General features: G+C 44.4%; 123 protein-coding genes, 1 pseudogene and 2 riboswitches (1 of these 126 running past the window's edge). Of the genes and pseudogenes, 98 read left to right on the top strand and 26 right to left on the bottom strand.

The window, feature by feature from the left end; all coding sequences use genetic code 11:
- The 7 genes from DWV34_RS05660 to DWV34_RS05630 form a co-directional block, all read left to right on the top strand.
- Positions 1–1,038, top strand: partial view of a UDP-N-acetylglucosamine 1-carboxyvinyltransferase gene (locus DWV34_RS05660; protein WP_009290017.1) — the 3' portion only. 258 nt of this gene lie to the left of the window's left edge; only the last 1,038 of its 1,296 coding nucleotides appear in the window; its start codon lies off the left edge, out of view; it ends in the stop codon at positions 1,036–1,038.
- Positions 1,039–1,058: 20 nt separating this feature from the next.
- Positions 1,059–1,697 carry a hypothetical protein gene (locus DWV34_RS05655; protein WP_006568390.1) on the top strand — a complete coding sequence of 213 codons (639 nt, stop codon included), beginning with the start codon at positions 1,059–1,061 and terminating at the stop codon, positions 1,695–1,697.
- Between the two features lie 82 nt (positions 1,698–1,779).
- Entirely contained in the window at positions 1,780–2,970 is a 1,191-nt protein-coding gene (gene metK, locus DWV34_RS05650) for a methionine adenosyltransferase (protein WP_009290016.1), read from the top strand.
- Between the two features lie 12 nt (positions 2,971–2,982).
- Positions 2,983–4,650 (top strand): adenine deaminase, encoded by a 1,668-nt coding sequence (gene ade / locus DWV34_RS05645; RefSeq protein WP_118475637.1) that lies wholly within the window; start codon positions 2,983–2,985, stop codon positions 4,648–4,650.
- A gap of 1 nt (position 4,651) precedes the next feature.
- Positions 4,652–5,515, top strand: a complete 864-nt coding sequence (locus tag DWV34_RS05640; RefSeq protein WP_006568393.1) for a polysaccharide deacetylase family protein — start codon at positions 4,652–4,654, stop codon at positions 5,513–5,515.
- Positions 5,516–5,701: 186 nt separating this feature from the next.
- Positions 5,702–6,229, top strand: coding sequence for an N-acetylmuramoyl-L-alanine amidase (locus DWV34_RS05635; protein ID WP_009290013.1), 528 nt, complete (start codon positions 5,702–5,704; stop codon positions 6,227–6,229).
- A gap of 90 nt (positions 6,230–6,319) precedes the next feature.
- Entirely contained in the window at positions 6,320–7,180 is an 861-nt protein-coding gene (locus DWV34_RS05630) for an AraC family transcriptional regulator (RefSeq protein WP_009290012.1), read from the top strand.
- 49 nt (positions 7,181–7,229) lie between these two features.
- Here DWV34_RS05630 and DWV34_RS05625 read toward each other — a convergent pair whose 3' ends face one another.
- Both DWV34_RS05625 and DWV34_RS05620 read right to left on the bottom strand, forming a co-directional pair.
- Positions 7,230–8,273 (bottom strand): ribonucleotide-diphosphate reductase subunit beta, encoded by a 1,044-nt coding sequence (locus DWV34_RS05625; RefSeq protein WP_009290011.1) that lies wholly within the window; start codon positions 8,271–8,273, stop codon positions 7,230–7,232.
- A 20-nt stretch (positions 8,274–8,293) separates the two neighbouring features.
- Positions 8,294–10,585, bottom strand: coding sequence for a ribonucleoside-diphosphate reductase subunit alpha (locus DWV34_RS05620; RefSeq protein ID WP_118475635.1), 2,292 nt, complete (start codon positions 10,583–10,585; stop codon positions 8,294–8,296).
- Positions 10,586–10,919: 334 nt separating this feature from the next.
- Here DWV34_RS05620 and DWV34_RS05610 point away from each other — a divergent pair, with 334 nt between their 5' ends.
- Positions 10,920–12,476, top strand: a complete 1,557-nt coding sequence (locus DWV34_RS05610) for an alpha-glucoside-specific PTS transporter subunit IIBC (protein WP_009290008.1) — start codon at positions 10,920–10,922, stop codon at positions 12,474–12,476.
- A 29-nt stretch (positions 12,477–12,505) separates the two neighbouring features.
- Positions 12,506–12,988 (top strand): hypothetical protein, encoded by a 483-nt coding sequence (locus DWV34_RS05605; RefSeq protein ID WP_009290007.1) that lies wholly within the window; start codon positions 12,506–12,508, stop codon positions 12,986–12,988.
- Positions 12,989–13,050: 62 nt separating this feature from the next.
- On the opposite strand, the gene DWV34_RS05600 is transcribed toward DWV34_RS05605, so the two are convergent.
- Positions 13,051–13,290, bottom strand: a complete 240-nt coding sequence (locus DWV34_RS05600; RefSeq protein WP_009290006.1) for a hypothetical protein — start codon at positions 13,288–13,290, stop codon at positions 13,051–13,053.
- Positions 13,291–13,410: 120 nt separating this feature from the next.
- Positions 13,411–14,331 (bottom strand): AraC family transcriptional regulator, encoded by a 921-nt coding sequence (locus DWV34_RS05595; RefSeq protein WP_009290005.1) that lies wholly within the window; start codon positions 14,329–14,331, stop codon positions 13,411–13,413.
- A 239-nt stretch (positions 14,332–14,570) separates the two neighbouring features.
- Here DWV34_RS05595 and DWV34_RS05590 point away from each other — a divergent pair, with 239 nt between their 5' ends.
- The 5 genes from DWV34_RS05590 (at position 14,571) to DWV34_RS05565 (ending at position 19,325) form a co-directional block, all read left to right on the top strand.
- Positions 14,571–15,905 (top strand): 6-phospho-alpha-glucosidase, encoded by a 1,335-nt coding sequence (locus tag DWV34_RS05590; RefSeq protein ID WP_009290004.1) that lies wholly within the window; start codon positions 14,571–14,573, stop codon positions 15,903–15,905.
- A gap of 19 nt (positions 15,906–15,924) precedes the next feature.
- On the top strand, positions 15,925–16,410 hold the full coding sequence (locus tag DWV34_RS05585) for a PTS sugar transporter subunit IIA (protein WP_118475633.1): 486 nt from the start codon (positions 15,925–15,927) through the stop codon (positions 16,408–16,410).
- Positions 16,411–16,554: 144 nt separating this feature from the next.
- A complete protein-coding gene (locus DWV34_RS05580) occupies positions 16,555–17,340 on the top strand; it encodes a MurR/RpiR family transcriptional regulator (protein WP_118475631.1) in 786 nt (261 codons plus the stop codon).
- Positions 17,318–18,076, top strand: a complete 759-nt coding sequence (locus DWV34_RS05575) for a MurR/RpiR family transcriptional regulator (protein ID WP_118475629.1) — start codon at positions 17,318–17,320, stop codon at positions 18,074–18,076. Before DWV34_RS05580 ends, DWV34_RS05575 begins: the two co-directional genes overlap by 23 nt.
- A 478-nt stretch (positions 18,077–18,554) precedes the next feature.
- On the top strand, positions 18,555–19,325 hold the full coding sequence (locus DWV34_RS05565) for a DeoR/GlpR family DNA-binding transcription regulator (protein ID WP_006568408.1): 771 nt from the start codon (positions 18,555–18,557) through the stop codon (positions 19,323–19,325).
- Between the two features lie 61 nt (positions 19,326–19,386).
- Here DWV34_RS05565 and DWV34_RS05560 read toward each other — a convergent pair whose 3' ends face one another.
- From DWV34_RS05560 to pflA, 3 genes are all read right to left on the bottom strand, one after another.
- A complete protein-coding gene (locus DWV34_RS05560) occupies positions 19,387–20,916 on the bottom strand; it encodes an ABC-F family ATP-binding cassette domain-containing protein (RefSeq protein WP_118475625.1) in 1,530 nt (509 codons plus the stop codon).
- A 431-nt stretch (positions 20,917–21,347) separates the two neighbouring features.
- Entirely contained in the window at positions 21,348–23,579 is a 2,232-nt protein-coding gene (gene pflB / locus DWV34_RS05555) for a formate C-acetyltransferase (protein ID WP_006568412.1), read from the bottom strand.
- Entirely contained in the window at positions 23,573–24,298 is a 726-nt protein-coding gene (gene pflA / locus DWV34_RS05550) for a pyruvate formate-lyase-activating protein (protein ID WP_006568413.1), read from the bottom strand. The genes pflB and pflA overlap by 7 nt, the downstream gene beginning before the upstream one ends.
- Positions 24,299–24,404: 106 nt before the next feature.
- Positions 24,405–24,489, bottom strand: a riboswitch (ZMP/ZTP riboswitch).
- Between the two features lie 167 nt (positions 24,490–24,656).
- Between pflA and spoIIR the strand changes: the two genes are divergently transcribed.
- The gene (gene spoIIR, locus DWV34_RS05545) at positions 24,657–25,259 is read left to right on the top strand and encodes a stage II sporulation protein R (protein WP_009290001.1); all 603 of its coding nucleotides are present in this window, start codon (positions 24,657–24,659) and stop codon (positions 25,257–25,259) included.
- A 652-nt stretch (positions 25,260–25,911) separates the two neighbouring features.
- Here the strand turns inward: spoIIR and DWV34_RS05540 are convergent.
- Together DWV34_RS05540 and DWV34_RS05535 are read right to left on the bottom strand one after the other, a co-directional pair.
- Entirely contained in the window at positions 25,912–26,529 is a 618-nt protein-coding gene (locus DWV34_RS05540; protein WP_009290000.1) for a class I SAM-dependent methyltransferase, read from the bottom strand.
- Positions 26,530–26,582: 53 nt separating this feature from the next.
- Complete coding sequence (locus DWV34_RS05535) at positions 26,583–27,521, bottom strand: AEC family transporter (RefSeq protein ID WP_009289999.1); 939 nt, start codon at positions 27,519–27,521, stop codon at positions 26,583–26,585.
- Between the two features lie 179 nt (positions 27,522–27,700).
- Here DWV34_RS05535 and DWV34_RS05530 point away from each other — a divergent pair, with 179 nt between their 5' ends.
- From DWV34_RS05530 to DWV34_RS05480, 11 genes are all read left to right on the top strand, one after another.
- Complete coding sequence (locus DWV34_RS05530) at positions 27,701–28,549, top strand: Rossmann-like and DUF2520 domain-containing protein (protein ID WP_009289998.1); 849 nt, start codon at positions 27,701–27,703, stop codon at positions 28,547–28,549.
- On the top strand, positions 28,546–29,373 hold the full coding sequence (panB, locus tag DWV34_RS05525; RefSeq protein ID WP_009289997.1) for a 3-methyl-2-oxobutanoate hydroxymethyltransferase: 828 nt from the start codon (positions 28,546–28,548) through the stop codon (positions 29,371–29,373). Before DWV34_RS05530 ends, panB begins: the two co-directional genes overlap by 4 nt.
- A gap of 10 nt (positions 29,374–29,383) precedes the next feature.
- Positions 29,384–30,220, top strand: a complete 837-nt coding sequence (gene panC / locus DWV34_RS05520) for a pantoate--beta-alanine ligase (protein WP_009289996.1) — start codon at positions 29,384–29,386, stop codon at positions 30,218–30,220.
- Between the two features lie 11 nt (positions 30,221–30,231).
- Positions 30,232–30,621 (top strand): aspartate 1-decarboxylase, encoded by a 390-nt coding sequence (gene panD / locus DWV34_RS05515; protein ID WP_118475623.1) that lies wholly within the window; start codon positions 30,232–30,234, stop codon positions 30,619–30,621.
- Between the two features lie 9 nt (positions 30,622–30,630).
- On the top strand, positions 30,631–31,818 hold the full coding sequence (gene coaBC / locus DWV34_RS05510) for a bifunctional phosphopantothenoylcysteine decarboxylase/phosphopantothenate--cysteine ligase CoaBC (RefSeq protein WP_009289994.1): 1,188 nt from the start codon (positions 30,631–30,633) through the stop codon (positions 31,816–31,818).
- Between the two features lie 79 nt (positions 31,819–31,897).
- The gene (locus DWV34_RS05505) at positions 31,898–33,391 is read left to right on the top strand and encodes a sensor histidine kinase (RefSeq protein ID WP_006568424.1); all 1,494 of its coding nucleotides are present in this window, start codon (positions 31,898–31,900) and stop codon (positions 33,389–33,391) included.
- The gene (locus DWV34_RS05500; protein ID WP_006568425.1) at positions 33,384–34,073 is read left to right on the top strand and encodes a response regulator transcription factor; all 690 of its coding nucleotides are present in this window, start codon (positions 33,384–33,386) and stop codon (positions 34,071–34,073) included. The genes DWV34_RS05505 and DWV34_RS05500 overlap by 8 nt, the downstream gene beginning before the upstream one ends.
- 8 nt (positions 34,074–34,081) lie before the next feature.
- Positions 34,082–34,798 carry an RluA family pseudouridine synthase gene (locus DWV34_RS05495; protein WP_022260832.1) on the top strand — a complete coding sequence of 239 codons (717 nt, stop codon included), beginning with the start codon at positions 34,082–34,084 and terminating at the stop codon, positions 34,796–34,798.
- 24 nt (positions 34,799–34,822) lie between these two features.
- Positions 34,823–35,596, top strand: coding sequence for a phosphoribosylformimino-5-aminoimidazole carboxamide ribotide isomerase (hisA, locus tag DWV34_RS05490; protein ID WP_022260831.1), 774 nt, complete (start codon positions 34,823–34,825; stop codon positions 35,594–35,596).
- A gap of 16 nt (positions 35,597–35,612) precedes the next feature.
- The gene (locus tag DWV34_RS05485) at positions 35,613–36,098 is read left to right on the top strand and encodes a hypothetical protein (protein WP_009289990.1); all 486 of its coding nucleotides are present in this window, start codon (positions 35,613–35,615) and stop codon (positions 36,096–36,098) included.
- An 85-nt stretch (positions 36,099–36,183) separates the two neighbouring features.
- Positions 36,184–37,281 carry a carbohydrate kinase family protein gene (locus DWV34_RS05480; protein ID WP_006568429.1) on the top strand — a complete coding sequence of 366 codons (1,098 nt, stop codon included), beginning with the start codon at positions 36,184–36,186 and terminating at the stop codon, positions 37,279–37,281.
- Between the two features lie 78 nt (positions 37,282–37,359).
- On the opposite strand, the gene DWV34_RS05475 is transcribed toward DWV34_RS05480, so the two are convergent.
- The 4 genes from DWV34_RS05475 to DWV34_RS05460 all read right to left on the bottom strand — a co-directional run bounded on the left by DWV34_RS05475 (position 37,360) and on the right by DWV34_RS05460 (position 40,502).
- Complete coding sequence (locus DWV34_RS05475) at positions 37,360–37,830, bottom strand: hypothetical protein (protein ID WP_006568430.1); 471 nt, start codon at positions 37,828–37,830, stop codon at positions 37,360–37,362.
- Positions 37,831–37,909: 79 nt separating this feature from the next.
- Positions 37,910–38,647, bottom strand: coding sequence for a lysophospholipid acyltransferase family protein (locus tag DWV34_RS05470; protein ID WP_009289988.1), 738 nt, complete (start codon positions 38,645–38,647; stop codon positions 37,910–37,912).
- 29 nt (positions 38,648–38,676) lie between these two features.
- Entirely contained in the window at positions 38,677–40,125 is a 1,449-nt protein-coding gene (locus DWV34_RS05465) for a nicotinate phosphoribosyltransferase (protein ID WP_009289987.1), read from the bottom strand.
- Positions 40,126–40,244: 119 nt separating this feature from the next.
- Entirely contained in the window at positions 40,245–40,502 is a 258-nt protein-coding gene (locus DWV34_RS05460; protein WP_009289986.1) for an HPr family phosphocarrier protein, read from the bottom strand.
- A 170-nt stretch (positions 40,503–40,672) separates the two neighbouring features.
- Between DWV34_RS05460 and DWV34_RS05455 the strand changes: the two genes are divergently transcribed.
- From DWV34_RS05455 to ileS, 8 genes are all read left to right on the top strand, one after another.
- Complete coding sequence (locus DWV34_RS05455; RefSeq protein WP_009289985.1) at positions 40,673–43,345, top strand: sigma 54-interacting transcriptional regulator; 2,673 nt, start codon at positions 40,673–40,675, stop codon at positions 43,343–43,345.
- Between the two features lie 111 nt (positions 43,346–43,456).
- Positions 43,457–43,873, top strand: a complete 417-nt coding sequence (locus DWV34_RS05450; protein ID WP_009289984.1) for a PTS sugar transporter subunit IIA — start codon at positions 43,457–43,459, stop codon at positions 43,871–43,873.
- The gene (locus DWV34_RS05445) at positions 43,866–44,342 is read left to right on the top strand and encodes a PTS sugar transporter subunit IIB (RefSeq protein ID WP_009289983.1); all 477 of its coding nucleotides are present in this window, start codon (positions 43,866–43,868) and stop codon (positions 44,340–44,342) included. Before DWV34_RS05450 ends, DWV34_RS05445 begins: the two co-directional genes overlap by 8 nt.
- A 12-nt stretch (positions 44,343–44,354) precedes the next feature.
- Positions 44,355–45,119 (top strand): PTS sugar transporter subunit IIC, encoded by a 765-nt coding sequence (locus tag DWV34_RS05440; RefSeq protein ID WP_118475621.1) that lies wholly within the window; start codon positions 44,355–44,357, stop codon positions 45,117–45,119.
- On the top strand, positions 45,112–45,954 hold the full coding sequence (locus DWV34_RS05435) for a PTS system mannose/fructose/sorbose family transporter subunit IID (protein WP_118475619.1): 843 nt from the start codon (positions 45,112–45,114) through the stop codon (positions 45,952–45,954). The genes DWV34_RS05440 and DWV34_RS05435 overlap by 8 nt, the downstream gene beginning before the upstream one ends.
- Before the next feature lie 64 nt (positions 45,955–46,018).
- The gene (locus tag DWV34_RS05430) at positions 46,019–46,798 is read left to right on the top strand and encodes an alpha/beta hydrolase (protein WP_006568440.1); all 780 of its coding nucleotides are present in this window, start codon (positions 46,019–46,021) and stop codon (positions 46,796–46,798) included.
- A 2-nt stretch (positions 46,799–46,800) separates the two neighbouring features.
- Positions 46,801–47,295 (top strand): hypothetical protein, encoded by a 495-nt coding sequence (locus DWV34_RS05425; RefSeq protein ID WP_022260827.1) that lies wholly within the window; start codon positions 46,801–46,803, stop codon positions 47,293–47,295.
- Between the two features lie 357 nt (positions 47,296–47,652).
- A complete protein-coding gene (gene ileS, locus DWV34_RS05420; RefSeq protein ID WP_009289978.1) occupies positions 47,653–50,769 on the top strand; it encodes an isoleucine--tRNA ligase in 3,117 nt (1,038 codons plus the stop codon).
- 109 nt (positions 50,770–50,878) lie between these two features.
- Here the strand turns inward: ileS and cptIN are convergent, their stop codons facing one another.
- The 3 genes from cptIN to DWV34_RS05405 all read right to left on the bottom strand — a co-directional run bounded on the left by cptIN (position 50,879) and on the right by DWV34_RS05405 (position 52,170).
- Complete coding sequence (gene cptIN, locus DWV34_RS05415) at positions 50,879–51,196, bottom strand: type III toxin-antitoxin system CptIN family toxin (RefSeq protein ID WP_022260826.1); 318 nt, start codon at positions 51,194–51,196, stop codon at positions 50,879–50,881.
- Positions 51,197–51,531: 335 nt separating this feature from the next.
- Positions 51,532–51,819 (bottom strand): helix-turn-helix domain-containing protein, encoded by a 288-nt coding sequence (locus DWV34_RS05410; protein ID WP_009289977.1) that lies wholly within the window; start codon positions 51,817–51,819, stop codon positions 51,532–51,534.
- 15 nt (positions 51,820–51,834) lie between these two features.
- The gene (locus DWV34_RS05405; RefSeq protein ID WP_118475615.1) at positions 51,835–52,170 is read right to left on the bottom strand and encodes a type II toxin-antitoxin system RelE/ParE family toxin; all 336 of its coding nucleotides are present in this window, start codon (positions 52,168–52,170) and stop codon (positions 51,835–51,837) included.
- 206 nt (positions 52,171–52,376) lie between these two features.
- Here DWV34_RS05405 and DWV34_RS05400 point away from each other — a divergent pair, with 206 nt between their 5' ends.
- The 3 genes from DWV34_RS05400 (at position 52,377) to DWV34_RS05390 (ending at position 54,470) form a co-directional block, all read left to right on the top strand.
- Positions 52,377–53,315, top strand: coding sequence for a SpoIID/LytB domain-containing protein (locus DWV34_RS05400; protein WP_009289975.1), 939 nt, complete (start codon positions 52,377–52,379; stop codon positions 53,313–53,315).
- Between the two features lie 44 nt (positions 53,316–53,359).
- On the top strand, positions 53,360–54,046 hold the full coding sequence (locus tag DWV34_RS05395) for a M23 family metallopeptidase (RefSeq protein WP_022260824.1): 687 nt from the start codon (positions 53,360–53,362) through the stop codon (positions 54,044–54,046).
- Positions 54,047–54,221: 175 nt separating this feature from the next.
- Positions 54,222–54,470 (top strand): GIY-YIG nuclease family protein, encoded by a 249-nt coding sequence (locus tag DWV34_RS05390; protein WP_039946949.1) that lies wholly within the window; start codon positions 54,222–54,224, stop codon positions 54,468–54,470.
- Positions 54,471–55,508: 1,038 nt separating this feature from the next.
- On the opposite strand, the gene DWV34_RS17360 is transcribed toward DWV34_RS05390, so the two are convergent.
- From DWV34_RS17360 to trhA, 3 genes are all read right to left on the bottom strand, one after another.
- The gene (locus DWV34_RS17360; RefSeq protein ID WP_187115085.1) at positions 55,509–56,360 is read right to left on the bottom strand and encodes a hypothetical protein; all 852 of its coding nucleotides are present in this window, start codon (positions 56,358–56,360) and stop codon (positions 55,509–55,511) included.
- Positions 56,361–56,524: 164 nt separating this feature from the next.
- Positions 56,525–57,352, bottom strand: a complete 828-nt coding sequence (locus DWV34_RS17585) for a hypothetical protein (protein ID WP_233444289.1) — start codon at positions 57,350–57,352, stop codon at positions 56,525–56,527.
- Positions 57,353–57,517: 165 nt separating this feature from the next.
- Complete coding sequence (gene trhA / locus DWV34_RS05360) at positions 57,518–58,162, bottom strand: PAQR family membrane homeostasis protein TrhA (RefSeq protein ID WP_233444290.1); 645 nt, start codon at positions 58,160–58,162, stop codon at positions 57,518–57,520.
- A gap of 214 nt (positions 58,163–58,376) precedes the next feature.
- Here trhA and DWV34_RS05355 point away from each other — a divergent pair, with 214 nt between their 5' ends.
- From DWV34_RS05355 to DWV34_RS05330, 7 genes are all read left to right on the top strand, one after another.
- Positions 58,377–58,736, top strand: a complete 360-nt coding sequence (locus DWV34_RS05355) for a DUF134 domain-containing protein (RefSeq protein ID WP_022260822.1) — start codon at positions 58,377–58,379, stop codon at positions 58,734–58,736.
- Complete coding sequence (locus DWV34_RS05350; protein ID WP_009289969.1) at positions 58,733–59,122, top strand: NifB/NifX family molybdenum-iron cluster-binding protein; 390 nt, start codon at positions 58,733–58,735, stop codon at positions 59,120–59,122. Before DWV34_RS05355 ends, DWV34_RS05350 begins: the two co-directional genes overlap by 4 nt.
- 143 nt (positions 59,123–59,265) lie before the next feature.
- Positions 59,266–60,852 (top strand): DEAD/DEAH box helicase, encoded by a 1,587-nt coding sequence (locus DWV34_RS05345; RefSeq protein ID WP_009289968.1) that lies wholly within the window; start codon positions 59,266–59,268, stop codon positions 60,850–60,852.
- Between the two features lie 502 nt (positions 60,853–61,354).
- Entirely contained in the window at positions 61,355–63,277 is a 1,923-nt protein-coding gene (locus tag DWV34_RS05340) for a hypothetical protein (protein ID WP_233444291.1), read from the top strand.
- A gap of 59 nt (positions 63,278–63,336) precedes the next feature.
- Positions 63,337–64,005: an InlB B-repeat-containing protein gene (locus DWV34_RS17580; RefSeq protein ID WP_227052166.1), complete on the top strand. Its 669-nt coding sequence runs from the start codon at positions 63,337–63,339 to the stop codon at positions 64,003–64,005.
- A gap of 91 nt (positions 64,006–64,096) precedes the next feature.
- Positions 64,097–64,504, top strand: coding sequence for a Fur family transcriptional regulator (locus DWV34_RS05335; protein WP_118475611.1), 408 nt, complete (start codon positions 64,097–64,099; stop codon positions 64,502–64,504).
- Positions 64,505–64,613: 109 nt separating this feature from the next.
- Positions 64,614–65,156 (top strand): NADH peroxidase, encoded by a 543-nt coding sequence (locus DWV34_RS05330; protein ID WP_006568456.1) that lies wholly within the window; start codon positions 64,614–64,616, stop codon positions 65,154–65,156.
- 59 nt (positions 65,157–65,215) lie between these two features.
- Here DWV34_RS05330 and DWV34_RS05325 read toward each other — a convergent pair whose 3' ends face one another.
- The 4 genes from DWV34_RS05325 to DWV34_RS05310 are packed head-to-tail and all read right to left on the bottom strand — an operon-like array spanning position 65,216 to position 69,398.
- A complete protein-coding gene (locus tag DWV34_RS05325) occupies positions 65,216–66,103 on the bottom strand; it encodes a DUF4340 domain-containing protein (RefSeq protein WP_118475608.1) in 888 nt (295 codons plus the stop codon).
- Positions 66,104–66,113: 10 nt separating this feature from the next.
- Positions 66,114–67,526 carry a GldG family protein gene (locus tag DWV34_RS05320; RefSeq protein ID WP_118475606.1) on the bottom strand — a complete coding sequence of 471 codons (1,413 nt, stop codon included), beginning with the start codon at positions 67,524–67,526 and terminating at the stop codon, positions 66,114–66,116.
- Positions 67,527–67,537: 11 nt separating this feature from the next.
- A complete protein-coding gene (locus tag DWV34_RS05315) occupies positions 67,538–68,404 on the bottom strand; it encodes an ABC transporter permease (RefSeq protein ID WP_118475604.1) in 867 nt (288 codons plus the stop codon).
- Positions 68,388–69,398, bottom strand: a complete 1,011-nt coding sequence (locus DWV34_RS05310) for an ABC transporter ATP-binding protein (protein WP_118475602.1) — start codon at positions 69,396–69,398, stop codon at positions 68,388–68,390. The genes DWV34_RS05315 and DWV34_RS05310 overlap by 17 nt, the downstream gene beginning before the upstream one ends.
- Before the next feature lie 159 nt (positions 69,399–69,557).
- Between DWV34_RS05310 and DWV34_RS05305 the strand changes: the two genes are divergently transcribed.
- From DWV34_RS05305 to DWV34_RS05255, 10 genes and pseudogenes are all read left to right on the top strand, one after another.
- Positions 69,558–70,817, top strand: coding sequence for a zinc-binding dehydrogenase (locus DWV34_RS05305; protein WP_118475600.1), 1,260 nt, complete (start codon positions 69,558–69,560; stop codon positions 70,815–70,817).
- 155 nt (positions 70,818–70,972) lie between these two features.
- A complete protein-coding gene (gene acpP / locus DWV34_RS05300) occupies positions 70,973–71,206 on the top strand; it encodes an acyl carrier protein (protein ID WP_006568462.1) in 234 nt (77 codons plus the stop codon).
- Positions 71,207–71,307: 101 nt separating this feature from the next.
- On the top strand, positions 71,308–72,234 hold the full coding sequence (gene fabD, locus DWV34_RS05295; RefSeq protein WP_118475598.1) for an ACP S-malonyltransferase: 927 nt from the start codon (positions 71,308–71,310) through the stop codon (positions 72,232–72,234).
- On the top strand, positions 72,228–72,968 hold the full coding sequence (fabG, locus tag DWV34_RS05290) for a 3-oxoacyl-[acyl-carrier-protein] reductase (protein WP_006568464.1): 741 nt from the start codon (positions 72,228–72,230) through the stop codon (positions 72,966–72,968). Before fabD ends, fabG begins: the two co-directional genes overlap by 7 nt.
- A gap of 11 nt (positions 72,969–72,979) precedes the next feature.
- Positions 72,980–74,224: a beta-ketoacyl-ACP synthase II gene (gene fabF / locus DWV34_RS05285; RefSeq protein WP_118475596.1), complete on the top strand. Its 1,245-nt coding sequence runs from the start codon at positions 72,980–72,982 to the stop codon at positions 74,222–74,224.
- Positions 74,225–74,236: 12 nt separating this feature from the next.
- A complete protein-coding gene (gene accB / locus DWV34_RS05280) occupies positions 74,237–74,683 on the top strand; it encodes an acetyl-CoA carboxylase biotin carboxyl carrier protein (RefSeq protein ID WP_009289956.1) in 447 nt (148 codons plus the stop codon).
- A gap of 14 nt (positions 74,684–74,697) precedes the next feature.
- Entirely contained in the window at positions 74,698–75,120 is a 423-nt protein-coding gene (fabZ, locus tag DWV34_RS05275) for a 3-hydroxyacyl-ACP dehydratase FabZ (protein WP_118475594.1), read from the top strand.
- Between the two features lie 13 nt (positions 75,121–75,133).
- Complete coding sequence (locus tag DWV34_RS05270) at positions 75,134–76,516, top strand: acetyl-CoA carboxylase biotin carboxylase subunit (protein WP_009289955.1); 1,383 nt, start codon at positions 75,134–75,136, stop codon at positions 76,514–76,516.
- Positions 76,510–78,175: pseudogene (locus DWV34_RS18080) on the top strand (acetyl-CoA carboxylase carboxyltransferase subunit alpha). Before DWV34_RS05270 ends, DWV34_RS18080 begins: the two are co-directional and overlap by 7 nt.
- 23 nt (positions 78,176–78,198) lie before the next feature.
- A complete protein-coding gene (locus DWV34_RS05255; protein ID WP_009289954.1) occupies positions 78,199–79,260 on the top strand; it encodes an NAD(P)H-dependent flavin oxidoreductase in 1,062 nt (353 codons plus the stop codon).
- Between the two features lie 75 nt (positions 79,261–79,335).
- On the opposite strand, the gene DWV34_RS05250 is transcribed toward DWV34_RS05255, so the two are convergent.
- A complete protein-coding gene (locus DWV34_RS05250; RefSeq protein WP_006568472.1) occupies positions 79,336–80,097 on the bottom strand; it encodes a DeoR/GlpR family DNA-binding transcription regulator in 762 nt (253 codons plus the stop codon).
- Positions 80,098–80,313: 216 nt separating this feature from the next.
- Here DWV34_RS05250 and hxlB point away from each other — a divergent pair, with 216 nt between their 5' ends.
- The 38 genes from hxlB (at position 80,314) to DWV34_RS05060 (ending at position 101,838) form a co-directional block, all read left to right on the top strand.
- Positions 80,314–80,877 (top strand): 6-phospho-3-hexuloisomerase, encoded by a 564-nt coding sequence (gene hxlB / locus DWV34_RS05245; protein ID WP_006568473.1) that lies wholly within the window; start codon positions 80,314–80,316, stop codon positions 80,875–80,877.
- 43 nt (positions 80,878–80,920) lie between these two features.
- Complete coding sequence (locus DWV34_RS05240) at positions 80,921–81,916, top strand: dihydroxyacetone kinase subunit DhaK (RefSeq protein ID WP_009289951.1); 996 nt, start codon at positions 80,921–80,923, stop codon at positions 81,914–81,916.
- A 40-nt stretch (positions 81,917–81,956) separates the two neighbouring features.
- Positions 81,957–82,583: a 3-hexulose-6-phosphate synthase gene (hxlA, locus tag DWV34_RS05235; RefSeq protein WP_009289950.1), complete on the top strand. Its 627-nt coding sequence runs from the start codon at positions 81,957–81,959 to the stop codon at positions 82,581–82,583.
- 27 nt (positions 82,584–82,610) lie between these two features.
- Positions 82,611–83,252: a dihydroxyacetone kinase subunit DhaL gene (gene dhaL / locus DWV34_RS05230; protein WP_009289949.1), complete on the top strand. Its 642-nt coding sequence runs from the start codon at positions 82,611–82,613 to the stop codon at positions 83,250–83,252.
- Between the two features lie 186 nt (positions 83,253–83,438).
- The gene (locus DWV34_RS05225) at positions 83,439–84,383 is read left to right on the top strand and encodes an aldo/keto reductase (RefSeq protein WP_022260818.1); all 945 of its coding nucleotides are present in this window, start codon (positions 83,439–83,441) and stop codon (positions 84,381–84,383) included.
- A 225-nt stretch (positions 84,384–84,608) separates the two neighbouring features.
- The gene (locus DWV34_RS05220; protein ID WP_009289947.1) at positions 84,609–84,911 is read left to right on the top strand and encodes a nucleotidyltransferase family protein; all 303 of its coding nucleotides are present in this window, start codon (positions 84,609–84,611) and stop codon (positions 84,909–84,911) included.
- Positions 84,898–85,287, top strand: a complete 390-nt coding sequence (locus DWV34_RS05215; protein WP_009289946.1) for an HI0074 family nucleotidyltransferase substrate-binding subunit — start codon at positions 84,898–84,900, stop codon at positions 85,285–85,287. The genes DWV34_RS05220 and DWV34_RS05215 overlap by 14 nt, the downstream gene beginning before the upstream one ends.
- 350 nt (positions 85,288–85,637) lie before the next feature.
- The gene (rpsJ, locus tag DWV34_RS05210) at positions 85,638–85,958 is read left to right on the top strand and encodes a 30S ribosomal protein S10 (RefSeq protein ID WP_009289945.1); all 321 of its coding nucleotides are present in this window, start codon (positions 85,638–85,640) and stop codon (positions 85,956–85,958) included.
- Positions 85,959–86,076: 118 nt separating this feature from the next.
- Positions 86,077–86,706, top strand: a complete 630-nt coding sequence (gene rplC, locus DWV34_RS05205; protein ID WP_006568485.1) for a 50S ribosomal protein L3 — start codon at positions 86,077–86,079, stop codon at positions 86,704–86,706.
- Positions 86,707–86,729: 23 nt separating this feature from the next.
- The gene (gene rplD, locus DWV34_RS05200; RefSeq protein ID WP_006568486.1) at positions 86,730–87,350 is read left to right on the top strand and encodes a 50S ribosomal protein L4; all 621 of its coding nucleotides are present in this window, start codon (positions 86,730–86,732) and stop codon (positions 87,348–87,350) included.
- Positions 87,350–87,649: a 50S ribosomal protein L23 gene (rplW, locus tag DWV34_RS05195; RefSeq protein WP_006568487.1), complete on the top strand. Its 300-nt coding sequence runs from the start codon at positions 87,350–87,352 to the stop codon at positions 87,647–87,649. The genes rplD and rplW overlap by 1 nt, the downstream gene beginning before the upstream one ends.
- A 190-nt stretch (positions 87,650–87,839) precedes the next feature.
- Complete coding sequence (gene rplB, locus DWV34_RS05190) at positions 87,840–88,682, top strand: 50S ribosomal protein L2 (protein WP_022260817.1); 843 nt, start codon at positions 87,840–87,842, stop codon at positions 88,680–88,682.
- Between the two features lie 16 nt (positions 88,683–88,698).
- Positions 88,699–88,980 (top strand): 30S ribosomal protein S19, encoded by a 282-nt coding sequence (gene rpsS / locus DWV34_RS05185; protein WP_006568489.1) that lies wholly within the window; start codon positions 88,699–88,701, stop codon positions 88,978–88,980.
- A 33-nt stretch (positions 88,981–89,013) separates the two neighbouring features.
- Positions 89,014–89,403, top strand: a complete 390-nt coding sequence (rplV, locus tag DWV34_RS05180; RefSeq protein WP_006568490.1) for a 50S ribosomal protein L22 — start codon at positions 89,014–89,016, stop codon at positions 89,401–89,403.
- A 12-nt stretch (positions 89,404–89,415) separates the two neighbouring features.
- A complete protein-coding gene (gene rpsC / locus DWV34_RS05175; RefSeq protein WP_006568491.1) occupies positions 89,416–90,072 on the top strand; it encodes a 30S ribosomal protein S3 in 657 nt (218 codons plus the stop codon).
- Entirely contained in the window at positions 90,072–90,509 is a 438-nt protein-coding gene (gene rplP / locus DWV34_RS05170) for a 50S ribosomal protein L16 (protein WP_006568492.1), read from the top strand. The genes rpsC and rplP overlap by 1 nt, the downstream gene beginning before the upstream one ends.
- Positions 90,499–90,702, top strand: a complete 204-nt coding sequence (gene rpmC / locus DWV34_RS05165) for a 50S ribosomal protein L29 (protein WP_006568493.1) — start codon at positions 90,499–90,501, stop codon at positions 90,700–90,702. The genes rplP and rpmC overlap by 11 nt, the downstream gene beginning before the upstream one ends.
- Positions 90,703–90,722: 20 nt before the next feature.
- On the top strand, positions 90,723–90,977 hold the full coding sequence (gene rpsQ / locus DWV34_RS05160; protein ID WP_009289944.1) for a 30S ribosomal protein S17: 255 nt from the start codon (positions 90,723–90,725) through the stop codon (positions 90,975–90,977).
- A 29-nt stretch (positions 90,978–91,006) separates the two neighbouring features.
- A complete protein-coding gene (gene rplN, locus DWV34_RS05155) occupies positions 91,007–91,375 on the top strand; it encodes a 50S ribosomal protein L14 (protein ID WP_006568495.1) in 369 nt (122 codons plus the stop codon).
- A gap of 12 nt (positions 91,376–91,387) precedes the next feature.
- Positions 91,388–91,699 (top strand): 50S ribosomal protein L24, encoded by a 312-nt coding sequence (gene rplX, locus DWV34_RS05150; protein WP_006568496.1) that lies wholly within the window; start codon positions 91,388–91,390, stop codon positions 91,697–91,699.
- A gap of 23 nt (positions 91,700–91,722) precedes the next feature.
- Positions 91,723–92,262: a 50S ribosomal protein L5 gene (rplE, locus tag DWV34_RS05145; RefSeq protein WP_009289943.1), complete on the top strand. Its 540-nt coding sequence runs from the start codon at positions 91,723–91,725 to the stop codon at positions 92,260–92,262.
- A 14-nt stretch (positions 92,263–92,276) separates the two neighbouring features.
- Complete coding sequence (locus DWV34_RS05140; protein WP_006568498.1) at positions 92,277–92,462, top strand: type Z 30S ribosomal protein S14; 186 nt, start codon at positions 92,277–92,279, stop codon at positions 92,460–92,462.
- Positions 92,463–92,485: 23 nt separating this feature from the next.
- A complete protein-coding gene (rpsH, locus tag DWV34_RS05135) occupies positions 92,486–92,887 on the top strand; it encodes a 30S ribosomal protein S8 (RefSeq protein WP_006568499.1) in 402 nt (133 codons plus the stop codon).
- 259 nt (positions 92,888–93,146) lie between these two features.
- Complete coding sequence (rplF, locus tag DWV34_RS05130) at positions 93,147–93,689, top strand: 50S ribosomal protein L6 (RefSeq protein WP_006568500.1); 543 nt, start codon at positions 93,147–93,149, stop codon at positions 93,687–93,689.
- A gap of 14 nt (positions 93,690–93,703) precedes the next feature.
- Positions 93,704–94,072 (top strand): 50S ribosomal protein L18, encoded by a 369-nt coding sequence (gene rplR, locus DWV34_RS05125; RefSeq protein ID WP_009289942.1) that lies wholly within the window; start codon positions 93,704–93,706, stop codon positions 94,070–94,072.
- A gap of 14 nt (positions 94,073–94,086) precedes the next feature.
- Positions 94,087–94,596, top strand: coding sequence for a 30S ribosomal protein S5 (rpsE, locus tag DWV34_RS05120; RefSeq protein ID WP_006568502.1), 510 nt, complete (start codon positions 94,087–94,089; stop codon positions 94,594–94,596).
- Between the two features lie 13 nt (positions 94,597–94,609).
- Complete coding sequence (gene rpmD, locus DWV34_RS05115; RefSeq protein WP_009289941.1) at positions 94,610–94,792, top strand: 50S ribosomal protein L30; 183 nt, start codon at positions 94,610–94,612, stop codon at positions 94,790–94,792.
- Between the two features lie 23 nt (positions 94,793–94,815).
- Positions 94,816–95,259 (top strand): 50S ribosomal protein L15, encoded by a 444-nt coding sequence (rplO, locus tag DWV34_RS05110; RefSeq protein ID WP_009289940.1) that lies wholly within the window; start codon positions 94,816–94,818, stop codon positions 95,257–95,259.
- A gap of 1 nt (position 95,260) precedes the next feature.
- Positions 95,261–96,577, top strand: coding sequence for a preprotein translocase subunit SecY (gene secY / locus DWV34_RS05105; protein WP_006568505.1), 1,317 nt, complete (start codon positions 95,261–95,263; stop codon positions 96,575–96,577).
- A 66-nt stretch (positions 96,578–96,643) separates the two neighbouring features.
- Positions 96,644–97,288: an adenylate kinase gene (locus tag DWV34_RS05100; protein ID WP_006568506.1), complete on the top strand. Its 645-nt coding sequence runs from the start codon at positions 96,644–96,646 to the stop codon at positions 97,286–97,288.
- A gap of 7 nt (positions 97,289–97,295) precedes the next feature.
- The gene (map, locus tag DWV34_RS05095; protein ID WP_006568507.1) at positions 97,296–98,051 is read left to right on the top strand and encodes a type I methionyl aminopeptidase; all 756 of its coding nucleotides are present in this window, start codon (positions 97,296–97,298) and stop codon (positions 98,049–98,051) included.
- Positions 98,052–98,068: 17 nt separating this feature from the next.
- On the top strand, positions 98,069–98,287 hold the full coding sequence (infA, locus tag DWV34_RS05090; RefSeq protein ID WP_006568508.1) for a translation initiation factor IF-1: 219 nt from the start codon (positions 98,069–98,071) through the stop codon (positions 98,285–98,287).
- 71 nt (positions 98,288–98,358) lie between these two features.
- On the top strand, positions 98,359–98,472 hold the full coding sequence (gene rpmJ / locus DWV34_RS05085) for a 50S ribosomal protein L36 (protein WP_024729360.1): 114 nt from the start codon (positions 98,359–98,361) through the stop codon (positions 98,470–98,472).
- Positions 98,473–98,717: 245 nt separating this feature from the next.
- Positions 98,718–99,086: a 30S ribosomal protein S13 gene (gene rpsM, locus DWV34_RS05080; protein WP_006568509.1), complete on the top strand. Its 369-nt coding sequence runs from the start codon at positions 98,718–98,720 to the stop codon at positions 99,084–99,086.
- 134 nt (positions 99,087–99,220) lie between these two features.
- Positions 99,221–99,613, top strand: coding sequence for a 30S ribosomal protein S11 (rpsK, locus tag DWV34_RS05075; protein WP_006568510.1), 393 nt, complete (start codon positions 99,221–99,223; stop codon positions 99,611–99,613).
- Between the two features lie 19 nt (positions 99,614–99,632).
- On the top strand, positions 99,633–100,226 hold the full coding sequence (rpsD, locus tag DWV34_RS05070; protein WP_006568511.1) for a 30S ribosomal protein S4: 594 nt from the start codon (positions 99,633–99,635) through the stop codon (positions 100,224–100,226).
- A 45-nt stretch (positions 100,227–100,271) separates the two neighbouring features.
- Positions 100,272–101,228, top strand: a complete 957-nt coding sequence (locus DWV34_RS05065; RefSeq protein ID WP_006568512.1) for a DNA-directed RNA polymerase subunit alpha — start codon at positions 100,272–100,274, stop codon at positions 101,226–101,228.
- A 73-nt stretch (positions 101,229–101,301) separates the two neighbouring features.
- Entirely contained in the window at positions 101,302–101,838 is a 537-nt protein-coding gene (locus tag DWV34_RS05060) for a bL17 family ribosomal protein (protein ID WP_006568513.1), read from the top strand.
- Positions 101,839–101,996: 158 nt separating this feature from the next.
- On the opposite strand, the gene DWV34_RS05055 is transcribed toward DWV34_RS05060, so the two are convergent.
- Positions 101,997–104,687, bottom strand: a complete 2,691-nt coding sequence (locus tag DWV34_RS05055; RefSeq protein WP_009289939.1) for a hypothetical protein — start codon at positions 104,685–104,687, stop codon at positions 101,997–101,999.
- A gap of 176 nt (positions 104,688–104,863) precedes the next feature.
- Positions 104,864–104,948: riboswitch (cyclic di-GMP riboswitch) on the bottom strand.
- Between the two features lie 125 nt (positions 104,949–105,073).
- Here DWV34_RS05055 and DWV34_RS05050 point away from each other — a divergent pair.
- The 6 genes from DWV34_RS05050 to DWV34_RS05025 all read left to right on the top strand — a co-directional run bounded on the left by DWV34_RS05050 (position 105,074) and on the right by DWV34_RS05025 (position 111,537).
- Entirely contained in the window at positions 105,074–105,925 is an 852-nt protein-coding gene (locus tag DWV34_RS05050; protein WP_022260815.1) for an energy-coupling factor transporter ATPase, read from the top strand.
- Entirely contained in the window at positions 105,910–106,773 is an 864-nt protein-coding gene (locus DWV34_RS05045; RefSeq protein ID WP_006568518.1) for an energy-coupling factor transporter ATPase, read from the top strand. Before DWV34_RS05050 ends, DWV34_RS05045 begins: the two co-directional genes overlap by 16 nt.
- Positions 106,766–107,578: an energy-coupling factor transporter transmembrane component T family protein gene (locus DWV34_RS05040; RefSeq protein ID WP_118475592.1), complete on the top strand. Its 813-nt coding sequence runs from the start codon at positions 106,766–106,768 to the stop codon at positions 107,576–107,578. The genes DWV34_RS05045 and DWV34_RS05040 overlap by 8 nt, the downstream gene beginning before the upstream one ends.
- A 14-nt stretch (positions 107,579–107,592) precedes the next feature.
- Entirely contained in the window at positions 107,593–108,351 is a 759-nt protein-coding gene (truA, locus tag DWV34_RS05035) for a tRNA pseudouridine(38-40) synthase TruA (protein ID WP_118475590.1), read from the top strand.
- Positions 108,352–109,044, top strand: a complete 693-nt coding sequence (locus DWV34_RS05030; protein ID WP_006568521.1) for an anaerobic ribonucleoside-triphosphate reductase activating protein — start codon at positions 108,352–108,354, stop codon at positions 109,042–109,044. It abuts the gene before it with no gap.
- Between the two features lie 108 nt (positions 109,045–109,152).
- Positions 109,153–111,537, top strand: coding sequence for a ribonucleoside triphosphate reductase (locus tag DWV34_RS05025; RefSeq protein WP_009289933.1), 2,385 nt, complete (start codon positions 109,153–109,155; stop codon positions 111,535–111,537).
- 197 nt (positions 111,538–111,734) lie between these two features.
- On the opposite strand, the gene DWV34_RS05020 is transcribed toward DWV34_RS05025, so the two are convergent.
- The gene (locus tag DWV34_RS05020) at positions 111,735–112,748 is read right to left on the bottom strand and encodes an IS30 family transposase (protein WP_118475588.1); all 1,014 of its coding nucleotides are present in this window, start codon (positions 112,746–112,748) and stop codon (positions 111,735–111,737) included.
- Positions 112,749–113,144 lie beyond the last annotated feature (396 nt).

The following is a 113,144-nucleotide window of genomic DNA, read 5'->3' as shown; positions in this document are numbered from 1 at the left end:
AACGAGTATATCCGGAAGATCAGGGCTTCTTATTATCTGATCGGGGCTCTTCTTGGGAAGTATAAAAGGGCCAGAGTAGCCCTGCCGGGCGGATGTGAGATCGGAAGCCGTCCGATCGACCAGCATATCAAAGGATTTAAGGCGCTGGGAGCCAGGATTGAGATAGAAAACGGCATGATCACAGCGACTGCCGATGAGCTGATTGGCTGCCACATTTATATGGATGTGGTATCTGTGGGTGCGACGATTAACGTCATGATGGCAGCGGCTTTGGCAAAGGGAAATACAACCATTGAAAATGTGGCAAAAGAGCCGCATGTAGTTGACGTAGCCAATTTTCTGAACAGCATGGGAGCCAGCATACGCGGAGCCGGCACTGATGTGATTAAGATCAAAGGCGTAGAAAAGCTTGGAAATTGTGAATACTCCATTATTCCGGACCAGATTGAGGCGGGGACATTCATGACTGCGGCTGTAGCTACGAAAGGTGATATTACGGTTAAAAATGTTATTCCAAAGCATCTGGAAGCCATCAGCGCGAAGCTGGAGGAGATCGGTGCGCAGGTAGACGAGTTTGACGACGCGGTCAGAGTTGTAGCAACAAAAAGGCTCGATTCCACCCAGATCAAAACTCTCCCGTATCCGGGATTTCCGACGGATATGCAGCCTCAGATGGCAGTGTCACTGGCTCTGTCCAACGGAACAAGCATCGTTTCAGAGAGCATTTTTGAAAACCGTTTCCGGTATGTGGATGAACTGACAAAGATGGGTGCCCGTATTCAGGTAGACGGCAGAACAGCCATCATTACCGGAGTCAAATTGTTTACCGGGGCAGATGTCTCAGCACCTGACCTTCGTGCAGGGGCGGCGCTGGTCATTGCAGGCCTTGCGGCCGACGGTTATACTACAGTCAGCGATATCGGATATATCTACCGGGGCTATGAAGGCTTTGAAAAGAAAATTCAGAATCTTGGCGGAGATATTCAGCTGGTGAACAGTGAGAAAGAAATCGCGAGATTTAAGCTGCGTATTGTATAGATATTAAGGGGGAATTGCCGGTGCGACAATACCTGAAGAATGAAGTTTTTAAAATATCCAAGTGGATAGAGTTTTATTTATCTGCGCTGATTGCCATAGCGGTTATCGGCGGCGGGATCTGGATGATCAAAGATCTGATCGCTATTTTATCATCTAATCCGGATTCCGATGCTGTCTATCAGTTTGTACTCAATGCATTTAATCTTGTGATCTGCGTGGAGTTCATTAAGATGCTTTGCAGGCATACTGCGTCGACACTGGTAGAAGTACTGATGTTTGCGATTGCAAGACAGATGATCGCGCAGCATACCAGTCCGGTAGAAAATCTGCTCTGTATTTTTTCAATCGCGGTCCTCTTCATTATAAGAAAGTATTTTCTGGACCGTTTTGAGGACATTGACAAGACAGTATTTCTGCCGAACCAGAAGATTGCCAAAGTAAATGAGCTGGTCCATGTGAACATTCCGGAGGAATACAAAGGAGAGTCCATAGGAGAAGCAGTACTTAAGGGCATTGATTTGGAAAATGAAGAAGTAAAGTGCGGGCATTGTTATTATTTTCCGGGCGGGGCAGTCCGCGTATCTAAAGTTGCCGCAGGGCAGGTGAAGGAAGTGGAAGTCATCCGCAGCAGGAATGTAAATATCATGCCGAATTTATGATTTTAGATTGAAGCAGGTCCGATCAGTTCGGGCCTTTTTCGATATATATAGTTGCTGTACAGCAGAGCGAAAGGAGCACATAATGGAAAAAATATTATTTACATCAGAATCCGTGACTGAAGGACATCCGGACAAAGTCTGTGACCAGATTTCAGATGCTATTTTAGATGAACTGTTAAAACAAGACCCGATGAGCAGGGTAGCATGTGAAACTTGTACCACAACAGGACTCGTTATGGTCATGGGCGAGATCACAACCAATGCCTATGTGGATATCCAGAAAATCGTAAGGCAGACTTTGACGGATATCGGATATACGAGAGCCAAATATGGATTTGACGCGAGCACCTGCGGTGTCATTACGGCCATTGATGAGCAGTCCAAAGATATTGCCCTTGGTGTGGACAAGGCCCTGGAGGCAAAGGAATCTGATATGTCTGATGAGGAACTGGATGCGATTGGCGCAGGTGACCAGGGCATGATGTTTGGCTATGCCACAAATGAGACGGAGGAGTATATGCCGTATCCGATTTCTCTTGCTCATAAGCTGTCCAAGAGACTTACGCAGGTGCGTAAGGATGGGGTTCTTCCTTATCTGAGACCGGACGGCAAGACGCAGGTCAGCGTGGAATATGATGAAAACGGAAAGCCTTTCCGTCTGGAAGCTGTAGTCCTGTCTGCACAGCACGATCCGGAAGTGGATCAGGAGCAGATTCACGAAGATGTGAAGAGAGAGATCTTTGATAAGGTTCTGCCGAAAGAAATGGTGGATGATCAAACGAAATTTTTCATCAATCCCACAGGACGTTTTGTCATCGGGGGACCGCAGGGTGATGCGGGACTCACGGGAAGAAAAATTATTGTGGATACCTACGGCGGATATGCACGGCACGGCGGCGGAGCTTTTTCGGGCAAGGACTGTACCAAGGTAGACCGTTCGGCTGCATACGCTGCGCGTTATGTGGCAAAGAATATCGTAGCTTCCGGACTGGCTGATAAATGTGAGATTCAGCTGTCCTACGCGATTGGTGTTGCACATCCGACATCCATCAATGTGGATACGTTCGGCACCGGGAAAATATCCAGCGAAGACCTTGTGGAACTGATCAGGAAAAACTTTGATTTAAGACCGGCAGGAATCATCAGGATGCTGGATCTGAGAAGACCGATCTACCGTCAGACATCAAATTATGGTCATTTCGGAAGAAATGATCTGGATCTGCCGTGGGAACGCCTGGACAAAGCCGATATGCTGAGAGAACAGGCCAGATAAGAGGATACAATAATGTCATACGACCTTGTGTTTAAAAACGGAACCATCGTAGATGTAAAGGCAAAGACAAGTTACAGGGCAGATCTGGCTGTGTCAGGGGGAGTGATCGCGGAGATTGGCAGACTTGACGGAGAAAGAGAAGTGGACTGCAGCGGAAAGGTGCTCTGTCCGGGATTCATCGATGCCCATGTCCATATTGAGTCCAGCATGGCATCACCGGCCGCGTTTGCAGAGGCAGTGCTGCCCCACGGGACTACGACAGTAATCGCTGATCCCCATGAGATGGTCAATGTCAGGGGAAATGAAGCTATGAAATATCTTCTGGATGTATCAGAGGATCTGCCGGTTTCCGTCTATGTGATGCTGCCGTCTTCCATTCCTTCCACACCATTTGAAACTAATGGGGCGGATTTCACGTCTAAAGATATGGAGGCGTGGATCGAACATCCGAGAGTGCTCGGCCTAGGTGAGGTTATGTGTTATCCGGATGTTCTTGCAGGAAGAAAGGATATTATGGATAAGATCGCTCTCTGCAGGGGAAAAGTGATCGACGGTCATGCTCCCGGACTCTCGGGAACCGATTTGCATCGATATATACAGGCAGGGGTTATGACGGACCATGAGTGTACCTCCTTTGAAGAGGCAGAAGAAAAGCGGAGAGCCGGAATGAAAATTCTCATCCGGGAAGGAAGTGCGGCAAGAAATGTGGAGGCAATCGTTTCAGGAATCGTGAAGAAAGGCCTGGACACGGAAGGATTTCTTTTCTGTACAGATGATAAACATCTGGATACGATCGAGCACGAAGGTCATATCAGCTATAATATAAAGAAAAGCATCCGGCTGGGACTTAAGCCGGAGGAAGCAGTGGCCATGGGCACTTGGAATACGGCGCAGACATATGGTCTTGCCGGCGTCGGATGCCTGGAAAAGGGATTTGATGCAGATATCGCAGTCTTAGATTCTTTGGAGAATATGAAAGTGCTCGAAGTGTACAAAAAGGGTATCCCGTCCGGGCATCTGCTGAAAGACAGGGCGGAACATGAATCGGATTACAGGGGAATGATGCACACAGTGAATCTGAAACCGTTCACTGAGGAACAGCTGAAACTGCACACAAAAGGAAAAGTGCCGGTAATCGGACTGGTGCCCGGACAGATTACGACAAGGTACCTAAAAGAAGAGGTGGCTGCTGAGAACGGTCTTTTTTGTCCCGATTCCACATATTCAAAGCTGTGTGTGTTTGAGCGGCACAGAGGTACAGGGAATATTAAGGCAGCTCCGCTGAAGGGATATGGGATCACTAATGGAGCAGTTGCCACATCGGTTGCCCATGACTCACACAATATTATTGCAGCAGGAGATAATGACAGAGACATTATGAAAGCTGTGGAGATGATACAAGAGATGCAGGGAGGCTATGCTCTGGTGCAGGATGGAAAAGATGTGGGGAGACTTCCCCTTCCGATTGCCGGACTCATGAGTACGCAGCCTGCAAAGGAGATACAGAGGCGTTTGGATGCCATGGTACAGAGAGCCAGGGAAATGGGAGTATCAGAGGACTGTGATCCTTTCACAACATTGTCATTTATGGCGCTCCCGGTGATACCGGAACTGCGCCTGACAGATAAAGGATTGGTGGATGTAAAAAACTTTCAGATGATAAAGGAAAAAGGTGAGTAGAATGAGCAGAAGAAGGAAAACAAGAAGGAAATGGAACAAAGCCGGTATTGCCGGATGGATTCTTTTACTGGCTGTAGTCATAGCCGGGGGTATCTGGTTTGTCCGTTCCGGAAAGACAAAATACACAAGTGTAAATGACGGGATCGGAGAGATGACTGCAAAGGCCAACGAAGGCGTCATGGACAAAGGAACAGGGGATGAATTAAAGGATTCACTTTATGTGCCGAGAAAAATTGATAAGACGAAGAAGCTGATCGCATTTTCTTTTGATGACGGTCCGGCCAGAGAGAATACGGACAGAATCGTCAAGGCTTTAGATAAAAATGACGCGAGAGCAACATTTTTTATGCTGGGACAGAATGCCAACCTGTATCCGGAATTGGTAAAGGAAGTCATGGATTCAGGAAATGAAGTGGCAGGACATTCATGGAATCATCCTCAGCTCACAAAAATCGGGGCTTCCGGAGTCCAGCTGCAGATGCAGAAGATGAACGCTGCCATCTCCAAGGTGACAGGAGCAGATGTGGGACAGCTTAGACCTCCTTACGGTGCCATCAATGACACAGTAAAAGCCAATGTTGATGCGCCTCTGATTTTATGGAGCATCGATACACTGGATTGGAAGACACTGAATACAAATGCCACGGTCAATACGATTTTAAAGCAGGCTAAGGACGGAGATATCGTATTGATGCATGATATCCATAAACCTTCGGTGGCGGCAGTGGAAAAGGTTCTTCCTCAGCTGAAAGCAAAAGGATTTGAAGTGTGCACGGTATCTGAACTGCTGGAAGCCAAGGGTATAAAGGTAGGCAAGGGCGATGTGGTCATAAGTGCAAACCAGATCAACAGGTATAAAAAATAGGTTACATAGGATCAGTGATTCACTCACCCGGGTGAGTGATTGACTGCAGAACTATTGCTTGAGCAGCAGAAAATTTTTATAATAGACCTATCACAAAAGACAGGTGTAGGTTGTAAGAATAAGGCAGGACCGTCTTTATGGTTTTGCCTTTTTCATTGATCCGAAATAAAAAAAGGAGGCAAATGTATGAAAAAAGCAGTAATTTCAGTGGGCCACAGTATTTTGAAAAACGGTATGTGCACTTCAGCCAGCGGTGTTGTGAATGAATACCAGTATAACAAGGCGCTTGCCCCTCTTTTAAAGGTGTACCTGGAGAAGAACGGGTGGAAAGCAGATGTTGTTGTATGTCCCGAAAAGAAATTTGCATCTAAGGAAGAGGAAAAATCATATAAACTACCTCTCATCAATCAGGGCGTCTATGATCTGGCTTTGGAACTGCATTTAAATGCCAGCGACGGAACAGGACATGGCGCGGAAGTGTACTACAAGACGGAGACAGGAAAAGCGTATGCACAGAGAGTTCAGAAAAAGCTGGCCGGTGTATTCAGGGACAGGGGAGCGAAAAAAGAGGATCATCTGTATTTTCTAAATGGAACAAAACCGGCGGCTATTCTTGTGGAAAGTTTTTTCTGCGATAATAAGGGTGACTGTGAATTGGGAAAAGATATGAAAAAGGTAGCAAAATTGATAGCAGACGGAATTGCAGGAAAATAGTCTGTGAGGCAGTTCTCTTTTTCGTGCACAGATTGAGAGGAATATTTTTTCATATGGCTGTATTCTTTTGTTGTAGGAGGGAGTTTAGAGATGGAATGGATGAAGCGGCTGAATCAGGCCGTATCGTATATTGAGGAACATCTGACAGAGGAAATCGATTATGAGGAACTTGCAAAGATTGCATGCTGTTCCACTTATCATTTTCAGAGAATGTTTTCTTATATTGCAGATGTGACGCTGTCGGAATATATCCGCCGCAGACGAATGTCTATGGCAGCGGCTGAGCTGAGCACCGGAAAGGAAAAGATCGTGGATATAGCACTTAAATATGGCTATGATTCACCGACCGCATTTAACCGGGCATTTCAAAGTGTTCATCACACAGCGCCTTCGGCGGCGAGAAAAAACGGTATCATATTGAAATCCTATCCTCCCATCAGTTTTCAGATCACAATAAAAGGAGATGCAGAGATGAATTACAGAATTGAGACAAAAGAGAGCTTCCGTATTATAGGGCCGTCTGCGCCGATGCACAAAGATGTGGAAAAAAACTTTCAGATGGTACCCGGACTGTGGACAAAAGCTGCCGCAGACGGATCTGTCCAGAAACTGGTTTCTAAGATTGGAAAAGAACCTCAGGGCATTTTGGGAGTCAGTGCATGTGACGATAAGTCAGAGCAGTGGAAATATCTCATCGCAGTTTCAAGCGATGATCCCGCAGAAGAAGGCTGGGATGAATATATGGTTCCGGCTGCCACCTGGGCAATCTTTGAAGGAGAAGGTACCATGCCGGAATCGATTCAGCAGCTGGAAAAGAGGATCGGGACGGAATGGCTGCCGAACTCAGGATATGAGTTTGGGGAAGCGCCGGACATTGAGGTATACTTGAATGCGGACCCTGAAAATGCAAAATATGAAGTTTGGGTTCCGGTAAAGAAGAAAAGTGAATAAACGGTAAATCAAAGATCCGGCAGCTGTAATAACTGCCGGATCTGCATTTTTACAGATCATCCACTAAGGCACTGCTTTTTGCATACGCAGTGCTTTTTGCCTCGAAAAAATCTGTTTTAATCATGTTGGCATTAGAGAACTGGCTGACCCAGGACATGGATTCCGGTTCAGTTTCACTGCCTGGATAGATGGGTTCAAAACCGAGATTTTGGCACCTCAGATTTCCAAGATAACGGATATATTCCTCCACCATTTCTTTTTTGAGACCCTGGATCTCATCGCCGATCACATAATGACCCCAGCGGATTTCCTGCTCACAGCCCTTTTTAATCATCCGGCGGTAGTCATTGATACAGTCAGGATGGAACAGGGAGGGTTCTTCCTTCTTTAATTCCAGCAGAATATTTTTGAACAGCCACAAATGTGTATTTTCATCCCTGTTGATATACCGGATTTCCTGTACAGAACCAGGCATACGGTGATTTCTTCCAAGATTATAAAAAAACATAAAACCGCTGTAAAAGTAAATGCCTTCTAAGATGTAGTTGGCAACGAGTGTTTTTACGAATGTTTCTGTATTTTTATTAGTCTGAAAATCATTATAAAGGTCTCCGATGAATTGATTTCTCTCCAGCAGATGAGGGTCATTCTTCCACTGATACAGGATATCGTTTCTTTCCTGGGGCTCACAGATCGTATCCAGCATATAGCTGTAACTCTGACTGTGGACTGCCTCCTGGAATGCCTGGATCGACAGGCACAGATTGACTTCATTGGCTGTGATATATTCACTGATATTTGGAAGGTTTGCCGTCTGAATGCTGTCCAGGAAGATAAGAAAAGAAAGGATCTTATCATATGCCCGGCGTTCAGGCTCGGAAAGCTGCTTATAATCTTTGATGTCCGTCCCCAGATTGATCTCTTCAGGTATCCAGAAATTATTCATAGCCTGGCGGTACCAGCCGCTGACCCAGGGGTATTTCATATTGTTAAAATCATTCAGGTTCGTTGTATTTCCGTTGATCATCCTGCGCTTTCGGACATCCGTGTCACCGTAAGGATTAAATAAAGGTTTTTTTGTAAGTTCTGTCATCGTTTCTCTCTCTTTCTGTATTATGAAGAACAAACTTCGCAGTCTTCAACTTCAAGACTTTTGGACCGCGTGTAATAAATTGTTTTGACTCCCTGTTCCCATGCCAGAATATAGAGGTCCAGGACTTTTCGGAACGTGTATTCATTGGTGATATACAGATTCATGCTCTGTGCCTGGTCGATGTGTCTCTGACGGACACCGCATGCTTTCACAGACCAGGTCTGGTCAATATAGTGGGCATTTTTATAGTACCAGAATGTCTCCATGGACAGTTCAGGGGCAACTCTTGGGATCAGGCCGTATTTTTTTTCTTCAAGAAAGTAGCGGTTCATGACAGGGTCCAGACCTGCCGTGGTGCCGGCGATGATGCTTGTACTGCTGGTAGGTGCCGCGGCAAGCAGATAGCCGTTGCGCAGGCCGTGTTTTTTGACCCGGTCTTCAAGTGCTTTCCAGCGTCCTTTCGTGAGATCCCGCTTTCTGAAATAATCCCCGGTCTGCCAGTCACTGCCTGGGAAATACGGATAAGATCCTTTTTCTTCGGAAATTTTTGAGCTGGCTGCCAGTGCGGCATAATGGATATCGGAAAATACTTTTTCAGCAAATTTTAAATGTTCTTCGCTCTCCCATTGTATTTTATGCTTTGCCAGCATGTGGTGATATCCGCTGACCCCGAGTCCCACGGGGCGGTATCTTTTGCTGTTGATCTCGGCATAAGGTACGGGAAAAAAGTTCAGGTCGATCACATTGTCCAGGGCTCTTACCGCACTCTCTGTGACGTAGGACAGCTGTTCATAATCAGTGACACACAGATTCCCGAGGGAGAGGCTTGCAAGATTGCAGACGACAAAGTCTCCCGGTTTTGTGACAGTGACAACGACTTCTTCACCGCTGATCATTTCAATTTTCTGTTCTGTCTGCCCTGAGGCACTCATGTTCTGGGCGATCTCGGTACAGAGGTTGCTGCAGTAGATGATTCCTTTATGCCGGTTGGGATTTGCGCGGTTGACATGATCCCGGTTGAACGTAAAAGGCGTTCCAGTCTCTGCTGCACTTTTGATGATCATCCGTACAATATCTTTGATAGGGATCACACGCTTACTGATTCTTTCATCAAGGACACAGTCCAGATATTTTTCGGTCCACTCTGTTCCATAGCAGTCCTCCAGTGCATAGCCTTTGACTGTGAGTATCTCATGGGGGCACATCAGGTACCAGTTGCCTTCAATATTGTCTCTTGCCTGTTCCCAGAAATAGTCGGGATAGCAGACGGCAGGGAACACATCGTGGGCTTTCATCCGCTCATCTCCGTTGTTTGTCCGGAGACTAAGAAATTCGGGAAGGTCTCTGTGCCAGACGTCCAGGTAAACGGCCACGGCACCCTGCCGCATTCCAAGCTGGTCTACGGCCACAGCCGTATCATTTGCGAGCCGTATCCAGCGGATTACACCTCCTGCGGCTCCCTCAAATCCACGGATTGAACTTCCGCTGGCCCTGACTTTTCCAAAGTAAAGGCCCATGCCTCCTCCGAATTTGCTGACCTTGGCAAAGCTGTCGATACTCCGGTAGATTCCGTCCAGGCTGTCCGGAACCGTGTCGATGAAACAGGAAGAGAGCTGATGATAAGGTTTCCTGGCATTAGAAAGAGTCGGAGTGGCCATAGTGACCTGGAGGAGGCTTAACATATCATAAAATCGTTTGACCCATTGATTTCTGTCTTCTGTTTCCTTCATTGCCAGATGCATGGCGATGCCCATGAACATCTCCTGGGGAGTCTCCAGAGGATTCCCCTGCCGGTCCCGGATTACATACCGGCTGAGCAGAAGCTCCAGACCGGAATAATGAAACAGGCTGTTTCGTTCCGGCCGGATCCAGGATGAGAATAAATGAATCTCATCTTCAGCGTAATTTTTCAGGATATAATCTCCATATAAATTCTGCTGACTCAAAAAGACAATTTTTTCATAGAAATTCCGGATCTGATATTCTTCTAAGTTGTTTTTAACCACAGATTCGAACTCCAGGATTTTGAGTCTTGCGGCAATATTCTCCCATTTGGGAGCCTCCTGGGAAGTGAGTTCGGCGGCTGCTTTAACAAGCAGAAGGAGTTTTTCATGATCCTCCATACCTTCCTTTAGAAAACTCTGAAACTTCTCATTCAGGATGTTTAAGCTATATTCCTCCTGTAGAAATTCATTCTGTATGGATTTGAGCAGGTCTCCGATCGGAAATTTCTCTGTCCGGAATGACTCAAGTATTGCCTGCCGTACGACGACAGCGTATTCGGAACCCTGTGCTGTTGTTATGTTTTTCATAAAAATGTTCACCTTTCAACTATATGTAGGATGCTAAAAATTATATTAGCACAATATATTGATCTTGACAACGTATATCAAGAATAAAACTGATCCAAAAAGACACGGAAATCTATTCCTCCTGGGAAATTTCACAGGAATTGTGCAGCTTCATTGTTTGATAGCCCCTCTCCCTAAAGCCTTTGTATATATTGATTACATTTTCAAGGTCTGTTAGGATGAATTTGTTGAAAATAACAACACAGTAAAGACCATAAAATTCCGTCTGATGTGTTGTGCTCAATACCCAGGCGCCGGGCTTTGAGTCCAGTTGACAAAGAAAGGATGAAAAATTATGATGCAGAAAATTCAAAAATTCGGCGGGGCGATGTTTACACCGGTTCTCTTGTTCGCTTTCGCGGGAATTGTCATAGGGATCGGAACCCTGTTTACCACAGAGACTATTATGGGCAGTCTTGCCGCTCCGTCCAGCATGTGGTACAAATGCTGGAATGTGCTCTTACAGGGCGGCTGGACCGTATTTAACCAGCTCCCTCTCCTGTTTGTTGTCGGACTTCCGATTGGCATGGCGAAAAAACAGAATGCCCGGTGCTGTATGGAAGCTTTGGTTCTATATCTCACATTCCATTATTTCCTCAGCACGATCCTTTCCCAGTGGGGAGGAGTCTTCGGAGTTGACTTTGCACAGGAAGTCGGCGGTACAAGCGGTCTCACGATGATCGCAAATATAAAAACCCTGGATATGGGCATGATGGGAGCACTCGCTATTGCGGGAATCGTCATTTACTTACATAACCGTTTCTTTGACACGGAACTTCCGGAATGGCTGGGCACGTTCAGCGGCTCTACTTTCGTATTCATGGTCGGATTTTTTGTGATGATTCCTGTGGCAGTCCTCGCAGCATTATTATGGCCGAAAATCCAGCTTGGTATGTTTGCATTCCAGGGATTTGTCAAAGGAGCGGGAGCTCTCGGAATATGGGTTTTCGTCTTTTTAGAGAGAGCCCTGATTCCTTTTGGCCTGCACCATATCTTATATTCACCTTTTTATTACGACAATGTGGTGGTACCAGGCGGACTTTATGCCTACTGGGCAACCAAGCTTCCTGAGATCGCAGCATCCAGTGCGTCTTTAAAATCGCTGGTTCCTATGGCAGGATTCACATCTACAGGGTTTTCCAAGATCTTCGGATGTCCGGGAATCGCACTTGCTTTCTACTCAACTGCGAAGAAAGAGAAGAAAAAGAAGATCTTAGGTCTGCTGATTCCGATTACTCTGACCGCGATATTCTGCGGTGTGACAGAGCCGATCGAGTTCACCTTCCTGTTTGTGGCGCCTGTACTCTTTGTAGTACACGCACTGCTGGCGGCAACCTTATCGACTACGATGTATTTGGCAGGAATCGTAGGAATTCACTCCGGAGGAGCGATCGAAATGGCTTCTTTAAATTGGATACCGCTGATGGGAAATCACTGGAAACAGTATCTGCTCCTGCTGGTCATCGGTCTTGCATTTACCGGAATTTATTTTGTGGTATTTAAATTCCTGATCCAGAAATTTGACTTTAAGACACCGGGACGGGAAGATGATGATGAGATTAAATTTGGTTCCAAGGAAGAATTCAGAGAGAAGAAAGGTTCTAAGCAGGACCAGAAAATCGAGTTTGCGCAGCTGATTCTCGAAGGACTGGGAGGAAAGGACAACATTGAAGATGTGACCAACTGTGCCACCAGGCTCAGGGTCAACGTAAAGGATGAGACTCTTTGTAAAGATGACCCGTATTTTAAATCCATAGGAGCCCATGGCTGCTCTGTGAATGGAAAATCATTTCAGGTTATTATCGGCCTGAAAGTAGCAGGCGTCCGGGATGATTTTGAAAGTTTACTGTAATATATTGAGTTAAGAAAGCAGGGATGAAGATGATGAATGTAAAAAGCAGCAGATTAGACAGGTATTACAATATCGCCAAGGTCCTCCTTTGCCTGACGCCGTTTGTGTGTCTTGCATACCTTTCCATGGGGGCGGCCAGAGTGGGAGGCTCAGTCTCAGCCGCGATCGGGGAAGACCCGAAGCTTGCGGTGATGTTCCTGGTGTCTATGATCAATCCGTTTATCGCATACCTCATGACGTTTATGCAGAAGAAATTACACATGGATGCTGCCTATGCAGCTGTCAATCTCACCCTGCTCATTGCAGCTGAAATCATGCTTCAGAATGTATGGTATATCCTGCTCCTTGGATTTATATTGTATAAGACTTTACGGGAGTATGGACTGACCATCAGGGAAAGTTTTAGGAAGGAATGGAGAGAAAACTTTCTGAGTATCATCTCGGGGAGCCTTGTAGTTATAGGACTTTGCTCTGTTTGTCTCTTCGCCACCATAAGAATTGCCCTGCACTGAACAGGAAAAGCCGCAGAACTTCTCTAATCTGCGGCTTGCCTTTATTATGATGAAATATCTGTTTACATATCTCCAATAGAGAAATTCACCAGACGAAAGTAGTCTTTTACATTCTGAATCTTCAGGCCAAGGTATAAACGTCCCCCATTCTCTCGGTGCTCTTGATACAAATTCTTTTGAACACTGCAGCTGTTTCTGATATCCACAGACTTCCCGCCTTCAGACAAAAGATTCACAGGGCCGCTGCACCGGTCTGCAAGGTATAAAAATTCTTCCAGATTGAAAATATAAAGTTTTATCATTGTATCTGTCCTCCTTCCATAAGATCAAAGTTTTTAGGAGAGACAGAATCAGGGCCCTGTTTCTGTTCTGCTTATCTGTTAATATAATAATAACGAAAAAATATAGATAAAAATATAAGATTACTGCTGTTTTATATCAGGATTCTGCCATTTGCAGCGGTATTCCCTGGGCGTGCACCCCATGACTTCCCGAAAAGTTTTTCCAAAGTAGCTGCTGCTTCCGAGGCCGCAGGACTGGCCGATATAAGAAACAGACAGACTGGGATCAGAGAGCATGATACAGGCTTGCCGGATTCGGAAGTTTTTTACGTATTCTGAAGGAGTTATGCCAAGGCTCTGCCGAAATATACGGAAACATTCCCGCTCACTGATATAGGCGGCAAGTGCGATCCGGGGCACAGTAAGCTTCTCAGAATAATGATCCTGGATATATTCCATCATTGACTTTATCTTTTGGTCCGAACCGCTTTGCGGTTTCTTTTGGCCTAAAAGAGGCCGGGATAAAGAGAGCATAAGACACCAGAGTTTAGAGAGAGCCGACCGGAGCAGTATTTCATATCCAAATTCGTGGGGAGATAAGAAAAAGGAATCCCGGAGCAGCTTAAGAAGCCTCTTTTCTTTTGGAGTCCGGGGATAAAAGCTGAGTATTTCCGCCTGCGGGGAACCGGTGAACGGAAGAATATACTTTTGATCCAGCAGGCTGCCGTGTTGTCCGCTGATCAGTGAGGAATCAAAGATATGATCCAGCTGGATCGTATCTTTTTTTGGATCCAAAGACTTTGTGGAATGCAGAATATTGGAGTTGACCATGCCGCCGGAACCTTCCGGGAAGACTATTTTTCCGCCTGGAGTGTCATACTCCAGAGTTCCTTTTTCAATGTAAAATAATTCGATCTCTTTATGCCAATGCCACGGTATCTGTCCGCCGATGCAAAGGCCAAACTCTACATAGGAACAGGTATATGGAAAATCCGGACCAAAATCGGGGAACAGTTCTTCTTTGGAATTGTTTTTATACTGGATTCCATGCACATGATTCATAGGTTCACCGCCTTTCTCTATTCCTATATTAATACAGCTTTCTAAAGAACGCAAATCTCTGAAAAACAAGGAAATATCCCGTTTTCAGAGGCTGTGAAAATTCACAGCTTTTGTTCTGTGTCACGGAACCAATGACCACTCCCTAAACCCTGAAAATCTATTGTCACCGGATGCTTTTGGGGTGTACTATTTGGTCAGCGAAGAAAACAACAAAGCAAATAGCTAGGAGGATGTTGATTATGGCAAAGAAAAAATATGCAGTTACAGTGGCAGGCGGGGGCAGCACATTTACACCGGGAATCGCGCTGATGCTCTTAGAGCACATGGACCGCTTCCCGATCAGAAAGATTATGTTTTACGACAATGACGCCGAGAGACAGGAAGTAGTGGCAAAGGCATGTGAGATTTATCTGAAAGAGCACGCGCCGGAAATCGAATTCGGATATACGACAGATCCGGAAACTGCGTTTACAGATATTGATTTTGTCCTGGCACATATCCGTGTAGGAAAATATGCGATGAGAGAATTAGATGAGAAGATTCCGTTAAAATATGGAGTGCTCGGACAGGAAACATGCGGACCGGGAGGAATTGCCTACGGAATGCGTTCCATCGGCGGCGTTATCGAAATTTTAGATTACATGGAACAGTATTCTCCGAATGCCTGGATGCTGAACTACTCCAATCCGGCTGCCATCGTTGCGGAGGCGACCAGAAGGCTGCGTCCCGACTCAAAGATCCTGAACATCTGCGACATGCCGATTGACCTGGAAGAGAAAATGGCAGATATGTGCGGGCTGTCTTCCAGAAAAGAAATGCAGGTCGGATATTATGGGCTGAATCATTTCGGATGGTGGCATAAAATTTATGACAATAACGGAAATGATTTGATGCCGCAGATTAAAGAGCATATGAAAGCAAACGGTTTTGCAGATGCACTGTCCGATACAAACCAGCATGTGGATGAAAGCTGGGTACATACTTTCCAAAAGGCAAGAGATGTCTACGCAGTCGATCCGGAAACGATCCCGAATACCTACTTAAAATATTATCTTTTCCCTGATTATGTAGTAGAGACATCTGATCCGGATTATACAAGGGCCAATGAAGTCATGGACGGACGGGAGAAATTTGTGTTTGGAGAATGCAGGCGGATTGTAGAAAACGGCACAAGCAAAGGATGTGCGTTTGAGGCGGATGCGCATGCAACTTATATCGTTGACCTTGCCTGTGCCATCGCTGAGAATACACAGGAAAGATTCCTTCTGATCGTTCCGAATGAAGGGGCAGTGGAAAACTTTGACCGCACAGCCATGGTTGAGATTCCGTGTATCGTGGGCTGCAACGGTTATGAAAAGATCTGCCAGGGAGCGATTCCTCAGTTCCAGAAAGGATTGATGGAACAGCAGGTGAGTGTAGAAAAACTGACAGTGGAAGCGTGGATCGAGGGAAGCTATCAGAAATTGTGGCAGGCGCTTACTCTTTCAAAGACAGTTCCGAGTGCAAGAGTTGCAAAACTGATCTTGGATGATCTGATTGAAGCAAACAAAGACTTCTGGCCGGAACTGAGATAAGTCAAATGGGAGGTATGGGATGTTCGGATTTTTAAAGGGAAAAAGTAAAAAAGAGAAAATATTTTATTCCATGGTAACCGGAAAGAGTATTGACCTTTCTGAGGTAGACGATGAAATGTTTGCAGGAAGGGTTCTGGGTGACGGAATCGCTGTCTGGCCGGAGGAGGATGTGTTTTCAGCTCCCTGCACCGGTACAGTGACTACGGTGACGGATACAAAGCATGCTATCGGACTTGAGAACGGTGACGGTGTTCAGGTGCTCATTCATATCGGACTGGACACGGTAAAACTTGATGGAAAGGGCTTTGAAACTTATGTGGAGCCGGGGCAGAAGGTAAAAGCCGGTGATCCCCTTGTAAAGGTGGACCGTCAGATGCTCAGGGAAGAAAAAATTCCGGATGTCTCCATGCTGGTTTTCATAGAACCAAACGGACATAAGCTGACTAAATTTTATACAGGACAGACAGTGGAAGCGGGAACAAGTCCTCTGGTGGAATACGAGTAGGAAATTTCTCCATTATCGAAAGGCAGGTATCATGAGGATATCTGCCTTTCTGCATCAATGGACAAAATGTGGGAAATAGAGTAAAATTGGGGTAAGATTCAGGAACCAAAAGGCGGCGGACACATTTATGAGGTAGATGTCTTTATGAAATTAGATGAACTGGTGAACAAGCATTACGGACAGCTTAACGAGAATGATTTATACATATGGAATTACATATCTTCGCACAGGAAAGAGTGTGAAAAGCTTGCCATAGACCAGCTGGCATTTAAGTGCAGTGTGTCGAGGACAACCGTTCTGCGGTTTGCCCAGAAGCTGTCCTTAAAAGGTTATGGTGAACTAAAGGTCTTTTTAAAGCTTGATAATCAGGAGGCAAAGGAAAACATCGGGTATGTGGACATGGTCTGTGAGTCATACCGCCGGGTGATCGGCAGCATGAAAGAAAAGGACTGTACAGATATCTTTAGGAAGTTTGATCAGGCAAAGAATATCTACGTGTATGGGATCGGCATGATCCAGTCTTCCATTAAAAAAGAGTTAAAGCGGACCTTCATGATGAGCGGGAGGCTGATCTATGATCTGAGCGGATATGAGGAAGCGGAAAGGCTTCTCAGCATTGTCACGGAGGATGACTTGTTTATCATCATATCTGTTTCAGGAGAGAATGAATTTATCAACAATTTCACTAAAAATCTAAAGATCCGGGGCGTCTCTGTGCTGTCCATCACGAAGCTTCGGGAAAACACACTGGCACATATGACCGATTATGCTCTCTATGTTACCGAGACAGTGTTTTCCCAGCCGTTCAGTCACATAGAGTATGATTCTCTCACATCATATTTCATTTTGATTGAGATTTTATTTTTAAAGTACATGGAGTATAAGACAAAAAAAGAGGAGATAGCGGATGAGGCTGGAAACCCTGATTGAAGAAAATTATGATAAACTGAATGAAAATGATTTGAGCATCTGGAACTTTATTCTGCGGAACAAGAAGGAGTGTCAGACTATGTCGATCCAGGAGCTGGCAAAACAGTGCCATGTGTCACACACAACCGTCTCAAGGTTTACTCATAAGCTGGGGATGGAAGGGTACGGGGAACTGAAGATTTTTCTGAAATGGGACAGCCGGGAGGAGGAATCCTTCGATGTAAGGGAGATCGAGCGGGTCTACCAGGATTACATAAAGACTCTGGATATGATGAAGGACAGGGACTGTTCGGATGTCTCAGAGATGCTCTCCAGGGCCGGAAGCATATATGTATACGGAACAGGAGCGGTCCAGAAAAATGCCGCGAGAGAGTTAAAAAAGAACCTGCTTTTTCTGGACTATCTTTGTAATCTGATCGAAGGCCGGGAAGAAATAAAGATGGTGCTGGAAATCGTAAAAGAGGGAGACGTATTTTTTCTGTTTTCTCTTTCCGGTGAAAATGCCTTTGTCAATGAGCTTGCAGGCAGGCTGAAGGCAAAGGGTGTCAAAATCATCTCTGTGACAAAAGTGGGGAATAATGAATTGTCGAGGCTCAGTGATATCAGCCTTCAGTTTTATGCTCATCCGGTACTGAAGGGAAAGTTTAATTCTGATGTGTATATGACGGCTCAGTTTTTTGTGATTAATGAATTTTTACTTTTAAAGGGATTGGAGTATGGAACAAGCGAAGAGTGATTAATGTAGATTTATTTTGTTTTGATATATGCGTGTCATAGGGTTAATAAAGGGAGTTTTATAACCTCCGATAAGAGAAAAATAACCAATATCCTTTAGTATTTGAAGAGCTTTCACACGGTCAGTAATTATTAACTTTTTTTCGTTGGTAAGTTTGTAAAGTTGAGAATTATATGTTAGAAAAGGTTTTGTCAATTTACATATCTCCTGTAAAAGAAATGTTTGAAGAAAAAGGAGGGCCCTCAGGTCCTCCCCCGGTTTCAGTCCTCTCGAGTATCTGAAACCTGATCCCTGAAATTGGTTTAACATAATATTGTTTATAAGTAAATAAATTCCATATTTTTCAATACACTTTTTAAAAATAATCATAAGTAATCTTAACTTGCTTTATGAGAAGGGTGAATAATCTAAAAAGGTATAATAGACGGTCCCTCTCTTTTCTGTTAAAATATAAAGAAAAATCAGGTGGTGACAGATCATGTTTGTAGAGGAAAGACAGCAAAAGATTCTTGAACTTTTGCAAGAAAACCAGAAAGTAAGAGTGAAAGAGCTGAGCCGGATGTTTGAGGTTACAGAAGACTGTATCCGGAAAGATCTGGCCAGTATGGAAGGACGCGGTCTTTTAAAGCGTGCCTATGGAGGCGCCGTTCTGACGGAAGGCATGCACCCCGGGCACAGCAACGCGGTTTCTTCCAGGAAAGAAAAAAACCTGAAAGAAAAGCAGAGAATTGCAAAAAAAGCGGTAAAGCTGATCAGTGACGGGGATGTGGTTTTTTTGGATACATCTACAACGAATCTGGAGGTTGCGAGGGAAATCATCCGTTCTAAACGAAACGTGACGGTCGTAAGCTGTATGCTGGATATCGCAAATTTGTTCGCAGCGGATGGAAACACCGGATTTATTCTTTTGGGAGGAGAGTTCAATCGGTCTCAAATTGGGTTTCTGGGTTCGCTGACCCTCTCTATGATGGAGAACTTCAGGTTTGACCTCTGCTTTATGGGAGTCGTTGGAGCGGACGTAAAAGGAAATGTGGTCACGACTTATGTTCCGGAGGACGGAGCTATGAAACAAAAAGCCATCAGTAAAAGCCGCAGAAGATATCTGGTCATGGAGACAAAAAAGTTTGATTTCCAGGCAAATTATGTCTTTACAGATTTTACACAGGTGGATGGGATAATCTGTGAGAAGGAGCCTCAGGAAGAGATAAGAGAAGTGCTGAGAGAATATGGAACAGAGATCATAGCATGACAGTTCCTGTATGATCTCTGCTCGATTTTTAAAATGTATGGATAGCAATACAAGGTTAAAATTATTTTTGGATTTGTATCATTCTGTCCACCCAGCCGCGGTAAAAATTCTCTTCATGAGATACAACCAGTACGGTTCCTGTAAAATTTTTCAATGCATTTTTCAATGCTTCTTTAGCCGCTGCATCCAGGTGATTTGTGGGTTCATCCATAATTAAAAAGTTACATGGTTTTAGTGTCAGCAGGCATAACTTTACCTTGCACTGTTCACCTCCGCTCAATGATCCTATCTCCTGTCCGGCATGACAGCTGGAAATTCCGCACTGCGCAAGATGCTGCCGTACTTTTTTGATTGGGAGAGAGGGATAACAGTCAGACACGATCTGTAGCGGTGTCCTGGTTGTATCATCCCATATTAGATCCTGTTCAAAGTATCCGATGGTGACCTGTTCTGAAAATGAGAAACTGCCGTCTAAGGCAGGAATCTGATTCGTCAGAGTTTTCAAAAGGGTGGATTTGCCGATTCCGTTGAAACCTGTGATCACAATTTTCTGTCCTCCTTTTGCTGAAAATTGAAGGCCGGAGAGAAGCGGATATTGATACCCCACAGACAAAAGTCTCACGGACAGGTGGTCAGCATTTGTCACCGGAAGCTGTGAAAAATTAAAACACGGTCGGTTCTCAGTTACGTCTGGATTTTCCATGCGTTCCATCCTGTTCAGCTGTTTCTTGCGTCCTCTGGCCATTTTTGACTTTCGCCCGGCCATGTTTTTTCTGATAAATTCTTCTGTTTCTTTGATCTTTTTCTGCTGGAAAGAATACCGTCGGATATATTCTTCCTGAAGAAACGTTTTCTTTTTTAAAAAATCAGAGTAGGTGCCGTAATATTTTGTAAGTCTGCCGTTATGAATATCGCATACGCGGTTGACACTCTGTTCTAAAAATTCATTGTCGTGGGAGACAACCAGAAAAGCGCTCGGAAGCCCTGAAAGGTAGTCTGCCAGCCAGGAGACGTGCTCCTTATCCAGAAAGTTTGTAGGTTCATCCAGCAGCAGGACAGAAGGCTGTTCCAGCAAAAGTTTAGCGAGGATGACCCTGGCTCTCTGACCTCCGCTGATTTTTTCTACCGGGCATTCAAGACCGATAGTGAGGAGTCCCAGTCCGGCAGCTGCCTGTTCAATCCTGGTGTCAATCTGATAAAAGTCATGGAGCTCTAATTGTTCCTGGAGCCGTGCGGCGGCAGGGAGGGCTTTTTCATCTCCGGCCGCTGCTTTTGAATACAGCAGATTCATTTGCTCCTCTTTTATAAAGAGAGACTGAAAAGCAGATTTTAAGAAATCTGAGATCGTTATATTTTCTTTCATCTGTGCGTATTGATCCAGGCATCCGAAAGAAGCTGCAGGATGTCTGAAGATCTGTCCGCTGTCGGGAGTAATCTGCCCGGTGCAGATTTTGATAAACGTACTTTTTCCTGCACCATTTGGACCGACAATTCCTATATGTTCTCCTTTATTGAGCTGGAATTCTGTTTCTTTAAAAAGCTGTTTATCACCGAATGAATGTGATAAATCTTTAATATCTAATAAACTCATGATGATCTGATCCTTTCATATAAAAAAGACAGAAGACAAAATACATTTCTGTATCTGCCTTCTGCCGTATTGTCAGTGTGTTATAGAACAACAAAAGGCCGCGGACAAAACATTGTCCGCAGCCTTTTAGCATGGGATTCTTCGGGAAAACAGGTATCCAAATAAGGACTGCTCATGCAGCCGCAGATGATTCTGGATCTGTCTCCCGATGAAATCTTAAAGCGGATAAAATCCGCCGTACTCTGCACAATGTTTCATCGGTCTGAATTGTACAGAGTTTACTCGCCTTCTCGGCTGGTCTGATCTATATAAGCCCATGCTGGCTGCTCCTTTTGTTTCATAAAATTTTCTGAGTGGTTTTTGAGATTTCATTTTGCACACGCTTGTAGTGAGGCAATTCAAAGCCGAACAGAAATCGTGTGCAAAATGCCCTACATTCCCTCGTGGAACGTTCTTCTTACAACTTCTTCCTGCTGTTCTCTGGAAAGCTTATTAAAGTTTACCGCATATCCGGAAACACGGATCGTCAGTGTCGGATACTTGTCCGGATGTTCCATTGCGTCAATCAATGTCTCACGGTTGAATACGTTGACATTCAGATGATGAGCGCCCTGCACAAAGTAACCGTCCAGAATGTTTGCAAGATTTTCTTCTCTCTGGTCCTGATCTTTTCCTAAAGCTTCGGGCACGATAGAGAAGGTGTTGGAAACACCGTCCTGGCACACGTCGCGGTAAGGAATCTTGGCTACGGAATTCAGAGAGGCTAAAGCGCCGCTGTTGTCCCGTCCGTGCATTGGGTTTGCACCAGGAGCAAGAGGCTCCCCTAATTTTCTTCCGTCCGGCGTGGAGCCAGTTTTCTTTCCATACATAACATTGGATGTGATGGTGAGTGCAGATAATGTATGGATGGCATTTCTATAAATCGGATGTTTCTTTAATTCCTCAGAGAATAAAGTGACAGTGTTGACAGCCAGGTCGTCTGCCCGGTCATCGTCATTGCCGTATTTCGGGAAATCTCCTTCAGTCTCAAAATCTACTGCCACACCGTTTTCGTTGCGCACCGGTTTTACAGTGGCATATTTGATTGCTGATAACGAGTCTGCCGCGATGGAAAGACCTGCCACGCCGTATGCTGCGATACGCTCCATATTGGTATCGTGCAGTGCAAACTGGCTCGCCTCGTAGGCATATTTGTCATGCATATAATGAATGATATTTACGGTATCAACGTATAATTCTGCTACATAAGCGAGAACTTTTTTGTAGTTAGCCCAAACTTTTTCGTAGTCCAATACTTCATCGGTGATCGGCTCGATACCCGGAATGACTTCAATCCCCTTTTTCTCATCGATGCCGCCGTTGATAGCATACAGCAGGGACTTGGCAAGGTTGCAGCGGGCTCCGAACAGCTGGGTCTGCTTTCCGACTTTCATGGCAGACACACAGCAGGCAATGGCATAATCATCTCCGTAGATCGGTCTCATGACATCGTCATTTTCATACTGGATCGAATCTGTGTCAATGGAAACTTTGGAGCAGAACTTCTTGAAGTTGGCCGGAAGCTTTTCAGACCAAAGGACGGTCAGGTTCGGCTCCGGAGCTGTTCCCAAATTATACAGTGTATGGAGATAACGGAAGGAGGTCTTTGTCACAAGCGGTTTGCTGTTGATTCCGATACCGCCGATGGACTCTGTGATCCAGGTAGGATCTCCCCCGAATAATTCATCGTACTCCGGTGTCCTTAAATGTCTTACAAGGCGAAGCTTGATGATAAACTGGTCGATCAGTTCCTGGGCATCTTTCTCTGTCAGCACGCCGTTTTCCAGGTCACGCTGAATATAAATATCAAGGAAAGTGGAAGTACGTCCAAGGGATGTAGCCGCACCGTTGTTTTCTTTTACACCGGCAAGATAAGCCATATAGACCGCCTGGACCGCCTCTTTGGCATTGGATGCAGGTTTAGAGATGTCCACTCCGTAGGAAGCAGCCATTTCTTTGATTGCTCCTAAAGCACGGATCTGCTCGGAGACTTCCTCTCTTGCACGGATGCGCTCTTCGCTCATCGGTCCGTCTAAGGCATCCAGATCGCGTTTCTTTTCTTCCACGAGATAATCGATGCCGTAGAGGGCAGCACGGCGGTAGTCACCGATCACACGTCCTCGTCCATAGGCATCCGGAAGCCCTGTCAGAAGACCGGCTGTCCTTGCAAGCCTTGTGCGCTGCGGATAGGCATCAAAGACACCTTCGTTGTGTGTCTTGCGGTATTCATTGAAGTGACGGTCTATTTCCGGATTCAGTTTGTATCCGTACTGTTCCAGAGAAGAATGGGCCATTCTCTTGCCGCCGTATAAGTTTACGATGCGCTTTAAAGGAGCATCTGTCTGAAGACCTACAATGATTTCATTTTCTTTGTCGATATATCCGGGTGCAAAGTTAGTGATGCCGGAAATAATATTGGTCTCTACATCCAAAACACCGCCTTTTTTTGTCTCTTCAGAAAGCAGTTCTTCGCATTTGTTCCACACTTTTTCTGTTTTTTCTGAAACACCTGCCAGGAAAGAGTCATCTCCTTCATATAATGTATAATTCTTCTGGATAAAGTCTCTTACGTTGGTTTCCTTTGTCCATTTTCCTTCTTTAAAGCCGTTCCATTCTTTTAACATTGTTTTCCTCCATATTGATCAAAATAGGTTTTCTGAAGTTGTTTGGTGCGTTCCTTGTCCATTGCCGGAACTCCTTTGAGCGGGTAAGAAAGATTCATTACCTCATATTTGTTGGTGCCGAGCAGATGATAGGGGAGAAGCTCTACCTTTTCTACGTTCGGTATGCGGTCTATGTATTCTTTTAGTTCCTGCATGTGCTCTTTGCTGTCTGTAAGTCCCGGAACTACGACATGGCGTATCCATAGTTTCGTGCCGTTTCGTTCCAATGCCTTTAGAAATTCGATGAACCGCTCCATTGGCCTTCCTGTCATAGACTCGTAAGCCGGCCCGGTTATTTCCTTGAGATCTAAAAGTACCAGATCTGTGTATGAAAGAATTTCATCGTAATCTCCCTGACCAAAGCCTGCGGTATCAATGCACGTATGGATGCCTTCCTGTTTACAGAGTTTCAGAGTCTTAAGCAAAAACTCTGGCTGCATCAGGGGCTCTCCGCCCGAAAAGGTCACTCCGCCGTTCTGTTTAAAGTAGGGCTTGAAGCGGGAAATCCTTTTCACCAGCGCCTCCGGAGTCATCTCTTCGCCGCCCTGAAACTCCCAGGTGTCAGGGTTATGGCAGAATTTACACCGAAGGGCACAGCCCTGGAAAAAAACTACGCTGCGGATGCCCGGGCCGTCGACTAATCCCATGGATTCCATGGAATGGATGTGTCCAACAATCATAGGAACCTCCTGTAAAAATGTTGATTGGCTGCCTGGGATACGAGTATCAGCGGCTCGTGGAAAGCCGTAGACTTTCCTAATGGAATAAAAAAAGCCGCACGTCCAGGCAGGGTGCCCAGACGGTCGGCTAAAAATTCGTTGTCATACTTCCTGTGGTAAACTCCACTTGTCCGTCAGTCATATGACTTATGACTTTAAAATACTATACATGGCACCGCAATGTCAACCCCGTAATTGAAATATTGTTTGTGAAATTTTTAGCCGGTTTCATCGTAACGTGAGGTTTCCTGCTTGTCTACCGGGTATGTGATAAAAGTTTTCATGTTTAAAATTCAGAAAATCCGGGCATGTTCATAGTATGAAGAAAAAATCAATCATCTGGATGTTTTTCCTTGCCGCCGCGGTAATCTTTTCTGTGGTATGGACAAAAGAGAAAGACGGCAGAGCGGATCAGAAAATAAAACAGGGAGTCGTGCGGTTCCACATACGGGCAAACAGTGACAGCAGGAAAGACCAGGCAGAAAAACTCCTGGTCAGGGACCAGGTAGTGGCATATCTGAAACCGTATATGGAACAGGCCAACACAAAAGAAGATGCAAAGAGAATTCTTAACAGCCGGAAAAAGGAGATTGCCAAAGTGGCAAAGTCCACGCTGCAAAAGAGGGGAAAGGATCTACCGGTCAAAGTCTATCTGACCAGAGAGAAGTTTCCCGAAAAGGACTATGGCAGCTATGTGTTTCCCGAGGGAACCTACGATGCGCTGAGAATCGATCTCGGAAATGCCAGTGGACATAACTGGTGGTGTGTCATGTTTCCGGACCTTTGCATTACGAAAGAAAGCGAAGCGGCAAAAGACAAAAAGACCAGAAAAAAACTGGAGCAGCAGGTAGGAAAAAAAGGAGTGGAGAAGCTGGAAAAGAAGAAAGAGAAGCTGCCCTGGTTTTTGAAATGGCTGGAGTAATCAGGTAATATTTACTAAAAATCAGACATAAAAATTAACTAATTTATTCGTTGAAATTTGTTGCAAAAGAAGGTATAATAAAGTTACAAAAGTTTTAAAAATTTATAACAGTACAATTTATTTCCAACACGGCTGAGACGGGCAGAAAGTGAAGGAGATGGTATGGATGAAAAAGATTTCAAAGAGGCATACGGTCTGGGAGATCAATTATTTTTATAGGTCTCTGCTGCTCATAACAGCAGGGATTCTGATGATTTTGGTCTTCCTGCTGCTCCTCCGGTAACTGCAGACGATTACATATCAATAAAGAGGGAATTTTACAGGATAATTCTGTGAAATTCCCTCTTTCATTTTTCTTTGAACAAAGCAAAAGACATAAATTGTGCATCATCCGGGAACTATAAACAAATGGTGGAACAGACACAACTTTTATGCTGTCCAAAACGTCTAATGATTAAATGCAGATGTAAGGAGAACCTACGAATGAAGAGAAAAATAAGAAAAGACAAACTAAAAGAAATGAAGGACTTTTACCGTTCAGTCCTGCTGATTTCACTTGGCATTACTATGATCCTGATCTTCCAGGCAATGCTCATGTAGAAAAAAATAAAGACACGCCGCTAAAGCGTGTCTTACAGTATGTTTGGACTTTTTAATCCTCAGGCAAAGGTTTCTTAGCAGAGATCATCAGCAGTTTTTTCAGCTTATGTACACGAAACTTTGTGAGCCCCGCTGCCTTGAACATGCCAAGGATCTCATGGGTGGACGGCCGCTTCACCTTGCAGGAAGGAAGAAGCTTGTCCGCCACGTTGCCGGTGATCCTGATCACTTCAGGGAATGCAACGACACCGATGTAAAGCCTTCCGCCAGGAGTCAGGAGATCGGCCGCTTTCTGGATGAACTCCGCCTGATTGGGGAAGTGATGGAATGCGCTGCACACAGTTATGATGCGGAATGTATTGTCCTCAAAATCCAGATCATCACTGCTGCCTACCTGAAAATGCAGGTCAGGATAATCTTCACTGGCCCTGCGGATCATTTCTCCGGAGATGTCGACTCCGTACCCTTCAGCATCTCTCCAGCGTGTGAGTCCGGCGAGCAGTGCTCCGGTCCCGCATCCCACATCCAGAATTTTATCATTGTCTCGGACACAGATCTTCTTGATCATCTCCTGCTCCAGAGAAGCCGCCATCCTGCCGCTGATGGTCTTTTCATAATTTTCAGCCTTTTTATCGTAAATTTTTGCAGAACGTTCTTTTACATTTTTCATAGGTACGTCCTCTCTTTCTTCATTTTACTCTATTATTCTTTACAATGATTATATCAGATAAACGAAAACATCCGCAACAGATAAACCCAAAATGTGAGACTGACAGATGAAAGTACGGTTGCGGCCACCACGATGCTGGAAGTCAGCACATGATCGTTATCCATGGCCTTCGCCATTACATAGCAGCTCACGGTAGTCGGCGAGCCGAGCATGATCAGGATTGCGATCAGTCCTTCGTTCCGGAAACCGAAAAAAACGGCCAAGGGAAGAAAGATGAGCGGCAGTATAAAAAGTTTGATGATTGCGGCGGCCATCGTAGGCCGGATTTTCTTCAGAGCCTTTGCGCCTTCAAAACCTGCGCCGACACAGAGCAGCGCCACCGGCGTCGCCGTAACGGAAAGCTGATTTAGGCATTTATCGATGACCGGAGGAAAATCCACAGCCAGATAGGAAAACGGAAGTCCAGCAAGGATTCCCAGGATGATCGGGTTTTTTGCGATATTGATCAGGGCAGATTTGATACTGCTTGTGCCGGAACCCGGTCCCCTGACGGTCAGGACGATAACAGAAAAAATATTATACAAAGGCACGCTGGCAACGATCATCAGCGGTCCCATAGTGGAGTGTCCGTAAATATTCTCAATGAAGGCGATTCCCAGGATGGCGGCACTGCCCCGGAAAGAGGCCTGGACAAACGCTCCGGTCATGGATTTATCTTTTAAGAAAATTTCTGCAAGGATCCAGATGCCGGAAAACATCAGAGTGGTGACGATCATGCAGAACAGAAAGTATTTAAGATCAAAGGCCTGTTTCAACGGGGCGCCGGAAATATCCCGGAACAAAAGGGCCGGGAGAGCTGCGTTAAAGACAAATTTATTGGCTGTGTTTACAAAGTTTTCATTGAACCATCCCTTTTCCTTCAGAAACCATCCGAGAAAGATCATAAAAAAAATAGGGACTGTCGAATTTAAGCTGAAAATAAAATCATTCATAAGTATCCTCCGGGGGAGATTATAGCAAATAAAAAAGAACAATTCAAACATGCCAATTTTTCTTGCTAAATCCAAATTGAGGTGATATAGTACCCTTGGATGGTATTCCTTAGAGAAATCATACCAGTGAACGAATCTTATAAAGGACATCACCTCAGGAAAGCAGGTGATTATTCCGTATGAAAGCAGGGTTTATCGGGGCAGGCAAAGCAGGCTGTTCCCTTGGCAGGTATTTCGTACATTACGGCATCCCTCTGGCAGGGTATGCCAGCCGCAGCATGGCTTCAGCCCAGGCGGCGGCAGACGCAGCACACACACAAAGTTTTGATTCATTTGACAAATTATTATCAATGTGTGATGTTCTTTTCATTACGGCTCCTGACGGCCAGATCAAAGGCGTGTGGGAGCAGATCAGAGCTTTCCCGGTCCGGGGAAAGTTTATCTGTCACTGCAGCGGTTCCTTAAGTTCCGCTATTTTCTCTGAAATAACCGAAGCAGGGGCTTACGGCTATTCTATCCATCCAATGTTTCCATTTAACAGTAAAAAAACTTCATATGAGGATCTTTCCAAAGCCTTGTTTACCCTTGAAGGTGACAGGGAACACAGAGATCAGATGCTCTCATTTTTAAGTGTTCTGCCCAACCCGGTCGTGGAGATCGGGGCAGAGGATAAGGTCCGCTACCATGCGGCGGCTGTCATGGCGTCCAACCAGATGGCGGCGCTGATGAACCGGGCTTTAAGAATTCTTGAAAGCTGCGGGTTCAGCGGGCAGGACGGCCTTACGGCACTTGCTCCGCTTGTTCGGACGAATCTTGAAAATATTCTTCGTTCGGGACCGAAAGAAGCTCTGACAGGACCGGTGGAGCGAAATGATGCAGCTACTGTGGAAAAGCATTTACGTGCTCTTTCCGGAGAAGAGAAGGAGATCTACCTCCCTCTGTGCAGGGAGCTGATTAGGATTGCAGAAAGCAAATATCCGATGAGGAACTATGAACATATGGAGAGAATATTGGAGGAAGAACATTGAAGAACACAGTAAGTACATTTCAGAAGATGAAAGAAAACGGAGAAAAGATCTCCATGCTCACGGCTTATGACTATTCTACAGCCAAACTGTTTGATGAAGCCGGCATTCATTCAATTCTCGTGGGAGATTCCCTGGGGATGGTTATGCTAGGTTATGACACGACGATTCCGGTGACTGTGGAGGATATGATCCACCACGGCGCTGCAGTTGTGAAGGGAGCAAAGAATGCGCTTGTTGTAGTGGATATGCCGTTTATGTCCTACCAGACGTCTGTATACGATGCGGTGGTCAATGCCGGAAGGATCATGAAAGAGACAGAGGCCACAGCAGTCAAACTGGAAGGCGGAAAGGATGTGTGTCCGCATATTGAGGCCATCGTCAAAGCTTCCATCCCGGTTGTGGCCCATATCGGTCTCACGCCCCAGTCTGTCAATGCCTTTGGGGGATTTAAAGTGCAGGGCAAAAGTGAAGAAGCAGCGAAGAAGCTTTTGGAGGATGCCCTGGCAGTAGAAGCAGCCGGAGCATTTGCGGTCGTATTGGAATGTGTTCCCGCAAAACTTGCAAAGCTTATTTCTGAGAAACTCCGCATTCCGACCATCGGCATCGGCGCAGGAGCAGACTGTGACGGTCAGGTCCTCGTTTACCAGGATATGCTGAATATGTACGGGGATTTTGTACCGAAGTTTGTAAAGCAGTTCGGAAACGCAGGCCCGGTCATGAAAGAGGCGGTGCAGGAATATGTCAAGGCGGTAGGAGAAGGGACATTTCCGGAAGAACAGCACACATTTGCCATCAATGATGATATTATAGAGAAGTTGTATTAAGGAGAGGATCATGAAAATTGTCAGTACAGTAGAGGAAGTCAGGAAACAGATAAAAGAGTGGAAGATGCAGGGGCAGAGCATCGGATTCGTGCCGACTATGGGATATCTCCATGAAGGGCATAAAAGTCTGATGGACTGTGCACGGAAAGAAAACGACAGAGTCGTCGTGAGTATTTTTGTAAATCCGATGCAGTTCGGTCCGGCGGAGGATCTGGCCGATTATCCGAGAGACCTGGAACATGATACAAAGATCTGTGAGAGTGCAGGGACAGATCTGATCTTTCATCCGGAACCGGAGGAAATGTATGACGGTGACTTCTGCTCTTTCGTTGATATGAGCGTTTTGACGGAAGGACTCTGTGGGAAAACAAGGCCGGTACATTTCCGGGGAGTCTGCACGGTTGTCACGAAACTTTTCAATATAGTCACTCCGGACAGAGCCTATTTCGGGCAGAAGGACGGCCAGCAGCTGGCGGTGATCAGGCGCATGGTGAGAGACCTGAATATGGATATCTGTATTGTGGGCTGTCCGATTGTAAGAGAAGAAGACGGGCTCGCCAAGAGTTCCAGAAATACATATCTCTCACCGGAGGAGAGAAAGGCCGCGCTGGTTCTGAGTCAGGCGGTGCGGCTCGGCGCGGAGCTTGCCAAGACCGAAAAGGATGCCAAAAAGGTTGTTTTGGCCATGAAGGATAAGATACAGACAGAACCGCTGGCAAGGATTGATTATGTTGAGGCGGTGGACGCTCTGTCCATGCAGCCGGTGAAGACCCTGGAAGGCGGCTGTATGCTGGCGATGGCAGTTTATATCGGTAAAACAAGGCTGATTGATAATGTGTTAGTGTAAGGAGACGGACGATGAAGCTTTCAATGTTAAAAGGAAAAATTCACAGGGCAACCGTAAGACAGGCGGAGCTGGACTATGTGGGAAGTATTACGGTGGACCCCGAACTTATGGAGGCGGCAGGCATTCTGGAATATGAAAAGGTGGTCATTGTTGACATCAACAACGGCAGCAGGTTTGAGACATATACCATTGCCGGAGAGCCGGGGAGCGGCATGATCTGTTTAAACGGGGCGGCGGCACGCTGTGTATCCCAGGGAGACAAGATAATCATAATGTGTTATGCTGAAATGACACCAAAAGAGGCAGAAGAACACAAGCCAAAAGTTGTGTTTGTAGATGACAATAACAAGATCACCCGCCTGACCAGCTATGAAAAACATGGCCGGCTGGAGGATATGTAGGAGAAGACTATGCTGAGTGGAAAAACAATCGTCCTGGGTGTCACGGGAAGCGTGGCGGCCTATAAGATGGCGAACATGGCGAGCATGCTCATAAAAAGGGGATGTGAAGTCCATGTGATCATGACAGAAAATGCAACCAACTTTATCAATCCCATTGCATTTGAATCACTGACCAATACAAAATGTCTGGTGGAAACTTTTGACCGGAATTTTCAATTTCATGTGGCGCATGTGTCACTGGCAAAGAAAGCAGACGCCATGCTGATCGCTCCGGCTTCTGCCAATGTGATCGGAAAGATCGCAGGCGGAATTGCGGACGACATGCTGACAACGACTGTGATGGCATGCAAAAGCCCTGTTCTGATCGCGCCCGCTATGAATACAAATATGTATGAGAACCCTATTCTTCAGGACAATCTTGAGAAACTCAGAACCTACGGTTATACGGTCATTGAACCGGCCAGCGGACATCTGGCCTGCGGAGATACAGGCGCAGGGAAAATGCCCTCTGAGGAAGTTCTCATGGCTTATATTGAGCGGGCTGTGCACCGGCCAAAAGATCTTGCAGGGAAAAAGGTGCTGATTACTGCCGGACCCACGAGAGAAGCAATTTGCCCTGTGCGGTATATCACCAATCACTCCACAGGGAAGATGGGCTATGCCCTGGCAAAGACGGCAATGCTCCGGGGTGCTGATGTGACCCTGGTTACCGGCCCGACAGAGATTGAGCCGCCGATGTTCGTTACCACAGTGCCGGTTGTGAGTGCGGCCGATATGTATGAGGCTGTCATGAGCAGAAAAAAGGAACAGGACATCATCATTAAATCAGCAGCTGTGGCGGATTACACTCCGGCGCAGGTGAGCGATGAGAAGATGAAAAAGACCGATGGGGATATGTCTATTCCGCTCGTGCGGACAAAAGATATTTTACAGGAGCTGGGTCATACAAAAGAAGAAGGCCAGTTTATCTGCGGTTTTTCCATGGAGACTCAGAACATGCTGGAGAATTCCAGAAAGAAACTTAAGAAAAAGCAGATCGATATGATCGCAGCCAACAATTTGAAAGAGTCCGGAGCGGGATTCGGTACGGATACCAATGTTGTAACTTTGATCACCAAAGACCAGGAAAAACAGCTTCCGATGATGTCCAAAGAAGACGTGGCAGATGCCATTTTAGATTTTATTAAAACTTCATAAAACTTTTTTCAAATACTCTTTTTCCCACTTTCCTATGATATAATAGAAGTACCAAAAGCAGCAGGAAGGTACGGGGGTCATGAAAGTAGTGAACAAAGTAAGAATTATATTTTTGCCAGCGATTATACTGCCGATTTTCTTGATGGTAGTATCAATCGCTGCTTTAAGTGTAGGGTATATCCGGACAACCAACGAAAACATATATTCCAATGGAATCGAAGGATTTGCCAATCCGTTAAAGACGATGAACAATGAGACCAAGTCCTGTTTCAACGACTTGAAGAGGAGTGCCATTGAGAATCCCGCGGCCTTTGAGGATGCAGATTACTTAAAGAGGATCAATCAGAGGTTAAAAGAAAAAGAGTCCTATCTGGTCATCAGAAAGGGAAAGACGATCATATATAGGGGAACAAAAGAAGATCACACCGAGACGGAGAAGAAACTTCCCAGATTCGGGAGTGAAATCAGCAGCCAGGACAGCGGAGTATTTCTCGGGAAACCGGAAAATTTTCTTGTCAAGCAGCAGGACTTTCAGTATACCGACGGAAGCAAAGGCTCTGCGTTTATTCTGACAGATTTGGAGACGGTGCTGCCTCATTATAAGAATATCATAAGCCAGGTCTTCTTTTCGATTGTGGCCATCCTGATCCTCACCAGTTTTCTGCTCTCATGGTTTATGTACTCTGAGTTCATAAGGCCGTTAAAGAAACTCAAAGAAGGTGCAGATCGGATCAAGGAGGGCAACTTAGACGACGATGTGGAGATCAACAGCAAGGATGAGATCGGGGAACTCTGCGCTTCCTTTAATGCCATGCGGGCGGAATTAAAAGAGTCTATTGAGGCAAGAATTATCTATGAAAAGCAGAACCGCGATCTGATCAGCAACATTTCCCATGACTTAAAGACGCCGATCACGGCCATCAAAGGATATGTTGAGGGGATCATGGACGGAGTGGCGGACACGCCGGAGAAGATGGACCGGTACATTAAGACGATCTACAACAAGGCCAACGACATGGATGTGCTGATCAATGAGCTGTCCCTGTATTCCAAGATCGATTCCAACATTATACCTTATAATTTCAGGAAGATCGATATCAACGCCTACTTCAAAGACTGTGTGGATGAGATCGGTTCAGATCTGGAGCAGAAGGGAATGATGTTCTCATACAGCAACTACTGTTCCGCAAATGTAGCGGTCATGGCTGATCCTGAACAGCTGAAGCGGGTGATGAACAACATCATCAACAATGCCTGCAAGTATACTAATAAAGCGAAGGGCAAGGTCAGCATTACGTTAAAAGAGCTGGACCGCAAGATTCAGGTTGCGATCAAAGACAATGGTATCGGTATTTCCAAAGAGGATCTGCCGAATATTTTCCGCAGAACCTACCGCGCGGATATGTCCAGGAATTCTGCCGGGGGCAGCGGACTGGGCCTTTCTATCTGTAAGAAGATCATTGAAGAACATGGGGGAGAGATATGGGCGGAGAGCAGGCTGCGCTCCGGCACCACAATATTTTTTACATTAAATAAAATCGCAGACACCCAGGAGGAAGAGAGTAATGAGTAGAGTTTTAATTGTAGAAGATGAACTGGCCATCGCAGAGCTTGAGAAGGATTATCTGGAGCTGAGTTCTTTTGAAGTAGAGATTGAGACGGATGGAGAGAAAGGTCTGAAACTGGGCCTTACCGAGGATTTTGATATGATCATTCTGGACATTATGCTTCCAGGTGTGGACGGCTTTGAGATCTGTAAGCAGATCCGGGAGAAAAAAGATATTCCGATCCTGATGGTATCTGCCAAGAAGGAGGATATCGATAAGATCCGGGGGCTGGGTCTGGGAGCAGATGACTATATTACAAAACCGTTCAGTCCGAGCGAACTGGTTGCCAGAGTAAAGGCTCATCTTGAGAGATACCGCCGTCTGGTATCCAGCAACACCCAGGAAAATGATGTAGTGGAGATCCGGGGACTCAAGATTGATAAAACCGCAAGAAGAGTCTACCTGAACGGAGAAGAAAAGGCATTTACGACGAAAGAGTTTGACCTTTTAACTTTTCTTGCCAGCCATCCAAACAGGGTATTTACAAAAGAGGAATTATTTAATAAAATTTGGGATATGGAATCTCTCGGAGACATTGCCACGGTCACTGTCCATATTAAAAAGATTCGGGAGAAGATTGAACTTAACACTGCAAAGCCGCAGTATATTGAGACCATATGGGGTGTCGGATACCGATTTAAGATGTAGGAGCGGTCATGAGAAGAAAAAGAGAAGTAAAGATACTTTACAAAGATCAGGATATTGCCGTCTGTGAAAAGCCGGCGGGGATGCCCACAGCCGATGACAAGAGCGGAGATATGGATGTATTTCACAGTCTTATAAATCAGCTTTTTTTTGAGGAGAACCTTGACAGGGAGCCGGAGCTCTATGTGATTCACCGGCTTGACCGCCCCGTGGGAGGCGTCATGGTGTTTGCCAGAACGAAGGAGGCTGCGGCAGAGCTGAGCCGCCAGATCAGGGAACATATATTTGAGAAAGATTATCAGGCCATTGTAAACGGCTGGCTCCCTGAAGAGGATGGGGTTTTTACGGATTATCTCCTGAAAGACAATAAGAAAAACACATCCTGCACCGTGCCGGAAGAAACGAAGGGGGCAAAGAAAGCGGAGCTGTCTTACGAGGTTTTGGATATGGTGGAGACAGGGGAAGGGAAACTTACCTACTGCCTGATTCATCTCATGACCGGGAGACACCATCAGATCCGGGTCCAGTTTGCCGCCAGAGGCTTTGGACTTTACGGTGACACGAAATACAATAAGAAGTTCCAAAAGACGAAGAAACAATATGAAGAGATAGGACTCTATGCTACCAGAATCAGTTTTCGGCATCCGGTGACCGGGGAGGCATGTACCTTTAAGGCGGAGCCGAAAGGGAAGGCGTTTTTTATGCTGGAAGAACTGGACGCCTGGTAGAAACACGAAAAGAGGGAAGGCGAAATGAAATTCAGACCGTGCATTGATATTCATAACGGAAAGATTAAGCAGATTGTGGGAGGCAGCCTGCTGGATAAAGGAGACCAAGCAGATGAAAATTTTGTTTCGGTACATGACGGAGGCTTTTATGGTAAACTATACAGAAAGCACCGTTTATCCGGAGGCCATATCATCATACTGAATCCCAAAAGCTCAGAGTATTATGATGCGGATGTCCGGGAGGCATTGGCGGCACTGCGTGAATTTCCGGGAGGTCTTCAGGTTGGAGGCGGCATCACTGATGAGAACGCATCCTTTTTTATCGAACAGGGGGCATCCCATGTGATCGTCACTTCCTTTGTATTTTTCGCAGGTATGATCCGGCTTGAGAGACTGAAAAAGCTTTCGGATCTTGTGGGGCGGGAGCATCTGGTACTGGATTTCAGCTGCAGGAAGAGGGACGGAGAGTATTATATCGTTACAGACCGTTGGCAGAAATTTACAGACACCATTTTTACAAAAGAGCGATTAGAGGAGATGGAAGAATACTGCTCCGAATTTCTCGTTCATGGGGTCGACGTGGAAGGAAAGGGACAGGGCATCGATGAGGAACTGGTCCGGATTCTTGGAAGCTACATGGGAAACCCTGTAACATACGCGGGAGGTATAAAAGATTTTGCCGACCTTGAACTAATTAAAAGAGAAGGAAGAAACAGAGTGGATGTGACCGTCGGCAGCGCTCTGGATTTATTCGGCGGACCTATGGAATTTGAAAGAGTCCTTGGCTATTGTGATTGATATTGGAGGAATATATATGAAACTATGGTATGAAGCCAGCAATTTTACGATACAGCCCCACTGGGTCATTCCGTTTGCAATTCTGGGAGTGATTGGGCTGATCCTTATTTTTGCTTCTAAGAAATCTTTTTTTAAGCTGCTCGGAGGAGTCTGCCTTGTGATCTGTGCCGTGACGGCTCTCAGATTCTGCTATGGGTATGTGAGGATCATCCACACATATAAACAGGGGAATTACAAAACAGTCGAAGGTTATGTAGAGAATTTTGTTCCGGCGTCCAAGGGCGGGGAGACAAATGAAGATACGGAACAGGAGAGCTTCGACATCAAAGGGGTACATTTTTCCTACGGAGACCGCTTTATTAAGAAGTTTGGGTATCATCTGCCTTCTACTCAGGGAGGATACATTAAGAAAGATGGTCAGTATTTAAGGCTCGGCTACATTGACACCGAAGACCAGGGATATGTTATTGTAAAGATCGAAGAGCGCAGAGCAAAAAAATAAGAGAGTTAAGAAGCTGTGGCATCTGTAAAAGGGTGACACAGCTTTTGTGTAATTATATGGGTTATTTCATGATCAGGAGGTGCTTATGAAAAAAGTAGTAGTCGCAGGATGCCTTTGTCTGGATATCACGCCTGAATTCCACGACAGCCAGGAAAAGAGAAAAACTGCTTCAGAGTGGTTTCTGCCGGGCAAACTTCTGCAGGTGGGCGAAGCGTCGATCCATACCGGGGGAGCCGTTGCAAATACCGGACTTGCGTTCAGACATTTTGGCGCGGATGTGTCGCTGATGGGAAAGGTGGGAAATGACGCTTTTGGGAAACTCGTGCTGGATATTTTAAATCGTCATGGGGGAAGCCGCGGAGCTGCGGTATCGGAAGAGTGTTCGACAGCTTATACCATTGTTCTTGCGCCTCCCGGAGTCGACCGAATCTTTTTTCACAATCCGGGAGCGAATGATACCTTTGGATTGAGAGACATAAATTTTGATGAAATTGCGGGAGCCGATCTCTTTCATCTCGGTTATCCCACGATCATGAGGCGTATGTTTGAACATCCGGAGGAACTTCTGGAAATCTATCGCCGTGTAAAAGAGCTTGGGGTGAAGACTTCTCTGGATCTGACACTGATCGAGGAAGACTGCGATGCGGCACATACTGACTGGAAGAAGCTGTTTCAAAAGCTGCTTCCAAGCGTAGACTTTTTTGTGCCGAGTGCCGAGGAAATTTGTTTTCTGATTGACAAAGAGAGATATCATGAATGGATAGAAAGGGCATCCGGAAGAGATTTGACAGAGGTGCTCGACATAGAGAAAGATATTACGCCGCTGGCAGACAGGCTTCTTCAATGGGGAGCAGGGTCCGTGCTGATAAAATGCGGTGTCAAAGGATTGTACCTAAAGACCGGGGAAAATTTAGAAATGCCGGAAGAATGGCAGGACAAAGAACTGTTTGAGCCAAGCTTTCAGGCAGACAGAGTCCGTTCCGCAACGGGGGCCGGGGATGTGACGATTGCCGCTTTCCTTACAGGCCTTCTGGAGGGAAAAGATCCCGGCCGATGTCTTCAGCTGGGTGCAGCGGCGGGAGCCTCCTGTGTCACAGAGTATGACTCGTTGAGCGGACTGCTGAGCATGGAGGAAATGGAACAAAAAATAGACAGAGGATGGGAAAAGATTTCTATAAAATAACAAAAACGGCCGGTCATATTTGATCGGCCGCTTTTGCGGGTATATGTCATATTTTTAATTCTTATGTTTCGATTCTGCCTATTTCCTGCCTGAAACATTACGGGATGCTTCTATCGTTTTCTTCTTAAACTTCTTGAAGAATCCTTTGGGTTCCTGCGGCGGCGCAACGTTGCGCAGATTGTGGATTTCGGTAATATATATGCCGCTGACTTTGGCTTTGATCTCGGCTTTGACAGGCACTTGATCGTAGATCAGCTCATCACATAACAATGGAGTGATCTTCGGCCCGATTTTTACTTTTACCACAGGTACTTTGGCAATCTTGCCGCGCTTCGGAATCTGGTCGATGACCATCTTCGGAAAACCTGCCTCTGTCATCTTCATCTTCTTTTTATCAATGACCAGCATTGAATACATCTGAGCTGCACTTTCCAACTGTGCCCGCTGGGCTTCCTGCTTCTTCTGAAGTTTGTTTCCTACAAAATACAGAATGGCAAGAACAGCAATAATGACGACAGCAATAATCAATAAAACCATCCATACTTGCATTTCTTTCTTCCTCCTGGCTTTTCACTTCTTAAACTTCATGCCTTCATACGGCACGCCTAAAAAACATTATATCATCTTTTCAGGCCATTGTCTTATGTTTTTTTCTCATTTCGATAATTTCTTCACGAACTGCCGCCCCCAGGTGTTTCTGGGCCTGGCGGTCCAGCTGGTCCGGATAGATCGGCCGGCCGAATGTGATATGGACCTCTGTAGGCTTCACAGTGTATTTTTTGTTGTTCTCCAGAATATCTGCCGTCCCAGAGATGGCCATGGGTATTACCGGTACCTTTGATTTCAAAGCGGGTCTTAAGCTGCCTTCTTTAAATGTGTGTGGATCTTCATCCTGGCTTCTTGTTCCTTCCGGGAAAATGACCATGGAAAATCCGTCCTTCAAATACTGGGTACCTTTGTTGATCGTCTTCATACCTTCTTTAATATTTTTTCTGTCCAGAAACAGACAGTTGATGAACGTCATCCAGTGGCTGAGACAGGGAATCTTACCCATCTCTTTTTTTGCGAAAAATCCGGCGCCGCTGGGAGTTGCCACGTAGCTGCACAGGATATCATAATAACTGCTGTGATTCCCAACGTAGAGAACGGCGGTATCCTCAGGGATATTTTCACGCCCGTCTACGATAACTTTCGTGCCTGCAAACCGAAGACAGATCTTAAATGCATTCATGACCATGGACTGGGCTTTCTTTGCCCTGCGGTGTTCCTGTCCGGTTTTATTCCAATGGTTAAACAGCGGGTACATCGGAAAAGTGAGAGTCAGGAAGAAAAAAAGATATATGATATCAGCAAAAAAACGAATCATAGAGATTCTCCTTTCAATATTCTTTGGTTTTACGCCTTTTGGGACAGCAGCTGATTTTTTAAATCATACAAAGGTTTAGAGAGATCCACATAGACATTCTGAGGATTGACTAAACGCCGTGTCTCATCCCACAGAGTGTTGAGCTCTCCGGTACAGTAATCTCTGATCTCCATAGCTGAAGGATTTTCGTAGACACACTGCCCTTTCAGAAACACGGGAACCAGAAGTTCTCTGAGTGTATAGGTTCCGCCTATAATCGTGGATTTTTTCCAGGTGGCGATCGGGTCAAATATGACCAGGTCTTCTTTGCTGGAATAAACTTCGTCTGTCAGGCAGATCAAATCCGCACGGATCTTGCCTGTAGTCTTGTCATAAATCCGATAAACAGTTTTATTTCCCGGATTTGTAACTTTGGCGGGATTTTCTGAGATCTTGATCTTTGCCGTAAAGTCTTTTTCACCCTGATGCTTTGCAGCTGCAAGCTTATATACACCACCGAAGGCAGGGCAGTCTGAGGAGGTAATAAGCTTGGTGCCGACTCCCCAGGAGGTAATCGGAGCGCCCTGGAGCTTTAAACTCTGAATGAGGTTCTCATCCAGATCGCTGGAGGCGGAGATAATGGCTTCGGGAAATCCTGCATCGTCCAGCATAGCCCTCGCTTTTTTAGAAAGGTAGGCAAGATCTCCGCTGTCTAAGCGGATTCCGATTTTTCTGGGATGCAGTCCCTCATCTCTTAATTCCTTAAAGACCCGGATGGCGTTGGGGACACCGGATTTTAATGTGTCATAAGTGTCTACCAGAAGCATACATGCATCCGGATACAGAGAGGCATAGGTCTTAAATGCTGTATATTCGTCCGGAAAACTCATGATCCAGCTGTGGGCATGGGTGCCCAGCACCGGAAGGTCAAACATTTTCCCGGCAAGTACATTGGAGGTGCCGTCACATCCGCCGATCACAGCAGCTCTGGCACCGTAAGTCCCTGCATCAGCACCCTGGGCACGTCTCAGTCCGAACTCCATAACACCGCTTCCGCCAGCCGCATAGACGACGCGGGAGGCTTTCGTGGCGATCAGGCTCTGATGATTAATAATATTTAATATAGCAGTCTCAATCAGCTGGGCTTCCATCATGGGAGCGATCACCTTCAGGAGCGGCTCCATCGGAAAGACAACAGTGCCTTCCGGAATGGCATAAATATCACCGGTAAAATGGTATCCTGCAAGGTATTCCAGGAAATCTTCATCAAATATGTCAAGGCTTCGCAAGTAGTCAATATCTTCATATGAGAAAGACAGGTTTTTGATATAATCAATGACCAGCTCAAGTCCGCAGGCAATGGCATAGCCGCTGCCGGAAGGATTGTCCCGGTAAAAGACGTCAAAAATCACGGTCTCATCATTGCCGGACTTGTAATATCCCTGCATCATGGTCAGTTCATAAAGGTCCGTCAGCAATGTAAAATTTCGAGTCATCATTCCCCGATATCTCCTTTGTGTAGTTAGATTTTGACTTATCGTCATTTTTATATATTATATCATAAAATGTAAAGTAAAAATCATGAGTTTTTACTGCAGTTTCCGTCGCGGGATGAATTTTAGAGTTCCGTTTCCAGTATATTCAGGAGCTGCTCTCCGACGGATTCTTCATTCGGTCCCTCAACCGTGACGGATATCTTATCCCCGCATCCGGCCCCAAGGGCCATGAGATCAATGGGATTTTCGGCAGCAGCCTCAATACCTCTGCAGGAAAGGACGATGGAGCAGCCGGAGTTTCTGGCTAAAGCAATGATAGACACGCAGGGACGGGCATGGAGTCCGTTCGGCGCCTCAATTTTATAAGAAAGTGTTTTCATGAGATAAAACCTCCAAATGTTACCTGATTTATTTTGGTATTTTGATATAATCTTATTACTATCTATGGTAACATATTGTGAAAGAGAAAATCCATAAATTTGTTTGGAGAAAAAGTTTTTTATGTCATTTCTTAAGATTTCATCATCCGGAGGAAGACGGAGGGAGGGCCATGGAGAGAGGGAAGAAGACAAACAAAGACAGGCTCTTTGAGCAGGTTGAAAAGAGGGCAAGAGGCGAGGCGCAGGGAGTTGATGCTTCTCATCTCGCCCAAAGTCTTGGAATACCGAGAAATCTTGCAAGCAGTCTGCTCAATGAACTGGCCGCAGAGGGAAAGATCCGGAAGAAAAAGACGAGGCCGGTGTTGTTTTATTGTGACTGCAGGGAGGAAGATCAGGAGGAGGAAGATCCATTCCGTGAGTTTATAGGATTTGATAAGAGTCTGAGGGAACAGATGGAGAAGTGCCGCCTGGCCGCCAATTACCCCAACAGGGGGATGCCGGTCATGATCCTCGGACCCAGCGGTGTCGGAAAGAGTCTGATGGCAGAATACATATTCCGCTATGCAAAATTTAAGAAACTGATCCCGGAAGATGCACTGTTTGTTGTTTTAAACTGTGCAGATTATGCTAATAACCAGGAACTTTTATCTTCCATACTTTTTGGATACAAAAAAGGGGCCTTTACCGGAGCAGCCGAGACGACAGAAGGTCTTTTCCAAAAAGCAGACAAAGGATATTTATTTTTGGATGAGTTTCACAGGCTCCCGCCGGAAGGACAGGAAAAGCTGTTCCGGTATATCGACAAGGGAGTGGTGGCAAAAATCGGTGACAGCAGCAGTGAATCCAGGGTCGATGTCCGCCTTATCTTTGCGACGACAGAGGATATCAGTTCGATGCTGGATACTTTTATCCGGAGAGTTCCGGTCATGATTGAGATTCCCCCGTTTGCGGAGAGAACGATCGAGGAGCGGTTTCAGATTATCTGCAGGCTGTTTTTCCAGGAAGCACAGACGATGGGCTGCGGCTTTCTGGTCAGCAGCAATGTGGTGAATCAGCTTTTAATGCTGGATTTAAAAGGAAACATCGGAAGCATTAAAAATGCGGTCAAGTTAAGCTGTGCCAGTGCATTCTGCCGGGAAAAGGCAGAACCGGTCAGGGTCAAAATCCGAGATTTAAGTGACCACTACCGGTTTGAGCGCGGAAAAACCCAGATACAGTATATTACGGAAGCGGTTTTGATAGATAAAGAATGGAGTCCGAAAAAGGGTTCCGGACCGAAGGGGGGAAAGATCCGGAACAATCTGGACTGGACGGAACTTTGCCGTCTTCTCGGGCGTTATCAAAATCACGGGATGACTCAGGAACGTTTCCGGTCCAAGATTTACAGGATGCTGGAAAAGTTTACGGGAAGTGTCATGGAATTAACCAGTGATGAAATGTCGGAGGCAATCTATCAGGGTGCGATCAAAAAGATCCTTGGTTACCTTCAGGAAAATTATGGACTCCAGTATAACGGCACAATGCTGACAGTATTAAGCAGGATACTGCTGCTGTTCAGCAGAGACGACGGATTTTCGGAAGAAGATGTCGAGGAACTGAGAAAGATCGAGGAGCTGATCAGAAGCCAGCTGTACAGATGCTATAAGATGAGTGCAATTTTTTATGAAATGGCCAGACAGACCATTGACTATGAGGCCTGTCCGCAGATGATCCGGGTATTTACGGCGCTTTATTTTTACTGCAGGATGGATGTACAGAATGATTTGAGCAATGCGGTGATTGTTGCTCACGGTCACGCTACGGCTTCCAGCATAGCGAGTATGGCGAACCGGATGTTTGGACAGTACATTTTTGAGGCATTCGATATGCCGTTTGATATTTCTAAAAAAGAGGTCGTAAAGAAGATCAGAAATTATTTGAAAAGAGTCGATACGTCCAGAGGACTTCTGCTGTTTGTAGATACAGGATCACTCCTGGACATCGCGGAAGATATCCAAAACGACGTGGAGGGAGATTTGGGAATCATCAATAATATTACGACACAGATGGCAGTGGAGGCAGGAGAACGCATTCTCAAAAGAGAGGGAATTCAGTTTGTTGTGGAGCAGGTGGTGAAACATAATGTCACGAATTTTACTTATATCAAACAGCGCAGGAAGGCAGATGCCGTTGTGGTCTGCTGTATTACCGGCATCGGAACGGCACTGAAAATACGGGATATGTTAAGGGAAGGTTTCCGCGAGACAGAGGTTGAGATCGAAGCATGCGAATATCAGGAACTGGCGTCTGAAAAACTGCAGTGTGAAGTGTTTCACAAATATAATGTACTGTTTATTATTTCTACGATTGAACTGAATCTTTCGGAAAAGCCGGTGCTGCTCTTAAACGACCTTGTAACGGAGAAGGGGAAGGCTCTGATAGAAGACGGCTTAAGAGGCAAGTATACAGAGAGGGTGATCCGACAGGTGATGACAAATATCATTAAGGGTTTCAGTATGAGAAATATTATAGGACAGCTGACGATACTGAATCCCGATAAGATCATCGTGGATGTGGAAGAAGCCGTAGAGAAGATAGAGGATTTCAGCCGATCGGCATTTTCGGTGGATTTGAAAAAAATGCTGTATATCCATATCAGTATTATGGTGGAACGCCTGATTCTGGAAAAAGGGCGGCTGCCTTTAGAAGATGGATCACAATTTGCCAAGTGTCATTCTGAGTTTATTTTAAACTCAAAAAACAGCTTTTCTGTCATAGAATCTAAATATAATGTGTCAGTAAATCAAAAAGAGCTGAAATTAATTTATGAATTAATCACCGGGAAAAGCGGAGGTCCTGCATGAAAATGCAGGGTTTTCTTTTTTCTCTGAAGTTTTTGCATTAAAAGTTGGCACAAAAATTGCTGTATAGCTTTATATAAACAATTTACAGCTGCATGCAAAAGGAGGGCCGAGATGATTGAAATGGTGATAGCAGCGCACGGAGGGTTTGGAAAAGAGCTGCTGAATAGTGTATCACTGGTCGTGGGACCGGTGGACAAATGTGCCGCATGGTCCCTGAATCCCGGGGATAATATTGAGAGAACAGGACTTCAGCTGAAAGAACTGCTGGATGAGATGGACGATGAGGAAGGAGGGATTGTCTTTACGGATATCTGGGGAGGGACTCCGGCCAATCTGTCACTTAAATACTCCAGAAATAAAAACATTAAAGTAATTTCCGGAGCGAGCCTGCCGATGATACTTGAGTTTATAAATGTGAGAGAGGAGCTGGGTCTTTCAGAAACTGCAGAGCGCTGTGTTGAAGCTGCGAGAAAAGGGTCGGTTATCATCAGTGATCTTTTTAATGAAAGGAGGAAGGAAAATGGCTGAGATTCAAATTGCAAGGATCGACTACAGGCTGATTCACGGACAGGTAGTGACAAAATGGATGAAGGCTTATCCCGCAAAGCGCATTGTCATTGTGGATACAGAGCTGGCGCAGGATGATTTTATGGCTGATATCTATGCGATGGCCGCGCCGGCAGGAACGAAAGTGGATGTGGTGGAGACAGACCAGGCAAAAAGTTTTTTGGAAGGAACGAAAGGGAGTGTGTTTTTACTGTTTAAGAATGTGGAATCCTGTTATGAAGCATTTTCTGACGGTGTGATATTTCCAAAGCTGGTCGTGGGAGGAATACCTACGGATGCGGGGAAAGCCCTTGTTTACAGCAGCATTTATATGAGTGCGTCTGAGTATGAGAAGCTGGAAAAGATCAGCGATACAGGGATACAGGTAATTCTTCAGTCCACACCGGACGACTCTTATGCAGAACTTTCAAAAATTAAAGAAAAACTATAAGGAGGATTTGTTATGGATGTACAGACGTTAATCATGGCCATCGCCATGGGTGTGCTCTATTGGATAGCCAACGGATATCTGGGATATACATTGTGGATATCAGTGGGAACGCCGTTTACCATGGGATTGGTCGCAGGGCTGATCTACGGAGATATTGCAACAGGTATTATTTTGGCCGGCAGTATTAAATTGATCTACCTGGGAGTCTTCGCACCGGGAGGACAGCTGCCGGCGGATGAAGGAATAGCCGCAGCATGTGTCATCCCCATTGCCCTAAAGACCGGGATAGCACCGGAGGTAGCGATTTCTCTGGCCGTGCCGGTTGGGCTTCTGGGAGCATTCCTTTATAACTTTAAAAAGATTGCAAACTGCATGTTTGTTGTAAAGGCCGATAAGTATGCAGAGGAAGGCAACATGAAGGGGGTATGGCGGTGTGCAAGTATCTGGCCGTTCCTTCTCAGTGCACTGCTCTTTTTCCTGCCGGTATTTCTGGTAAATATTTTTGGAGCCGACGTAGTAAAACCTGTTTTGAATGCAATTCCCGAATGGCTGATGCACGGGCTGGAAGTTGCCGGAGGAGTGCTGCCTGCCGTGGGATTTGCAATGATCATTTACATGATAGGAAAAGCAAAATATATTCCGCTGTTTCTCATTGGATTTTACCTGGTGAAAATATCAAATATCAATACACTGGTTGCGGGCGTGTTTGCAGTCTGCATCGCAGTCACAGCCATTGTACTGAAGAGGGAAGTAAAGGAGGAACTGGCTGATGAGTGAAGATATGAAGGTAAAAGAAGCAGTTGAATCAGAAAGCAGAGAAGGCTCAGTCCTCACCAAAAAGGATATTGACAAAGCCTACTTCCGCTGGTGGATGACGGCGGAAATAAGCGCCAACTATGAGAGGATGCAGGGCCTTGCATATGGGGCGAGCATGATCCCGATCCTGGAAAAGTTATATCCGGAGAAAGAGGATCTTTCCGAAGCGCTAAAGCGGCATCTTGCGTTTTTTAATTCAGAGGCGACATGGGGCAGTATGATTTTCGGAAGCGCCATTGCGATGGAAGAAGAGAGGGCAAAACATAAGAAAATGCCCGGAGAAATGATCACCAGTTACAAGACCGGTCTCATGGGACCGGTTGCGGGAATCGGCGATACGGTGGATCTGGCGACGATCTTTACTCTTGTAAGCGCATTCTGCTGCAGCTTTGCGATGAAAGGAAGTCTGGCGGCTCCGATCATCATGTTCCTGTTGGGGGCGGCTATGTATGTAGAAGGGCTGATCTTCCACAGAGTCGGATACAAAATGGGACGTTCTTCTGTGAAGAATATCATGTCCTCCGGTAAATTAAAGGATATGATAAACGGTGCAAATATGATCGGTATGTTTATGATGGGTGCGTTATCCGCAGGTTTGGTCAGACTGTCCACAGTAGTCAAAACAAAATCTTTTAACCTGCAGGAGACACTGGACTCCATCGCACCCGGAATATTGCCTCTGCTAGTGATTTTTCTGGCATATTTCGGACTGAAGGGAAGGAAGATGTCTGCACCGAAAATTGTTATCCTGATTATTCTTGTGTGTGTAGTGGGATCTTTGCTGAAAGTATTATAAATATAATGAAAATAAAGAAGGTGGTATTATCAGTCTGATCAGCTGTAATTTTTACTCCAGGTCATTGGGGCGCAGCACCCGATTCTATGCGGCTCTGCCAAAGGAAACGGTGGGAGGAAAGCTTCAGGTGCTTTACCTTCTGCACGGGGGAGGGGACAACGAGACAAAGTGGCACCGCAGAGTGCCTGTGGAACGGATTTTCTCCGGGCTGAAAGTTTTAGTCGTCATGCCGGACGGAGGCCTCAGCTATTACACCGATACAGTTTGCGGAGAAAACTACTGGACCTATCTGAGCGAGGAACTGCCGGAGGTCATAAGAAGTTATTTTCCGGTATCTGAAAAAAGGGAAGATACATTTACGGCTGGACTTTCCATGGGAGGATACGGAGCCATGAAACTTGCGCTGCTTAAACCGGAACGGTTTGCCAAAGCGGCAACATTTTCAGGGAGCCTTGACATGGTGAGAGAGATTGGGGTTGTCATGTCCGATACGAAGGAACGGGAAGAATTTCTTGGGGATTACGAAATGGATGAGACATTTTATACATCCATTTTCGGAGATTTAGACAAAATAAAGGGCAGTCCGGCAGACATTTATCATCTGCTGGAAATGCACCGGGGGAAAACAGAGCATCTGCCTGACATCTATCAATGCTGCGGTACGGAAGACTTTTTATACAGGTTTAATCTGCTCTTTAAGAATAAACTGAACCATATGGGGGCAGGGCTTACGTTCGAAGAATGGCCGGGAGGACATGACTGGGTATTTTGGGAAGAAGCCCTCCGCCGCTCAGTCAGATGGTTTTCATTTAAAAGAGAGTATATCTCAGACGGGGAGGTGTAGCTTTGGCGTACATACTCTGTGATTTTTATTCCAGGTCATTGGGAAAAGATACGGTTATTCATATGATTTTTCCGGAATATGGACAGATCGGTAAAAAGAAGATTAAGATCTGTACTCTGCTGCACGGCCAGAGTCAGGATGCTTCTTTCTGGATCCGCAGAACAAATATAGAGCAGATTGCCGGGGAAGAGAACATGGCTGTTATCATGCCGGAGGCAGCGAGAAGCTTTTTCGTGCAAATGCCCAATGAAAGAAATTTTCAAAAATTTCTGCGGGAAGAGCTGCCGGAATTTTTGGACCATACGTTTCCTTTTTTATCAAAGAATCCGGAAGATCACATGATCGCATCCAGCGAAAAATCTTGTGCAGGGAGAATGAAAGATATTGTGTCAGAGGGCTGTTCTTATTACGGACGGTGGAGCTGTCTTCCGCGTGATTTTACAGATGCGGACCTGCGGTTTCTGATGTCGGGAACAGAAATTCATGAAGATGGTTGACATTTAAAAATGCCTATACTAAAATAAACACAAATAAACATTTTCAAAGAGCGTTGACAGAGACAGTACTTATGCTGTAAAAGCAGAGAGCGAGTCAGGGGCGGTGGGAGCCTGATGCAAGTAGCACATAAGGAATATCACTCTTGAGCTGCAAGCTGAACAAAGTAAGCTGTGCCGGCATCCTCCGTTATCAGGATAACATATGTCAGTATGTGAAATAGGTGGTATAGAAGCAGCAAGTGTTGTCCTATTTTAGGACAGCACTTTTTTATTTTACAGGGAAGGTCGCAGAACTTCCCTATGAAATAAAAACGCCGTCTAAGAAAATCAAAATTAATAAAAAAGGAGAAATAGACGATGTACAAGAAAGTATCTTCCGACCTGAATTTTGTTGACCGCGAGAAGCAGACCGTTGAGTTCTGGAAAGAACACAAGATTTTTGAAAAGAGTATCGAAGAGAGAAAAGGGGATGACACCTATACTTTTTATGACGGGCCTCCGACAGCAAACGGAAAACCCCATATCGGCCATGTTCTGACACGTGTCATCAAGGATATGATCCCGCGCTATCAGACGATGAAAGGTCACAAGATCATCCGTAAGGCAGGGTGGGACACCCATGGTCTTCCGGTAGAACTGGAAGTGGAAAAGAAGCTTGGATTGGACGGAAAAGAACAGATCGAAGAATACGGACTGGCTCCTTTCATTAAAGAATGTAAAGAAAGTGTCTGGAAGTATAAAGGCATGTGGGAAGATTTCTCAGGTGTGGTAGGCTTTTGGGCAGATATGGATGATCCCTATGTAACTTATCACAACGACTATATCGAATCCGTCTGGTGGGCATTAAAACAGATCTGGGATAAAGGTCTCCTTTATAAGGGATATAAGATTGTACCTTACTGCCCTCGCTGCGGAACCCCGCTTTCTTCCCATGAGGTAGCCCAGGGATATAAAGATGTAAAAGAAAAATCAGCCATTGCAAGATTTAAAGTGAAGGATGAGGACGCATATATTCTGGCTTGGACCACAACCCCATGGACCCTTCCTTCTAATGTGGCACTCTGTGTGAATCCGAATGAGACTTATGTCAAAGTGGAAAATGACGGATATACTTATTATCTGGCAGAAGCGCTCTGTGACAGTGTACTCGAAGGTGAATACAAGGTGCTTGAGACATACAAAGGAACAGACCTGGAATATAAGGAGTACGAGCCGCTGTTCCCGTTTGTGACACCGAAAGAGAAGGCATATTACGTAACCTGCGATACCTATGTCACGCTGACAGACGGTACAGGAGTGGTCCACATCGCCCCTGCATTTGGTGAGGACGATGCTCAGGTCGGCAGAAAATACGGACTGCCGTTCGTACAGCTTGTGGATGAAAAAGGTGAGATGACAAAAGAGACACCTTGGGCAGGAACGTTCTGTAAAGATGCGGATAAACTGATCCTGAAAGATCTGGTAGAAAGAGGTCTCTTATTTGCGGCACTTGACTTTGAGCACAGTTATCCTCACTGCTGGAGATGTGATACTCCGCTGATCTACTATGCGAGAGAATCCTGGTTTATTAAGATGACGGATGTAAAAGACCAGCTGATCAAGAACAACAATACCGTCAACTGGGTTCCGGAAAACATCGGAAAAGGACGTTTCGGGGACTGGCTGGAAAATGTCCAGGATTGGGGCATTTCCAGAAACCGTTACTGGGGAACTCCGCTGAATGTCTGGGAATGTGAATGCGGACATCAGCACGCCATCGGTTCTATTGAAGAGTTAAAGAGCATGTCTGACAACTGCCCGGAGGACATCGAACTGCACCGCCCATATATTGACGATGTGACTGTAAAGTGTCCGGAGTGCGGAAAAGAGATGCGCCGGGTGGAAGAGGTCATCGATTGTTGGTTTGACTCAGGTTCCATGCCGTTTGCCCAGTGGCATTATCCGTTTGAAAATAAAGAAATCTTCGAGGAGAATTTCCCTGCTGACTTTATATCCGAAGCAGTGGACCAGACAAGAGGATGGTTCTATTCTCTCCTGGCAATCTCTACGCTGCTGTTTGACAAGGCTCCATATAAAAATGTCATTGTATTAGGTCATGTCCAGGATGAAAACGGACAAAAGATGTCCAAGTCCAAAGGAAATGCAGTCGATCCTATGGAGGCACTGGCAGAGCACGGGGCAGATGCCATCCGCTGGTACTTCTATACAAACAGTGCCCCATGGCTTCCGAACCGGTTCCATGGAAAAGCCGTGACTGAAGGCCAGAGAAAGTTCATGGGAACACTGTGGAATACTTATGCATTCTATGTGTTATATGCAGAGATCGATCAGTTTGATCCAACGAAATACAGTCTGGATCATGACAAGCTGCCGGTCATGGACCGCTGGCTTTTATCCAAGCTGAATTCTCTCGTGAGAACTGTGGATGAGAATCTGGGCGCTTACAGGATTCCGGAAGCCGCAAGGGCTCTACAGGAATTTGTCGATGAGATGAGCAACTGGTATGTAAGACGATGCCGTGAGAGGTTCTGGGCAAAGGGAATGGAGCAGGATAAAATCAATGCATATATGACTCTTTACACTGCGTTGACAACTGTCTGTAAGGCAGCGGCTCCGATGATTCCGTTTATGACGGAAGAGATTTATCAGAATCTTGTAAAAAGTGTGGATCAGGAGGCTCCTGAGAGCATCCATCTGTGTGACTTCCCGGCTGTGGATGAGAGTCTCTGCGACAAAGAGCTGGAAGAAAATATGGACGCCGTATTAAAGATTGTCGTTCTCGGACGTGCGTGCAGAAACAGTGCCAGCATCAAGAACCGCCAGCCGATCGGACAGATGTATGTAAAAGCGCCATCAGAGCTGCCGGAATTCTATCAGGATATTATCCGTGAAGAATTAAATGTGAAAGCCATTGAGTTTACAGACGATGTTTCAAATTTCACCACATACAATTTCAAACCGCAGTTAAAGACAGTGGGACCGAAATACGGAAAACTATTAAACGGCATCCGCAAACATTTGACAGAGCTGGACGGAAACAAGGCCAAAGCAGAGCTGGATTCTAAGGGAATGCTTGAGTTCACTGTGGATGGCATGCCGGTGGAACTTTCCGAAGAGGATCTCCTGATCGAAATGGTGAAGCAGGAAGGCTTTGTGACAGAGGCGGACAGTGACTTTACGGTTGTGCTGGATACGAATCTGACAGAAGAGCTTCTCGAAGAAGGCTTTATCCGGGAAATCATCAGCAAGGTTCAGTCTATGAGAAAAGAGGCGGGATTTGAAGTGATGGATCAGATCACGATTTCTTATGAAGCAAATGAAAAAGTTAAAGAGCTGATCTCAAAAAATGAAAGTACTGTCATGAATGATGTGCTGGCTACGGGAATTGTGGCAGGAGAGGCAGCAGGCTTCACGAAAGAGTGGAATATCAATGGAGAAAAAGTAACTCTTGGAGTGAAAAAGAACGAAGAATAATTATTAAATAAAGATGAAAAAGAGATGGGCGGGATATCATCAGCAGATAGGTATTCCGCCCGCCTTTTGCAGATAAAAAGGAACAATATGTAAACGATAAAGTATTGTATCACTTTAACTTTTTTAGCATAGATAAAACGTCTGGCTGGGTAGGGGTAAATTTAACACCTCGTTTGAGCATACCTAGAACTTTTTTTGCTTTCGTTTGGACGATCTGAGCGGTATGTTCGCTGGTTAACTTTAAATGATTCCCGGAAATGGTATAGGGACGCTTGATATATTTTTCTGTTACTGGAAACATATCCTGTATTAAGAAAACACTTTCGATGCCGGTATCCAATTTTGCGATATGCAGGATATCACAAGGCCGGCCATCAGAAATGCGCTGATCTATGAGTTTTTGATATTTCTTTATCTTACTGTTCATAGGAATCATCTAGTAAATTTCATGTGAAGTATCCTGAAAGCAGTAATAATGCGGTCTGGATTCAAGTTTATTGCCTTTCAAATATGGATCGTTCATATCGTGGAAAAATTCATCTTTTATAATATAGAATCCTGAGGTTGTCATATAAATATCCTTTTTTAGTATAATTATGTAAACATAGATTATAAAAACTTCCCACAATTTGTGGGAAGTTTACAACCCAACTATTTATATACCGCATATTGGTCAGCGGTAAACTTTATATATTTATCATAACATATGTTTTTTAAAAGTCAATATATATTTCTATATTTATACAATTATAATAGAAAATGTCATGTTTTGGACTTTGGAATAAATTCAATCTTTAAAGACATTCCCATACCGTCTGCTAGTCTTTTTAACAGATTTAACGTGGGATTTCTAGTTCCGTTTTCTAGTTTGCTTATATCTGCCTGATCAATTCCTGTTCTGTCTGAGAGCTGCTTTTGAGTAAGATTCTGGGAAATTCGGGCATCTACCATAGCTCTGATCACATCCATTTCAGGCTGGAGTTTTTCGTATTCCCTTTTAAATTCGGGATCTTTCAGCTGCTCATTTATAACTTTGTTTAAAGTTTTCATTTTTTCACTTCCTTTTTAAATAATCCATTTTCCGCTTTTTGCTAATGAAATTTCTTTGACTGGAGTTTTCCGTGTTTTTTTAATGAATCCATTTATTAAAATTATTATTCTCCCATAATAGAAAAAATATAAAACTCTGGAAATATCAGTTCCGACCTTAATACGAATTTCAAAAATTCCATCACCAAGATATTTAGTGTAAGCTTCTCTCAGTTGGTTGCCTTTTTCTTGAAGTATCTTTAAAATACCAAGTAATTTAGCTTTCATTTTAATATCTAAACTTAAAATAAAGTGTTCAACAGGAAGATTGCCATTTATATTTTCGTAAAATTCAATTGTAAATTGATCCAAAGTGAAATTCTCCTTTGTTAAAATAATTATATGGCGTATATCCCATATTGTCAATGATTATAAGTAAAAATAACAAACATGTATTATGGAAAATGCAAATTAATGTATATTATATAGGATTAAAGTTTTTTAATCAAGAAAATATAAAGGAATACATTCTGCCTGTCCTGAATAAAATAATAAGACGGACAGGAAGGGGGATTTTAATGAGAAATAAATTGTCCTACCTTTTCTTTTTGCTGTTTCTGTTCTGCAGTGTTCCATATTTGCTGACAGTGGTGCTTTCAGGAAAAGAAGAAGCAAAACCTGTGGATTTTCAGACCCACACCAGCGGTTACACTGTGACAGTGAGCGGAAAACCGATGGATTTAGAAGCCTATTTGCTGGGTGTACTGCCGACACAGATTTCTATGGATGATGAAAAAGAGGCGTTAAAAGCCCAGGCGGTCATTTTGAGGACAGATATTCTGCGAAGAATCGGTGACAAAAAGAACATAAGCCAGGATTCTCTTCCATACAAATATGAGTCGGATGACAACTTGCAGGAAAAGTTAGGGGAACGAAAATATAAAATAACCGATCAGTCAAGAAAACAGGCAGTCGGGGAGACGACAGGAGAGGTCATTACATATGAGGGAAAATATATACAGCCGTATTTCCATGGCATCAGTGTCGGTACTACTTTGAGTGCCAAAGAATGGTTCGGAAAAGAGATTCCTTATCTTCAGGAAAAAGACAGCCTGAAAGATGTGGAATCACCGGAATATATGACTGGGATTCCAGTGACATATGGGCAGGTGGTGACTCAGCTGAAAAAGGAGAATAAGATCAGTCTGTCAGTGGAGGAAGCCAGGAAATCCATTCGGATCAAAGAAAAGACAGGAAACGGTTATGTCAAAAAAGTACAGGTCGGAAAATATGTTATGACCGGAGAGGCTTGGGCAAAATGCTTTCAGCTGAACTCTACGAACTTTTATCTGGAGCCGTATGACGGCAAGCTGAGGATGGTAGCGCTGGGAAAAGGCCTTGGGCTCGGACTGTCCCAATATGGAGCCAATGAGCTGGCCAAGGACGGAAAAAGTTATAAAAATATTTTAAAATATTATTATACAGGAATTCAAATTACAAAAATGTCTGATCAGTGAATAAAGCCTCAGAATTCGGTAAAACTATCACTGAGGTGATGAAAATGAAAGGACATAACCGGGACGTCTCTTCCCCATTAAAGAAATACTATGCGGTGATGCTGGTAGGACTGGCCCTTTTTATCGGGATCATGACATATTACAGCATAGAATTTAAAAATAAAAGAGACTTAGCAAAACAGCAGGTAGATTTAAACAAGGATTCCGTCGGTGTCAATAACGGGGCTACCGAGGGAACAACAGAAGCAACGACCACAGAAGCGACGGAGGCAGAGACTGAAAAGACCACAGAGACTATGAACCAGAATACGGTATCATATGATGGAAAAACAAAGCTTGCCTGGCCGCTGACAGGAAACGTTCTGATGCCTTACAGCGTTGACTCCACTATTTATTTTGAATCCCTGGACCAGTACCGGGTAAATAAGGGAATCATGATCGAGGCAAAAGAGGGAATGGCAGTAAAAGCTCCGAAAAACGCAAAAGTAGAAGAAATCCGCAAGACCGAAGAATATGGACAGACTGTACTCCTGGATTTAGGGAACGGTTACACCGCACTCTACGGACAGCTGAAAAATCTCGCTGTGAAAGAAGGAGATACAGTGACAAAGAACCAGATTCTTGGTAAGGTTGCGGCCCCTACTGACTGCTTTACACTGGAGGGTGCAAATGTATACCTGCAGATGGAAAAGGACAAGAAGACAATTAATCCAACCAGTTATTTAGAATAGTGGAACAAAGATCTGAAAATATCGTATACTATATAAGAAGCAAAAATAACAGTCAATGTACTTTTTACTTTACTTTGCTTTTAAGGGTATCTTACTTTTCACATCTTTGGCTGCTGTAGAAGAAAGGCTGCCGCTTCGGCAGCTTTTTCTTCGAATAAACGAAGGAGAAATTGAGATGAAGAACTATACATATGTTTTAAAGTGCAGCGACAAGAGTCTCTACACAGGATGGACCAATGACATTGAAAAACGGCTGAAGTCCCACAACGAGGGCAAAGGCGCCAAGTACACAAGAGGCCGGACACCGGTTGAGCTTGTGTACTTGGAGGAGTTTGATACAAAAGAGGCGGCGATGAAAAGAGAAGCCGCCATAAAAAAGATGAGCCGGGCAGAGAAATTAAAGCTGCCCGGCATAAAAGTATGAGTTATATGCGAATATAAAGAGAACGAAAATATACAGTAAATGTGGTGGTAGATGTTCCGTTATGAAGCCAATAATGTATGGTTGTATTGGAGCAATCATAATTATAAACTGGTATTGATCTATTTCCAGCTGTTATTTGGAGAACTGCAATCATTTTATATCCTGGTACCGAAGACATTGAGTAGGTTCTTTCTCCATAATAACTATTAGCGGCAACCGTGATACTTGTATTTGCTTCTCTCATAATACAATAGTCTTTTAGCTTATTTGAGTTCTCTGAGACTTTTGTATTTAACAAGTTAAAATCGGATTGATTAGTTTTTTTAATAATTTCTGATTTTAAATTATTTAAATTAGTATTTAAGTCATTAACTCTGTTTATTAATTCATTGATTGATTCCGTATGCTCTTGATAAGCTTCAATATTTACCAGTCCTTTGGAGTTCAGTAATACTTCAAAAGGTGCTGTATTGGAAGTGTTAAAATAAAAATCCCATGTAACAGAATAACCCGGACTTTCCGTCTCGGAAGGAATATGCTTCGCTTGCGATGCTTGTGAAATACAAAATAATATCTCACCTTCATCTGGGTCTTCTGCAAAAAATCCAATTTGCCATAAGTCATAACTTGCCTTTAAACCTGTGTTCTCAAGAAGAACCGGAAGAATTGATTTTTCACCTTCTGTCCTGGAGGGTTGAAGTGTAATGTCATATCCTCCTTCTGTGACATCTGTCTGCTGTCGAAGATCTACAACAGGGACCTGTTTGGCACCTGTTGTAACTCTTGTGATTTTTCAAGTCTGTCCCTGAAGCAGTTTCGCCTGCAATGCTTTTCCTTTGTCTGTTAATACTGTGTTTTCCCAAATATCCATAACATTACCTCCTGGTTTGTTATCCTTTATAAAAACCAATGAAAATATGTGACAAATAACAGTTACTTTAAAAAGTATCAGACCATGATCTCTATAAAGAATATAACATGATAACCGAGGGCAATGTGGGCAAGTTAAGTTTGGAACAGGTGATAAAAATCCTATTTTTACACGGAATAATAATTTGCAGTAATTACAATTGCACTTCCTTTTGTGATGGTATTTGCAGTGCTTATACACAAATTTCCATAGGTATTTATATGTCCGCTTATAGCAAATCCTGAGTATTTTAATGAACATGATATTGCCACAGATCGATTACCGTCTCCGAGAGGCAGTCCGTTCAGTAATGTCCAGGAATTCCCACCGGAAAGATCCACAGATGTTATAATTACTATCTGTAAGCAAACCTTTTTTCCGTATGTAAAATATCCACCACCATCTATTGAACATCTATTAGAAGTAGGAGTGGGAACTGTCCAGAGCGGTGTATGGAATAAAGCTGAAATTAAATCATCAACCCTACGATTCACTTTACTAATCGCCTCTGTATGTTCCCGGTAAGCCTCAATATTTACCAACCCGCTGGAATTTAATACAACTTGAAAGGGTACTATATTGGAAGTATTAAAATAAAAATCCCACGTGACAGAATACCCCGGACTTTCCGTTTCTGAAAGAATATGTTTTGCCTGTGTTGCCTGCGCAAGACAAAACAATATCTCACCTTCATCCGGATCTTCTGCAAAAAATCCAACTTGCCATAAGTCATAGCTTGTCTTTAAACCTGTGTTTTCAAGCAGAACCGGAAGAATTGTTTTTTCGCCTTCTGCCCTAGAGGGCTGAAGTGTAATATCATATCCCCCTTCTGTGACGTCTGTCTGCTGCCGAAGATTAACAATCGGGACTTTTTTAGCGCCTGTCGCAACTCGTTTAATCTTTAAAGTCTGCCCCTGAAGCAGTTTCGCCTGTAATGCTTTTCCTTTGTCTGTTAATACTGTGTTTTCCCAAATATCCATAACATTACCTCCTGATTTTTATATCTTATAAAAGCCAATGATAATATGTGGCAAATAGCAGTTATTTTAAAGAACATCAAATCATGATCTCTATAAAGAATATACCATGATGATCAGGGACAATGTGGGCAAGTTAAGCTTAGTACAGATGATAAAATTCTGATTTATTTTGGCATGATTCCATAGATTATAGCTCTATTAATTTGACTTGCTGTTGTTGCCCTGGCAGATAATGAGTTTTCTGATTTTTTATAAATCTGCAATTCATCATTCCCAACAATTATCCTTTTCCCAGAATTTGTTGAATCAATATAGGTACTGGGGATTAAAATTGTTTGATAGACATTCCCATAGCTTCCCCAGGTAATTAAAAGGAAATGATATGAAGACCATGCTATATTAATGTATTCCTTTTCACTTGTAGTGTAATTTGTTACTTCTCCTATCACAGGACTTGTAACTATATTGTTTAAAGCCGAATTTAGACTATCAACTTTTTTATTCACTTCACTGATCGCATTTGTATGTTCCTGATAAGCCTCAATATTCACCAGACCGCTGGAATTCAATACAACCTCAAATGGTACCGTATTGGAAGGATTAAAATAAAAATCCCACGTAACAGAATACCCCGGGCTTTCTGCCTCAGAAGGTATATGTTTCGCCTGTGATGCCTGTGAAATGCAAAATAATATCTCACCTTCATCTGGGTCTTCCGCGAAAAATCCAACCTGCCATAAGTCATAGCTTTCTTTTAAACCTGTGTTTTCGAGCAGAACCGGAAGAATTGTTTTTTCGCCTTCTGTCCTTGAGGGCTGAAGTGTAATGTCATATCCTCCTTCCGTGACATCCGTCTGCTGCCGAAGATCTACAATCGGCACCTTTTTGGAACCCGTCGTAACTCTGGTGATTTTTAGAGTCTGACCCTGAAGCAGTTTCGCCTGCAGTGCTTTTCCCTGGTCGGTCAACACTGTGTTTTCCCAAATATTCATTTTCTTCTCCTTTGTAAAAAATTGATTTGTTAACTGCAGATATGAATATAGCATGATGACCGCGGGCAATGTGGGCAAGTTGAATTTGGGGAGATATCAAAAGAAACACAAAAATCTCTGTGTTTCTTTTGATATCTCCCCAATATGCTGTCTTTAAATATAATGTTAAATAAAAAACATCATGATCAAATGGCAGGCGCTTCCTCCCATGACGAATAGATGGAATATTTCATGAAGTCCGAAATTCTTCCAGTGGTTTTCAAACCAGGAAAGCTTTAGGGCATAGATGATGCCGCCTACGGTATAGATGATACCGCCGGCCAAAAGCAGCCCGAAGCATACGGCAGACAATTTCTTAAATAACGGGGCAATGGCGATAACGCAAAACCAGCCCATGGCGATGTACATGACAGATGACACCCATTTAGGGCAAGTCACCCAGAACATTTTAAAAACAATACCTAAAATAGCAATGATCCAAATGGCAGTCAGCAGCCCGTAGCCCAATTTGCCGCCCAGTACAATAGTACAGATCGGTGTATAGGAACCTGCTATCAGGATAAAGATCATGGCATGATCGAGTTTTTTCAAAACCTTCATCACATGTTCAGAAGAATAAACGGAGTGGTAGGTTGTGCTGGCTCCGTACAGGCCGATCATACTCAGTACAAAGATTGTCAGTGAGGCGATACGAATATAATCGTGAGTCTGAACACTGCTGACAATCAAGGGTATACCGGCCACAACGGACAGAACCATGCCAATAAAATGAGTGATTGCACTTCCGGGATCTTTCAGTCTAAAATTCATAGTGTATATACCTCCGATAAAAACTTGAGTCATTCATATATTATATGTAGTAATGAAAACTATATTCAGTGTATTTATATACTACTACTACAACGAAGCCATTTCAAGGACTTTTCTTATATTTATAAAAAGTTAAGATATTATTTGACATATGTCAGAAATATGGTATGATAATAAATGACATATGTCAGTAATTTACCAAAGGAGAAAACGGATGCCGAGACCCAGAAAATGCAGAAGAGTCTGTGCCATGCCTGAGAATCAGGGCTTTGAGCCGCTGGGAAAACAGGGAAAATGCTGCGGTAACAAAATTGTTAAGATGAGTATTGATGAATACGAAACTATTCGGCTCATTGATTGGGAAAAACTCACTCAGGTGCAGTGCGCAGAGCAGATGGGAATTGCCAGGACTACGGTCACAGGCATTTACGATTCTGCCAGAACAAAGCTGGCGGACGCTCTCATTCACGGGAAAATGTTAATGATTCAGGGCGGGGATTATACACTCTGTTCCGGAGATAAAGAAAATTGCAGCAGACGCTGCTGTAAAAAAGAAAAGGAGAAAGAAAGATGAAGATAGCAGTAACTTATGAAAACGGAGATATTTTTCAGCATTTCGGACACACAGAGCAGTTTAAAATTTATGAGACAGCCGACGGAGAAGTGTTAAACAGTGTAGTCGTATCCACTATGGGAAGCGGGCACGGTGCTTTGGCAGGATTTTTACAGGAACACGGGGCAGACACCCTGATCTGCGGCGGAATCGGCGCAGGGGCGCAGGAAGCTTTAAAGGAAGCAGGAATCACTCTGTACGGAGGAGTTTCCGGAAGCGCGGATCAGGCTGTTGAAGATCTGCTTAATAATGAACTCTCTTATGACGAAAATGTCATGTGCAGCCATCACGGTGAAGACCATCATCATGAAGGGAACTGCGGGGAACACGGCTGCGGCCGTCACTAATTGTCGAGAGACAGGCGCATTGTCTTCTTGACGCAGAACATGAAAATGTGTTATAGTTGATAACGTTGTTGCTCTGGATTGTCAGCATGCCTGACAACCCGGAGCATTATTTTTGATTGAATGAGAAAGATACAGAGGAATTTATGGACGCAGTAAGATTTGATGAGTTGAATATTAATGATAAAATATTAAAAGCAGTGAAAGAGATGGGCTTTGAGGCTGCATCTCCAATCCAGGGGGCGGCAATCCCGGTGGTGCTTGAGGGAAGAGACATTGTTGGTCAGGCACAGACAGGAACCGGAAAGACCGCTGCATTTGGAATACCGCTTTTGGAAAAGATGGATACAAAGGTGAAAAGGCCTCAGGCGATGATTTTATGTCCCACAAGAGAACTGGCGATCCAGGTGGCAGATGAGATCCGTAAATTAGCCAAATTTATGCATGGAGCCAAAGTACTTCCGATCTATGGGGGACAGAACATTACGAATCAGATTCGGTCCCTGAAAACAGGAGCCAATATTATAGTAGGAACACCGGGCCGTATCATGGATCATATGCGCCGTCATACTCTAAAATTAGAGGATTTGAAAATGGTTGTCCTGGATGAGGCCGACGAGATGCTGAACATGGGATTCAGAGAAGATATCGAGAGTATTTTAAAAGAAGTACCGGAAGAAAGGCAGACTTTATTGTTCTCTGCCACGATGCCGAAGGCGATTCTGGACATTACGAAAAAATATCAGAAGGATTCCAAGCTGATCAAGGTAGTGCGCAAGGAACTGACAGTACCGAATATCGAGCAGTATTACTATGAGGTGAGGCCGAAACAGAAGGTCGAAGTGCTCTGCCGTCTGCTGGATATGCATTCTCCGAAGCTTTCCATCGTATTCTGCAATACAAAACGTATGGTAGACGAAGTGACAGGAGAACTGAAAGGCCGGGGGTACTTTGCAGAGGGGATCCACGGAGACCTGAAGCAGAGCCAGAGAGACCGTGTCATGAAAAGCTTCCGAGGCGGACGTGTGGATATCCTTGTGGCAACCGATGTGGCTGCGAGAGGAATCGATGTAGATGATGTAGATGCAGTCTTCAATTACGATCTCCCTCAGGATGATGAGTTTTATGTGCACCGGATCGGGCGTACCGGACGCGCAGGCAGGACTGGGAATGCATTTACTTTCGTGGCAGGAAAAGAAATTTATAAGCTGAGAGACGTACAGCGCTACTGTAAAACAAAGATCAAGGCAAGACCGATTCCGAGTTTAAATGATGTTCAGGCTACCAGAGCAGAAAAGAGTCTGGAGGAGATCACAGGACTGATTGAAGAAAACAATCTGGATAAATATGTAGATATGCTGGATGAATTCATCAATGAGACTGACTTCACAGCATTAGAGATCGCAGCGGCATTTCTGAAAAAGCAGATTTCAGAGAATGAGGAGCAGGAAGCCAATCAAGGTGAAGACTTTGGCGATACCGGAGCTGAAGCGGGAATGGTAAGACTCTTTATTAACATAGGAAAGAAAAAAGGAGTGCGCCCTGGAGATATCCTCGGAGCGATAGCGGGAGAATCCAGCATCTCCGGCGACCTGGTAGGTGCCATTGATGTGCATGATCAATATACGTTTGTAGAAGTGCCGAAAGAGGTTGCAAAAGACGTTATGTACGGAATGAGACACGCAAAGATCAAGGGGAAGAGTGTCAGCATGGAGCCGGCAAACAGGAAATAAAAGTTTATCACTATCTGCAGGTTCCGACTATCTATTATAAACAAATAAAGATTGGAGGCTGCTTGCAGCCAATAAAGAATGAAAGAGGCTGAAAAGTCTCTTTTTTTCTAACTTTTTTTGTTCTATGTCGTTCTTATAACGAAAAAGTTTACATAAAAAGCCGATTTAAAGATTGAAGAAAGGACGGAGAATGTAATGAAAAAAACATGGTTAAAGCGTTTAATAGCAGTTTCATTGGCATTTATAGCTGCCGGCACTGGGACCGAAACTATGCTGTACGCACAAGGAAATTCTGTAAATTCGGGGGGCATTTCAGGTTCAGGAAATAATTCCTGAGAAAAAAACTGAAAAGACGGACCGACCAGAAGCAGCAGAAATAAAAGGGGCAGTTCAGACAAAGAGTTCAGAGAAGACAACAGAAAAGATTAGAGAGAGGGATAATTTAACAAAAAGGATAACTCGATCAAAAAAATTGGCAAAAAACGGACAGACATTCTTAGATGTGAGTAAGGGAGATATTAGAATCACGAAGGATGGGGCCATAGGGGGAGGCCTTTTAGAAAATGAAACGAAGCTGAATCCTAAAGGATATTGGATTACTGGCACTACCTCGTTAAATAACATTGAAGTATCTGAAGGTGTTACAACAAACATTACTTTGGACAATGTGAATATTACTATAGGAAAGGTAGATACTACTACATCAAAATGGGATTGTATTAATGTCTCTCATGCAAATGTAACCATTACACTAATCGGTTCCAGTAATTTGATATGCAATACTGGCAGGTCAGAAGATATGGTTGGGGACAATACAGGAAATGCAATTACCAAAGATGGGATGGATGGGTCACTTACAATTCAGTGTGAGAAAGCCGACGATGAAGGGCACAAGTGCGATAATTCCTGTGGATCTTTAGTTGCTAAGGGAAACCCTTCTTTGTGGCATGTGGGGGCTATTGGAAGTTTCCAGAGAAATGTATTGGATGAGAAAAATTGTGGTTTCTCAAATTTGACTATTAAAGGTGGAAATATCGAGGCATCTGCAGGATTGCATACTGCCGGGATTGGAGTTGCCTGCGTATCTTGGAGAATGGGAAAAGGATATGCAAAAAATATTGTGATCAGCGGCGGGAATGTAAAGGCAGTTGGTACGCAGTATGGAGCCGGAATTGGAACGGGATACGGAAGTAAAGTGGACGGTATCTACATTTCAGGAGGACATGTGGATGCGCAGGGAGGTAAATATGCACCTGGAATTGGAGCGGCAAGAGGCTCTCTCACGGATCTAAATAAGTTTGAAAATATGCTGATAAGCGGAGGTGATACGGTAGTCATTGCGGTTGGAGACGAGGACACCAATATGCCTGGAATTGGCTCCGGCGCGGGAAAGGATAAAGTATCTAACGTGGCTGTTGTACCTGACTTTGGTTACCAGGGATATATCCAAGATGGTATTTCTCTAATGGACTACATATTTGTAGATGGTATCCCTTTCAAGGACAAGACAGCTATCAACGTGGATAAATTTTGTACAAAAGTGTATTTTGGGCCATTACGGGATACCAATGAAATTGAAAAAGATACAAAGGAACAGATTGGTGCTAATCATGTAATTACCAAGTCTGGCGGGAAAGCATTTACTGAAGATCAGCTGAAAACTATTACTATGGTGACCGGAAAAAAAGAAAATGGAAGTGACTTTTTAGAAGAGGAGATGTCTTTCGAAGATAAAAACCAGATTATTTTACTAAACGAAGCAAAGACGGAGGGAAAGATCGGCGAATTCCCCCTGACGTTTAGCACACCAAACGGGACCAAAACTACGGTAATGGTCTATTTGAAAGCAAATGGGACCGATGTGGCAGAAATGGATTCAAAACAATTACAGCCTACTATTGGAGCCAATGATTTTGAGAGGGACAGCGGAGGGAAAGCGTTTTCAGAAGATGATGTTAGAAGTTTTTCATCAGTCCAGGGCAAAGATGCGGATGGAGTGACCCATCAGATTGGGGACTTCAAAGTAAATGAAAAAGAACTTGAATCTATTAATAAGGTAAAGATTTCGGGTAAAGGGGGAAGTTTTAAGCTTACTTTTACATCACCGGATGAAGAAAAGGCAGTAATTACCGTAACGTTATATGGTGAATATGACAGAATAAATGAAAACCCAGATAACAAAGAAGTAATCAAAGCTAATCATATAATCAGCAGGGCTGGCGGTATAAAATTTACAGAAAAGCAGCTTAAAGAAATCAGCGGAGTGAGAGCTTTATCATCAGATGATTATGCGATAGATACAGAACTAATTTTTCTGCCGGATAGAAAAGAAATTGAGAATATCAATGATGCGAAGACATCTGGAAAAATAGGAGAATATCCGTTGACATTTTCTACCCCCCCAACGGAACCAGAGTCACAGTAATCGTATATTTAAACGAGGAGGGCTTTGACAGTGGTGACTGGAAAAAAGGAGATCCAAGCTTGGGAGCGGATAACCTGCTTTATCCAACTGGTGGTACAGGATTTACGAAAGATGAGATTATAGTACTTTGCAAGGCAAAAGCAAAAAATAAATATGGAGATAATATTGTACCGGAAATCAATGACGAGCAGCTTCAACAAATTAATGTGCATAAACAGAATGGGTATACCGGGTCATTTAAATTATTTTTTTCAATAGAAGATGATATAAAAGCCGAAATAATCGTTACACTGACAGGCAAGCACGAAGTGTCTTATGATACAAAAGGAGGGATAGATACACCTAAATCTCAAAAAGTGGATGGCGGAAATACAGCAGCAGAACCAAGGGAACCGAAAAAGCCAGGTTATGTATTTATAGGCTGGTATTACACAAATGAACAAGGACTGGAACAGAAATGGGACTTTGATACACCTGTACATTCAGATATAACCCTGATAGCAAAATGGGAAAAGGAGAAGGAAAAAAATAAAAAATCTGAATCCGAATCAAATCAGCAGAAAAATGGAAAATACAAAAAAGCAGATAACAAAGGCCATTCGGATAATAAGTATCAGAAATGGAAGTATAAAGAAGTCAGCAGACAAAGCAGTAGGTTTGTACCCAAAACTGGAGATTCTGTGACTGTGACAAATGTTATAGCGCTCTTTGTGTGTTGCTTCATTTAAAATTTTTTTGTGTTTGAATCCTCTTGACAATATATATACGGTATTCTATACTAAAAACAGTAACAATTATTATTATGAGAGGAGGACGCCTATGCAGCCTGCGACGAAAAGGAGCAAGCAGAGGGATGCGATCATTAACTTTTTGATGACGAGAAAAGATCATCCGACTGCGGATACCATTTATGTAAACATAAAAGAAGAATTTCCAAACATCAGTTTAGGTACGGTTTACCGCAATCTGGCACTGCTGTCAAGCCGCGGTGATATCCTAAAACTGAGTTATGACGGCGGGGCAGACAGATACGATGCCAATGTTGGTCCGCACTATCATTTTATATGCAAAGAGTGCGGGGAAGTCATCGATCTTAAGATGGATCCGATCGACCATGTGAATGCGATCGCAAGCGCCCAATTTAAAGGTCGTGTAGACGAGAATGTCACTTACTTTCGTGGAGTATGTGAAAAATGTTTAAAAAAAGATATTGACAATACAAAATAGCGGTGTTATGATTAGATCAACAGGAAAACAGTAATAGTTACTGATATCTTTACTGGGTTTCTTGAACACAGCAAAAACAGTAAAATAAATTCAAAGGAGATGTATAAGTATGAAGAAATGGGTTTGTACAGTATGCGGTTATGTTCACGAAGGAGATACTCCACCAGAAAAATGTCCAACATGCGGAGTACCGGCAGAAAAGTTTAAAGAGCAGACAGGTGAAAGAGAATGGGCTGCTGAGCATGTAGTCGGAGTGGCACAGGGAGCCAGCGAAGACATCATGGCTGACTTAAGAGCAAACTTTGAAGGAGAATGTTCTGAAGTAGGTATGTACCTTGCAATGAGCCGTGTGGCACATAGAGAAGGATATCCGGAAATCGGATTATACTGGGAAAAAGCTGCACTGGAAGAAGCAGAGCATGCAGCTAAATTTGCTGAACTGCTTGGAGAAGTGTTAACAGACAGCACAAAGAAAAACCTTGAGATGAGAGTTGATGCAGAGAATGGAGCAACAGCAGGTAAGTTTGACCTTGCAAAGAGAGCGAAAGCTGCAAACTTAGACGCAATCCATGACACTGTACATGAGATGGCAAGGGATGAAGCCCGCCACGGAAAAGCTTTTGAAGGATTATTAAAAAGATATTTTGGATAGAAAACATATAGAAAAGAGACTGCGCCCGCAGTCTCTTTTTGCATTTGTTAAAACGAAATCTAAGGATTCAGGATATTCTTTACAATATCCGCATCGCTTAAATAGACTATTTTGGAATCTTTCAGCTTCACATAGTAATTTTCTCCACCCTTATCTTTGGAGCCGATATACAAGGTGAGAGATTTTGATTTCTTTGTTTCTGTATCCTTATAGGTAATATCTACTGTGACACGGGATTCACTGTCCAGGCCGTATTTTGCGAGGTCTTTATCTTTGACGGAGTAGTTCTGACAGTCGCCGAAAGTGAACACTCCAAGTCCTCCGGCAATGCTGTCCATATCATTTTTGGATTTGGATGTGTAGGTTTTTACCTTGCTGCCGCTGGTTACAACAACTTTTTTCAGATTCCCGCTGCTCAGTGTGGGAAAAGTATCCGTCTGCATCATATCATTCAGAGAGTAAGATAAACCAGAGAGAAGGTCTGCGGATACAGTATAAACAGTCGATTTATCATCCAGCGTCAGATAATAGTTGTCTCCTGAGGCACTGCCGATATAATAAGTCGTCTGTGTTCCCTTTTTATCCTTTACCCTGATCGTATAGGCGGGGTGTTCCAGTCCGTAGTCTTCAAGGCTGTCTCCGTTTTTTAGTTTCCGGACGGCCTCGATCTTCTGAAACTGAGATGCCATGGAGGTGAGATAACTCTGTTCCACAGGAAATTCGCTGTTTTTTTCATAAAACCATGTACCGTTCCTTTTCACAAAAGACAGATCCTGCCCGTTGTTATAGGAAATAGAGGTGAGATCCGACATATCTTTAATGATCAGTTTGTCAGAAGAACTTTTTTGTGCAGACTGTTTTTTCTGATACATGCGGAGTCCGGCGTACAGGGCTAGAAGCCCTGCAAAGACCAGAATCAGAATGATCAATGTTTTTTTCTGTCTCATAGAAACCTCCTTACCTTCTTCTCCGGCGGAACCAGACGACAAAGCCTCCGGCAATGACCATGAAAGGAATGACAAAAATGATCAGGATACTGAAGATACCCGGGTGTGCGATGCTGTTATAAGTCACCTGGAGGCTCTTCGGCGAGACGGAAATATTATCTGCACTGTCCAGATTCGCTGTGACAGAATTCATGAACAGCGTAAGGTTTTCTAAAGTTGAAAAAGACTCTGTTACCTGTGCGTCAATGAGCATATTGCTTCCGTAGACGGTCAGACGGCTATCTTTCTTTTTCTTCTTTCCGCCGCTGTCTTTTACAGTGACCGATTCTGTGGCTGCGGCACCCAGTATATAGGTTCCCTGTGTCTGTTTCTTCTCTGTGACGGCACAGCCGTTTTCAGAAGTGGCCATGAAAGATTCCACATTGATGGTATCCCGGACAGGATCTGTCTGCGTCATGCCTTTCGAGTTAATCATCAGCACAGAATTTGAGGAGATACCGGAGGCCATATCGCCGCTCACAGATAAGTTCGGTATGAGATAATAATAATTTCCCTGATAGCAGCGCTCTGCGTCGGCAATATATCCATTGGCAACTTTCAGGCCATAGTTTTCCAAAATACCATAGAGCCGTGTCATGCTCTTGTCTGTATAGGCCAGAAGGGACATGACGTTTCCCCCTTTTTTCAAATAAGTGGTCAGAACTTTGGCTTCATCTTTTGTGAGATCGCTGGTCGGGCCGTTGAGTATAAGAAGGTCACAGTCCTCCGGTATAGATGAGGCAGTCAGGAGATTCAGCTCTGACACAGAGATCCTGGATTTTTCCATCAGATCTGTGACAGAAGATGACAGGGCGGTTTCACCGTGTCCGGCCGTGTAATAAGCCTTATATTCTTTTGTATTTGTCACATAATCTACTGCACTGGTCAGCTGTCCGTCTCCGTCAAACTTTGTGGCGGAAGAAGATGTATTATAATAGGAAGATTCCGTTACTAAAATATCGTCGAAGGAGATCGAAGTCTGCCGGTCTGTTGCTTTACAGGATACGACGATACTGTTTTTTTCCGTGTCATACTTTGTCAGTGCGGAAGGATGCAGTACGGGGTCGATCCATTCTACCCTGAGGCGGCTGGAGAGAGAGGCATACTTGGTGATAAAGGTCCTGATACGGTCATCGGTGTTCCCTTTTTCGGCGATTACATAAAGGCTGACGTCCTTATCTAAATTTTTAAGCAGCTTTTGGCTTGTTGATGAGATCTCATATATATTGGTGTCGCTGATATCAATCTGCCGGATCTTCTGAGGCAGCTGTGCCACAAGAAGATTAAACAGGATTACGATTCCTATGACAACGGCAGTAACAGCTATGCTGTATGAGCCTCTCCTGGAATTCTTTGTCTGAAATAATTGTTTTATTTTATCCACTTACAGTCCTCCTAACTCCATCGTCTTTTCTGAACTGCCTGCACGGTCAAAAATATAAAAAGAATGATGACGGAGAGATAGTATAAAAGCCCTCCGATATCAAAAATATAGTTCTGAGCGAAATTATAGAAAACACCGGTCAGGACGAAATGTTCCAGAATGTCATGAATGAAATTTTCAAATACAGACGATTTAATGAAATAAACCGCAATACTTAAGACCAAGCCGGCAATCTCGGCAATTCCTGCTATGATTTGGTTTTTTGTAATATGATAGATCAGTCCTGCGGCCATTGACAGGAACAGGATGGTGATGATGACGCCGCTGAGTGCGCTGGTCGGCACATAGTTTAAGAGATTGTCAAGCATATACAAAAAGAATAAAACCCCGAAGGTGCTGATCGCCGCAATGACCGGGCTCTCTGTCAGGGAAGACAGAAACATTCCAATGCCGATAAAGACACAGCCCAGCAGATAAAAAGCCAGGATCGAAGAATAATCCACCAGAAGATGAGCATTTCCCTGAAATTTGATGATCAGAGGAAACAGGCAGTAGATCAGGCAGGGTATGGCGAACACCGTGATCATCGCAAAGTATTTGCCTAAAATGATCTTTGTCAGAGGCACAGGCGAGGTCAGAAGCAGCTGATCTGTCTTATTTTTTCTTTCTTCCGCAAAGCATTTCATGGACAGAACCGGGACCGTGATCAGAACGGCAAAGATGACGCCGGACAGCGAATAAGAAAAATAGGGATAGCCGCTGGTCAGGTTATATACCATAAAATATACACCTCCTATGACAGTGAGAACTGCCGCAAAGGCACAGCCAATCATGGAGGTAAAATAGGAGCGGAGTTCCCGCTTATAAATTGCTTTCATCTTTTTCGTCTCCTTCCTGTTCCTGGCTGTCTGTGTCGGTCAATTCCAGGAAAATGTCTTCTAGATTCGTCCTGGAAATATAAATCCGTGTGACCGGGATTTTTTCTCTTGCAAAAGCAAGGGAAATCTCCCGGCAGATTTTTTTACTGTCGCCGGTGAATTCCACTGAGATATCGCAGGAATCTCCCGTGTCTCCTTTCCAGCAGATTGTGTGTATGCCGGAGAGAGAATCCAGAACAGACTGTATTCGGGCCGGGTCCGACATGATGGTAAGCTCCACACTATCCTTTCCACGGGACATTTCTTCCAGTTGTTTTGGTGTACCCTCGGCTGTCAGGCGCCCTTTTGAAATAATGAGGACATAATCGCAGATTTCCTGAACCTCCGCCAGGATATGAGAGCTGAGAATGATCGTATGATCTTTGGAGAGTGTGCGGATGAGCTGCCGGATTTCGATGATCTGCTTTGGGTCCAGGCCAACCGTCGGTTCATCTAGAATAATGATTTCGGGGAAACCAAGCACTGCGGCCGCAAGACCGGTTCTCTGGCGGTATCCTTTGGAAAGATTGCGGATCAGGCGGCTGGAAACATCGGTAAGCCTGACGAGACTGAGGACTTCGTCTACCTGTGCCGCCCTTTCTTTTCCGGGGATCTCTTTTAATTCAGATACGAAACTTAAATATTCCCGGACGGTCATATCAGGATAGAGGGGCGGAATTTCCGGAAGATATCCCACGGATCTTTTCGCTTTCTCCGGTTCTTTTAAAATATCGAATCCGTTGATCAGGACTTCTCCGCTGTCTGCGCCGATATATCCGGTCATGATATTCATCGTAGTGGACTTTCCGGCGCCGTTAGGTCCGAGGAAACCGTAGACCCGGCCTTTCTCGATTGTAAATGACAGGTCATCCAACGCCGGATGGCCGTCATAGCTCTTGGTAAGATGTTTTACTTCAATCAATTTACTGCCTCCTTTTGTGTTGTCTCCTAACATAATAAAAAAGAAAACGAAACAAAATGTGATGAAAGTTTGATTCTTTTGTGTTCTCCTTCTGATCCTCAGTTACAAGTCTTTTTTTTTATTTCCATTTCTGTTATAATCTTAGAAAATAATTTCCATGTGACCTGCATTGTGTGAAAAGGGGCGGTGACTATGAAGGTAAAAGGCGTCAGACTTTATGGGGTAAAGGACATCAGGATGGAAGAATTTGAACTTCCCGGGATCAAAGAGGACGAGATCCTGCTCAAGATCCTCTGCAATGGAATTGCCATGTCTACTTTAAAAGAAATCACGCTTGCACAGAGGCATCTGAGGGTTCCGAAGAACATACGAAGATATCCGATCTTGATCGGACATGAATTCGCCGGTGTCATTGAACAGGTGGGTGAGAAGTGGAAGGATCAGTATTGTCCCGGAGACAAGTATGTAGTTGTTCCTGAGATACCCGGACAGATTGAGTCTCCCGGTTATTCCTATGAGTATTTCGGAGGAGCTGCCACCTACTGTATTGTCCCGGGAGAAGTGATTGAAAAGGGATGTCTGCTTACTTTTGAGGGGGAGAGCTTTTATGAGGCAACAGTGGCACAGGCACTGTACAGTATTGTGGGAAGCTTTCACTCCAATTACCACAGCAAACCCGGTTCCCACGACCACATTTCCGGCATCAAAGAAGGCGGCAATACAGTGATTCTTGGAGGATGCGGGCCCATGGGGCTGATGGCTATCCGCTATGTTCTGACTATGGAGAAGAAACCGAAAAGGCTTGTGGTGACGGATATTAACGAAGATCGGATTGTCAAAGCCAGAAGGCTGATTCCGGTGCAGGAAGCACAGCGAAATGGAGTGGAGCTTTACTATATAAATCCGTCCATGATGGTAGATCCTGCTTCCGCTCTGCTGGCACTGACCAATGAAAAGGGATATGACGATGTTTTCGTCTATGCCCCGCCGAAAAACGTGGCGGAGACAGGGAACAGGATCATGGCCATGGACGGCTGCATGAATATTTACGCGGCAACGGCGGACAAGAAGTACAGGGCGGGCATGAACATCTACGGCAGCCATTATCTTAAGACCAAGCTTATCGGCTCATCCGGGGGCCTTAGAAGCGATATGGAAGAAGCTCTTGAGCTGCTCCGTGACAAGAAGGTCGATGCTGCTATGAACATTACCCATATCGGAGGCCTTGATGCGGTTGTAGATACTACCTTGTATTTAAAGAAGATGCCGGGAGAGAAAAAGATCGTGTACACGCACATCTCTATGCCGCTGACGGCGATTGAGGATTTTCGGAAACTGGGAAAAGAAGACCCTCTGTTTGAACAGCTGGCGGATGCATGTGATGAGGCCGGGGGATTCTGGAACAAGAAAGCAGAGGAAATCCTGCTTGACTGGCATTCGGCGGAAGAATAGGGAAACAGATTTTTTTACCGTTATTTCCTAATAACTTCCTTGCATATTTGTATGTGAGTTAGTATAATATAGGAGTGAATTTACTTGACAAGTTCGGGTATAAGTAGGTATACTTTGATAATCAAACTATTATGAGGTATGAAGGAGATTAAATTATGTTAGAGAAAATGAAGGAAATCATTGCAGAACAGTTAAGCGTTGATGAAAGTGAAATTGCGTTAGAGACATCTTTCAAAGATGACTTAGGAGCTGACTCCCTGGACTTATTTGAATTAGTTATGGCATTAGAAGAAGAGTACGATGTAGAGATTCCGTCTGACGATCTGACAGAGCTTAATACTGTCGAAGATGTAATCAACTACTTAAAGAATAAAGGCGTAGAAGATTAAGATTGACAAAATATTGGCTTATAACTGATGATTTGAGGTTATAAGTCAATTTTTTAGAAACAGATATTTTGAAACTCAAAGTAATTGACGAGGTGATAACGATGGGTAAAATTGTTTTTATGTTTCCGGGACAGGGAGCACAGTATGTCGGTATGGGACAAGAGTTCTATGACTCTTTTGAACACAGCAGAGAAATATTTGAAAAAGCAAATGAAGTGTTGGATATTGATGTGAAGGCATTGTGCTTCGAGGAAAATGAAGACATTAACATTACGGAGTATACACAGGCGGCCATGGTGACAGCCAGTGTGGCCATTTTAAGAGAGATCGAAGCCATGGGTATAAAAGCAGATATGACAGCCGGTTTAAGTCTCGGTGAATACTGTGCCCTTGTTGCAGGCAATGTCATGAGCTTTGAGGATGCAGTCAAAGTTGTCCGCCAGAGGGGAATCCTTATGCAGGACACAGTGCCTGCCGGTGAGGGAGCTATGGCGGCTGTTCTTGGCATGAAGAAAGAAGAGATCGAGGCAGTGCTTCCCGGAGTGGACGGAGTTGTCTCCATCGCCAATTACAACTGCCCCGGACAGATTGTAATATCCGGGGAGGTGAAAGCCGTAGAGGCAGCGGCAGACGTGCTTCGCGAGGCGGGAGCCAAAAGAGTTCTTCCGTTGAAAGTCAGCGGACCATTTCACTCTCCTATGTTAAAACCTGCCGGGGAAAAACTGCTTGAGGTCTTAAAAGACGTGGATGTTCAGGATCCGGAGATTCCGTATGTTTCAAATACGACTGCAGAATTTGTTGCTTCCAAAGATCAGGTAAAAGACCTGCTGGGAAAACAGGTTTATTCTTCTGTCCGTTGGGAACAATCTATACATAAAATGATAGAAGCGGGAGCGGATACTTTTATCGAGATCGGTCCTGGAAGAACTCTGTCCGGCTTTATGAGAAAGATCGACCGGAAGATGAAAGTGATCAATATAGAGAAAAAAGAAGATTTGAAAAAGCTTGAGGAGGTCTTATCATGTTAGAAGGAAAAGTAGCTGTTGTCACAGGTGCAAGCCGTGGGATCGGCCGTGAAGTGGCACTTACCCTTGCAGGCTATGGGGCGAAAGTCATCGTCAATTACTGCGGGTCCAGAGAAAAAGCCGAAGAAGTGGTCGCTTCGATCAAAGAAAACGGCGGAGAAGCCAAAGTATATCAGGGAGATGTCTCCGATTTTGATACGGCCAAAGAAATGATGGCTTCCGTAAAAAAGGAATTCGGTTCCATCGACATCTTGGTAAACAACGCAGGAATCACAAAAGATAACCTGGCTATGAAGATGAGCGAAGAAGAGTTCGATCAGGTGATCAATGTCAATCTGAAGGGAACCTTTAACTGCATGAAACATGTGGCAAGGATTATGCTGAGACAGAAGTCCGGTCATATTATCAACATGTCTTCCGTTTCCGGTGTGATTGGAAATGCCGGGCAGATGAATTACTGTGCCTCCAAGGCAGGAGTCATCGGTATGACCAAATCTCTGGCGAGAGAACTTGGGTCCAGAGGGATCACGGTCAATGCGGTGGCACCGGGGTACATAGATACGGAGATGACGGAAGTGCTTCCGGAGGACGTGAAGAAGGGTATTATCGATACGATCCCGTTAAAAAAAGTAGGGACGACAAAGGATATCGCAGAGACAGTAGCATTTTTAGCATCTGACAAGGCGTCCTATATTACTGGGCAGACGATCAGTGTGGATGGCGGAATGGGAATGTAAAGGAGAGCAGTATGAAGAATTTAAAGAGAGTCGTAATTACCGGAATGGGTGCGATTACTCCGATCGGAAACAGTGTGGAAGAGTTCTGGGACGGAATCAAACAGCAAAAGACTGGATTTGCTCCAATCAGTCATTTTGATGCCAGTGAATACAAAACTCATCTGGCAGCAGAAGTAAAGGATTTTAAAGCGAAAGATTATATAGACCCGCGTTCTGCAAGGAGAATGGAACTGTTCTCCCAGTACGCCGTGGCTGCGGCCAAAGAGGCTATCGAGGATTCCGGACTGGATCTGGAAAAAGAAGATACAGCGAGGATTGGTGTATCTGTCGGGTCGGGAACAGGAAGTCTGCAGATTGTAGAAAAAAACACCGAAGTCATCCGTACAAAGGGTCCTAACAGAGTCAAGCCTCTGGTGGTTCCGATGATGATCTCCAACATGGCTGCGGGAAATGTTTCCCTTGCGTTTGGGTTAAGGGGCAAGAGCATCAATGTAGTTACTGCATGTGCTACAGGCACGCAGTCTATTGGAGAAGCATTCCGCTCGATCCAGTGCGGCGAGGCAGATGTGATGGTGGCAGGAGGAACGGAAGCCTGCATCACGCCGGTAGCTGTGGCGGGATTTGCCTCTCTGACAGCACTGAGCAGTTCTGAAGATCCAAAACGTGCATCCATTCCGTTTGATAAGGAAAGAGACGGATTTGTTATTGGAGAGGGAGCAGGCGTAGTAGTGCTCGAGACATTGGAGCACGCCAAAGCCAGAGGTGCCAGGATCCTTGCGGAAGTCGTGGGATATGGTGCTACCAGCGATGCTTTCCATATCACATCTCCGGCAGAAGACGGAGAGGGTGCAGCGCGTGCGATGCAGTTTGCCATTGACGAGGCGGAGATTCGTCCCGATGATGTGGACTATATTAACGCCCACGGAACGAGTACACCGGCCAACGACAAGTTTGAGACGAAAGCGATCAAAACAACCTTCGGAGAGCACGCCAAAGACTTGAAGATCAGTTCTACAAAATCTATGATCGGTCACGGACTTGGGGCTGCCGGAGCCATTGAGTTTATCACCTGTGTAAAAACTGTTCTGGAAGACTACATTCATCCGACCGTAGGACTTAAGGTGCCGGATGAGGAATGTGACCTGGATTACACATTAGAGCCGGTCACAGACCGCACGGTCAATTATGCTCTGAGCAATTCACTTGGGTTCGGAGGGCATAATGCAACACTTCTGATCAAAAAGTTTGCGGAATAGGGAGGATAGACTATGAAATTAGAGGAAATGAAAGAACTGATCCAGGCATTATCAGAGTCAGATGTCGATAAGTTTGAATATAAAGATGATGATTTCTCAGTAAAGCTGTCAAAGAAGAAGGAAAGAGTCCTGGCAGCACCGGAATTGGCAGCGCCGCCTGTACCCGCGGCGGCTCCTGCGCCGCAGAACACGCCGGAAGTTCTGCCGGAAGTAAAAGAGGCGGAAGGCAATGCCGTGACAGCTCCTTTGGTCGGGACTTTTTATGCAGCTCCGTCGGAAGGAGCAGAACCGTTCGTGCAGGTAGGTGATACGGTGACAAAGGGACAGATCATTGGAATTGTTGAAGCTATGAAGCTGATGAACGAAGTGGAGAGTGAGTTTGAAGGAACCGTAGTGAGCATCCCGGTTCATAACGGGGATATCGTGGAATACGGGGAACCTCTGGTCATTATCCGGTAGGAAAGGGGAAACATATGCTGAATATTAAAGAAATTATGAATATTATCCCACACAGGAGCCCGTTTCTTCTGGTTGACCGGATTGAGGAAATGGAAGTCGGAAAAAGGGCAGTGGGCAAAAAATGCGTGACATACAATGAACCGTTCTTTGCGGGACATTTTCCGCAGGAGCCGGTGATGCCGGGTGTGCTGATCATCGAGGCACTGGCTCAGGTGGGAGCCGTGTGCTGCCTTTCTGCGGAAGAGAATAAAGGAAAGATTGGATTTTTAGGCGGAGTCAATAAGGCAAAATTCCGCGGAAAAGTCGTACCAGGAGACGTGCTGAATCTGGAAGTAGAGATGATCAAGGTGAAAGGACCGGTAGGCGTCGGCAAGGGAACCGCAACGGTGGACGGAAAGGTCGTCGTGTCCGGCGAAATCACATTCATGATCGGCTAGGAGGAAGCGTCGTATGTTTAAGAAAATTTTAATTGCAAACAGAGGAGAGATCGCGGTGCGCATTATCCGGGCCTGCCGTGAGATGGACATCCTTTCTGTAGCGGTTTGCTCCGAGGCGGATAAAGAGGCTCTGCACGCACAGCTGGCGGACGAGACCGTCTGTATCGGTCCTGCGCCTGCAAAGGACAGCTATCTGGATATGGAAAGGATCATTGGAGCTGCCATGGCGGTAGGAGCGGATGCCATTCATCCGGGATTCGGATTTTTATCGGAGAACAGCAAGTTTGTCCGCATGTGTGAAAAGTGCAACATATCCTTTATCGGGCCTTCCGCAGAAATCATTGACAAGATGGGGGATAAATCTTCTGCCAGAAAGACGATGATGGAAGCGGGTGTTCCGGTTGTGCCGGGGACCAAAGATGCGGTTTATGAAGCTTTGGAGGGCAGGAAGACTGCCGATGAGATGGGATATCCTGTCATGATCAAGGCATCCGCAGGCGGCGGAGGCAAGGGCATGAGGATCTGCGAAGATTCCGCAGAGTTTGAACATATATTTGAAACGGCAAAGCGGGAAGCAGAAAATGCTTTCGGAGACGGCACCATGTATATTGAAAAATATATCCGTGATCCGAGACATATCGAATTTCAGATTCTGGCTGATAAATACGGAAATGTAGTTCATCTGGGTGAGAGGGACTGTTCCATCCAGAGACGTCATCAGAAGCTGATCGAGGAGTCACCGTCACCGGCCATTAACAAAGAACTCAGAGAGAAGATGGGAGCCATTGCAGTCAAAGCGGCAAAAGCGGCCGGATATTACAGCGCAGGCACCATTGAATTCCTGAAGGACCAGGACGGGAATTTCTATTTCATTGAGATGAACACCAGGATTCAGGTAGAACATCCGGTCACGGAATGGGTCACCGGCATAGACTTGATCAGGGAACAGATTCGCATTGCGGCGGGAAGGTATCTGACTTATCAGCAGAAGGATATCCATATCTCCGGACACGCCATCGAGGTAAGGGTAAATGCAGAGGATACGGAACACGATTTCAGGCCGAGTCCGGGAACCGTTACAAACGTACATTTTCCGGGCGGCAAGGGTGTGCGCATTGACTCTGCCCTGTTTACCGGTTATCAGATTCCTCCGTTCTATGATTCGATGGTTGCAAAACTGATCGTATATGACAAAAACCGTGAACTGGCATTGAGGAAGCTCAGAAATGCTCTGGGAGAGCTGGTGCTGGAAGGCATCAGGACGAACATTGATTACCAGTATGACATCATCAATCATCAGGATTTTATTGACGGAAATGTAGATACCGGATTTATTGAAAGGTTCCAGAAGGAACGGGAAGAAGAGACAGAAAGCCAGGGTGAAGCATCATGTTAAAAGAAATGTTTAAGAAAAGAACATTGACACCTCAGGAGAAAAAGCAGGCGGAACGGGTAAAAAAAGCCAAAGATACCCTGCTTGAATACCAGGCGCCGGAAGGGCTGTTCCAAAAATGCAGTGACTGCGGAAAGCCGGTCTATAACGAAGACATTATTGAAAATTATTATATCTGTCCCCACTGTGGAAATTATTTCAGAATACGGCCGAGAACAAGGATCGCCATGGTCCTGGACCGCAATACCTTTGAGGAGTGGGACACCGGACTTGCCACGTCCGATCCGCTGGAGTTTCCGGGCTATTTGAAAAAGCTGGAGCACCAGAAATCTGTGACCAATCTGGAAGAAGCGGTGATCACGGGAAAAGGAAAGATTGGGGGCAGTGAAGCGGCCATTGCAGTCATGAGCGCTGATTTTATGATGGGCAGCATGGGCCAGGTCGTTGGTGAAAAGATCACAAGGGCCATCGAGAGAGCAACTGATCAGAGAATCCCGATCATTATTTTTACATGTTCGGGAGGAGCCAGGATGCAGGAGGGAATCATTTCCCTGATGCAGATGGAAAAGACATCGGCGGCTTTGAGAAGACATGACCAGGCGGGACTTTTGTATATCAGTGTACTGACAGATCCGACGACCGGAGGAGTGACTGCAAGTTTTGCCATGCTGGGAGATGTCATACTGGCGGAACCGGGAGCATTGGTTGGATTTGCAGGGCCGCGAGTCATCGAGCAGACCATCGGACAGAAGCTTCCGGATGGTTTCCAGAGATCTGAATTTCTGCTGGAGCACGGATTTGTGGATAAGATCGTTGAGCGGAAGAACCTGCGGAAAGTGCTTGCCACCATTATAAGGAGTTGTTGTTATGAGTCATAATAATTTAACACCATGGGAGAGAGTCGAGATCTCCAGGTCAGCGGAGCGGCCGACCAGCCTGGACTACATCACAACGATTTTTGACCGTTATATGTCTCTGCACGGAGACCGCTTATTTGGCGATGACGGGGCGATCGTAGGAGGGCTGGCATCCATAGACGGGATTCCGGTCACAGTTGTCGGACAGCAGAAAGGCCGTTCTACAAAAGAAAATATAAAAAGGAACTTCGGAATGCCTTCCCCGGAAGGCTACAGGAAGACTATGCGTCTCATGCGCCAGGCAGAGAAATTTCACCGTCCGGTCATCTGTTTTGTGGATACGCCGGGAGCCTTCTGCGGCATCGAAGCTGAAGAGGGCGGTATCGGTGAGGCGATTGCGAGGAACCTTTATGAGATGTCTTCCCTGAAAGTTCCGATCCTTTCAATTATGATCGGAGAAGGCGGCAGCGGCGGAGCCATCGCCATGGCTGTCGGCAATGAGGTGTGGAGTATGGAAAACTCCACTTACTCAGTCCTTTCCCCGGAAGGGTTTGCAAGTATTTTGTGGAAAGACGGAAGCAGAGCATCCGAGGCTGCAAAAGTAATGAAGATCACAGCGGCAGATTTAAAGGAACTCGGAGTGATCGAGAAGGTTATCAGAGAACCCGAACCTGCAAGCATTGATAATATTATCGAACTTTCAGAGGAGATCAGAGAGATGATTGTTGATTTCCTGAAACGATATAGGAAGAAAACGCCGGAAGAGATTGTAGAAGAGAGATACCAGCGCTTTAGAAAGATGTAAGTGAAAGAAAGACCACGGAGGTAATGGAAGTGAAACCATTAAAGATCGGGGATTTGGTTGCGAAAATCCCTATTATACAGGGGGGAATGGGCGTAGGTGTCAGTTTGAGTTCCCTTGCGGGAGCTGTTGCAAAAGAGGGCGGCATCGGTGTGCTGTCGGCGGCTCAGATCGGATACGACGAGCCGGATTTTGAGAAGGACCCTGAGGGGGCCAACATGCGTGCCATGAAAAAACACATCAGGAAGGCCAGAGAGATTGCGCCCGACGGTATCATCGGCATAAACATTATGGTAGCCACAAGGCTGTATGCCAACTATGTAAAGGAAGCGATTGCAAACGGCATTGACCTGATCATTTCAGGCGCGGGACTTCCGACAGAGCTTCCGGCTCTGGCAAAGGGAAGCAGGACAAAGCTTGTCCCGATCGTATCCCCGAAAAAGTCGGCGCGGGTGATTCTCAAGATGTGGGATAAAAAACATCAGACGGCGCCGGATGCGCTTCTGATCGAGGGGCCGAAGGCCGGAGGTCATCTGGGATTTAAATACGAAGAGCTTGTCAGCGATGAGACTTATGAAAACTATGACGATACGATCCGTGAGATCATAGACATGGTAAAACCATATGAAGAAAAGTATGAAAAAGACATTCCGGTTATCGTGGCGGGAGGAGTTTCTTCCAAAGAAGACATGGAGCACTGTCTTTCTATGGGAGCTTCCGGCGTGCAGATTGCCACTCCGTTTGTCACCACTGAGGAATGTGATGCTGATATCAGGTATAAAGAAGCTTATATTAACTGCAAAAAAGAAGATATCACAATCGTAAAGAGTCCGGTGGGAATGCCGGGGCGGGCCATCAAAAATAAATTTATGGAAATCGTCCAGAGAGAAGGCAGGATCAAGCCGAAGCACTGTTTTAACTGTATGTCTGCCTGCAATCCCGGTGAGACAGTTTACTGCATCACGGAGCGCCTGATCGAGGCTGTCAGAGGAAACATTGATGATGGATTGATCTTCTGCGGGGCTGATGCGTGGAAGTGTCATAAGATCAGCACGGTAAAAGATGTGATTGGAAGCTATATAAAATAAAAGATTAAGCGAACAAAAAATCTCCGCAAAAGGATTCACTGCCTTTTGCAGAGATTTTTTGTTTCAGAGCAGTCTTCACACCAAGACCACATCGGTCATTTCCTGTATATTGCTCAGGACATCTCCGGGAATGTCGTTGTCGATGATCAGATGGTCAATATCATGCCAGCTTGTGTACTGTATGAGGGAAGATGCCTGAGCCTTGGAGCTGTCAGCGATCACTACATTGGTTCTGGCATTGGGTATGATGGCCTGTTTCGTCTGGGCGTCCTGAAAATCGGATACGGCCGGCCCTTTGTGCTGCTCAAAGCCATTGGTGCCGAGGAATGCAATGTCGACCTTAAGAGAATTAATCAGGCTCGTGGCCTGGAATCCTTCGGCTGCCATACTGTTGGGATTCAGCATGCCTCCGGTGAGGATGACCTTGTTGCTGCTGTGTACCAAAGCATATGCGGCTTCCAGGGAAGTGGTCACGATGGTGTAGCCTGACTTTTTGCTGAGCATCCCGGCCAGGCAGAAGATCGTACTTCCGGAGTCCAGGAATATGACATTGCCGTCACCGATAAATTCCATTGCCCGTTCGCAGAGTTTTTCTTTTAATGGAAGCTTTTCCCTCACCCTGGATTCCCATGGAAGCGGCTGCAGTTCATAGACAGAAGTTGCGCCGCCGTGACTTTTTTTTACCGCTCCTATTTCATTTAAATGAAGTAAATCCCGCCGTATCGTTTCCCTGGATACCTGAAACTGCTTGGCCAGCTGGCTGATCTTTACGCTTCCATTGCTGTTTAATAATCTTATAATTTCTTTATGGCGTTCTGCCGCGATTAATTTGCCCATCCTGTGTCTCCTTCGTGAATCAAGCTGTTTTAAGCATAGTTTACTGCATTTTTAAGTGAAAGTCAAATTTATACAGCACAAAATCATGCAAAACTCCAAAAAAAGCAAAATATTATGTTGACATTATTGGATTATGAATCTATAATGAAAGCATAAAGCAACAAAACGCCACAATATAAAAACATATTGCCACATAACAAGAAGAAGGAGAATAGGATGGAAGCAGTCAATTTAAAGATCATCACGGACGAACTTTCAAAGTTTTCAGGAATGGTTAAAGAAGAAGAAATCCAGGGTTTGGCAGATGAAATTAAGAAAGCAAATAAAATCTTTTTGGCAGGAGCAGGGCGTTCCGGGCTGGCAGCCAGAGGATTTACCAACCGTTTGCTGCATATGGGATTTGATGTACACTTTGTGGGAGAGATCTCCTGCCCGCCGATCAAAGAAGGAGATCTGATCATACTCGGATCCGGTTCCGGAACAACACAGAGCCTGATCGTTATGGGAGAAAAAGCAAAGAAGGTAGGGGCAAGGATTGCAACCGTTACTATGTTCCCGACTCATACCATCGGAGAGATGGCAGACGTTATCGTGACAGTTCCCGGCTCTACACCGAAGAAGGCAGAAGGAGAAAAGAACCTGGCAGAGTCCAATCAGCCGATGGGAAATCTGTTCGAGCAGATGAGCTGGCTGACCTATGACAGTATCATCATGAATCTGATGAGCGATCTTGGGCAGACAAGCGAAGAAATGATGGGAAGACATACAAACTTAGAATAAAAATTGTCCAGTTCATTTTGAAACTCAAAGAGGAGGAAAAGAATTGCAGAGATTTGTAAATAATCCGGATTATGTTGTTGAGGATATGCTGAAAGGCTTCTTGAAAGCCCATGATGATCTGATTGTAAAGAATGAAACAAATGACAGGGTAGTTCAGTATAAAAATACGCCGGTAGAAGGTAAAGTAGGTCTGGTAACCGGAGGCGGAAGCGGCCATGAGCCCGCATTCCTTGGTTATGTGGGAGAAAATATGATGGATGCGGTAGCTGTCGGAGAGGTGTTTTCATCTCCGTCTGCCCAGGCATTTTATGATGCATTTATGGCGGCAGACTCAGGAAAAGGTGTCGCATGCCTGTTTGGTAACTACGCCGGGGACAACATGAATGTAAAAATGGCAATCCGCAAAGCAAAAAAACAGGGAGTCACTGTAAAATATGTGACTGCGACAGACGATGTGGCATCTTCCCCGAAAGAGACAAAGGAAAAACGCCATGGAATCGCAGGCGGTGTCTTCATGTGGAAAACTGCGGGAGCGAAGGCTGCCATGGGAGCTGACCTGGATGAAGTGATCGAACTGGCTCAGAAAGCAGTGGACAACACTAGAAGTATCTGTGTGGGACTCAGTCCATGCGCAATACCGGCTGTGGGCCATCCGAACTTTGATATTAAAGAAGGCGATATGGAATTCGGAATCGGACATCACGGAGAACCGGGGATCAACGTTCAGAAACTAAAGCCTGCCAAAAAGATCGCAAAGGATATGGCAAAGGCAGTGATCGATGATCTGGAACCGGAAAACGGTGCTGAAGTGGCAGTGCTCTTATCCGGTCTGGGAGCAACACCGATCATGGAATTATACGTACTCTATGATGAAATTGAAGCGTATCTTAAGGATCAGGGACTTTCTATTTATAAGGTGCTGATCGGAGATTATGTGACATCACTGGATATGAATGGTGCGGCACTTACGGTTATGAAGCTTGATGAAGAGTTAAAAGAGCTTCTGGACTATGATGCCAAAGCGCCGGGTTTAAAATAAGTCATTGACAACATTATTTAGATAGGAAAGGAACCTGATTATGAAATTACAGTTAGCTTTAGACGAAATGCCGTTAGTAGATGCCTTGAGATTTGCAGATAAGGTTGCAGAACACGTTGATATCATTGAAATTGGAACGCCGTTTGTCATGGATGAGGGAATGCGCGGAGTGCGTGAATTCCACCGTTTCTTCCCGGATAAAGAAATTCTTGCAGACTTAAAGATCATGGACGGCGGATACCTGGAAGCAAGCTATGCATATGAAGCCGGTGCAGCTTATGCGACAATCCTTGGAGTATCTGACAATCTGACGATCGAAGGGGCTTTAAAGGCTGCCAGAGATTATGAGAGAAAGCTTGTTGTGGATATGATCTGTGTAGAAGACCTTCCGAACAGAATTGCAAAGATGGAAGAGATCGGAGTCGATATTTTAGCAGTTCACACCGGAGCTGACCAGCAGGCGGCAGGCAGAGAGCCGATCCAGGATCTTCAGGTTATGACTGAGCATGCAAAAAAAGCTCAGATTGCCGTAGCCGGAGGAATCAACAGTAAGACCATCGACAAATATGTGGCATTAAAACCGGAGATCATTATTGTAGGATCAGCAATCGGTCATGCGGATGATCCGGTAGCGGAAGCAAAAGCAATCAAAGACGCAATGCTGTAAAATACATAAGTAGTGAGGTAAAGTACTATGGCTAGTTTTAAAAATGCAGATGCAGGTATTATTGTAGACCAGCTGATCAAGACCATTCAGGAGCAGAGAGATTATCTGAGCGAAATTGATGGGAAGATCGGCGACGGTGATCATGGTATTAACATGAACAAAGGGTTTACGATGTGCGAAGATAAACTCAAGGGAAAGACTTATAACCTGAGTGAAGGTTTATCGATCCTTGGGGAGACTCTTCTCGACGATATCGGCGGGTCCATGGGACCGCTGTACGGTATGCTGTTTGATGAGATGGCAATGGCCTGTGAAGACGCTGAGGAGATTGACGCCGAGGTGTTTGGCGAAATGGTTACCAACGCTGTGGAAGGCCTGCAGGAGATCAGTCCTGCGAAGGTGGGTGATAAATCTCTGATCGATACATTGGTTCCGGCCAAGGAAGCTTTTATCGCAGCAAAAGAAGAAGGCAAAGAGTTTGCGCAGTGCCTGGAGGCAATGAATGAGGCTGCCGAAAAAGGGTGGCAGTCTACAAAAGATCTCGTGGCAAAGATCGGACGGGCAAGCCGTCTGGGAGAACGGTCCAGAGGAGTTCTGGATGCAGGAGCCACAAGCTGTTATTTCATTGTGACGGGTATCGGCAAAGCGGCAATCGGGCTGCTCAAATAAATCTGTCTGAGATACACTATGTGAGAGATTGAGGGATTTCTTATTCAGGAAAGGCTGTCATGCCGGGAAACCGGCGGGCGGCCTTTTTGCAGCAGATTATAATAGATCTGCTGACTGCAATAAGTTATACTATTTATAGACCTAATAACCAAATATCATATATATGTGGGATAAGGAGGAAATCAGATGATACCAACAAGAAAATTGAGCAACGGTGTAGAGATGCCGTACCTGGGGTTTGGGACGTGGAAGCTGAAAGGTGAGGAGTGCTCTCAGATGGTGAAATATGCGCTGGACACAGGTTACACAGCAATTGATACGGCGCAGGTTTACTTAAATGAAGAGGCGGTCGGAGAGGGAATCCGCCGTTCCGGCAGGAAGAGAGAAGAGTTCTTTGTAACTTCAAAGGTGAGAAACCGTTTTCAGGGTTATGATAATACTTTATATGCCGTTGAGGCGTCTCTTAAGAGGTTTGGTTTAGAACAGCTGGATCTGTTTCTGGTTCACTGGCCCGGAGAGGACATGTACGTCCCTACATGGAAAGCTCTGGTCCGCATGTATGAGGAAGGGCTGCTCCGGGCAGTGGGAGCAAGCAATTTTTATCCGGAGCATCTGGAAACCTGTGCCCAGGAAACAGGCGTTATGCCGATGGTAGATCAGATCGAGATGCATCCTTATTTTCAGCCGTACGAGATCGTTGAATACTGCAGAAGCCATGATATCTTTCCGGTTGCGTGGAGTCCGCTTATGGCAGGGGGAGAGAGCAGAAAGGACGCAAAGACTGCAAAAGCCGGAGAGACAGGAGTACAATTAAAAAGCCCGATGGAAGACCCGGTGATTCTAAAGATTGCAGAGAATCATGAAAAGACTCCGGCACAGGTGATCCTGCACTGGCTTGTGCAAAATCAATTCGGTGTGATACCGAAATCCTCAAATGAGGGAAGAATCAGGCAGAACATGGAGATCTTTGATTTCCGGCTGACGGATGAAGAGATGAAACAGATGCAGAAGCTTACCGAAAAGCAGATCCGGGTGGGAGACGATCCGAGAACCTACCGGTTCCCTCTGCTGGATGAGATGATCGCGGCAGGAAAAGAGCCGGAGAGAGACAAATTCGGAAATTACATGTGACATTTTCTTCATGATTTCCGTTCGGCTCTTAGAATGTCTTGCTCCAATCATGAAGAAAATGGACGTAAAATAATGTAGGCAGAAGGACGGCACAGCCCGTCCTTCTTTTTTGAGTTGTTAACTGCAGACTGCGAAGTGCAGAAATCAAAATCGTTAAATTGCATTCCTCAAATATATATGCTACATTAGTGGAAAAAGAGAAAACCATAAATAGGAATCAAATACATGGATATAATGAAAACAAGCGGTATAAAGAAAAAAGTAATAGAAGAGATCAGACAATTAGCAGTGGATTACAATATTCAAAAAGTAATCTTATTTGGGTCACGTGCCCGTGGAGATTACCATGAGAGAAGTGATATTGACCTGGCAGTATTGGGTGGAGATACAAATAACTTTGCACTGGCAGTGGATGAGGAGACTTCTACGCTGCTGATGTATGATATCGTAGATTTAAGTCTGCCGGTACAGGAGGAACTAAAAGATAGGATTTATCAGGAAGGGATCGTGATCTATGAAAAAATTTGATAACTTCTGTAAAGCGTTGGACAATCTTGAAGACATTTATAAATATGAAGAACCCTATGACATTGTCGTATTGACTGGACTGGTGGCGCTTTATGAAATTTGTTTTGAACAGTTTTGGAAGGCAGTCAAGGAAGTTTTATCTGAAAATGGAATAGAAGAGGCAGCCACAGGGTCACCCCGCAGTATTATAAAACTTGCTTATAGTGTGAATTTAATAAAAGATCAGGAAGTCTGGCTGGAGGCTCTGGTATCCAGAAACAATGTTGCTCATGCATATAATCAGGCGATTGCCATGGATATTGTAAAGAAGACCAAAGAACGGTATGTCGTCATGTTTCGGGAACTCAGATCGGAAATCAAAGAAAACTGGTTCTGATATTTGACCGTGTTTCTTCTATAATATATGTTTTTATTTTTGTTTCCTGAAAAAAACAAAAAAATCCCTTGCAATGGGAAAGAATATAAGATATAATCAAATCGTTGTGACCTTGATAGCGGTGAAGCGAGAGGTTGCTGTACCGGCAAAAGCCGGCGCAGGTTTTCCGTGGAGCGAATGTCAAGTTGTTAAAACTGGCGACAAGTCACTGTACGAATATTACAATCTATTTTTAATATTTAAAGATAGAGACGCAGTGTGTAAATCTTACGATACACACGGAGGAGTGTACAGTCACCACTTGTCGTGCTACAAGAAATTTATAGTGCGAAAAGGAGGCGGCTTTTTTTATGGCAGCAAGTCAAGTAATGAGAATTACATTAAAAGCGTATGATCATCAATTAATCGATGCTTCAGCAAAGAGTATCATCGAAACAGTAAAGAAAACAGGATCTAAGGTGAGCGGACCGGTACCGATGCCGACAAAGAAGGAAGTAGTTACCATCATCCGTGCAGTACACAAGTACAAAGATTCCAGAGAACAGTTCGAGCAGAGAACTCACAAGAGATTGATTGACATCATCACACCAACACAGAAGACAGTCGATGCATTATCTAAGTTAGAAGTACCGGCTGGTGTTTACATCGATATCAAGATGAAAACAAAATAGGAAGTTATCCCGCAGGGTTATGAACAAATAAGGAATCCCCTTAAGCTTTCATAGCGTCTAGGATGATTTTAACGTCAAGCGTTATAATCCGCTGTAGATTAAATAGGAGGAAATATCAATGAAAAAAGCGATTTTAACAACAAAAGTCGGAATGACTCAGATCTTTAACGAAGACGGAGTTTTAACACCGGTTACTGTACTGCAGGCTGGGCCTTGTGTCGTTACTCAGGTAAAGACAGAAGAAAACGATGGCTACGAAGCAGTTCAGGTCGGATTTGCAGATAAGAAAGAAAAGTCTGTAAACAAACCGGAGAAGGGACACTTCGACAAAGCAGGTGTTGCACCTAAAAAATTCGTGAGAGAATTCAAATTTGAAAATGCTTCTGAATACACAGTAGGTCAGGAAATCAAAGCTGACATTTTTGAAGCAGGAGATAAAATCGATGCAACTGCTACATCCAAAGGTAAAGGATATGCAGGTGGTATCAAACGTCACGGTTTAAGTACTGGTCCTAAGACACATGGTTCTAAGTATCACCGTCATGCAGGTTCCAATGGTATGGCTTCTGATCCGAGCAAAGTTTTCAAAGGGAAGAAAATGCCGGGACAGATGGGTTCTGAAAGAGTTACCATCCAGAATCTCGAAGTAGTAAAGGTTGATGCGGAAAATAACATTATTTTGGTAAAAGGTGCTGTACCAGGACCTAAGAAATCTTTAGTAATGTTAAAAGAATCAGTGAAGGCGTAGGCCTAGGGAAGGAGGACAATCAGATGGCAGAAGTATCTGTGTTAAACATGGAAGGAAATGAAGTTGAGAAATTAAATCTTAACGACGGCATCTTCGGTGTTGAAATAAATGAGCATTTAGTGCATTTGGCAGTTGTAAGCCAGTTAGCAAATAACCGTCAGGGTACACAGAGCGCGAAGACACGTTCAGAAGTACGCGGCGGCGGAAGAAAACCTTGGAGACAGAAGGGGACCGGTCATGCACGACAGGGATCTATCAGAGCTCCGCAGTGGACAGGCGGAGGAGTTGTATTTGCTCCGAAACCGAGAGAATATTCTAAGAAGTTAAATAAGAAGGAAAGAAGATTAGCTCTGAAATCCGCATTAACTTCCAGAGTCAATGAAAATAAGTTCATCGTAGTAGATGAGTTCAAATTTGACGATGTAAAGACAAAGAATGTTGCAAACATGTTAAACAACTTAAATGTAAAAAAAGCGTTGGTTATCATGGGAGATAAGAACGACAACTTAATCTTATCCGCAAGAAACATTCCTGGAGTAAAAACTGCTCTCACAAGCACCATCAACGTATATGATATCTTAAAATATGATACCGTTGTTGTTTCTAAAGAAGCAGTAGCAAATATCGAGGAGGTGTACGCATAATGGCAGACATCAAATATTATGACGTTATTTTAAAGCCGATTGTAACTGAAAAAAGTATGAATGCAATGGCAGAGAAAAAATACACTTTCTTAGTTCATCCGACTGCAACAAAATCTCAGATTAAAGAAGCAGTGGAAAAGATGTTCGAAGGAACAAAGGTTGCCAAAGTCAACACAATGAACTGCGACGGAAAGACAAAAAGACGTGGAATGACTTTTGGAAAGACCGCTAAGACAAAGAAAGCGATCGTACAGTTGACAGAAGAAAGCGCAGATATCGAGATTTTTGAGGGGTTATAGGCATTGAGCACTTAGAGAGTGCAAGCGAAAGCGCAGCATGAGCTTAGTGCGAAAGCCGTTACCGAGACTCAGTGAAGCCGAGCCGCAGGCGAAAGCTGAACGCTAGTCGAGTGTAACTACCTTAATATATTTTATTGAATCTATACGCAACAAAAGCGTGATATTAAATTGGAATTGAAAGGAGAAAGACATGGGAATCAAGACATATAACCCATATACACCTTCCAGAAGACATATGACCGGGTTAGATTTTACAGATGTGACAAAGAGCACACCGGAAAAATCTCTGACAACTTCTTTAAAGAAGACAGCCGGCCGTAATAATCAGGGTAAAATTACAGTAAGACACCGCGGAGGCGGAGTCAGAAGAAAATATAGAATTATCGACTTCAAGAGAAGAAAAGATGGTATTCCGGCAACAGTAACAGCTATCGAATACGATCCGAACAGAACAGCAAACATCGCACTGCTCACATACGCAGACGGTGAAAAAGCTTATATCATCGCTCCGAACAAATTAGCTGTAGGTGCTACAGTTATGAACGGTCCGGACGCTGAGATCAAAGTTGGAAACTGCTTACCGATGGCAAACATCCCGGTAGGTACAGAAATCCACAATATCGAAATGTATCCTGGAAAAGGCGGACAGTTAGTTCGTTCCGCGGGTAACTCCGCTCAGCTTATGGCGAAAGAAGGAAAGTATGCAACCCTTCGTCTTCCGTCAGGAGAGATGAGAATGGTTCCTGTTGTGTGCAGAGCTACGATCGGCCAGGTTGGAAACATCGAACATGACCTCGTAAACATCGGTAAAGCGGGACGTAAACGCCATATGGGATTCCGTCCTACAGTCCGCGGTTCTGTTATGAACCCTAATGACCATCCGCACGGTGGTGGTGAAGGTAAGACTGGTATCGGCCGTCCGGGTCCATGTACACCTTGGGGTAAACCGGCACTTGGTTTGAAGACACGCAAGAAACACAAACAGTCTAACAAGATGATCATTAGAAGAAGAGACGGTAAAAACGTTAAATAGTTTAAGGAGGTAACTTATGGCTCGCTCACTGAAAAAAGGACCATTTGCGGATGCAAGCTTATTGAAAAAAGTTGATGCAATGAACGAAGCTGGAGACAAAAATGTCATCAAGACATGGTCCCGCCGTTCCACAATCTTCCCATCCTTTGTAGGGCATACAATTGCCGTACATGACGGAAGGAAGCATGTGCCTGTATATATAACAGAAGATATGGTTGGACACAAACTCGGAGAGTTTGTTGCGACCAGAACATTCCGTGGTCATACAAAAGCAGAAAAGAAATCAGGAATCAGATAATCGATAGAGGAACGGAAGGAGGTTTCACAATCCATGGCTAAGAAATACAGCAGATCTCAGTACAAAAAAGAAAGAAATGCACAAAAAGATACGAGACCCAGCGCTACCTTATCCAATGCCAGAGTGTCTGTTACTAAGGCATGTTTCGTATTGGATGCGATCAGAGGAAAGAGCGTTCAGGAAGCACTTGGTATCTTATTATATAACCCAAGATACGCATCTAGTTTAATCGAAAAATTATTAAAGTCTGCAATTGCCAATGCAGAAAATAATAATGGAATGAATCCGGAAAACCTTTATGTTGCAGAGTGTTATGCAAACAAGGGACCAACAATGAAAAGAGTTAAACCTCGGGCACAGGGAAGGGCATACAGAATCGAACACCGTATGAGCCATATCACTGTTGTGCTTGACGAAAGATAGAAGGAGGCAATAATGGGACAGAAAGTTAATCCTCATGGTTTAAGAGTTGGTATTATCAAAGACTGGGATTCCAGATGGTATGCAGAAGGCAATTTTGCAGATAACCTGGTTGAAGATGATAAGATCAGAAAATATGTAAAGAAAAAATTATACAATGCAGGAATCTCCAGAATCGAAATCGAGAGAGCTTCCGACAGAGTAAAATTGATCGTTTATACAGCAAAACCTGGAGTAGTGATCGGAAAAGGCGGATCTGCCATTGAAGAACTGAAAAAAGAACTCCAGAAGATGACAGACAAGAAGCTGTTAATCGACGTAAAAGAAGTAAAAAGACCGGACAAAGACGCACAGTTAGTTGCAGAAAATATCGCACAGCAGTTAGAGAACCGTATCTCTTTCAGAAGAGCTATGAAGTCCTGCATGCAGAGAACGATGAGATCCGGAGCACAGGGAATTAAAACATCCGTTTCAGGACGCTTAGGCGGAGCTGATATGGCCCGTACAGAATTCTACAGCGAGGGAACAATTCCTCTGCAGACACTCCGTGCAGACATCGATTATGGATTTGCTGAAGCAGACACAACTTATGGTAAAGTCGGAGTTAAGACTTGGATTTACCATGGTGAAGTTCTTCCGACGAAAGAAAAGCAGGAAGGGGGAAATAAATAATGTTAATGCCTAAGAGAGTAAAACGCCGTAAACAGTTCCGCGGAAGCATGCGCGGAAAAGCGACTCGCGGTAATAAAATCACTTACGGAGAATTCGGTATCGTGGCAACAGAGCCGGCTTGGATCAGATCCAACCAGATCGAGGCAGCCCGTGTCGCTATGACCCGTTACATCAAGCGTGGTGGTAAGGTTTGGATTAAGATTTTCCCTGATAAGCCAGTGACAGCACAGCCTGCTGAAACTCGAATGGGTAAAGGTAAAGGTAACTTGGAATACTGGGTAGCAGTTGTAAAACCAGGACGCGTTATGTTTGAGATTTCTGGTGTAAGTGAAGAAGTTGCAAGAGAAGCTTTACGTCTTGCTGTTCATAAACTACCTGTTAAGTGTAAAATTGTTTCTCGTGAAGCTTTAGAAGGCGGTGACAACAGTGAAAACTAAAGAATTTGTAAAAGAGTTAAATAATAAATCTATTGATGAATTAAACAAAGAGCTAGTAGCTGCGAAAAAAGAATTATTCAACTTGAGATTCCAGAATGCAACAAATCAACTTGAGAACACAAGCAGAATCAAAGAAGTTAGAAGAAACATCGCTCGTATCCAGGGAGCGATTACAGCAAAGGCTAACGCTTAAATCGAAAGGAGGAATTTGTTGTGGAAAGAAATTTGAGGAAAACCCGTGTCGGGAAAGTTATAAGCGACAAGATGGATAAGACAATCGTAGTTGCAATCGAAGATAATGTAAAACATCCATTATATAAGAAAATCGTGAAGAGAACTTACAAGTTAAAAGCTCATGATGAAAATAATGAATGCCGTATCGGAGACAGAGTTAAAGTTATGGAAACAAGACCTCTCTCTAAGGACAAGAGATGGAGACTTGTGGAAGTAGTCGAAAAAGCGAAATAGGATTGTTCCATTAGGAAAGGAGAAACAGCATGATTCAACAGGAGTCAAGACTTAGAGTGGCTGACAACACTGGAGCAAAAGAAATCCTTTGCATCAGAGTGTTAGGTGGATCCACTAGAAGATATGCTAACATCGGCGATATTATTGTAGCTACGGTCAAAGATGCAACACCAGGTGGCGTTGTAAAAAAAGGTGATGTAGTAAGAGCCGTTGTTGTTCGTACGAAAAAAGGTGCCCGCCGTAAAGACGGATCTTATATTAGATTTGATGAAAACGCTGCAGTTATTATCAAAGAGGATATGAACCCGAGAGGAACTCGTATCTTTGGACCAGTGGCAAGAGAGCTCAGAGACAAAAAATTCATGAAGATTGTTTCATTAGCACCAGAAGTATTATAAGGAGGAAACACTGTGTCAGGAATTAGAATTAAAAAAGGCGATCTTGTAAAAGTCATCGCTGGAAAAGATAAGGGTAAAGAAGGCAAAGTTGTTGCAATCGACCACAAGAAGAATACTGTCATCGTTGAAGGTGCTAATATGCTTACTAAACATACCAAACCAAGCGTACAGAACCAGCAGGGCGGTATTGTGACAGAAGAAGGCCCGATCCATATTTCCAACGTGATGTTCGTTCATAACGGAAAAGCTACAAAGATCGGCTACAAAGTAGAAGACGGTAAAAAAGTCCGTGTTGCAAAGGCAACCGGAGATGTGATTGATTAATAAAGAGAGGAGGTTTCGGACAGTTGAGTAGATTAAAAGAACAGTATACCAACGAAATCATGGAAGCCATGATGAAGAAATTCGGATATAAAAATATTATGCAGGTACCAAAGCTCGAGAAGATCGTGATCAACATGGGCGTTGGTGAAGCAAAAGAAAATAAAAAGCTCTTAGATGCTGCTGTTGCAGATATGGAAACGATCTCCGGACAGAAAGCGATCGTAACCAAGGCAAGAAAATCTGTTGCTAACTTCAAGTTAAGAGAAGGAATGCCGATCGGATGCAAGGTTACATTAAGAGGCGAGAGAATGTACGAGTTTGCTGATCGTCTGATCAACCTGGCACTGCCTCGTGTACGTGACTTCAGGGGTGTAAGCCAGAACTCTTTTGATGGAAGAGGAAACTACGCATTAGGAATCAAAGAACAGTTAATTTTCCCGGAAATTGAATACGACAAAGTGGATAAAGTCAGAGGTATGGATGTGATTTTTGTTACAACAGCCAACACAGACGAAGAAGCTCGTGAATTATTAACCTTATTTGGTATGCCGTTTAAGAAATAGTTAGGAGGGTTCCCATGGCTAGAAAGTCAATGGTATTAAAGCAACAGAGAAAACAGAAGTTTTCAACAAGAGAATATAGCCGTTGTAGGATTTGTGGACGTCCACATGCTTACTTGAGAAAATACGGAATCTGCAGAATCTGCTTCCGTGAGTTAGCGTACAAAGGACAGATTCCAGGCGTGAAAAAGGCCAGCTGGTAAGAATAGGGAAGGAGGAACAAACAATGACAATGAGCGATCCGATTGCAGATATGCTTACAAGAATCCGTAATGCAAACACTGCGAAACATGATACCGTAGAAATTCCTGCTTCTAAGATGAAGGTTGCGATTGCTGAAATCCTTTTAAAAGAAGGTTTCATCAAAGCATTCGACATTAAAGAAGAAGGTGCATATAACAACATCGTTATCACATTAAAGTACGGCCAGGATAAGAGTGAAAAGATCATTACAGGTCTTAAGAGAATCTCTAAACCAGGACTCCGTGTATATGCCAACTCAGAAGAACTTCCTAAAGTATTAGGCGGACTTGGAGTGGCAATCATTTCAACAAACAAAGGTGTTCTTACAGACAAAGAAGCAAGAAAAGAACACGTAGGCGGAGAAGTACTTGCGTTTGTATGGTGACCTAGAGCACTTAGCGAAGTCAAGCGTTAGCGCAGACTGAGGTTAGTGCGAAGGTCGTTCGGAGGAACTTAATGAGGGCGAGCTGCAGGCGAAGGCCGAATTTAGTGAACCGAACTTCCTTACAAAAGGCTTGCGTAAGCTTCAAACAAATTTTTTAACTTGAATTTATCTTATTGTTAAACTTTATATTATATAATAAAACGAATTCTGAAAACAGAAAGGACGCCCAGTCCTTTCCGACAATTTAAGGAGGTAACCTATGTCTCGTATAGGTAGATTGCCAATCGATATCCCTCAGGGAGTTGAGGTTAAGATTGAAGAAGGAAACAAAGTGACTGTAAAAGGTCCTAAAGGAACACTGGAAAAGAATCTTCCGGTGGAAATGGAAATTAAATTAGAAGACAACCAGATCGTGGTATCCAGACCGAATGACTTAAAGAAGATGAAATCCTTACACGGGTTGACCAGATCTTTGATCGCCAACATGGTGACTGGAGTGTCTCAGGGATATGAAAAGAAGCTTGAAATCAACGGTGTTGGTTACAGAGCACAGAAAAAAGGAAAAGAAATCACTTTCAACCTTGGATTTTCACATCCGGTAGCAATGACAGATCCAGAAGGCATCGAAACTGAAATGGACGGTCAGAATATCATTATCGTTAAAGGTATTGATAAAGAAAAAGTTGGACAGTACGCTGCGGAAATCAGAGAATTAAGAAAACCTGAGCCTTACAAAGGAAAAGGTATTAAATATGCTGATGAAGTTATCAGACGTAAAGTCGGTAAGACTGGTGCGAAGTAAAGGAGTGAGATAGGATGATTAAAAAACAGTCAAGAAGCAAAGTTCGTGCGAAAAAACATTTAAAGCTTCGTAATCATATTAGCGGAACAGCGGAGAAACCGCGTTTAAGCGTATTCAGAAGCAATAATCATATGTACGCTCAGATCATTGATGACACCGTTGGAAATACTTTAGTATCAGCATCCACTTTACAGAAAGACGTAAAAGCTGATTTGGAGAAGACTAACGATGTAAAAGCGGCAGCTCACTTAGGAAAAGTGATTGCTGAGAGAGCAGTTGCAAAAGGTATCTCCACCGTTGTTTTTGACAGAGGCGGATTTATTTATCAGGGAAAAGTAAAAGCATTAGCAGACGCAGCACGTGAAGCTGGTCTTAAATTCTAACAGGAGGAAATCAAATGAAGCGTACAATGATCGACCCTAGCCAGTTAGAGCTGGAAGAAAAAGTTGTATCTATCAAACGTGTTACCAAAGTAGTAAAAGGTGGACGTAATTTCAGATTCGCAGCATTAGTTGTTGTTGGAGATAAGAACGGACACGTTGGTGCAGGATTAGGAAAAGCAATGGAAATTCCAGAAGCGATCCGCAAAGGAAGAGAAGCGGCTGCTAAGAAATTAGTGGAAGTACCGATTGACGAAAAAGGAAGTACACCGCATGATTTTACAGGTAAATTCGGAAGTGCGTCTGTATTATTAAAGACATCTCCGGAAGGTACTGGAATCATCGCAGGAGGACCTTCCCGTGACGTATTGGAGCTTGCAGGATACAAGAATATCCGTTCTAAGTCTTTAGGATCCAACAACAAGCAGAACGTTGTTCTCGCTACGATCGAAGGACTTAAAAACTTAAAAACTCCAGAAGAAGTAGCAAAGCTTCGCGGAAAATCTGTAGAAGAGCTCTTAGGTTAGGAGGAACATGAAAATGGCAGATAAATTAAAAATTACTTTAGTAAAATCTACAATCGGTGCCATTCCAAAGCATAGAAAGACAGTGGAAGCTTTAGGACTCAAGAAGTTAAACAAAACTGTTGAAATGCCGGATAATGCAAGTGTCAGGGGAATGATTCATCAGGTTCAGCATTTAGTAAAAGTAGAAGAAATTTAATTGTAGATTAGGAGGTGCGAAGGATGGAATTATCAAACTTACGCCCTGCAGACGGATCTAAGCACAGCGACAACTTCAGAAGAGGTCGCGGACATGGTTCAGGAAATGGAAAAACTGCAGGTAAAGGACATAAAGGACAGAAAGCCCGTTCCGGCGGCGGAGTAAGACCGGGATTTGAAGGCGGACAGATGCCTTTATACAGACGTATTCCAAAGAGAGGCTTCACTTGCATTAACTCTAAAGAAATCATTGGAATCAACGTATCAGCATTAGAAAGATTTGAAGACGGAGCCGAAGTTTCTATTGAGACTTTAGTAGAAGCGGGAATCGTTTCTAATCCGAAAGACGGAGTCAAAATCTTAGGCAGTGGAGAACTCACAAAGAAACTTACAGTAAAAGCAAATGCTTTCAGTGCAGGGGCAAAAGAAAAGATCGAAGCTCTTGGAGGAAAAGCCGAGGTGATTTAGTATGGCGAATGCATTGACAAATGCGTTTAAAAACAAAGAACTAAGGAAAAAGCTTGCGTTTACGGTGATCATTCTGATCGTCGTGCGCTTCGGGTCACAACTGCCGATTCCAGGAATCGATACTGCCCAGGTGACTGCATATTTAAAGAGTACATTGGGAGATTCATTCAATCTCCTGAACTCTTTTACCGGCGGGTCCTTTTTGCAGATGTCTGTATTTGCACTGAGTGTTACGCCATATATTACATCTTCCATCATCATGCAGCTGATGACGATCGCTATCCCTGCATTGGAGGAGATGCAGAAAGACGGCGAAGATGGAAGAAAGAAAATAGCTAAGATTACGAGATACGTTACGGTTGTATTAGGACTCATTGAGTCCGCCGGTATGACCATAGGTTTCAGCCGCAGCGGTGCGCTGGGACCGGAACACACAAATTTTACCATTGTAACGATGATCATTGCCCTGACAGCGGGTGCGATCCTCGTTATGTGGCTTGGTGAGCGTATCACGGAAAATGGTATTGGAAACGGTATTTCTATCATCCTGTTGATCAACATCGTATCAGGAATGCCGAAAGATTTTTATGCGCTCTATAATCAGTTTATGAAAGGCAAACAGATCGGACCGGCACTGATTGCCGGATGTGTGATCGCAGCCGTTGTGCTGTTCACTGTCGTGTTCGTTATCATTCTTTCAGACGCTGAACGCCATATTCCGGTACAGTATTCAAAAAAAGTTCAGGGAAGGAAAATGGTCGGCGGCCAGTCAAGCCATATTCCGCTGAAAGTGAATACAGCCGGAGTTATCCCGATTATCTTCGCCTCATCTATCATGCAGTTCCCGCTGATTATTCAGCAGCTGTTTAAGTATGAGAGCAATGGATTTATGGGAAAGGTTCTGCACAGTTTAAGTTCGTCCACATGGTTTGACGCAAATCATCCGAAGAGATCGCTGGGTCTTCTTATATATATTGTACTTGTTGTTATTTTTGCATATTTCTATACATCGATTACTTTTAATCCTCTGGAAATTTCAAATAACATGAAGAAACAGGGAGGATTTGTACCGGGTATCCGTCCGGGCAAACCGACAGTAGATTATTTAAACAAGATCTTAAAATATATTATTTTTATAGGTGCAGCTGGACTAACAATTGTAGCAGTCATTCCGTTTTTCTTTAACGGTGTATTTAGTGCTCAGGTTTCTTTTGGCGGAACTTCTATCATCATCGTGGTTGGAGTCATATTAGAGACGATCAAGCAGATTAAATCTCAATTGTTAGTGCAAAACTATACTGGTTTTTTAAATGACTAATGTGCGATAAGCTGTAGGGAATTCTACAGCTTATTTGTGCATTACATAATGTAAGGAGGATTCATTATGAAGATTATTATGTTGGGGGCTCCAGGAGCAGGAAAGGGAACTCAGGCAAAGCAGATTGCAGAGCAGTATAACATTCCGCATATTTCGACCGGTGACATTTTCAGGGCGAATATCAAGAATGGAACCGAGCTTGGCAAAAAAGCCAAAGAGTATATGGACCAGGGACTGCTGGTTCCGGATGAGCTGGTAGTTGATCTTGTGGTTGACAGGATTGAGAAAGACGACTGCCAAAAGGGCTTCATTTTAGATGGATTCCCAAGGACGATTCCTCAGGCAGAAGCGTTGGATGCGGCTCTCGCGGCAAAAGATATGAAAATTGATTATGCGCTGGATATCGAGGTTCCCGATGAGAATATCATCGACCGGATGTCCGGAAGACGTTCCTGCAGGGAATGCGGTGCGATCTTCCACGCAAAATATAATCCTCCGAAATCAGAAGGAATCTGTGATATATGCAGCGGCGAGCTGATCCTCCGAGATGACGACAAGGAAGAGACAGTGAAGAAAAGGCTGGATGTTTATCACGAACAGACCGCACCGCTGATTTCTCACTATAAGAGTGCAGGCAGCCTGCATGAGATCGACGGCACAAGGCACATTGATGTAGTATTTGATGAGATCAAAAGCATTTTAGAGGCATAAGATTAACATGGCAGTGACGATCAAATCAAAAAAAGAAATCGAACAAATGAGAGAGGCCGGTAAGATCTTGGAAGAGACGCATGACCGTTTGGCCGAGATCATCAAACCGGGAATTTCTACTTTAGAGATTGACCAGTTCGGGGAAAAGATCATAAGGGAATACGGGTGTATTCCTTCTTTTCTGAATTACAATGGTTACCCGGCATCCATCTGTGTGTCTGTCAATGACGAAGTGGTCCACGGCATCCCAAAGAAGGAGCGGATCTTAAAGGACGGAGATATTGTCAGCCTGGATGCAGGGGTCATCTATCAGGGATACCACTCTGACGCCGCCAGGACCTATGGCGTCGGGGAGATCTCAGAGGAAGCAGCCCGCCTGATCAGGGTCACAAAGGAAAGCTTTTTTGAAGGTATGAAGTTTGCCAAAGAAGGGAATCATCTATTTGACATTTCCGAGGCAATTCAGAGATACGTAGAGAATAATGGCTATTCTGTGGTGAGAGACCTGGTGGGCCATGGGATCGGAACTCATCTTCATGAGGACCCCCAGATCCCAAACTTCAAGGAACGAAGAAAAGGCATGAAGCTCAGGGCAGGAATGACACTGGCTGTAGAACCGATGGTGAACGCCGGAACATGGAAAGTGGAATGGCTTTCTGATGACTGGACCGTTGTAACGGCAGACGGAAGCCTTGCCGCCCATTATGAAAATACAATCTTAATAACCGAAGATGGTTACGAATTATTATCATTATCAAAGTAGAAAAAGGAGTCGGAAAAATGGCAAAGTCAGAAGCAATTGAAGTAGAAGGAATCGTATTGGAGAAACTGCCGAATGCGATGTTTAAGGTAGAGATCGAGGGAGGACATGTGATTTTGGCACATATCAGCGGAAAGCTCAGAATGAATTACATCAAGATCCTTCCGGGTGACAAGGTTACTCTTGCACTTTCTCCGTATGACCTGTCAAAGGGAAGAATTATTTGGAGAGATAAATAAGAAAAGCCTTGAAAATCAGATAGCATGATGATATAATTGAATCCGAACGTTTTGAGAAAGGAGAATTACAAGTGAAAGTTAGAGCATCTGTAAAACCTATGTGTGAAAAATGCAAGGTAATTAGAAGAAAAGGTTCTGTCAGAGTGATCTGTGAGAATCCGAAGCACAAACAGAGACAGGGATAATTTCTATTTCACGTAGCAAGGATTCCTATCTTTGTTCTTTGTGTGTTTATATTACTGTATCCAAGGTACCATACAGTAATACTTTTTGTTAGGCGGCTGCAGTATGGAACGCAGATTCCATGCTGATATTTATATAGATAAAATCGTAGTCAGGCTAGAGACATATATATCATTTCACCGTACGCGGATATATGGATTGCCCCTGAACAACATTAAAATGAATAATTTTTGGAGGAAGAAAAAACATGGCTCGTATTTCAGGTGTTGATTTACCAAGAGAAAAACGTGTGGAGATTGGACTTACCTATATTTATGGAATCGGTCTTACAAGCTCTAAACGTATTTTATCAGAAGCAAATGTAAACCCGGATACTCGTGTACGTGACCTGACAGATGATGAAGTTCGCAGAATCAGCGAAGTTATCTCTGAGTCACAGACAGTAGAGGGAGACTTAAGAAGAGAAATCGCTCTTAATATCAAGAGATTAAAAGAAATAGGATCTTACAGAGGAAAACGCCATAGACAGGGACTGCCTTGCCGTGGACAGAAGACAAAGACAAATGCCAGAACATGTAAAGGTCCTAAGAAAACTGTTGCAAACAAGAAAAAATAACAGCTTACACATGGGCCATCAGATCTTTGATGGTATACTTTGGACGGAAACACATGACACGCCCCGTTGGGTTGTCAGGTTTTCTGGCTGTTTAGTGGATATGGTTTAGTTTAAAGAAAGGTAAAGAGTTAATTATGGCTAAAGTTACAAAAAAAGCGGCTAAAAAACGTGTGAAAAAGAATGTTCAGCACGGACAGGCACACATTCAGTCATCTTTTAATAATACAATCGTTACATTAACTGATGCTCAGGGAAATGCTCTTTCTTGGGCCAGTGCAGGTGGATTAGGATTCAGAGGATCCAAAAAATCTACTCCTTATGCGGCACAGATGGCTGCTGAGACAGCGACAAAAGCAGCATTAGTACACGGTTTGAAAACAGTGGACGTTATGGTGAAAGGACCGGGATCAGGAAGAGAAGCAGCAATTCGTGCTTTATCAGCTGCTGGTCTGGAAGTTACAAGCATCAAAGATGTAACACCGGTACCTCACAATGGATGTCGCCCACCAAAACGCAGAAGAGTTTAATTTAGGAGGAATTTGAAAGATGGCAATTGACAGAACTCCAGTCTTAAAAAGATGTAGATCCTTAGGCCTCGATCCTGTATTTTTAGGAATCGACAAAAAGTCTAACAGAACCTCAACAAGAGGAAATAGAAAAAAGAGTGAGTACGGACTTCAGCTCCGTGAAAAACAGAAAGCGAAGTTTATCTACGGTGTATTAGAAAAACCGTTCAGAAATTACTACGCAAAAGCAGAAAAAATGAAAGGTCAGACAGGTGTAAACCTTATGACACTTCTGGAACTGAGACTTGACAATGTATTATTCCGTCTCGGATTCGGAAGAACAAGAAAAGAATGCAGACAGATCGTTGACCACAAGCATGTGCTTGTAAACGGCAAAACTGTCAACATCCCTTCTTACAGAGTATCTGTAGGTGATGTGATTGAGATCAAAGAAAACCACAAAACTTCTCCTAGATACAAAGAAATCTTAGAAGTAACCGGCGGAAGAATGGTTCCTTCTTGGTTAGAAGCAAACCAGGAAGCACTGAGCGGAACTGTAAAGGAATTACCTGCAAGAGAAGAGATCGACGTTCCTGTAAATGAGACACTGATCGTCGAGTTATATTCTAAATAATCGTAATAACCCTCAACAAATTCCTAACCCAGAAGGAGGGCTTAAATGTTTGAATTTGAAAAGCCAAATATTGAGATTAGTGAGATTTCTGAAGATAACCGTTTCGGACGTTTTGTAGTCGAGCCGTTAGTGCGCGGCTACGGAACGACACTCGGAAATTCCTTAAGGAGGATCATGCTCTCATCTCTGCCGGGCGCTGCAGTCAGTGCTGTAAAGATCAAAGGTGTGCTGCATGAGTTCAGTTCCGTTCCGGGAGTGAAAGAGGATGTCCCTGAGATCATCATGAACATCAAGTCCCTGGCGATTAAGAATAACAGTTCTACGGACGAACCAAAACAGGCCTTTATTGAGTGCTCCGGAAGCGGTGTCGTGACTGCCGGTGACATCAAGGCTGACAGTGATATCGAGATTTTAAATCCTGATATGGTCATCGCGACATTGAGCGGAGATGACGCACATCTGGATATGGAACTTACGATCACAAAAGGCCGCGGTTATGTCGGTGCCGACAAAGCAGACAAGGAAGGCAACTCTATCGATGAGATTGCAGTCGATGCAATCTATACTCCGGTAGAGCGTGTGAATCTAAAGGTGGAAAATACCCGTGTGGGACAGGTGACAGACTACGATAAACTTACTTTGGATGTCTTTACAAACGGAACCCTTTCACCGGACGAGGCGGTCAGCCTCGCTGCCAAAGTATTGTGCGAACATCTGAACCTGTTCGTAGATCTCTCCGAGAATGCCAAGACAGCAGAAGTCATGGTTGAAAAGGAAGATGACGAGAAAGAAAAGGTTCTGGAGATGAGCATTGATGAACTGGAATTATCCGTTCGCTCTTATAACTGCCTGAAGAGAGCAGGAATCAATACTGTGGAAGAACTGACCAACAAGACTTCAGAAGATATGATGAAGGTCCGCAACTTAGGACGTAAATCATTGGAAGAAGTTCTTGCGAAATTAAATGAACTTGGATTGGCATTAAATTCAGGGGATGAATAAGAAATCATAAAAAGACCCGCCTAGGCTGAAGGTATGAAGTAAGCATGGCGAAAAATCACAGGAGGTCATTATAATGGCAAAATACAGAAAATTAGGAAGAACATCTTCTCAGAGAAAAGCATTACTGCGTTCACAGGTAACCGATCTTTTATACAGAGGAAAGATCGTTACAACTGAAGCAAAGGCAAAAGAGATCCGCAAGATCGCTGAGAAATTGATCGCAATGGCAGTCAGAGAAAAAGACAACTTTGAGACAGTCACTGTTGACGCTAAAGTAGCAAAGAAAGACAGCGACGGAAAACGTGTCAAAGAAGTTGTTGACGGAAAGAAAGTCACTGTATATGAGACAGTGAAAAAAGAGATCACAAAGGATATGCCTTCCCGTCTTCATGCCAGAAGACAGATGTTAAAGGTATTATATCCGGTAAAAGAAGTTCCGACAGAGCTTGCAGGCAAAAAAGCCAACACAAAGACTGTTGATCTTACAGAAAAGTTATTTAACGAATATGCACCGAAGTATGCCGATAGAAATGGTGGGTATACAAGGATCGTAAAGATCGCACAGCGTAAAGGTGACGGTGCCTTAGAAGTATTGATCGAATTAGTATAATAAGAGCCATATTTTGAAAAAGAAGCAGATTTTATCCTGCTTCTTTTTTTGCCATGAATTTTGGGCCGGAGACGCTTTCTATAAATTCTCAGTACCATCAAATCAAAAACGGATGAAATCGTGTAAATATAATTTCATCCGTTTTTTGAATTGCTTTTTTATAATTCTGTGCGCTTTTTAAGTAGGAAGCTGCCGCAGATCAGGCTTCCGGAAAGGATCAGAAGTAGAGAAGGGAAACTGCGGTGTGTATCGGCTGTATTGGCCGTACTGCCGACGTAGCCCTGTCCTTTGGAATCTGATTTAGAGATTTTTTTATTGGACGCGGTTTTTTGTACAATGTCTTTTTTTCCTATAGCAGTTTTGCTGAGGGAAGTATTCTTTTTATTAGAGGTATTCTTATCTCCTCCGGCAGAAGTTGTATTGACAGCAGATTCTGAGGCTGCAGCAGCCTGGTCCTTATATACAAGGGTATAAACAGAAAACCGGTCGGTCTCGACTGTTACCTTGTCAGGCTCTGTACTTAAATTGTTCAGAGTGTCAGCACTGTAGATTCCGTCGGATTCTTCGTGGATGCGGATCACCTGGAACTGTCTGTTTTCTTTTCGGTATTCTTCCGGGACCTCAAAGGTTAGCCTTAATGGTGAGGCTAAGGTATGGATACTCTCCGGCACATCGTCAATTACCTTCATGAGATTGAGATCCAGGATGACAGCAGGCTGAGTCTGGGTGCGGTGCATTTCCTTCTCTAGGAGTTTGCTGATATCTGTAGGCGGATCAGATACGGGAGAAGAATTCAGGACAATTTCTATACTGCTTCCGGTGTTTATTTTTTCCCGGTCTTCCTGCGTCAGAAAATGGTCTGCATCGCTGTTTTCCAAGGCCACCCCAGGGGCTTCCGGGGGCTGCTGTACGGCGATGGAGCCGGAAGGTGTATTATAAGAAGCAATCTTCCAGAACGCAGAGTCCGCTGTTTCATTGTAGTTTAAAGTTCCGTTTCTCAGTGCAAACCAATTTTGTTCTGCACCGCTGCCATGGAACGTCACTGCAGTTTTTCCGGCTGAAAGTCCTGTAACTTTTAAAAGTGTCGGGACACCGTCAGATTTTGGTTCAAAGGAACTGACTGTAATCGGATGGCTTACTGATAAAGTATCAAAATGAGCAATACCGTCAAAAGTTGATGCGCTGTCTTTTATGATAAGATCAGATCCTGTTTTGCAGGACAGGGAATTTCCCTTGAGCAAAAGGCCTCCCCAGAGAAATTCTGTTTTACTGTTGGTGACGGTCATAGCGGCCTGTGAGGACTCTGTCAGACTCCTGGAACTCTTGTCATCCACTTCACCGACTAAGATGTAGTCGCCGTAGTACATGGTTCCTTCATATTCGCTTCCCTTTACATTTTCGAGGGAAAAAGAAATTTTTCCAGATTTGGCGGAACCTCCGCTGATGGATTCTCCGCCTCCCACAATAGTGCCTACGATTTCACTGTCTTTGTAAAGGGTAGAGCAGGTACCTTTTACATCTGCGCTGGAGCCCTGACCTGAAGCCTGACCGCCGGTGTGAAAAGCAGCGGCTGCCAGATTGCCGAACTGTTCCTGTACCGGAGAGACAGAATTGACTACATTCAGTGTAACAGAACCGTTTACATCAGCAGAACCTCCGCCGGAAGCGGTACCCCCTGCAGTTACATAGCCGTATATACTGGAACAGTTGGTCAGATTGGCAGTGATACTGCCGGAAACATCGGCGCAGGCATGATTACTCGCATCCCCGCCGCCGTGGAAGATCATGACTTCATTTCCGCTTCCTGCAAAGGAAGAGGTGATGGAGCCGCAGCTTGCATGAGCGTTGGCTCCGCTGGCATAACCGCCCGAATATACTTCACGGATGTCTACACTTTTCATTGTACAGGAAACAGAACCAGATACATCTGCGGAGGCTTTACCGTCCCCGTTTGCTGTGGCATAGCCGCCTCCGCGCAGAGAATATGTCCTGCTCGTGACACTTATGTTTACTGAGGCTACATCCGCTGAGGCATTATATGCTCCGGTGGTATACGCATAGCCGCCTCCGTATAGGTTGCCATGGTTGCTGGACGGGACAGAGGGAATGTCAACAGTAACAGATCCGGATACATTGGCACTGGCATTTCCCTTGGATGCATTGGCATATCCTCCTCCATACACTGAAGAAGCATTCACAGTACCTGAGACTTTAATGGAGACATTTCCACTTAGATCCGCATTTCCGGTACCATCGGAAAAACCTCCTCCATATATTCTGGACACCTGTACATTTTGGATGTCAATCGTTACATTTCCTTTTGCGGGTTTATTTTTTCCTCCGCCATAGATTGTAAAACCGCTCGTAACCGATGTGTCAGACAGACGGGAATTACCGGAGGCATCAAAGACATAGGCTTTGCCGTCGGAATCCTTCTTGATCACGATGGAAGTGCCCTGAGCATAGAGTGTACTGCCTTCGATCATGATTTCCTGATCACTTGCAGCAGTTTTTTTCATTTTCACGTCTTTTTCAGATACTCCTTCATTGGAAATTTTGGCTGCAGCTGAGTTTTGGGAATCTGTCGTCTCTTTCTTTGAGGTCTCGGTAACCTCTGGTTCAGGCGCTGCAGTTGTCTGCTGACTTTCGGCTGTCTCTGTCGGCCTGTCAGCAGATGCAGGTTTTTCTTCCTCAGATGCAGCCACATTCTCTGAAGAGGATGCCGCCTGAAGGTCCTTCTTTGCTTCCAGCGGTTCCTCCGCTGCATAACTTAAGTTGCCCAGAGTTGCAAGGCCGAGTGCAAGAAATATTGCGGTTAGCCACGCAGCAGGCTTTTTCAAGCGTTTCATAGTAATCTCCCCCTTATTTGATATGTTGTCATGATACTAAAATAAAAAACTCCGGCGGTATCCTGCCGGAGTCGATTTTATCTTAAAAAATGCAACGTAAGTCAAACTGCATAGAAAATATGCAGTACAAAATCCATCGAGAGGGCTATGAAAGTACAATAGTCCCGTAGGTAAAATGGAGCAACCAGCTGCCGTACCAGTAAATGGTTTAGGCCCTTGGCTTTGCGTCACCGGATTTCCCCGGTTTTGCCAAAATATAAAGACCATTTTAAGCGGTGCTTATTTCTACCCTAAGTATATGGTCTAACAGTAGGAATGTCAATGAATACCTATTGTTTCCAGAGAATTTTATTGATATAATGGAGCATATGTCAAAGGAGAAACCAATGTCAATATTACAGATCAAAGATTTAATTCATCAATATATAACGTATGGGGAGAAGGAAGAGGAAACTCAGACAATAAATGCCGTAAATGGTGTGGATATGTCGGTGGAAAAAGGGGAGTTCATTGCCATTCTTGGACACAACGGCTCCGGCAAATCTTCCCTGGCAAAACATATCAACGGACTGCTGCAGCCCACATCCGGCTCTGTTTGTTTAAAGGGTATGGATACAAGAGACCATGAAAAGCTCCTGAAGATCCGCCAAAGTGCAGGCATTGTATTTCAAAACCCGGACAACCAGATTGTCGGTTCTGTAGTAGAAGAAGATGTAGCCTTCGGCCCGGAAAATATCGGCGTTCCCACAAAAGACATCTGGAGTCGCGTGGCAGGGGCACTGGAGGGCGTCGGGATGACCGCTTACCGCAGTGCAAGCCCCAATCATTTATCCGGCGGACAGAAACAGCGCATAGCCATTGCAGGGATCATGGCTATGGAACCGGAGTGTATTATCTTGGACGAGCCCACCGCGATGCTGGATCCTAAGGGAAGGCAGGATGTTTTGTCCCTGTCCAGGGAACTAAACAAAGAAAAAGAGATCACGATCATTTTAATCACACATGATATGGAAGAGGTACTGTTGGCTGACAAAGTGTTTGTCATGGATCAGGGAAAGGTCGTAATGAGCGGAACGCCAAAGGAAGTGTTTGCCCATGTTAAGGAGCTGAAAGGGTACGGGCTTGAAGTTCCGTTTGCCACAGAGCTTGCTTACGAGCTTAAAAAGGAGGGTATCAGGCTTTCTGATGCGATAACGACAAGGGAAGAACTGGTGGAAGAGTTATGTCAATTAGTTTAGAAAAAGTAAGTTATATATATGAAGATAATTCGGATATAAAGAAGCCCGCGCTGATCGATATAGATTTAGAGATCGGAGAGGGAGAATTTATCGGCATCATCGGACACACGGGATCGGGTAAGTCTACGCTGATCCAGCATCTGAACGGTCTCATGGAACCTACAAAAGGAAGGGTGTATTTTGAGGGAAAGAATATCCACGATGACAATTATGATATCAAGAGCCTCCGGGGAAAGGTCGGCCTGTGTTTTCAGTATCCGGAACACCAGCTGTTTGAGACAACCATACTGGAGGATGTCTGTTTCGGCCCTATGAACTTTGGGGCATCCAAAGAAGAAGCTGTCAAAGCCGCGAAGGAGGCACTCAAAGACGTGGGGATCTCAGAAGAACTGTTCGGAAAGTCGCCGTTTGAACTGTCCGGAGGACAGAAGCGCAGAGTAGCTATCGCAGGCATTCTGGCAATGAAGCCTGAATATTTTATTCTGGATGAACCGACCGCCGGTCTGGACCCTGAGGGAAGGGTACAGCTTTTAGAACTGCTGAAGCGTCTCAATCAGGAACAGGGTATCACGATCATACTTGTATCCCACAGTATGGAAGACATTGCATCCTATGTAGACAGGATGATCGTCATGAACCGTGGGCGGCTGGAATTTGACGGGGATAAGGAAGAGGTGTTTTCCCATCAGGAAGAACTGGAGCAGATGGGACTGTCCGTACCGTTTTTCAGACTCCTGGCCAATGATCTGAAAGAAAAAGGATTTCCTGTTGAGGGAGAGATCCTGACTCTTGAAGATGCCAGGAGGGCAATCCTAAAAACATTAAAGAAGGAACAAACATATGATTAAAGACATCACCATAGGACAATATTACAGATCAGATTCTATTCTTCACCGGCTGGACCCGAGGGTAAAGCTGGTGGGGACATTGATTTTTGTCATAACCTTGTTTTTCTCAAAGTCCCCGCTGACTTATGCGGCTTCTCTGCTGTTTTTGGCTTTGATGATCGGCCTTTCCACTGTACCCCTTTCTTTTATTGTCAGGGGGCTGAAAGCCGTTGGCGTTATTTTGCTTTTTTCCGTTGTCATCAATATTTTCTTCATACCGGGGGAGGCGATCGTACATTTCGGGGTTATCAGGATCACCAAAGAAGGAGTCATCACAGCCGTTTATCTGGGCACAAGGCTGGTGATGCTTGTATTGGGCACTTCCCTTATGACCTTTACGACCACACCCAACGAACTCACAGACGGGCTCGAAAAGTCCCTGGGATTTTTGAAGCTGATCAAAATTCCTGTGCATGAGATTGCGATGATGATGTCGATTGCCCTAAGATTTATCCCGATCCTCACAGAGGAGCTGGACAAGATCATGAAGGCCCAGACTGCAAGGGGAGTGGATTTTAAAAATGGAAGTTTTCTGCACCGGATGAAGAGCATGGTGCCGATCGTAGTGCCGCTGTTTGTGGCGGCGGTAAGGAGAGCCAATGACCTGGCCCTGGCCATGGAATCCAGGTGCTACCACGGAGGGGACGGACGGACGAAGATGAAGCCTCTCAAATACTGCAGAAGAGACCTGCTGGCCTATCTGTTTTTGGCTTTGTTTTTGGCACTGATGATTTACCTGGGATTTTTCTGTCCGATCGGAAGATAGGCGTGAGGTGATCTATGAAACGGATAAAATTAGAAGTGGCATATGACGGGACAAATTACTGCGGCTGGCAGATACAGCCAAAGGATACGACCATAGAAGGGGTTCTCAATGAGAAGCTTGGCAGTCTTCTGGGAGAAGAGATTACGGTGATCGGCTCCAGCCGCACCGACTCCGGGGTGCATGCCCTCGGGAATGTGGCAGTGTTTGACACGGAGACGGAGATTCCGGGTGAAAGGATCGCCAGGGCTCTGAACCAGAGGCTGCCGGATGATATTGTTATACAGTCTTCCAGTGAAGTAAAAGACGATTTCCATCCCAGATATCAGGATACGAGGAAAACTTACGAGTATACGATTTACAATGCAGAATTTGATAACCCGGTCACGGCAAGGCACCATCACTTCGTGTATGTGCCGCTGGATGTGGAGCGTATGCGTACAGCTGCCCGCTGCTTTTTAGGTGAGCATGACTTTTTAAGCTTTTCTACCACAGGGAGTCCTACAAAGACCACGGTGCGCACGATCTATGAGTGCGAAGTGAGGCAGAACGGCCGGTATATTACCATGAGAGTCACGGGAAACGGATTTTTATATAACATGGTGCGGATGATGGCAGGAACTCTGATCTCCATCGGAAGGGGCAGGAGGGATCCGGAGTGGGTCAGGGAACTTTTCCTGCATCCGAAGAGAGGAAAGGCAGGTCCAAATGCTCCGGCAAAAGGACTGACACTCATCAACATACATTACATGGGTGAAGAAAAGGAAGCGGATTAGATGAAGATTATGGGACTGCAAAAGTCAACACTCCTGGATTATCCGGGAAAAGTCGCCTGCACGGTATTTACCGGCGGGTGTAATTTTTTTTGCCCGTTCTGCCACAATGCTGAGCTGATCTCTCCGCGGAAGGAGGAGCCGGGGCTTTTAGAAAAAGATTTGCTGGCCTTTTTAAGGAAGCGGAGAGGAATCCTGGACGGAGTCTGTATTTCCGGAGGAGAACCGCTGCTTCACACCGGACTTTCAGGGCTTATCAGAGAGATGAAGGAACTCGGCTATCTGGTGAAGCTGGATACCAACGGAAGCTTTCCGGAAAGGCTCAAAAGGCTGGTCGGAGAGGGCCTTTTGGACTATGTGGCCATGGACATAAAAAATTCCAAAAAGAAATATGCTGCCACGGCGGGAGTGGAAGCATTTCAGATAGAACCGGTGGAGGAGAGCGTCAGATTCCTCATGGAAGGAAATGTACCGTTTGAGTTTCGTACCACGGTGGTGAGGGAACTTCACAGCGGGGAGGATATCGAAGAGATCGGAGAGTGGATTTCCGGAGATGAACCATATTTCCTTCAGAGTTTTGAACCCTCTGATCATGTACCGGATTTGAGACTCAGTGCCTATGGGAAGGAAGAAATGGAGACACTGGCGGATATTTTGAGAGAAAAAGTGCCGAATGTAGAATTAAGGGGATTATAACAATATATTGTGCCTGTATAGATAAAAACATACAATATGTTGACTTTGTTTTATATGGTGCTATAATTTTAAGTGTTGAACATATAGAAAGAATGGGGTGTGTGAGTCATGTATTATGTAATAAAGAGAGACGGAACCAAGGCAGAATTTGATATCCAGAAGATATCCACTGCCATCACAAGGGCATTTGAAGCCAAAGAAAAACAGTATCATCCGAGTGTGATCGATCTGCTGGCGCTTAAAGTCACATCAGATTTTGAGCCGAAAGTAAAAAATGATGTGATCGCGGTTGAAGACATTCAGGACAGCGTGGAGTCTGTGCTGATCCAGGCAGGCTATGCCGATGTGGCAAAAGGATATATTTTATACAGAAAACAGAGAGAAAAGATCCGGAATATGAAGTCTACAATTCTGGATTATAAAGAGCTGGTGGACAGTTATGTGAAAGCCAGTGACTGGAGGGTAAAAGAAAACTCTACCGTGACATATTCCGTCGGGGGACTGATTTTAAGCAACAGCGGGGCCATCACGGCGAATTATTGGCTTTCCGAGATCTATGATGATGAGATTGCCGATGCCCACAGGAATGCGGACATTCATATCCACGACCTTTCTATGCTGACCGGTTACTGCGCGGGCTGGTCTTTAAAGCAGCTGATCCAGGAGGGGCTGGGAGGCGTGCGAGGTAAGATTACCTCCGCACCGGCGAAGCATTTGTCCACACTGTGCAATCAGATGGTCAATTTCCTTGGCATCATGCAGAATGAGTGGGCCGGAGCCCAGGCATTCTCCTCTTTTGATACATATCTTGCACCGTTTGTAAAGGCAGACAATCTGTCCTACTATGAAGTGAAAAAATGTGTGCAGTCCTTTATTTTCGGTGTTAATATTCCGAGCCGATGGGGCACCCAGGCTCCTTTTTCTAATATTACTTTGGACTGGACCGTGCCGGATGATCTGGCGGAGCTCCCTGCGATCGTTGGCGGCAAAGAGATGGACTTCCGGTATAAAGACTGCAAAAAAGAGATGGACATGGTGAACAAGGCCTTTATCGAAGTCATGATCGAAGGGGATGCCGAAGGACGGGGCTTCCAGTATCCGATCCCTACCTATTCTATTACAAAAGACTTTGACTGGTCTGACACGGAAAATAACCGGCTTCTGTTTGAAATGACCGCCAAATACGGAACTCCGTATTTTTCTAATTATATTAACAGTGAAATGCAGCCGAGTGATGTGCGCAGTATGTGCTGTCGTCTGCGCCTGGATTTAAGAGAACTGCGTAAAAAAGCAGGGGGATTTTTCGGCAGCGGAGAGAGCACCGGATCTGTAGGAGTGGTTACGATCAATCTGCCTAAGATTGCTTACCTTTCTAAAGATGAAAAAGATTTCTATCACAGGCTGGATCATTTGATGGATGTGTCAGCACGATCCTTAAAGATAAAAAGAACGATCATCACGAAATTGTTCGATGAGGGACTGTATCCTTATACGAAACGTTATTTGGATTCTTTTAACAATCACTTTTCTACCATCGGGCTGATCGGAATGAATGAAGCGGGCCTCAATGCCGGCTGGATCAAGGCGGATCTGACCGAAGAAAAGGCACAGGAATTTGCTAAGGAAGTATTGAATCATATGAGAAACCGCCTGTCAGATTACCAGGAAGAATACGGTGACCTTTATAATCTTGAGGCGACTCCGGCCGAATCTACGACATACCGCTTGGCAAAGCATGACGTGGCAGAGTTCCCGGACATCATCACGGCTTCTGAGGATGGAGGAACACCATTCTACACAAACAGTTCTCATCTGCCTGTGGGATATACGGACGATGTTTTCGATGCGCTGGATATTCAGGATGAATTACAGACATTATATACATCAGGGACCGTTTTCCACACATTCCTCGGAGAGAAACTTCCGGATTGGAAAGCGGCCGCGGCTCTGGTGAAAAAGATCGCAGAAAATTACCGCCTTCCATATTATACGATTTCACCGACCTATTCTGTATGCAGCAATCACGGTTATATAAACGGGGAGGTTTATGAATGTCCGGACTGCGGGGAGAAGACAGAAGTGTACAGCAGGATTACGGGCTACTACCGGCCGGTCCAGAACTGGAACGATGGAAAACAGCAGGAATATAAAGAAAGGAAACTGTACGATCCCAAAAATTCTGTTCTGAAAGCATCCAAGACTCCGAAAAAAGACATAAGCTTTGCCTCAGAGGCGGAAAAGAAGATGGAAGAAGCCCAGAAAATGCTTCTGTTTACAACCAAAACTTGTCCGAACTGTAAGATGGCCGGAGAGGTCCTTAAAAGTTCCCGGATTCCATTTGAAATCGTGGATGCCGAGGAACATCAGGAATTGGTGCAGGAATACGGTATTATGCAGGCTCCGTCTCTGGTCGTACTGCGTGGGGACGAATTCGAGACGCACTGTAATGTTTCCAATATTAAGAAGTATGCAGAACAAAATCATTGCGGCTGATCACAGGGTATGTCCAATTTTGTTTCATAATTTTTGTCAAAATTGCAATAGAAAATTAGAAAATAATGAAAAGTTAGCAAAGTGCACAACAAAATAAGAGGAATAGAAGAAGAAAACTGTATGAATTGCACAACAAGAAGAGGGTATCTAATGATATCCTTTTTTCTTGTATAAAAAAGTTCGGACATCCGAACAGTTTAACCTAAGTCTTTTAACAACATATTGGTAGAGCGATACTGAAAGATTTTTCTTGGATATTCATTAATCCAGTTTTGTATATATTTGATAAAGTCGTTTGAATAGGCTGAAATATCAGAACCTTTTGGGATAAATCGACGGATCAGCTTATTCGCGTTTTCATTACTGCCACGTTCACAACTGCTGTATGGATGACAATAATAAATGTTCGTTCGTTTCTGATGACTACAATATGATGTTTCCAATAAATCCGGGTTTGAAAATTCCACTCCATTGTCACAGGTAATCGTTTTAAAAATATTACGGAAGTTTACAACTCCATACCTTCTCTCTAACTTATTCAATGCTTTACAAACACTCTCGTTCGTTCGGTCTTTCATTTTAATAATCAATTCCTGCCTTGTCATCCGTTCGGTAAAGACAAGCAGGCAAGTAAGAGAAGAACCATAAACGGTATCCATTTCCCAGTGTCCATATTCCTTCCGGTCATTTATAAATTCGGGACGGTCTTCAATGCTTGCCCCTTTGATGATTTTTTTCGCTTCCCGTTTTTTATTCTTATGTTTCAGCTTTTTGTGATAAGGAAGTTTTGTGATATCTAAATTTAAGAAAACTTTGTGATGAACGTAATTATAGAGAGTCTTAAAACAAACGTTTGTAGAAAAAGAAAGTTGATTGTTTCTGATGTATGCAAGAATCGCACAAGGAGAGAAACGTTTTTCCAAAATCATATGTTCAAAAAATTTCACAAAGTTTAAGTCATTCCCGATTTTTAAAGGCCGTCCTTTTTCTTTCGAGCGTTCCTCACGTATCCGTTGTCCTGCAAATGCATCATATGTTGTTTTCGTTGTCAAATCTGACTGCAAAAAAGTGACTTGTCCCCGTTTTAATTCATTGTAAATCGTAGCTTTACAGCGTCCCAGCTTTTGGGCAATCTCTTTTACCAGGTATCCTTCTTTGTGAAGAATCTCAATCTGTCCTCTTTCGTACTTTGTCAAATACTTGTTTTTCATATGTATCTACCCCTTTTATAAATTGAATATCCTTTATAAAAAAGCGTACAAAAAAAGGTGTATTTTATAAAGGACTACGCAAGTTATAAATAATCCTTTACAAAATACACCTTTTTTTGTTGTTGTATCAATGGTACATTTTACCAGCAACTACCAAAATTTAAATTTCTTTTTCTCCTGTTCTTGTGATTGCTTTTCAACTTTTAATTCCTCTATACGTTTTGAGCAAAATTCTTGAAATAATTCAATCATCATATTCATTTCATCTTTTGTTATTAATTGATCACAAAAAAGCTGACTTGTTATGCCATATAAATTATGATAAATATATCTAACATGCTTAATTGTCCGACGGCAGAATGTGGGAGGTACTAACCGCACGTTATTTTAGTGCCA

Source organism: Anaerostipes sp. AF04-45 (genome assembly GCF_003461725.1).
GTDB classification, from domain to species: domain Bacteria; phylum Bacillota; class Clostridia; order Lachnospirales; family Lachnospiraceae; genus Anaerostipes; species Anaerostipes caccae.
The sequence above is the reverse complement of the archived record's forward strand: the minus strand, read 5'-3'. Positions and strand labels throughout refer to the sequence as shown.

What these genes read in the sequence shown, in the direction of transcription:
- metK (WP_009290016.1), top strand. Translation starts at nt 1,780, where the DNA reads ATGGAAAAAATATTATTTACATCAGAATCCGTGACTGAAGGACATCCG.
- ade (WP_118475637.1), top strand. Translation starts at nt 2,983, where the DNA reads ATGTCATACGACCTTGTGTTTAAAAACGGAACCATCGTAGATGTAAAG.
- DWV34_RS05640 (WP_006568393.1), top strand. Translation starts at nt 4,652, where the DNA reads ATGAGCAGAAGAAGGAAAACAAGAAGGAAATGGAACAAAGCCGGTATT.
- DWV34_RS05635 (WP_009290013.1), top strand. Translation starts at nt 5,702, where the DNA reads ATGAAAAAAGCAGTAATTTCAGTGGGCCACAGTATTTTGAAAAACGGT.
- DWV34_RS05630 (WP_009290012.1), top strand. Translation starts at nt 6,320, where the DNA reads ATGGAATGGATGAAGCGGCTGAATCAGGCCGTATCGTATATTGAGGAA.
- DWV34_RS05625 (WP_009290011.1), bottom strand. Translation starts at nt 8,273, where the DNA reads ATGACAGAACTTACAAAAAAACCTTTATTTAATCCTTACGGTGACACG.
- DWV34_RS05620 (WP_118475635.1), bottom strand. Translation starts at nt 10,585, where the DNA reads ATGAAAAACATAACAACAGCACAGGGTTCCGAATACGCTGTCGTCGTA.
- DWV34_RS05610 (WP_009290008.1), top strand. Translation starts at nt 10,920, where the DNA reads ATGATGCAGAAAATTCAAAAATTCGGCGGGGCGATGTTTACACCGGTT.
- DWV34_RS05605 (WP_009290007.1), top strand. Translation starts at nt 12,506, where the DNA reads ATGATGAATGTAAAAAGCAGCAGATTAGACAGGTATTACAATATCGCC.
- DWV34_RS05600 (WP_009290006.1), bottom strand. Translation starts at nt 13,290, where the DNA reads ATGATAAAACTTTATATTTTCAATCTGGAAGAATTTTTATACCTTGCA.
- DWV34_RS05595 (WP_009290005.1), bottom strand. Translation starts at nt 14,331, where the DNA reads ATGAATCATGTGCATGGAATCCAGTATAAAAACAATTCCAAAGAAGAA.
- DWV34_RS05590 (WP_009290004.1), top strand. Translation starts at nt 14,571, where the DNA reads ATGGCAAAGAAAAAATATGCAGTTACAGTGGCAGGCGGGGGCAGCACA.
- DWV34_RS05585 (WP_118475633.1), top strand. Translation starts at nt 15,925, where the DNA reads ATGTTCGGATTTTTAAAGGGAAAAAGTAAAAAAGAGAAAATATTTTAT.
- DWV34_RS05580 (WP_118475631.1), top strand. Translation starts at nt 16,555, where the DNA reads ATGAAATTAGATGAACTGGTGAACAAGCATTACGGACAGCTTAACGAG.
- DWV34_RS05575 (WP_118475629.1), top strand. Translation starts at nt 17,318, where the DNA reads ATGAGGCTGGAAACCCTGATTGAAGAAAATTATGATAAACTGAATGAA.
- DWV34_RS05565 (WP_006568408.1), top strand. Translation starts at nt 18,555, where the DNA reads ATGTTTGTAGAGGAAAGACAGCAAAAGATTCTTGAACTTTTGCAAGAA.
- DWV34_RS05560 (WP_118475625.1), bottom strand. Translation starts at nt 20,916, where the DNA reads ATGAGTTTATTAGATATTAAAGATTTATCACATTCATTCGGTGATAAA.
- pflB (WP_006568412.1), bottom strand. Translation starts at nt 23,579, where the DNA reads ATGTTAAAAGAATGGAACGGCTTTAAAGAAGGAAAATGGACAAAGGAA.
- pflA (WP_006568413.1), bottom strand. Translation starts at nt 24,298, where the DNA reads ATGATTGTTGGACACATCCATTCCATGGAATCCATGGGATTAGTCGAC.
- spoIIR (WP_009290001.1), top strand. Translation starts at nt 24,657, where the DNA reads ATGAAGAAAAAATCAATCATCTGGATGTTTTTCCTTGCCGCCGCGGTA.
- DWV34_RS05540 (WP_009290000.1), bottom strand. Translation starts at nt 26,529, where the DNA reads ATGAAAAATGTAAAAGAACGTTCTGCAAAAATTTACGATAAAAAGGCT.
- DWV34_RS05535 (WP_009289999.1), bottom strand. Translation starts at nt 27,521, where the DNA reads ATGAATGATTTTATTTTCAGCTTAAATTCGACAGTCCCTATTTTTTTT.
- DWV34_RS05530 (WP_009289998.1), top strand. Translation starts at nt 27,701, where the DNA reads ATGAAAGCAGGGTTTATCGGGGCAGGCAAAGCAGGCTGTTCCCTTGGC.
- panC (WP_009289996.1), top strand. Translation starts at nt 29,384, where the DNA reads ATGAAAATTGTCAGTACAGTAGAGGAAGTCAGGAAACAGATAAAAGAG.
- panD (WP_118475623.1), top strand. Translation starts at nt 30,232, where the DNA reads ATGAAGCTTTCAATGTTAAAAGGAAAAATTCACAGGGCAACCGTAAGA.
- coaBC (WP_009289994.1), top strand. Translation starts at nt 30,631, where the DNA reads ATGCTGAGTGGAAAAACAATCGTCCTGGGTGTCACGGGAAGCGTGGCG.
- DWV34_RS05505 (WP_006568424.1), top strand. Translation starts at nt 31,898, where the DNA reads ATGAAAGTAGTGAACAAAGTAAGAATTATATTTTTGCCAGCGATTATA.
- DWV34_RS05500 (WP_006568425.1), top strand. Translation starts at nt 33,384, where the DNA reads ATGAGTAGAGTTTTAATTGTAGAAGATGAACTGGCCATCGCAGAGCTT.
- DWV34_RS05495 (WP_022260832.1), top strand. Translation starts at nt 34,082, where the DNA reads ATGAGAAGAAAAAGAGAAGTAAAGATACTTTACAAAGATCAGGATATT.
- hisA (WP_022260831.1), top strand. Translation starts at nt 34,823, where the DNA reads ATGAAATTCAGACCGTGCATTGATATTCATAACGGAAAGATTAAGCAG.
- DWV34_RS05485 (WP_009289990.1), top strand. Translation starts at nt 35,613, where the DNA reads ATGAAACTATGGTATGAAGCCAGCAATTTTACGATACAGCCCCACTGG.
- DWV34_RS05480 (WP_006568429.1), top strand. Translation starts at nt 36,184, where the DNA reads ATGAAAAAAGTAGTAGTCGCAGGATGCCTTTGTCTGGATATCACGCCT.
- DWV34_RS05475 (WP_006568430.1), bottom strand. Translation starts at nt 37,830, where the DNA reads ATGCAAGTATGGATGGTTTTATTGATTATTGCTGTCGTCATTATTGCT.
- DWV34_RS05470 (WP_009289988.1), bottom strand. Translation starts at nt 38,647, where the DNA reads ATGATTCGTTTTTTTGCTGATATCATATATCTTTTTTTCTTCCTGACT.
- DWV34_RS05465 (WP_009289987.1), bottom strand. Translation starts at nt 40,125, where the DNA reads ATGATGACTCGAAATTTTACATTGCTGACGGACCTTTATGAACTGACC.
- DWV34_RS05460 (WP_009289986.1), bottom strand. Translation starts at nt 40,502, where the DNA reads ATGAAAACACTTTCTTATAAAATTGAGGCGCCGAACGGACTCCATGCC.
- DWV34_RS05455 (WP_009289985.1), top strand. Translation starts at nt 40,673, where the DNA reads ATGGAGAGAGGGAAGAAGACAAACAAAGACAGGCTCTTTGAGCAGGTT.
- DWV34_RS05450 (WP_009289984.1), top strand. Translation starts at nt 43,457, where the DNA reads ATGATTGAAATGGTGATAGCAGCGCACGGAGGGTTTGGAAAAGAGCTG.
- DWV34_RS05445 (WP_009289983.1), top strand. Translation starts at nt 43,866, where the DNA reads ATGGCTGAGATTCAAATTGCAAGGATCGACTACAGGCTGATTCACGGA.
- DWV34_RS05440 (WP_118475621.1), top strand. Translation starts at nt 44,355, where the DNA reads ATGGATGTACAGACGTTAATCATGGCCATCGCCATGGGTGTGCTCTAT.
- DWV34_RS05435 (WP_118475619.1), top strand. Translation starts at nt 45,112, where the DNA reads ATGAGTGAAGATATGAAGGTAAAAGAAGCAGTTGAATCAGAAAGCAGA.
- ileS (WP_009289978.1), top strand. Translation starts at nt 47,653, where the DNA reads ATGTACAAGAAAGTATCTTCCGACCTGAATTTTGTTGACCGCGAGAAG.
- cptIN (WP_022260826.1), bottom strand. Translation starts at nt 51,196, where the DNA reads ATGAACAGTAAGATAAAGAAATATCAAAAACTCATAGATCAGCGCATT.
- DWV34_RS05410 (WP_009289977.1), bottom strand. Translation starts at nt 51,819, where the DNA reads ATGAAAACTTTAAACAAAGTTATAAATGAGCAGCTGAAAGATCCCGAA.
- DWV34_RS05400 (WP_009289975.1), top strand. Translation starts at nt 52,377, where the DNA reads ATGAGAAATAAATTGTCCTACCTTTTCTTTTTGCTGTTTCTGTTCTGC.
- DWV34_RS05395 (WP_022260824.1), top strand. Translation starts at nt 53,360, where the DNA reads ATGAAAGGACATAACCGGGACGTCTCTTCCCCATTAAAGAAATACTAT.
- DWV34_RS05390 (WP_039946949.1), top strand. Translation starts at nt 54,222, where the DNA reads ATGAAGAACTATACATATGTTTTAAAGTGCAGCGACAAGAGTCTCTAC.
- DWV34_RS17360 (WP_187115085.1), bottom strand. Translation starts at nt 56,360, where the DNA reads ATGGATATTTGGGAAAACACAGTATTAACAGACAAAGGAAAAGCATTA.
- DWV34_RS17585 (WP_233444289.1), bottom strand. Translation starts at nt 57,352, where the DNA reads ATGAATATTTGGGAAAACACAGTGTTGACCGACCAGGGAAAAGCACTG.
- trhA (WP_233444290.1), bottom strand. Translation starts at nt 58,162, where the DNA reads ATGAATTTTAGACTGAAAGATCCCGGAAGTGCAATCACTCATTTTATT.
- DWV34_RS05355 (WP_022260822.1), top strand. Translation starts at nt 58,377, where the DNA reads ATGCCGAGACCCAGAAAATGCAGAAGAGTCTGTGCCATGCCTGAGAAT.
- DWV34_RS05350 (WP_009289969.1), top strand. Translation starts at nt 58,733, where the DNA reads ATGAAGATAGCAGTAACTTATGAAAACGGAGATATTTTTCAGCATTTC.
- DWV34_RS05345 (WP_009289968.1), top strand. Translation starts at nt 59,266, where the DNA reads ATGGACGCAGTAAGATTTGATGAGTTGAATATTAATGATAAAATATTA.
- DWV34_RS05335 (WP_118475611.1), top strand. Translation starts at nt 64,097, where the DNA reads ATGCAGCCTGCGACGAAAAGGAGCAAGCAGAGGGATGCGATCATTAAC.
- DWV34_RS05330 (WP_006568456.1), top strand. Translation starts at nt 64,614, where the DNA reads ATGAAGAAATGGGTTTGTACAGTATGCGGTTATGTTCACGAAGGAGAT.
- DWV34_RS05325 (WP_118475608.1), bottom strand. Translation starts at nt 66,103, where the DNA reads ATGAGACAGAAAAAAACATTGATCATTCTGATTCTGGTCTTTGCAGGG.
- DWV34_RS05315 (WP_118475604.1), bottom strand. Translation starts at nt 68,404, where the DNA reads ATGAAAGCAATTTATAAGCGGGAACTCCGCTCCTATTTTACCTCCATG.
- DWV34_RS05310 (WP_118475602.1), bottom strand. Translation starts at nt 69,398, where the DNA reads ATGTTAGGAGACAACACAAAAGGAGGCAGTAAATTGATTGAAGTAAAA.
- DWV34_RS05305 (WP_118475600.1), top strand. Translation starts at nt 69,558, where the DNA reads ATGAAGGTAAAAGGCGTCAGACTTTATGGGGTAAAGGACATCAGGATG.
- acpP (WP_006568462.1), top strand. Translation starts at nt 70,973, where the DNA reads ATGTTAGAGAAAATGAAGGAAATCATTGCAGAACAGTTAAGCGTTGAT.
- fabD (WP_118475598.1), top strand. Translation starts at nt 71,308, where the DNA reads ATGGGTAAAATTGTTTTTATGTTTCCGGGACAGGGAGCACAGTATGTC.
- fabG (WP_006568464.1), top strand. Translation starts at nt 72,228, where the DNA reads ATGTTAGAAGGAAAAGTAGCTGTTGTCACAGGTGCAAGCCGTGGGATC.
- fabF (WP_118475596.1), top strand. Translation starts at nt 72,980, where the DNA reads ATGAAGAATTTAAAGAGAGTCGTAATTACCGGAATGGGTGCGATTACT.
- accB (WP_009289956.1), top strand. Translation starts at nt 74,237, where the DNA reads ATGAAATTAGAGGAAATGAAAGAACTGATCCAGGCATTATCAGAGTCA.
- fabZ (WP_118475594.1), top strand. Translation starts at nt 74,698, where the DNA reads ATGCTGAATATTAAAGAAATTATGAATATTATCCCACACAGGAGCCCG.
- DWV34_RS05270 (WP_009289955.1), top strand. Translation starts at nt 75,134, where the DNA reads ATGTTTAAGAAAATTTTAATTGCAAACAGAGGAGAGATCGCGGTGCGC.
- DWV34_RS05255 (WP_009289954.1), top strand. Translation starts at nt 78,199, where the DNA reads ATGGAAGTGAAACCATTAAAGATCGGGGATTTGGTTGCGAAAATCCCT.
- DWV34_RS05250 (WP_006568472.1), bottom strand. Translation starts at nt 80,097, where the DNA reads ATGGGCAAATTAATCGCGGCAGAACGCCATAAAGAAATTATAAGATTA.
- hxlB (WP_006568473.1), top strand. Translation starts at nt 80,314, where the DNA reads ATGGAAGCAGTCAATTTAAAGATCATCACGGACGAACTTTCAAAGTTT.
- hxlA (WP_009289950.1), top strand. Translation starts at nt 81,957, where the DNA reads ATGAAATTACAGTTAGCTTTAGACGAAATGCCGTTAGTAGATGCCTTG.
- dhaL (WP_009289949.1), top strand. Translation starts at nt 82,611, where the DNA reads ATGGCTAGTTTTAAAAATGCAGATGCAGGTATTATTGTAGACCAGCTG.
- DWV34_RS05225 (WP_022260818.1), top strand. Translation starts at nt 83,439, where the DNA reads ATGATACCAACAAGAAAATTGAGCAACGGTGTAGAGATGCCGTACCTG.
- DWV34_RS05220 (WP_009289947.1), top strand. Translation starts at nt 84,609, where the DNA reads ATGGATATAATGAAAACAAGCGGTATAAAGAAAAAAGTAATAGAAGAG.
- DWV34_RS05215 (WP_009289946.1), top strand. Translation starts at nt 84,898, where the DNA reads ATGAAAAAATTTGATAACTTCTGTAAAGCGTTGGACAATCTTGAAGAC.
- rpsJ (WP_009289945.1), top strand. Translation starts at nt 85,638, where the DNA reads ATGGCAGCAAGTCAAGTAATGAGAATTACATTAAAAGCGTATGATCAT.
- rplC (WP_006568485.1), top strand. Translation starts at nt 86,077, where the DNA reads ATGAAAAAAGCGATTTTAACAACAAAAGTCGGAATGACTCAGATCTTT.
- rplD (WP_006568486.1), top strand. Translation starts at nt 86,730, where the DNA reads ATGGCAGAAGTATCTGTGTTAAACATGGAAGGAAATGAAGTTGAGAAA.
- rplW (WP_006568487.1), top strand. Translation starts at nt 87,350, where the DNA reads ATGGCAGACATCAAATATTATGACGTTATTTTAAAGCCGATTGTAACT.
- rplB (WP_022260817.1), top strand. Translation starts at nt 87,840, where the DNA reads ATGGGAATCAAGACATATAACCCATATACACCTTCCAGAAGACATATG.
- rpsS (WP_006568489.1), top strand. Translation starts at nt 88,699, where the DNA reads ATGGCTCGCTCACTGAAAAAAGGACCATTTGCGGATGCAAGCTTATTG.
- rplV (WP_006568490.1), top strand. Translation starts at nt 89,014, where the DNA reads ATGGCTAAGAAATACAGCAGATCTCAGTACAAAAAAGAAAGAAATGCA.
- rpsC (WP_006568491.1), top strand. Translation starts at nt 89,416, where the DNA reads ATGGGACAGAAAGTTAATCCTCATGGTTTAAGAGTTGGTATTATCAAA.
- rplP (WP_006568492.1), top strand. Translation starts at nt 90,072, where the DNA reads ATGTTAATGCCTAAGAGAGTAAAACGCCGTAAACAGTTCCGCGGAAGC.
- rplN (WP_006568495.1), top strand. Translation starts at nt 91,007, where the DNA reads ATGATTCAACAGGAGTCAAGACTTAGAGTGGCTGACAACACTGGAGCA.
- DWV34_RS05140 (WP_006568498.1), top strand. Translation starts at nt 92,277, where the DNA reads ATGGCTAGAAAGTCAATGGTATTAAAGCAACAGAGAAAACAGAAGTTT.
- rpsH (WP_006568499.1), top strand. Translation starts at nt 92,486, where the DNA reads ATGACAATGAGCGATCCGATTGCAGATATGCTTACAAGAATCCGTAAT.
- rplF (WP_006568500.1), top strand. Translation starts at nt 93,147, where the DNA reads ATGTCTCGTATAGGTAGATTGCCAATCGATATCCCTCAGGGAGTTGAG.
- rplR (WP_009289942.1), top strand. Translation starts at nt 93,704, where the DNA reads ATGATTAAAAAACAGTCAAGAAGCAAAGTTCGTGCGAAAAAACATTTA.
- rpsE (WP_006568502.1), top strand. Translation starts at nt 94,087, where the DNA reads ATGAAGCGTACAATGATCGACCCTAGCCAGTTAGAGCTGGAAGAAAAA.
- rpmD (WP_009289941.1), top strand. Translation starts at nt 94,610, where the DNA reads ATGGCAGATAAATTAAAAATTACTTTAGTAAAATCTACAATCGGTGCC.
- rplO (WP_009289940.1), top strand. Translation starts at nt 94,816, where the DNA reads ATGGAATTATCAAACTTACGCCCTGCAGACGGATCTAAGCACAGCGAC.
- secY (WP_006568505.1), top strand. Translation starts at nt 95,261, where the DNA reads ATGGCGAATGCATTGACAAATGCGTTTAAAAACAAAGAACTAAGGAAA.
- DWV34_RS05100 (WP_006568506.1), top strand. Translation starts at nt 96,644, where the DNA reads ATGAAGATTATTATGTTGGGGGCTCCAGGAGCAGGAAAGGGAACTCAG.
- map (WP_006568507.1), top strand. Translation starts at nt 97,296, where the DNA reads ATGGCAGTGACGATCAAATCAAAAAAAGAAATCGAACAAATGAGAGAG.
- infA (WP_006568508.1), top strand. Translation starts at nt 98,069, where the DNA reads ATGGCAAAGTCAGAAGCAATTGAAGTAGAAGGAATCGTATTGGAGAAA.
- rpsM (WP_006568509.1), top strand. Translation starts at nt 98,718, where the DNA reads ATGGCTCGTATTTCAGGTGTTGATTTACCAAGAGAAAAACGTGTGGAG.
- rpsK (WP_006568510.1), top strand. Translation starts at nt 99,221, where the DNA reads ATGGCTAAAGTTACAAAAAAAGCGGCTAAAAAACGTGTGAAAAAGAAT.
- rpsD (WP_006568511.1), top strand. Translation starts at nt 99,633, where the DNA reads ATGGCAATTGACAGAACTCCAGTCTTAAAAAGATGTAGATCCTTAGGC.
- DWV34_RS05065 (WP_006568512.1), top strand. Translation starts at nt 100,272, where the DNA reads ATGTTTGAATTTGAAAAGCCAAATATTGAGATTAGTGAGATTTCTGAA.
- DWV34_RS05060 (WP_006568513.1), top strand. Translation starts at nt 101,302, where the DNA reads ATGGCAAAATACAGAAAATTAGGAAGAACATCTTCTCAGAGAAAAGCA.
- DWV34_RS05055 (WP_009289939.1), bottom strand. Translation starts at nt 104,687, where the DNA reads ATGAAACGCTTGAAAAAGCCTGCTGCGTGGCTAACCGCAATATTTCTT.
- DWV34_RS05050 (WP_022260815.1), top strand. Translation starts at nt 105,074, where the DNA reads ATGTCAATATTACAGATCAAAGATTTAATTCATCAATATATAACGTAT.
- DWV34_RS05045 (WP_006568518.1), top strand. Translation starts at nt 105,910, where the DNA reads ATGTCAATTAGTTTAGAAAAAGTAAGTTATATATATGAAGATAATTCG.
- DWV34_RS05040 (WP_118475592.1), top strand. Translation starts at nt 106,766, where the DNA reads ATGATTAAAGACATCACCATAGGACAATATTACAGATCAGATTCTATT.
- truA (WP_118475590.1), top strand. Translation starts at nt 107,593, where the DNA reads ATGAAACGGATAAAATTAGAAGTGGCATATGACGGGACAAATTACTGC.
- DWV34_RS05030 (WP_006568521.1), top strand. Translation starts at nt 108,352, where the DNA reads ATGAAGATTATGGGACTGCAAAAGTCAACACTCCTGGATTATCCGGGA.
- DWV34_RS05025 (WP_009289933.1), top strand. Translation starts at nt 109,153, where the DNA reads ATGTATTATGTAATAAAGAGAGACGGAACCAAGGCAGAATTTGATATC.
- DWV34_RS05020 (WP_118475588.1), bottom strand. Translation starts at nt 112,748, where the DNA reads ATGAAAAACAAGTATTTGACAAAGTACGAAAGAGGACAGATTGAGATT.